This is a genomic window from Cognatundibacterium jejuense (assembly GCF_014284255.1).
Lineage (GTDB): Bacteria > Pseudomonadota > Gammaproteobacteria > Burkholderiales > Burkholderiaceae_D > Undibacterium > Undibacterium jejuense.
On record NZ_JACOFV010000009.1, the window covers coordinates 1 to 115,343 of the forward strand.

Sequence of the window (115,343 nt, forward strand, 5' to 3'; positions counted from 1 at the left end):
TGGACAATGCCTATTCAAAATTGGCGTATGGCGTTAAATCGTTTTATGATTGAGTTTGGTGACCGCATTCAAAAATACGATCACTAATTTGTTCCGTGGCATTTACACAGAATTTCTTACAGGCTCAACTCGACTCCTAAAAGAGAAGTCAAGTGCTTTCCAAAGATACCTGGTTTGTCTGCGACATTACCGTCAATTTAAATCATTGAATCAAATTGCATGGTTGTGAGCAATGCATTCTGAATTTCACTCACACGCTGATTCAATTTTTCAACACCGAAATCCATACCTTTGGGCATCACTACAGTACGCAATGGTCGTTTAGATGTTTGCTCTATGAGTTTCACAATGGCATCCGTTACATCTTCTACACGTGGAGGCTCTGGTGAGTCATACATACTTTGAAATCCTGCTTTCATCGCCTCAGGAATTTTTCCGATGTCACCATAAGCATCAACGATATTTTGATCGTGAGGCGCAGGACTTCTTGTTAGCAAACTCGTTCCGAACGGACCTGGTTCAACAATAACTGAATCGATACCAAGGCCAGACAACTCATAACGGTATGCTTCAGCCAACGCTTCTAAAGCAAACTTACTCGCGTTGTATGCACCAAAGAAAGGAAAAATTACACGCCCGGCAAGTGACGTAACACTCACAATCAAACCCGAACGTTGTGCTCGCATGGTCGGTAACACAGCGCGTATCATACGTGCCGGACCAAAGGTATTGACTTCGAACTGCGCTTGCAATTCAGCACTGGAATACGCTTCCGTCACGCCAATATTCATCACGCCAGCATTATTAAGCAGCACGTCTATGCGTCCATGTGACTTTGCAATGGCAGCGATTGCCGTTTCGACAGAATCATCACTAGTTACATCCAGCTCTACGACTTCGAGTTGATGACCACCTTGTTTTGCGAAGGCTTCCAGTTCAGCCTTGAAAGCGACATTGCGAGTATATGCATCTCTCATGGTCGCGATGACATTATGTCCTTTTGCGGCAAGCGCCTTTGCAGTCAATGCGCCAAAACCGCTGCTACTACCCGTAATGACGATAGTCTTAGCGTGGCTATTATTACCGTTGGTATTTTCTTTATTAAGAGTATTCATGAGTATCTTTCATTTATCAAACGTATTTAAACGCAAATCAGTTTTCAGTTGTGTTCTCTATGTCCAAACATTTTAAATCACGACCGTTATTTCAATATACATGACGATCGTTATGTGAACAAGTATAATTTGAGAATAATTAAAAGTTTAATGAGGGAAACATGTCTCGGAATGAACAAAAATTTCAAACACGTCAACGGATTTTAGAGGGTGCAGGACGTGGTTTTAGAAAAGGTGGCTTTGCTGGTGTGGGAGTAGATGGTCTGGCAAAAGAAGCCGGAGTCACTTCCGGTGCATTCTATGTACACTTCGATTCCAAAGCGCATGCGTTTCGTGAAGTTGTGGTTCACGGAATGACATATTTAAAAAATGGACTGCTCCAATTTCAGCAAGAACACGGAAAGCAGTGGTGGAATTTATTTGTCAATTTCTATCTCAATGAGAGACGCGTTTGCGACTTATCCGAAAGTTGTGTATTGCCATCGTTAACGTCTGAAGTAGTCCGCTCTGACGCATTATCACGCACAGCTTTTGAGATAGAACTCCGTGAGGTAGCGAAATTAATCGTGAATGGGCCAGCATCGCCTGATTTACCAAACGATGTAGAGGCTGCATTGGCTGCACTGGCATGCTTGATTGGTGGCGTTTCTTTGGCGCGCGCGGTGAGTGATCCAGATTTGGCTCAAACCATTGCCACATCAGTCGCACGGTCACTATTACCAAATCACTCTGCCTAATTTAATATCCACTAACAGGAAGACATTGATTTATTGAGATAAATTTTCGTCTTAATTTTTAAATTCTATTTCAAATAAATTTGACGAAAAAACGCATCGAGTAAAAAGCAGCGTACCATGTTTAAAATCCAAGATGTAGTCAACGGACATGCACGCTATACAAAATAGCTGAAAAATTATCTTACTCAAGCGCCAACATACAGGCTTTGCAATAAGTTAAATATCGAACTGCCTGTGTGACGTTTGGTCATTTTTGATGCTTACCACAGATTACAGCGTGATTTTGGTGGTGCACCAAGCAAGGTTCCGGGTTTACAATTGTATTTTGGTAAAACAATATCTATTATCCGGAGCCCTAATGACCTACTCACCTTACGCCTTTTTTGGCGCAGCACTACTGGGTTTATCGCAACTCGCCTACGCCGCCCAGCCAGCAACGATACGTGTTGACTACATGCATAGTGGCAATGCCGCCGCAGAGCAATATGCGCTGGAACGAGTCTTGGTAGAACCATTGCCGTGGCCGGGAAATATGAACCAAGCCATCGATAATTCCAACCTCGGCAACAATAAAGTCGAAGTTACCGATCTGACCACAGGGAAATTGCTATATTCACGTGGTTTTTCGACGGTATTTGGTGAATGGCGCAGCACTGATGAAGCCAGTAAAATCAGCCGCGGCTTTCAAGAGTCTGTGCGTTTTCCTAAGCCAGAACATCCGGTCAAAGTCAGTCTTTTTAAGCGCGACGCAAACAACGCCTTTGTACCTTCCTGGAGCGTTGACGTAGATACGGACGCGCAAGATGTGATTCGCAAACAAGGCCCTGCTCCAGCAAAACCTATTCCAATTCATGTTTCAGGTGCATCGGTAGATAAGGTCGATTTATTGATTTTGGGTGATGGTTATACCGCAGCACAAATGTCGAAATTCAAAGCCGACGCGACCAGATTGAGTAAGCATTTGTTTGAGGTGTCACCTTTCAAAGAGCATGCGAAAGATTTCAACGTCTGGGCCATGGCTGTTCCTACGCAAGAATCCGGAGTATCACGCCCATCAACCGGTATTCACCATGCATCAGCTTTGGGTACCCGCTATGACATTTTTGGCAGTGAACGCTACGTGCTTACCACTGATAATCGTGCCTTACGCGATATAGCTCAATATGCGCCCTACGAATTCATTGAAATTTTAGTCAATAACGAAACCTATGGCGGTGGCGGCATTTTTGGTCAATTCAGTACCGCAGCAGCCAAGAGTGATTGGTCTAATTATTTATTTGTGCATGAATTCGGACATCATTTTGCAGGCCTCGCCGACGAGTACTACACCTCGCCTGTTGCCTATCAACCGAGTGCCACCAAAATCGAACCTTGGGAACCAAATGCGACAGCATTGCTCGATCCAGCCAACCTAAAATGGAAAGATAAAGTCGCAACAGATACGCCAATACCTACAACATGGCCTAAGCAAGCTTACGATGAGCATGCCAAAACGTATCAAAAGATTCGTGCTGAACTGCGCGCGAAAAATCGCCCCGAATCAGAAATGAGTACCTTATTCAAAGAGGATCTCGCCTTTAGTAAAAAGTTGTTTTCAGAGGCTAAATTTGAACACGTCACTGGCGCGTTTGAAGGTGCGAATTACGAATCAAATGGCTACTTCCGTCCAGCAATGCAATGCATCATGTTTGATCGAAGCGATAAGTTTTGTGATGTCTGTAGCGCCGGAGTAGAGAAAGTTATTCAGATGTATTCGACACCGGGAAACAATAGTAAATAAAACCAAGGCTATCGCTCTGTCTGATATCAATCCAGACAGTGACGCCTCAATGAAAAGGGAGAGTTGACACGATTAACTCTCCCTTTTCGTTAAAAAACGCAATTATTGATTCGTTGGTCAAGGCAGAATCAACACCAAATCGTTTAAGTTAATTTCTAAATCCATATAAGAAGACATATCACGACCATAACGACGCCCCGGGATGAATCTTGTTGCATAAAATACTGCCTGCAATTGATCTAATGTTTCAGCGGTCGCTCCGCCATCGTCTAACAACCTGACATCTTTCACCAGGCCTTTAGCATCAACGTAAATACGTAATCGGACTGGCATCAATACATGATGCTGAAACTGTACTGTTTCAAAATTTGGCTCAGAGACAGGCACAGCAGGAATGTCCATTTCACTTGATGGCATATAAGTGGAAGGTCGCTGATCATTGAGTTCCGGATGTTTTTTGATGGGATCGGTAGATTGAACTTCTGCCTCGTTTCGCGCAGCTTTCAACCTGGACGCATCCGGCGGCAACACGATCTCAGACGTTGGCCTGAAAATGGATTGAGGATTTGTAACTGGAGCACGAAAAAAACTAACATACAAAATGTGCTGGCTGGCGTCGATGTTGGCGTGCTTTCGGCGCTCGCCCGTGACATTATCACTACTTAATTGAAACGCAACCAGATGGACGACCAAAGAAGCTGTTAAGCACAGAAATCGAAAAGTATTTGTACGCATGGGCAATGCCACTGATGTGACATTGCCCGTATTGATTTGAAAATATTTACCCTGCATCAACAAATGATTTAATCCGCTGTCGGTAATTCCCGCCAATTGATACGTTTAAAATTTACTGACGTTTCAAGAGGTGGAACGGGACTAGCCACCCCTTGTTGCCCGCCGGTGAGTAAGCGCACGTGTCCATTGATATTAAGAAATGCAACATCCGAGATTGTGCCGCTGGAAATATTAGATACCACGCCACCACTTGAGTTAGTTAACACAGATGTGCCGTTTCCTATATTTATCGCATAAACTAAACCGCTGGATGAAGGGTTGCACGGATCCCCATTCGGTGTGACCGTTGCAAATGCCACCATTCCATTGGTGCTGCTCGGTGTTACCACAACCCGTGCCGCAACTCCAACGCTATTCGTCGGTAAATCGATATACCATCCCATTGGACTACTTGGAGCAGAACCAATTCCCGATGTAAGGTTGGTATCTGCCACCATATTGCTGCGAGCAATTGGATAGCTTACGCCATTGGGTAAAGTCGTCGCAGTATAAAATGCTGTCGCCGTACCATCAACAATTGCATAAAAGGTCTGTATTTGTGTACTCGAAAGATCAGGTGTACTCAACAACTGGCCCGTGCCAAGCAAGACATAGCGTTTAAATGTTCCTGGCTGAACTTCAATCAGTGGGCGAGTCGTTACAGGCTGTGTTACGCCTGAAGAGTCTTTTAATACAGCAATTTTCGTTGGTGTCGCATAGTTACCAGTTGTCGTGGTCACATCAATGCGCCATACGTTCCCCAGCAAATCACCTGCGTAAATAGCGTCGGCCGTGCTATCGCTAAAGCTGGCAACATAAGCAGAGGCGTAGGCTAGTCCAGCCGGATTAGAAGTTGAGCCAACTCCGGTAGCGACAGTTTCCAGTAAGGCTCCAGTGGCAGGATTAACAAAGAAAAAATACCCCTTACCGTCTGAGTTGTTATAACCCGAAGTAAAGACCACAACCCAGCCATACTTGGCAGTTTTTACGACAACTGGCGGACCAAAAGAATATCCCATCTGGCTCACAGTTGTTGTATCTGTGGCTTTAGGAAACTCCCACAATACTTTACTAGCAACCGCAGTCTCGCTCGTCCAGGTGGAGGGGTCTGTAACATCTATCGCATAATAACTAATACCGCCTTTACCCAATCCACCGATTAATACTGACTTCCATGACGGAGTTGTACTGCTGCTGTTGGCGGTATGATTCATGTCGATGTCAAACACCTGCTGTTGGCCATCAACCAAATAATGATGCACAAACGTCGGATTACCCAAGGATGCCAAACCGCTTACTGGTCCAGTGCTACTATTTCCATAAACAGCACTTGGAATATAAGCAAATAATTCAGCGCCTCCCGTACTGGTATTTGAGCCGTCAAACGCATGAACCATGCCGTCATTAGCACCGACATAAACTACAGTTTTACGTGATGCATACGCTGTTTTGAACGCAGTGTATCCAGGATTAAAACTTTCAGAAAAAGCACTGTTTGGTGGGCCAGCTGCCGCCACCTTTGAATCGACAATATCACCCAGTACTGCTGCACGGGTTCGGTACACACCGTTAGTCTGGCCAATTTCCAAAGCCCGGATTCCCCTGAGGTAGGCGAGATAATTTGCTGACGATTGCGATCCGGCGGCAACACCCGGAACGTTAGCAAATGTTGCATAACCTGTAGGATTGTTTGAACTTACATTACTCGTCTGAAATGGAAAACCAGCCCCCGTGCCCGTGCAACAGGTCACAATTTGTCTTGTGGATTGTGTTGCCAGTAAAGATTGCGCGTCCCAGATGGAGGTGAAAGCTGGTGTGCCTGTCGCGTCATAGGTCACGGAGCTGCCAACGACATCCCCTGTCCAGTTACCTGAGTTGTATTGGCTCGCATAGCTAATATTGTTGGAACTTGTTATTTGCCCCGAGGTGAATGAGAAAGTCGTTGAGGAACCGCTGATATTACTAATAATGCTAGCGAAAGCACTATTCAAACCAGCAACCATGACATTCGCCTGCGCACCACTAAAATAATTATCCGGACGCAAATTAGATCCGAATGTATCGCTATTGGTATGCCACATCGCGTTCGTCATTGGTATTGTGGTGGCTGCTGCGGCACCATTTTTTACCGTAAGCGTATTTTTGGAATTAGTTGATGCATAAGGTTGAAAGCCACTTGGCACGGAAAAGCCACCATATTTCGTGGCGTAATAGAATTGATTGTTGTTGGCATAGGCTTGATTCTCTTGCACATCAACCCAGTATGTTGCGACTGTCTGCGTGTAGTATTTCGGCGTTGTACCGTCCGTATTGGCCCACTCGTTTGGTCGCATATCATTCGTATGGATATCGTAGGCGAGCCCGGCCATAAAATACGAAGAATAGTCACCAAATAAGGTTGTCCCAAGACTACTGACCCCTTCTAAAGTCCCGACCATATTGGTTGCAGTCTGAACATTCACAGTGGTATCCGTTGGCCTCAGCGCTGTTTCGAAACTTGCATTTCCTATGGTACTACCAGGCAAATTTGCATCAGCGTGCGTATTGCGATCGCCAATGCCCAAAATAAAATTCTTTTGACACGAGTACAGAATCGGATCATTCCAAGAGGTAATCACAGGAAAACCATCAATCATTGATGCAGTAGGATTGGACGTATAGGTGGGCCAATTACCTAAATTTTTATAGTAACGCACACCTGCATAATACAATTCACTGAGAGGATCGTAAGTTTTATAGGATTTCGCTGCTTCACCAAATTTATTCAAATAATTAATTACGCCGCTATTAGTCACACCAGAATTAGATGCATCGCTTGGATTTGGATTGGTGGCAAATATCCCTGTCGTTGCACTCCACTCAGCATATGGATTTGTCTGCGTATTCGTACCAGCAATAATTTGTCCAAGATTTCCCGTAGTCCCTGGCAAAGCAGGTTGTATTGGTCCGACAAATTTCATGTTCGCACGTAATACACCACCGTCGCGCTGTATTGAATTGTCATTTAAATAACCGAATACACCAAAGCGAATTTTTTGTGAATATTGTTGAATTAATCCTTCAGGTTTATAGCCAGAACCATATGCCGTGCAATTCGACTCAACGCCGATAGTTGTATCGCAAACTTTTACTCGTGCATTTAAAGCGTAAACTTTGCTTGAATTAGCTAAATTAGATGAGTTGTAGGAGTTTTGCCCAGAATAAGCCACTGTACCGGTGGCGGGAAATACGGTTGATGCAGAAACACCACTTGGAGAATCGAGACTAGAAGCACTCACGCCCGATACCCAAATTTGATTACCAGTCCCCCAAACACGGGACGTGACAGTCGACCAATTAAATGGCGTTGCGCCGGCAATATAAGAAGCATTGGTAATACTCTTGTTAACAGTTTCATCTTTACCGCCTTGTCCTGAAGCCCAGGTTCTTTCCAATACAGTGCTAGTCGTTGTATCGATGACCCGATATCCACCGGTTAAAGCCCAACGGAAAGTATCAATCGTCTGCATGGACGCCCAATTCAGCCAGTTACCACTCCACAATGACATAGCTGACGAACTGGTACATGCATGATTCGTCGCCAATCCAGCAGACTGAAAATAACCCTTCATATTCGTATTTACGGCAACATCATCGGCTGCAGAGCTGTTATATACATAGCACTTACCAGGATCAAAATAGCCAAGGTAATTGGTTGCAGGAGTATATGGATTGGTACTTGGCGGGTAAGCCCAACTCAAGGCGGTCGGATATTCAACCGACAAAGACAGTAATAAATTTCCTGGAACGGCGATAGATGTCAAAAGAGGCTGATCGGCGATGATAGTCTGTGCATGCGCAATGGTGGGAGAGCTCAACATACAAGCAGCCGTAATGCATGTAAAAAACCCAGGCAATAGATTAAACGAAGAGAGCTTGTTCATATTCATTTCCTTTAAATTACAGTCTGTCGTCAATAACATCATTACATCGACAACGTCGTCTGCATATAACTCTGCGTATTTCTTGGGCCGCTGACCCGCACACTGACCCGATAAACAATGGGACCGTTTGGTACACCTTTAGAAACATTGGCAGTTCCACCAGTGGAAAGCATCGTTGAGCCGACGATGCAACTGGCTGTGCTTGTCGGTCCCGGCAAATTGCACAAACGGTCAATCACAAATCGAATCGTGACGCCGGTCGTGGCGTCAGTGATGTCAGCACCCGTCATGGTCCACAACGCATCATTCGTTATCATTAATGGCAATCCGTGGGCGTCCGATGGTAGCAGCGTTGCTGAGTAATTAAATGCTGGGGCACTAGTTTGCAAAGCAATTGCGGTACCGAGTTGCGCAGGGTTCTGAATCTCCGCTTTGGCAGCTACAACACCGCGTTCCCCCTGATTAATCAGATCACGTTTAAATGCTAAATTACCTGCCAAAACTAACGAAGTATCAAAGGATCGCACCATCGCTATCGCTGATATCATCAAAATCAAAAGTGCAACCAAAGTCACAAACAAGATCACACCATGCTCGCGGACTGGTTTGAAACCCGTTCGTGACGAACCATACTTACACGAAGAAATGTTGGTGAATATCATGATCTAATTTAACAGCAATGAGTTACGTAATGGAATGGTTAGCTCAATCGTACGATAACGGAAATTCTTCTCAGCCGTGCTGAGTGTACGAGTATAGGTGAAAGGCGCGCCCAGATCAGAAAATAACGTTAGCGGACCTGTCGTAGCGGGCGGTACAGTTGGTTTTTCGCTTAAAGATGTCCGCGTGATCAGCCCCAGACGAATCGCTTTAATACTCTTCAAGGTCGCAACTGATGCAGCAGTACCACTTTCCAATGTTACAAAATCAAACCCGGCAGTTCCCGGATCGATAAAAGTATCAGGTATGCCATCGGCATTGGTATCGACAAAATATAATGCATGCATTTCAAAAACACCGTCAGCTATCGCGTTTGCCGTATTAAATGTCGCCCCTTGTAAAAGATCATATTGAAATAAGACATTGTTATTACCAACACCAATTAACTGAAAATTTGGCATGTTTGCAGTAGCATTACCCAAATTCATTGCGAACGCATTCCCTGAATAATTAGCTAAACTGGTCGTGCCGATAGGGCTGGAAGTATAGACACCGCTTAAAGGAACTGCGGTTACGTTAATTGCCCCCGCATAACCAGCAGTTACTTGCTGAATCATGCAGGGAGAACCATTGGTGACTGCCTGATCCAATATCAACACTAAATCATTGCCATTAAAGGCAATAGAATTAATCAGATTCAATTGACCTGGACCAGCGACAGTTGTAAATGGTGTTGGCACTTCTCCAAACCCAGCAGTTCCAGTCATAGTAATTAACACATCGGACTTTTTTCCGCTGACATTTGGTGTCGTTAGATCCTTGGCAATAATTAACGGTGCAACTCTATAAACACCTGCAAGCGCCGTATTCAATGCCGTAAATGGCGCGCCCATCGCTGGTGTGAACGGCAATATTTGCGTTCCATTTAAAGCCGAAAATATCTGACAACCGAAAACCTGCTGAAAGTTATCAGAAATGCCTGAGCCTGCTGCCCGCACCGTTTTTTCCAATTGGTACATTGCGTAGTTACCGGCCTGATCAATATCATTGACAGACGTCATCGTCCGTTTTTTGCCTTCGCTGGTTGACAATACACCAGAAATTGCAAGCGACATCAGCAACACGATCACAACCGTGACCAATAATTCGACCAGAGAAAGGCCTTGTTCACGCTTACGATAATGCAATTGAATTTTCATGGCATAGCAACTTGAGTAATGTACTGGCTAGTCGTGGGTAATGAAGGTTCTTGCCAGGTAATGGTGATCGTCACCACACCATTCGCATCAGGTACACTGATGACCGCCGTGGCAGCCGGAAGGCCGGAAACAGCTGTGTTAGTTAACCTTGCTGTCCATGCTGTGATAGTAGCAGCAGGCAGAGTCAGTGTTTGTTGATTCCACATCGTTGCGACAAGTTCGTTAGCCATAACCGATGCGCGCATCCGGTCTTCTGAGTTATATGATGACTTAGTCGCCGTTGCCTGCAGGCCAATCAGACCAAGCACAGCGAAAGAAAATATCAACAAAGAAACAAGCACCTCTACCAACAACAGACCAGATTGTTTTTTGGGAATTTGGAGTACGTTTTTCATTTTAACAACCATCTGGATTAGCAACAGATAAGACTCTGCTCGCATCACACAAGCGCACCTGCCCACCCATAGAAACTTGCACCCGATAAGTGCGATTTGCTGCAGGCATCGTTACAGTGTAGGTAGTAGCGGCTGCAGTTGCACAACCAACACCGAATGCCGCAGTCGTCGTTGTTGCAGTATTAACTACCATACGTGCCATCGAGTTAAAACAAATGGCCGCAGGACCAGTTACCACGGCGCCCGGACCTATGTTGCCGAATGAGCCACCTTGGACATACGGTGTATCAACAACCTCTGTCGCAAAGATAGGCAATACCTGGATATACCAATTCTTCCCGCCGGTGGTAGCCGCTACGTTTGCAGCTGGCGCAGCATTGGTCAGAACAAATGCTACTTGCCGATTTCGCTTTACCGCTTCGGCTTGCGCTGCGCGCAAGCCATTTTGTATTGCCTCAGCAACACTGCGCGCTTTACTATTGCTAATCCAACCAGAAAATCCAGCTTGCGCAAGATATAGCAAAATCGCAGATAACGAAATCACCACCAGCATTTCAATTAAGCTAAATCCCCGATTGGAACATACTTTTAGCATGTCGACCCTTTGCTCACTATCCAACACGCATTTGTAGCACCGCCCCAGCGAGATCCCATCGTCGAAGTCTGAAAATTGGCATTCGTAATACTGTAAGTAAAACCAGCAGTCGCTTTGCCGGCGATACCGGTAGCAGTAATAGTATAAGTTGTCGCCGTTTGTACCGGACAACTGAGTGTAAAGTACTTGGTTTGAATCGCGGCCAGATTAGTCGCATTGCAGGGTGCAAGGATCGCCCCACCCACATCAGCATAAGTTCTGTTGTCTTGAAAATATTGCTCCATACTGGCTCGAATCGACGATAAATTACTTGTGGCTTCTGTGATCTGACCACGCAAAACATAATCGGTATAAGCTGGTAAAGCGACCGCAGCTAAAATACCAATAATCGCCACGGTGACCATCACTTCAATCAAGGTAAATCCTCGCTGTAAAAATTGATTAGATTTCAAGCGCATAAACGAATCAACTCGCATTCAAATTCCCCACTCAAAAGTTAACAGTCAATATATCGAGAAAGACCTAGTGTATTTTACGTAACCAGTCCGATACGACGCATTCTGCACAGATTGCGGCAAGCTTTTCAAGCTTGTTTAAACTTCATTAACAAATTCACATAACCAAGATCGTTGGGATGATCCCGGATTTTAATTTTTTTATAATGAGAATTTCAATAAAGTCTCTCACTTCAACACCCTAACTCATCGAGTTTTAAAATACAAACAAACTCGCACTAAGCGTTATCATCAGTTACCCCGCTTATCTGGCAAGACTGTTGAAAGTTTGTGATAGAAACGCTATCTGGAACACACCTTAGTCGGGAAAGTGTCTCTATATACATTTCTCAGACAAGGAAATTAATATGTTTACCAATTGCAACGTTAGTTCATATTAGCAAGACGCGTAAACATGTCAACATCCGTAACAAAAAAAACATCGAGTTACATTGAGCTATCTGACTACTGTTTTATTAAAAGACTTTACGTAAAAAAAATAGATAGAAAAAATATCTAAAAAACCATCCCCATATTAATAGCTTCTCAATAAATTATTTTTTCTTTAATGAAAATTCCTCTCCACATGTCGCTTTCTTAAAACAACAAGGAATAAAAAACTGGCGACAATTTTGCCAAAAAAGCATCCCGGCAATTTTCTGTTTCAGTTAATTTTTAAGGACAAAATTCAATGCTTTCTTGGTATTTTCAAGTGAATTTAGAACCAAGTATTTAATTCAGTTTTCATAAATTTCATCATCAGTTTCTAACGAAAACTTATAACAATTTCTTCCGTTTTTTTTGGCTCTGTACATTGCCTTGTCTGCCAAGGTCATGAGAGTTTCTAATTCTTGAGAGTGGTCCGGAAACATGGCGATACCAATGCTCGCTCCGACAGTTAACACCAAATCACCGATATAAAATACTTCTGATAAATTAGCGACCAATTTGCTGGCGATTAATGCAGCAGTGGATCTATCATTGCACTCAGTTACGAGCACAACAAATTCATCTCCCCCTAGCCGACCAACCAGATCTGATTGCCGGACACCATCCCTGAGACGATCAGCGACCTCTTTGAGCAATTGATCACCGACTGCATGACCGTACCTGTCGTTCACTAGTTTAAAGCCATCCAAATCAACAAAAAACAAAGCTAATTTATTTGCCTGACGTCCTGCTAAAGCCATGCTTTGGCGCATGCTAATCATAAAGGAACGACGATTCGGCAGGCCTGTCAAAGCATCATGATGGGCAAGATAATTCATTTGCACTTCAGTTGCGATAAGCTTATCAACTAATAAGTTGAAACTCTCCAGCATCAAGCCCACTTCATCCTTTCTCTTTACGACGATTCGACTCAACGTTTTATCGCCTTGTGCCATCTCGCGCATAAGCTTAGCTGAGGATCGCAAAGGTCTGAATGCATACTCCAGAAACATGACCAAAATTAAAATCAGAATCGATGCCGAAACTACGCTATTTCGAACAAACGTACCCCAGATCAAACTAACCGGGCTCAGGGCTTCATCGGTTGGTATCTCTGCCAAGAGTATCCACTGCGCGGCTGGGATATCGGTTGCTACGACTAACATTTCTACGCCAGCAGAATCAGTATTAACACCAGACCCGCGCCAACCCAGCATGACCTTGTCATGAAAAGAATCACGGCCAATTTCCGGCGCACGCTGCAAACGTAACGCGGGTCTTGAAGCGGATATAAAGAGCTGATCTCGCGGAGAAAACAAAATAAAATCACCGGTTTTTCCGAGATGAATTTTTTCCAACAAGTCAAGAAAGCTCGGCATACTTAGCTCAGTACTCCCCATCAAAACAGCGACAATATGACCACCGTCGTCTTTGATCGGCACGCTCATATTAACCACTCCCTGATGCGTTGCTCGGCTGATTCCAGGTTTACCTATGTAAAAATCAGCACCATCGCGCGCCGCGATAAACCAGTCTCTTTCATTGAAGTCGAGTTGATGTCTGCCACTAATATGCGGATAATCAACGATAACGCCTTTCCCATCTTTAGGAACCACCACCATCCCTTGTGAAAACAGCGGAGAATATTCTTGTCGTTGTTGCAGCCATGCTTCCAATTTAGCCGGCTGAGTCAACAATGGCAAAGGAAACTCATTCGCTGTTTTTTCCAACAATTGCTGACGTTGAAGAACCTTCTCGTTGATATCCAACGCCACATAAGTTGCTAACGAACTTTGTTGAGCAGAAACCACTTCCAACATATTGTTACGAATCATATGCGCAGCGATGTTGTAGCGGATAACACTCCCAAAAAAAATGAATAGCAAGCCAACGGCGATGAGCCGAAATTTCAAGCCATGAGTAAAACTCAAAAAATGCATTATTTAATCCAACATTTCTGGTGAGCGAAATTTTCTTGCAATGGATGTTGATTAAAAACTGTGGCAAAACGTAATACTAAATTGCATAGCCAAAGCTATTATTTTCTCAAGCTATCTCATCTCGTTTTCTCAAATCGCTTAAAAATTTTGGCACTCAAAAATGTATCTGTCACCGTGACCTGAGAAGATTGCTATCCCCAATTCTCTTTATCACTTTCTTGAGCAATTTCGATAATTTCGATAATTTCGATAATTTCGATAATTTTATTTTAGGATAAAACCACTCACTCCATTATAGTGCCGTGAATAAATATGTATTGCCAAAACAAAAAATTATTGCCTCTGAATACCGTCCCCTGTTCCACTATAGATACAACAAAATTCCGTTTCAACAACACATTTCGAATTTACAAACCAGATCTGTTTATCTGCTGCTTTTTAAAAAACCTGCTAAACATGCGCAAACGCAATAAAACTTGCGCCTTTCATTCCCTTACATTTTTGCAAAATACGTTACTTTCTGACGGTCAACTGCTGGCACGTAACACACGTTCATGGCTCATGTTGATATATCGACGGCCAAGGTCTTATGATCCATGCCTCGATCTTCCTCGTATCTATACGTTTAATTGCATGTCACGATTGTCTAAATTATGAATCGAGAGCTTATCTATTGAATAAAAAATAGTGCGGGTCAGTTTTTGACAGAAGATCAATACCGCGCAACCAGGTTTAATTTAACAACGTTAATTGGTAGTTCTTATGACACCACAATTCGCCTCAAAAACTGATCTATTCTTTTGCCTGTCAACACTTGCTATTTTCATTTTATTTAGCATGCTCGCCTCGCAACATATCAAAATTAATACGCTGATCAAAAGGCTACAACAGTTACCAGACCAGAACGATATTGATGAATTAAAAATGTCAATTCTTGAACACAAATTTCAAACGATTGCTGATTTTGATGAGTTACACAGAACGATACGCAACGAAACAAATTTTAATCAAGAGATGTTACCAACTAACAACTAACGAAGGTAAGTTATTGTCGAAATCGGCTAAGGTAAAAAGCGATCTAAAACATCGATCATTCATAAAAATTTCATAGAGTTGTTTAACCACGTATAGGTAAATGGACGAGCCAAAATTTTGCTTGCGTCAGTCTTCTTCATTTCACTATCACTGGGCTGTTTTGTAAATTGGCATTTCTAAGTATGTAGCTTGTTGCGCAATCTCAATCGATAACAACCATTATTCTCACAAGGGATACTCACATCATGAAAAATCATCAATTCGCACTTAGTGCCATCATGCTTGCCTGCCTCGCTGCTTGCGGTGGTGGCGGCTCATCATCTCCAGCTAATTCAAGCACATCAAGCACATCAACACCACCGACGCCACCAATCGTTACTTCGCCACAGTCGGTCAATGTACCGGTAATGATCAGTGACGCATCTTCTGATGACTGGTCCGCGATTAATGTCATTATTAACGGTATCACTTTTACCGATTCCAATGGAAACGTGACGTCGAATTTATTGAGTGCTCCTTGGTCTGGCAATCTAGAACAATTGGACAATCTGGCTGAGCAATTGAGTTCCGCCAGCCTGACAGCAGGTACTACTTACGTTAGCGCGACGCTGACCATTAGTGCAAACCCTGGTGATGTGGGATTGACCGTTGCCAGTGATCCTGAATCTGGCTTTCCAGAAGCAGCCAGCACAGTCATTCCAAAGACGCGGATTAATATTCAAGGTGCGAGCGGCGCTACTGGTAGCCAGACAGTGACCGTTCCAATTAAGTTTGCAACGCCATTTATTGCACCGCAAGCGACTTCTGCGACCAATCCTACGCCCGTTACTGGTACCACTAGTAACGGGATTAATGTTGATTTTGATCTCAACCATCCCGCATTTATTGTCGGCCATATTCCAGCCAATGGCGGCAACATCATCTGGTCAGTGAATTTTAACGGCCCGGTCAAACACAAACCTGTCGATGATTTGACCCGTCTGGTTTTACGCCACATGTATGGCAGCGTTACATCGGTTTCGACCACCACCAATACAATGGTGATAGAACGAGATACAGGCACTTTATCTACGAGTGGTGGCGGGAATACTTTCAGCCCTGTCGATACGGGTAAGGCATTGACTATCAATGTAGACACGACCAACGGTACCTTGTTCTACGATCTGGACAACAAGACAAACAACGGCACGATCAAAGATTTCAGCAACGCAGCAGTGGTCGCTGCACTACAAAAAACTGGCGAATATGTTCGCGTTGCTGCGCGTTACCAACAAGATGGCACGTTGGTCGCGACACGTATTTTTGCTTCGACAAACTTCAATAAGATTTTTATCAGCCCAGAGGGTCACGTCATACATGCTGATCAGACCACTGGTGCAACGATGGTGTTAGATAACGCAGACGGGAAGCCGATTACTGTAGCAATTGACCCAACGACGCAATTCTTCTTCCGGACCCCGAATACCTCATCGGATGCGGCACCAATTGGTACCGGACCGAGCTTCCTGACCAGCGGTTCGTTGGTGCGAGGATTTAAAGTCAAAATCACGCCAGTAGATGTAACGGCGTCGACAATGCACGCTGCAACCGTTGATATTGAGACAGCACCATACCAAGGCAAAGTGACAAACGCGAACACCACCAACTTTAGCTTGACGTCGACATTCCCGACACCGACGGATAATTACAAAGGCGTGGCTTTGAGCTATATCAGTGCAACGACACCGAACGGCGTTGATCCATTGAACCCCAAAACAACAATTACTGGTTTCAAATACTGGAATTACGCTTATCCAACCATTGTTACCTATACATCCGGTTCGACGAATGCGATTACGAATTTTATCGGAACCACAGGTGCCATTAATTTTGGAAGCACAGGAACAAATCCCCCCATTACCTATAACCCAATAGTGCTGACATACGCTACGTGGGCTGCCAGCACCAGCAATCCTGGTACTGGTGGTTGGACTGTTCCATATGCGATATTCATGCCACAAACTATTCCAAATACGACTGTCGCAACGCCGCTAGTAGCTGCCTCAGGCACAAACAATAGCTATACTTTTGCGATTAATGCAAAAGGCGGATCTAATGCTGTCACGGTCAACGTAAATGCAACAGCCGGTTCCGCAGCCTTAGTGTACCAAGTTGATCGTACTGGAGATGTCGTCACAGTCAGCCCTATCGATATCACCACCACAGCCGGATTGACCGCATTGACGAATGGCGTATCCAAAGCAGGAACAGCAGTACAAGTCAGTGGAGTACCGAAATCGGATGGTACTTACAACGCTTACCTGATCAAGTACTACACCGCAGCAAAATAATTTCAATATCCGCTTTGAAAGCCGTTTAGCGTAAGTTAAACGGCTTTTTTCTTCATAGCCGCCTCCTGCAACACAGTGATGTTGCAATTTTGCATCTATGCCATCCTCTGATCCAGCGTTTCTTTCCACCCTGCCAAAGGCAAGATTGCTCATTCGTGACTTTGTACAATTCATTTACAAAAAAATATAACAAAATTTTATTATTTTGTTTTTTGTGCAATATACTTTCTGATCAGAATGAATCTGACCATGAAAGGATAAGCAATGCAAGCGTCTAAAAAGTGGCCGTTTCACATTTATCTTTCTTATAGCTTAACCGGTTTAATTTTTGCCTTTACGCTTGCAATCGGTGTCGTTCAATTTAATAAAATGGGCGAGATTATCCTGCATGAGGCTAATAGCAATTACGAACATACTGGCAAGCAAGTTGCCAACAGTATTCAAGCAATTTATACGCCCGCTAAAAATCAAACGGAAATTCTGGCGCAATCAATGCCGATACCCGGTGATCAACTTGATGACAGACTGGAGCACATTGCTTACCTGGCGAAAGCCGTTGCCAGTATTCCCTCTGCGACCTCAGCGTTTATTGGATACGTTGATGGCGAGTTTTTTCTTCTGAGAAAATACCAACAAAACTCAGTCTCTTCTTCACTTTTTCATGTACCAGCCGACACTGCCTGGGTGGTTCAAAGTACCAGTTTAAAGCACAAAAAATTGGTCGAACACGTCATTAGTTTTAACAAACTACTAGAAGAAACCAGTCGTAAAAAAATTACGCGCCGAAAGTTTGATCCGCGCGAGACGCTCTGGTACAAGTCCGCCATCAATGCTCCAGACCATGTGAATGTCACCAAGCCCTATTACTTCTTCACCAATCATCAAATCGGCGTTACCTATTCACAAAAAATTGCAGACGCAGACGCAGTAATAGGTATCGACATTGAATTGCCTACCATTTTACAGACGCTGGAAAACAATAAATTAACACCATCTAGCAAAATCGCTCTGATCGATGAAAATGCACAGATTCTGGCCCTGCAATATGGCGACAAAATGCCGTTTCGCCCCCAAATAATCACAGACAAAGATGGCACCCATCACATGTCAAGATTGATGGAACAAGATGTTCCTGTGTTAAATACTGTACTTAAACTGAAATCTGCCAAGGGTGCCCTAAGCGAATCTATCGATATCGACGGAGAAAACTGGGCTACCTACAAACAAAATATCGACATCCCTGGTGGCAGACCATTGACTTTACTAATTGCCAGCCCGCACCAGGAATTACTGGCGGATATTATTGCCATGAAAAAGCAAAGCATGCTTTTTTTTGGTGTGCTATTCCTAATTGCCATCCTGATCACCTTTTTGCTTTCTAAACGAATCTCCAGACCGATGGTGCAACTGGCTCAAGAAGCCCAAAAAATTGCCCATTTTGATTTCCAAAGCCCGATCAACATCAAATCGCACATCAAAGAGATTTCTGATCTGGCGACATCCATGTCGGGAATGAAGGCTACGATACAATCATTTTTAGACATTGCCAGCAATCTTACCGGTGAGACCAACTTCAATAACTTGCTTGCTACCGTCTTAAGGGAGTTATCCGAAATCACGATTGCAGATACGGCGATTTTGTATTTATATGATCCCCAAAAATCTTCACTTGAGTCGGTACAAGTTTATATGGATCATCATGTCGTCAACGTTGAACAACAAATCATCCCGACGACAGCTTCTCATCCCGTTGCTCTGGTGTGCCATCAGACGTCATCAGTGACACGCCTCGGGGTGGAAGCATTGCACGAGTACTTTGGTGGCATCGCCGAGTACCAACACGAATGCACTCTGATTGCCATTCCATTGCGCGACAGAAAAAATCAATTAGTCGGCGCTATTGCACTCTTAATCAATGCTAGCAGCATCGATGTTGGGCGTCAGGCGATGGCAGTCGCCGTTTCCGGCACCGCTGCTATCGCGATAGAAAATCAGCGCCTGATACAAGAACAAAAGGCATTACTTGAGGCCTTTATTCAATTGCTTGCGGGTGCCATTGACGCCAAGAGCCCTTACACAGGAGGCCATTGCCAGCGTGTTCCTATGCTCACCAAGAGCCTGGCGCAAGCTGCCTGCAATGAAAATACAGGTGCATTTGCCGATTTTCGTCTAAGCGACGCAGAATGGGAAGAATTGCACGTTGCCGCCTGGCTGCACGATTGCGGTAAAGTTACGACACCCGAGTACATCGTCGATAAGGCCACCAAACTGGAAACCTTATATGATCGTATTCACGAAGTTCGCATGCGTTTTGAAGTCATCAAGCGCGATGTGCACATCAATTTTTGGAAGGCTGTGGCAGAAGGTGGTAATCCAGACCAGCTGAAGAGACAGCGCGATCAGACGCTATCCGACATCGATGCCGAATTTGCCTTTATCGCAGAATGCAATGAAGGCGGCGAATTTATGAGCGAAGAAAAAATGGCACGCATCCATCAAATTGCAGAAAGACAATGGGAGCGTACTTTATCTGATCGTATCGGCATCTCTTACAACGAAAGAGAAAGAAAAAATCGTATTCCTGAAGCAGCACTACCGGTAATGGAAAAAGTGCTGGACGACAAAGCTGAACATATTTTCATTCGAGAAGAACATGACCAGATAGACGTCGATAATCCGTGGGGATTCAATATCAAGGTACCGGAACATTTGTACAACCGCGGTGAAATTTACAACCTAAAAGTGAAGCGTGGCACGCTGTCCGAAGAGGAGCGCTACAAAATTAACGAGCATATTGTGCAGACAATTATGATGTTAAAGCAGTTGCCGTTTCCACGTCATTTGAGCCGGGTGCCAGAAATTGCAGGTGGTCATCATGAAAAAATGGATGGTACGGGCTATCCTAAAGGCCTGCACGGTCACGAAATGGACGTCAAAGAAAAGATCATGGCGATTGCCGATATTTTTGAAGCCCTGACTGCATCAGATCGCCCCTATAAAAAAGGAAAAACCTTATCTGAAGCGCTGAATATCATGAGTTTCATGAAAAAAGATCAGCATATCGATAGCGATATATTTGCCTTGTTCTTGCGTTCCGGGGTATATCTCGAATATGCCTATATGTTTATGCAGCCGGAGCAAATTGATGAAGTTGATATTCATGCTTATATGTAGAGATATATGTGAAAATAAGCCTGACGACGGCAGACTTTACTCATTCTGAGCCAAGTCTGACAATCACGAGAAAAGAAGCCGTTCAAGATGAACGGCTTCTTTATCTATATGTTATTCCGCCTATCAAATTAACGTGACTTCTTTATGACCAAATACCACCTATCGATAAAATACATCACTTAGTAAAAATTATCTGTCAAAACGCGCTAAATGCTTTTCAAGCAATGCAATTCCACCTAGAGTCACGCATTGGTTTTTTTCTGCCCGCCGCCGAAATTTTTATAAGCACAAACAATAATGACTCCGTTCCTTAAACGCATTGTCGTGTCTCTCATTACCTTCGTGCTGTGCAATCAGACCTGCACAGTATTAGCACAAGAAAATCGCATTGACACCATACGTCCTGATGCGCCAGAACTCGCTCACTATGGTACCTATCAGACAGGTGTAAAGACGCTGCACTTTACCCATGAAAATCAATTGGATATTGTGAAAGCGAAAGCTGGTGAAAAGATTCCCGTCTACAACCGACCGCTGACTGTTGAAATATGGTATCCAGCCAGTTTAAATGCTGATCAAAAAGCAGGAAGTACACCATTACATGCGATGACACGCGATGGGATCACTGAAGCAACTCTTTGGGGACAAGCAGTACGCGATGCACGAGCAAACAGTGCGGACGGGCCATATCCTTTGCTGATCGTTTCACATGGCTATCCGGGCAACCGTTTTTTGTTGAGTCATTTGGTTGAAAATCTGGCGAGCAAAGGCTATGTCGTTGCATCGATTGATCATACGGACAGCACTTATCAGGACCAGTCTAGTTTTGGTAGTACCTTGATGAATCGCTCTTTAGATCAGTTATTCGTCTTAAACCAAATGGAGAAATTAAATAAGGAAACGACCCATGGTTTGAAAGGCATGATTAATGTCAATATCACTGGCGTAATCGGTTACTCGATGGGCGCCTATGGGGTCGTCAATACCGTCGGCGGTGGTGTTAGTGAAGCCGCAGTGAAGTCACCAATCGGTGTACCAGATAGTGCATTGGAGATACGCCAATCAGGAAATGCTAACTATCTCGCCAGCATAGATAAACGCATCAAAGCAGCAGTCGCTTTTGCCCCTTGGGGCTGGAATATGGGTATATGGGACAAACAAGGATTAGCTGGCATTCATACCCCGATATTTTATATTGCAGGTAGTGCGGACGATGTCTCTGGCTACCGGCCAGGTGTCAGAAATATTTACGAGAATACGATCAATGCACCACGCTACTTACTGACATTTGAGAACGCAAATCATAATGCAGGCGCACCGATTCCGGCGCCCAAAGAAACCTGGAAGTATTCAGAAAAATTACATTTTATTCCAGCAGAGCATTACCTCGATGCGGTCTGGGATAACGTACGGATGAATAATATTTCTCAGCACTTTGTGACTGCATTTTTGGATAAATATTTGAAAAATGATGTCCGCAAAGATGCTTATCTTAACGTCATAGAAAACGCTCAAGATGGCAAATGGTCGGTCGCAACAGATGGCAGCTACAATACAGACCACACTTATTGGAAGGGTTTCCCGGCCCGCACGGCAATCGGCCTTCGACTGGAACACCAACACCCCTGACATGTTGCACGTAACTAAGTAGCTGAATACACAAGGCTGCGGCGAGAAAACAGCAGCTGGTGACGTCTCACCTTACCAAATAAAGGTTTAGGCAGCCAGCAACACAAACAACAATCACTCAAGCACATCGATCAGGCCCACGCAACGCTTCCTCATTTCCGTTCTCAATATCTTGCCGCTCAGCAAAAACCACTTATGTGCTGGTATCGCCTGGAGAAAATATTCGCTTTTTTTTGCTGGTGCTTTTGCCCTTTTAATGAAATATACTTCCTGATCAGCCTGAACATGGCAAAAAAAAGGGCATCATAATGCACACTTCTAAGAAGCTACCATTTCAGATTTATTTTTCATTCTGCTTAATTGGCTTACTTGTTGCGTTGGTAATTGGTATCGCGCAATTCAATAAAATGGGTCAAATCATTTTGCAGGAAGCCAATCGCAATTATGAGCGCACCGGTAGACAAGTCGTCAAAAATATTCAGGCCATTTACACCCCAGCCAAAAATCAAATTGGGATTCTGGCAGAAACCATGCCTATCCCTGGCGACACCTTAAATGAACGCTTAGAACATATCGAGTATCTGGCGAAATCGATCGCCACCGTTTCTTCAGCAATTTCAATATTTATAGGTTACGCCGATGGTGAGTTTTTCTTGCTTAGAAAATACGATAAAAATTTAGCTAATGCTTCGTTGTTCAACGTTCCGGATGACACTGCATGGGTCGTTCAAAGTACAAGTCTGAAGCATAAAAAGCTGGTCGAGCATGTAATCAGCTTTAATAAACAGCTAGAAGAAACCAGCCGCAAAAAAATCCCGCGAAAAAATTTCGACCCACGTGAGACGATCTGGTACACAACGGCGATGGCCACACCTGACAAGGTCAACGTTACCAGGCCCTATTATTTTTACACGAATCATCAAATTGGCGTCACTTATTCCCAAAAAATTGATAGTGCAGATGCAGTCGTGGGCATTGATTTTGAATTATCCACGATATTACAAACGATAGAAAACAGCGGCCTCACTCCGTCCAGCAGAATTGCTCTACTTGGCGAAAGCGCCCAGATTCTGGCAATGGTACATGGTAACCAAGTCCCATTTCGGCCGGAAATCATTACCGAAAAAGATGGTACCCACCGCTTGCCAAATTTAATGGAACAGGAGGATGCACCTATTCTCAATAAAGTGTTCAAACTATATTTATCAAAAGTGATATCGAGTCAATCAATCGACATCGATGGAGAAACCTGGGCAACGTTTAAGCAACGCATTGAGACACCTGGTGGAAGACCATTGACACTGCTGATTGCCAGTCCGCATAGAGAGTTACTGGCTGAAATTATTGAGATGAAAAAACAAAGTATGCTGGTATTTGGCATTTTGTTTGCTCTTACATGCATAATTTTCGTGTCTTTTTCAAAACGGGTTACAGCACCGATCGTAAAACTCGCAGAAGAGGCTAACAAGATTGCACATTTTGACTTTAAGAGTACAGTCAAGGTTCGCTCCGGAGTAAAAGAAATTTCTGAGCTTGCCAGCTCGATGCAAGGCATGAAGGCAACCATACAATCATTTTTGGGTATTGCCCGCGACCTTGCTGGTGAAACTAATTTCAACAAATTATTGGCGTCGGTTTTGCGTGAGCTTTCGGAAATTTCTATCGCCGATACTGCAGTTTTATATTTATACGAACCTAAAAAGGCAACACTGGAATCGGTGCAGGTATATATGGATCATGAGGTTGCAAATACCGCGCAACAAGTCATTCCTATCATCCAGCAACATCCGGTAGCACAAGTTTGTCATGGTGAATCATCTGTGATGCGCCTCAGCGTTGATGAACTGAAAGAATACTTTGGCGTTATTGCAGAATACCAACACGATTGCACCTTAATCGCCATTCCTTTACGTGACAGAAACAATCAATTAGTTGGCGCCATTGCCTTGTTGATTAATGCAAGCAGTATCGATATTGGCAGACACTCTATGGCAGTTGCAGTATCAGGCACCGCGGCGATAGCGATCGAAAATCAACGTTTGATACAAGAACAGAAAGCTCTTTTAGAAGCGTTTATTCAATTGTTAGCCGGCGCAATTGACGCCAAGAGCCCCTATACAGGGGGCCACTGCCAACGTGTCCCCATATTAACCAAGAGCCTGGCACGTGCAGCTTGCAATGAAACCTCTGGCACCTTTGCTGATTTCCGTTTGAGCGACAACGAATGGGAAGAATTACATATCGCTGCCTGGCTGCATGATTGCGGCAAAGTGACCACCCCCGAATACATCGTCGATAAAGCCACCAAATTAGAGACGCTATATGACCGCATTCATGAAGTGCGCATGCGTTTTGAAGTAATTAAGCGAGATGTAGAAATTGATTACTGGAAGGCGATCGCGGCAGGTGGCGACCCGGAAAAACTCCGACAACAGCGCGATCAGGCAATCACTGCAATCGACGACGATTTTGCTTTCGTCGCTGAGTGCAACGTGGGCGGTGAGTTCATGAGTGAAGAGAAAATTCAACGTCTTGACCAGATTGCAGAAAGAAGCTGGCAACGTAGCTTATCTGACCGCATCGGCATTTCTTCTCTGGAGCAAGAAAGAAAAAATCGGGCACCAGAACCCCTGTTACCAATCACAGAAAAACTCTTAGAAGATAAACCAGAACATATTTTTATCCGCGAAGAACAGGACAAAATTGCCCCTGACAATCCATGGGGTTTTAATATCAATGTACCAGAACACCTATATAACCGCGGTGAACTTTATAACCTCAGAGTAAAGCGTGGCACTCTATCGGAAGAAGAACGCTACAAAATTAATGAGCACATGGTACAGACGATCAAGATGTTGACACAATTACCGTTTCCCCGCCATTTAAGTCGCGTGCCAGAAATCGCCGGAGGCCATCATGAAAAACTCGATGGCACGGGCTACCCCAAAGGTCTGCATGACAAAGATATGCAAGCACCGGAAAAAATGATGGCAATTGCCGACATTTTTGAAGCCTTGACGGCATCCGATCGTCCCTACAAAAAAGGAAAAACCTTATCTGAAACCCTTAAGATTATGAACTTCATGAAACAAGATCAGCATATTGATGCCGATCTGTTTGCGGTATTCTTGCGTTCTGGCGTTTATCTTGAATACGCACATCAGTATTTGTCTCCTGAGCAAATTGATGAGGTTAATATTCATGCATATCTATAAATTGTAGCGTTTGGAATAGTTCTCCACATGCGACAATAACGGTTTTCTATCCGCAAGATAAAAACACATGTCGAATACTTTGTCAGACAAGAGTCCTTTCGTATTTTTATGCTTTTTCGTGGGCGTAATATTGGTGGTTGACACCAGTATTTTGATGACACGACATAACTTTGGATTTGGTGTAACGTTTCCCTTTTGTGTCGGCATCGCTTTATTGGGCATGGCCTGGCAATGGCAGAAATTACATGATTGGTTAAATCAAAAGAAACGCAGACAGCTACTATGGAAGCTGCTTTGGACGGGAACAGCAATCTGGCTATCTACCGTGGCGGCTTTTTTTTATTTCATTCAGGCTGGGCACGATATCGACATTCAAACAATTCGTCAGCCCGTACGAACGATTTTAGTGTTGGGCGGAGGCACCAGAAACTGCCTTCCAAGACCCACTCTGGCTGAACGTTTGGATTTGGCTTTTGAATGGGCACAACGCTTGCCTGACACCAAACTCGTTGTCAGCGGCGGCCAGGATCCGGGTGAACAATGCACCGAAGCACAAGTCATGGCTAACTATCTGCATCAGCGCGGATTACCAGAGAATCGCCTGTTGCAAGAAGGCATGAGTACGAACACATTTGAAAACCTGACCTTCAGCAAAAAAATCATGTCTGAACACGGCATCAATACTACCGATGGATTACTCATCATCACCAGCGATTTTCATAGCGTACGGTCGCGTCAGATCGCACTCAAGGCAGGATTCAACAATCTTGCCAGTGCGGGTGCTGAGACACCACTCAGCGTGCGCTACAATAGCTGGCTTCGCGAATATTTTTCATTTGTTCGTGGCTGGATAGTCGGAGATTATTAACGGTGCGCTATGTCGCAGCAACCCGGTTTCTGCTTGATTTCTGCGCTGATACTGACGTTCCCGAAAACCTGGAATTTCACTGCGCCCTATTCCCAGATCTCTGAGTTCCAACTCACTCATCTCAGACAACTCAGACAACTCTCCTTGAGATGGCGAATACACTTTGTCCCATATCATTTGCCAGCGATAAGCAAAGCGATTTATAACAGCTTGTAAAAGGGAAGCTTGCATGATGAACTCCTTAAGCAGATAACAACGATTAATGTTGAAGAAGCCTCATCATGCGTCTTGCAGTACAATCAGTAAAATGACATTTTATGATCACATCAATCAGGAAAACTGATGAGAGAACTCAGCCTCGATCAACTCAAGACACTGATTTGCATCATTGATCTCGGGACATTTTCTGCGGCCGCGCAAGCTTTGCACTTGTCTCAACCAACAATTAGCCTGCACATCAATGAACTGGAAAGTCGTTTTCAGACACCGTTACTGGTACGCGGCGGCAAGCGAGTACTTGCAACACCTGCCGGGGCTTGTCTGGCCGACAGCGGCAGGCGTTTATTGCGTGATGCCGATGAGGCGGTGGCAGCAGTCGAGCGTCAGGTTGCGGGTATTACTGGCAGGGTCAGGCTCGGTGCATCAAGCGGCATCCTGGTTCATCAACTACCGCAAGTAATGGAAACGTTGGAAAAGACCTATCAAAAAATCGATATTGAGGTCAACATTTTGGGCTCTTCCGACACCATGAACGGCTTACAGCAAGGCAGCCTGGATATTGGTATCGTCGCCATGCCGCAAACACCAGCGAAAGACATCGTCATTACACACTGGCGTACCGATCCCATGATGGCGTATTTACCACTGCGTTGGAAAGCACCGAAAGTCGTGACGCCAGAATGGTTAGCTCAGCAGCCGCTGATATTTAATGAACCAAGCACCCATATGTATCAACTGACGATGGCCTGGTTTGCGCAAGCAGGATTTTCTCCGCGTGCAAAGATCGAACTCAACTATACCGAAGCGATGAAAAGTCTGGTGGCTGCTGCTTATGGCGCCGCAATACTACCGTTCGAACATCCTGAACTTTCTGAAGTCCGACCGCAAATCCAATTGCGCCCTTTACGTCCTGCTTTACCGCGCCACATTGGAATTGCTCATAGACCAATTGCTACGCTAGACGGCGCGAGTAAAAATTTCCTGAATATCTTAGAAATGTTTAAGCAAAAATAGGCATCCTTAAATATTGTCGATAGAAAGTGCCAGCATGAAACGCGATAAAGCCCATACCACCAGAATCATTGATCACATTAGTTACCGCCTTACCTGCGTCTTTATAATTCCGCTGATTAGCTTGCTTTTCATCGCCGGTAACGCCAGTGCACAAACAACATCAAATCAAACACAGCAGCCATGTTGTGGAGTGATTACTCCGGCGGGAAAACACATGTTGCAAACATTGGACAGCATGAATGTTGAACACTTATGGCTTGCACACGAACACGTGAATTGGGAAACCGGCGTTGCCGATCGTGACGCAGACTATGCGGGACCAGGCAAAGCCACGCATTGCAGTGCGTTTGCCGCCGCCGTAGGGCAGCGAGTCGGCGTCTATTTGCTCAGACCGCCTGAGCATAGTCAGATTTTATTGGCAAACGCACAAACCGCGTGGTTATCAAGCCAGGCGGCAACGAAGGACGGTTGGGTCAGATTAGACGATGCTAAAGCTGCGCAAAGTCGCGCTAACCTTGGTGAACTGGTGGTGATTGTTTATCAAAGTCCTAATCCCAAAAAACCGGGTCATATTGCGATTGTCCGTCCGTCTTTAAAGACACAATCGCAACTTGATAAGGACGGCCCACAAGTCACACAAGCCGGAACGCATAACCGCAACGATTGGGATGCACGCGATGCATTCCATGGGCATGCAGGTGCATGGCCTGACTTTGTGCAATACTTCAGTCACGGAATCCATCAGACCACGCCAACAAATTAGTGCTTGCAAACACTTTAAACTGCGTCATTCAAAACATGGCGCAGTTTTGCTGAATGCTGCGTTTTATTGACCAAAAAATTCGTCATGCACCAGTCTTAATGCAAGCTTGCGATCTTCTCGCTGAACCAGCATATACGCGGCGACTTCACTGGCACCTGCCGCTGCCAGCGTCACCCTCGCCCCACCCGCCAGCGCCGCGGACAAAGCCCGGCTTGCGATCGCACTCCCCACATCGGATGCGTCAAGTACGCCGTCACCTACTACGGCAACAATCGCCACTGCATCGTTCCGACTCACCTCAACCACGCCAGCCAAATGGTGTTCGCTCAAAGCTTCATACGCAGCATCCAAATGATCACGTGCCAGTAAAATATTGATCGCAGTTTGCGCCGTCAAGACGCTCTTAATATTGATGCCATGCTGATCAAGGGTATTCGTTACTTGCGCCAGAATACCTGATTTAAAACCGACACCCGGACCATGCAATTTCAGTATCGCTACATCCTCGGTAGAGCTCACGCTCTTTACCACATCACTGGTTACTTTGCGTTGTCCATCAATGATCGTATAAGGTTTCAAACCACGTTCCGGACGAGTGATATTTAAAATCCGGATAGGAATCTCGCGGTCAAATAGCGGCTCTACGGTGCGTGGATGTAAAATTTTTGCCCCGAAATACGACAATTCCGCCGCTTCCAGATAATTTAATTGAGAAATCGAACGTGGCGCGCTGACCGTACCTGGATCAGCGCTTAAGAAGCCATCCACGTCTTTCCAGACATCCAACGATTCGGCACCGATACAGGCAGCAATCGAGGCCGCTGAATAGTCCGAACCACCACGACCAAACAAAGTAGTTTTGCCATTTTTATCAACGCCGTAAAAACCCGGCACCACGTACACAACATCGTCGGCCAATGCTTGTGATACTGGCGTAGTGCTCGCTTCAAAATCACAAGCAGAATTACCAAAAACGCCATCAGTCACCAGACCGATATCTTCCGGTAAAGCTTCACGCGCAGCGATACCGCGGCTCAATAACACTTCGGTCAGCAACAAGCTCGATAAGCGTTCGCCATAACTCAGAATGGCATCGTTCACAAACGTCGGCACATCGCCAATACAATGAATGCCAGTCAGGTAACGATCTAATTGATCGAGTCTCTCACCTAATGCTTTTTCGGTTCTGTCGCGATGGGCAACATCGCTGATATTCGCTTCCAGAATCTCGCGTTTCAACGCGCGCAAAGTCTGGGTGTAATTTTGACTTTCAGCCAATGCAGCTTTCGTACCAGCACCCTCTTTTGCGGCTTGAACGCAGTCGATTAAGGCGTTAGTAATGCCAAAAAATGCCGACACCACCAATACCAGTGGCCGTTGATACGCTTGTACTACGTTGACGACTCGATCAATATCCTGTGGCTGACGTAAATTTGATCCGCCAAATTTTACAACGATTTTTTTCATGCCCGATTCCAAATAAGTGTTGCAGTGTTCGATTGCATTGCCAATAAGCAGGACGAGTGCAAGCCACGCCCCGCTGACATTTGATGGGTCTTGGTGAATTGTACCCGCCCTACCTGCCTATCCCAGCCACTAGGGTACTGCCACCTGAGGTATGGGTCAATCAAACTGGCGCAAACAAAGCCAAATCTTTCATCATTTTCGGCCTGCCTGGCAATTAGTTAAGCAAGAACAGACAAGACACAGATGTGCATTTATTTCCGATCGGAAATGGCATTTTGATCTATGTCATAGATGAGTCACATCGACTGCTTATAGTTGAAAGATTATTGTAATTTTATCTTTTAGGTGATTCTGTGATGCTTAACACCCAAATCAGCAACCAAGAACTGAGCGAACATATACGTCGTGATTTACTCGACGGCTACGATGAGGAATTTGAACTCGAAATTGAAGATCGTCACTATGAAAATGGCGCAGAGGCCATTGCATTAAGCGATTTTGAAAAAGAACAACGCCGCTTATACTTCCGTGAGTTATTCAGGTTGCAAGCAGAGCTGGTCAAATTGCAAGATTGGGTCGTCGCCACTAAACATAAGGTTGTGATCTTATTTGAAGGACGCGATGCCGCTGGCAAAGGGGGCGTGATAAAACGCATCACCCAACGTTTGAATCCACGCGTATGTCGGGTCGCGGCATTGCCAGCACCAAATGATCGTGAACGCACACAATGGTACTTTCAACGTTATGTATCGCATTTACCAGCTGGTGGTGAAATCGTTTTGTTTGATCGTAGCTGGTATAACCGCGCTGGCGTAGAGAAGGTCATGGGATTTTGTACTGACGATCAATATGAAGAATTTTTTCGGACCACGCCAGAATTTGAACGTATGTTGGTCAGCTCCGGCATCCAGCTGATCAAATATTGGTTCTCCATTTCTGACGAAGAGCAACGCGCCCGTTTCTTAGGACGTATTCACGATCCGCTGAAACAATGGAAATTAAGTCCTATGGATCTCGAGTCTCGTCGCCGCTGGGAAGATTACACCAAGGCGAAAGAGATCATGCTTGAGCGTACGCATATCCCTGAGGCACCATGGTGGGTTGTCGAAGCCGATGATAAAAAGAAAGCACGCCTTAATTGCATCCATCATCTGCTAAATCAGATGCCCTATCAGGAAGTACCCCATCCTACAATTGAATTGCCGCAGCGTGAAAGACATGAGGATTATCTGCGCAATCCAGTTCCGGCAGAAATTATCGTTCCCAAAGTGTATTGATCAATACTCTGCACAATCCCGAATTTATTTAGTTTGCTATACCAAATATCGCTTTAAATTAACTGGAGATTCATCGTATGACCATCACTAATATTGCCGCTACTGGAGTACCAGAACGGCCGGCAAAAAAAACCTTGAGGGATCACAAAACGAGTCCTGTCACGCTGATTATTTTTGCTACTTTATTGATCGCCGGTATTGTATTTACCTGCTACAGTCTGGTTTCCGATATGAGTGGCGTGAGCTTTGGCGATACCACGCTGGTACCTTACATTTTGCTGGGTGTTGCCTTGTTGATCGCTCTCGGCTTTGAATTTGTGAATGGTTTCCACGACACTGCCAATGCCGTGGCGACCGTCATTTATACCAATTCTTTACCACCTAACTTTGCCGTGATGTGGTCTGGATTCTTCAACTTCCTGGGGGTGTTGTTGTCTAGTGGTGCGGTGGCGTTCGGGATTATTTCATTGTTACCAGTCGAATTGATTTTGCAAGTAGGCTCTTCTGCTGGCTTTGCGATGGTCTTCGCTTTGTTGATCGCTGCGATATTGTGGAATCTTGGGACCTGGTGGTTAGGTTTGCCAGCATCTTCATCACATACGCTGATCGGTTCTATCATCGGTGTAGGTGTTGCAAATGCGATGATGCACGGTCGTGATGGGACGACCGGTGTTGATTGGGCGCAGGCGACCAAAGTGGGTTACTCCTTGTTGCTATCACCTTTAGTTGGCTTCTTCTTTGCTGCCATGTTGTTGCTGGTGTTGCGCAAACTGGTGAAAGCAAAAGAACTATATGAAGAACCGGACACCAACACGCCACCACCATGGTGGATCCGTGGTTTGTTAGTGTTGACTTGCACCGGCGTTTCTTTTGCACACGGCTCGAATGACGGTCAAAAAGGTATGGGTTTAATCATGCTCATTCTGGTTGGTACAGCACCGATGGCCTATGCACTGAACCGTGCCATGCCAGTCGATCATATGACGCAATTTATTGCAGTTGCTCAGGTGACTGAACAATCCCTGCACAAATACATTGTGCAAGACGCACCAGTGGAACCACGTAAAATCTTGGCGAACTATGTACGTACCAAAGAATTAACCACTGAAGTATTGCCAGCGCTTGCAAAAACAACGGGCAATATTGCGCAACAAATTAAAGAACACGGCACGCTGGCGAAAGTTCCAACGGCTCTCGTATCCAATGTGCGTAACGACATGTTCCTGGCTTCAGAAGCAATTCGTTTGCTGACCAAAGACACCAGCTTAAATTTTGATACTGATACCAAAGAGAATCTGAATGCGTTTAAACATCAGATTGATGATGCAACCAAGTTCATTCCTTTGTGGGTGAAAATTGCGGTAGCGATCGCACTTGGTCTCGGCACCATGGTTGGCTGGAAACGTATTGTTGTTACCGTCGGTGAAAAAATCGGCAAAACACATTTGTCTTATGCCCAGGGTGCTTCTGCTGAATTGGTCGCGATGTTGACGATTGGTGCTGCAGATATGTATGGTTTACCAGTGTCGACGACACATGTTCTGTCCTCTGGCGTGGCGGGTACGATGGCAGCAAATCGTTCTGGTTTGCAGATGTCCACCATCCGCAATCTGGCGATGGCATGGGTACTGACAATGCCAGCAGCGATGTTATTGTCGGGTTCTTTGTATTGGTTATTTACACATATTTTCTGATTAAATTTTTCGATAAAAAAACTCGCTTTAAAGCGAGTTTTTTTATTTTTAAGGACAGCATATCTACAGAATTATTGCGCCGGACGTGTCTTATGAAATACCAGCGGACTATATGGCACAGAGGATGGTGGCGGTGCTTGCAAGATGTGTTTCTTCATCGCACCCACAATATGCATCTCACATGGCTTGCAATCGAACCTCAAGGTATACTTTTCTTCTCCGGTGACCAAAGTCATTGGTTCCGCTTTCACCTGGCCTTGTACGCCCTTCACGCCTTTGGCTTGTTTAGGGCAAAGATTGAAAGAGAATCGCAGGCAATGCTTGGTGATCATTAAGGATACTTCGCCTGGCTCTTCATGCGCCTCGTAAGCAGCAGCAATCAATTGTACGCTGTGTTTTTTATAAAATTCACGAGCTTTGCTGTTGTAGACATTGGCCAGGTAACTGAGTGTCGCTTCTGGATAAGCGACCGGCGGCTCCACGGCTGGTGTGCGCTCCGGGCGCAACCACGCTTGCGAGCGCGCCAGTTCATGTGCGGCGACGGCATCGCGGCGCAAGGCATTGATGACCGAAGATGGCACAAACCAAGCTTGGCGCAAACGCAAATCAACATTCGCAGACTCAAACATGGTGTTACCCAATTTGGCCAGACTGTCGCGCAAACCTGTTTCTGCTTTATCGGCCTGTTGCGCTGCTTGCAAGGCTATCGCGACAGAAACTTCTGAATGCACACCGTCTTCATCGGTCACCGCCAAACGCAAACCTTGTTCATCATCAGATAAGGTCAGCCAGACTGGAATCCGGCGTTCTGCTGATTTTTTGGTTAATGCGTGTTCCCAGCGTTGATCACGGTTGCGATTGATCAGCATGCCGACTTTCAGACCTAATAGTTCGCTGACTTTCTCGTTAGGTGAAACACGCCACAAATCGCCATTTTCACTCTTGCCCATGTGTTCTACGGTATTGGCCTGAATACCCATGACTTCCCGTTTGAGCATGTAGTTCAAGCCATCGCCATTGGCCATCGGTTCGTTGGTTTCCATTTCAAACCAGGTGGTACCGATGCGTGTCACGTAACCAAGATGCAAACCAACGTATTTAGGCGAATCAAACGCGCCGATATTATCCAGACGCCCATTGGCAAAATAATCGGTATGACCACGATGGAAGTTTTTATCGACATTTGGCGTGAAGGCGATCTGGCTGCGACCGCTGGACGCACGTGTAAATTCTGGTCTGCGCTCTAAAATTTCGTCGAGCAGCATGCGGTAATGGGCCGTGATATTTTTAACGTAACCCATGTCTTTGTAGCGGCCTTCAATCTTCAAGGACTGCACTCCGGCATCAAGCAATGCTTCGAGGTTGCGACTCTGGTCATTGTCCTTCATCGACAATAAATGTTTTTCGTAAGCGACAACGCGCCCTTCACCATCGGTCAGGGTGTATGGCAAGCGACACGCTTGTGAACAATCGCCACGATTTGCACTGCGACCGTTGTCAGCATGCGAGATATAGCATTGACCAGAAAACGCCACGCACAGAGCGCCATGAACAAAATATTCTAAAGGCGTTTTCACTTCGGCTTTAATCGCCTTGATTTGTTCTATCGTCAGCTCGCGTGCCAACACCAATTGTGAAAAACCGACATCCCCTAAAAATTTGGCTTTCTCAACGCCACGAATATCGCACTGTGTGCTGGCGTGCAACTGAATCGGAGGAATATCCAATTCTAATATCCCCATGTCCTGCACAATCAACGCGTCAACACCTGCATCGTACAGCTGACGAATTTGTTTGCGTGCTGGTTCTAATTCAGACTCATGCAAAATCGTGTTCATGGTCACGAAGATACGCGCATGATAGCGATGGGCAAATTGCACGAGCTCTGAAATCTCGCTGATCTCATTGCTGGCATTGTGGCGAGCACCAAATGACGGGCCGCCGATGTACACCGCGTCAGCACCATGCAGGATCGCTTCTTTGCCTATCTCAATATTTTTAGCGGGAGACAGAAGTTCAGTTTGATTGACGAGCAAGCTCATGGCGATGACCAGTGTAACGAGGAAAGGGCGAAATTATAACGAAATCAAAGGCTTATGTCCTGAATGCGTCAACTTTCATTGTGCTTTTTAGTTCAAGACCAGCAAATACCAATGTCAATCTGCAAAGTCTTTGCGGTTAACTTGCGATTATCTGCCGCTGGAGCACGTATTTTTTGACGAATGCCAGATAAAAATGTAATTTCATCTACAATTCGACTTCATAGAACCTTATCCAGAACAAGCCTGATCACTGTTCATACCAATCACTTTTTACGCGCTCACTTATGCTTTCTTTACGCTTTCGCCAATTGATTCTGACCGTCTGCACAAGCAGTTTATGCAGCGCTCTCGTACCTTCTGACGCGATCGCGCAAACTGTTCTACCGGTTAAATTGGCGACCAGCTTACAAAAAGCGGGCGTGCCAGCGAGTGCCATCAGTGTGATGGTACTGCCCGTCAATGCAAGTAATGCCGACGCTGCGGTCCTGGCGCAAAATGCTGACCTGGCGATGCATCCAGCGTCCACCATGAAATTGCTGACGACATTGGTCGCTTTAGAAGAACTGGGACCCAATTTCCGTTGGAAAACGCAAATTCTGTCCGATGCACCTGCCGCAACTGAAGTATTGGTTGGCAATCTGTATTTACGTGGTGGTGGCGATCCCGATTTGACTATGCAAAAATTGCAGGAGATGCTGCGTGACCTGCGTAATCGAGGCATACGTTCTATCAACGGTAATATCGTGTTGGATCGCAGCTACTTTCAGCCAGAGCGCAGCGACATCAATATGGCGCCGTTTGACGAACATCCTGATGCGTATTACAACGTGGTTCCGGATGCGTTGCTCATTCACAGCAATATCAGTTCGATTACCGTCGAGTCCGGCAATGACAATGTTGAGACACGCTTACTAACACCTCTGGACAACACGCTCATCATTAATCAATTACGCTTAAACAAAAAGCCCTGTGCAACATGGGAACAAACCTGGCAAGCCCCCGATGTGTCGGTCTCTGATAACGCAGCGATCAACATCACCTTGAATAGCAGCTTTCCACGTAATTGCAAGATTACACAACACTTAAACATACTGGATCGCAATCAGTACATTACGCATTTAATTCGTGGTTTATGGCAAGAGCTAGGCGGGAGCTGGCAAGGAAAAATTGTTGATGGCAAAACACCTTCCAGCGCCAATCTGTTACTCGAACATCAATCAGAAACCCTGGCTGACACCATACGTATCGTCAACAAACATTCTGATAACGCGATGGCACGCAGCATTTATCTGAGTCTGGGAACAGAAAGCAATCCTCTGCTCAACACCAATAGCGCACAAGCCGCCGATGCCCGCATACGCGCGTGGTTGTTCAGACATGGGATCAATGACGCAGGCATTGTTCTGGAAAATGGATCTGGCCTCTCCCGTACAGAACAAATCAGCGCCAGGCAAATGGCTGCTTTATTGCTGGCTGGAGCACGTAGTAATTGGTACCCAGAATTTGCCAGCAGCCTGCCAGTCGCAGGCATGGATGGCACCATGCGCAAACGTCTGAAAGACAGCCCTGCCGCACAAAATGCGCGTATCAAAACCGGTACGCTCAAAGACAGCGTAGCGATCGCCGGTTACGTACGCGACGTCAATGGCCAAAACTGGGTCGTCGTTGCGATGGTCAATACTGATGCCGCAGGCAAAGCAAGAACAGCACTGGATACGCTAATCAATTGGGTCGCCAGTGGGCGGGATGATGCTGCAAACCTATTCGAGCCGTAACTGATCCAGTAATTTGGGCAATGAAGAAGCGTGCGCAGGTATTATATCCATAAGGTACCACCTAAAGCGTTGATTTCTAGAGTGTTGGCATTTAACATTCACCTTTTACAAACCGAGTAGACACCTGCACAGGTGTCTACTAAACGTTATGGCATATCGTATCGATTGAGTGAATTTTTGAGCCATCAGTCGAAACATTACCCAGAACTTTTCACACCAGGTTACCCTTAGTTTTTGACACAAGCAAACTACTAATTGCCTGCTTCTTTATTGCCAATTCCATCACCCGCGTTACAATCATTCATCATTTTTCATCCGGATTAGCGTGCATTATGTGTCACCACACCACACAACTACCAGCCTAATGAACCGTTGCAGCGGATCGCCTGCGGCGCCCGCTGAACTCACACGTTAGCCCCGTCAGCCCTATGATCGTATCAGAAGATTTACTTGTGAATGTCTTTGCCAAATTTCTTGCCGCTGATCTTTCTATTGATCGCGCAGGGTTCGGTCTGTTTGGAATCATTGATCAGTTGATGAATACGATTCTTCAGCATGCGAACTTTCAGATGATTCACTACCATACAATTGCGTGCTACCACGTCGCGAGTTGACCATTGCTGCAAAACTATGTGCGCGCATTAGCTGCTCATATTTTGCAATTGCCATTGTGATAGAACCGGATTGTCTGGAGTAATCACAGATGATATCGGCCAGGATTGTGGCATCATACAACGCTGAGTTTGCGCCGACGCCGCTCGCGGGGCTCATGGTGTGGATGGCATCACCTAAAAGCGTAACTTGAGTCGCTTCCCATTCTGTCTGAACCGCCGAGTAGCGGATCGGAACCATTTTCATTGAAGAACTGTTTGCGCATTTGAATAAGGCTTGCAGCGGTTTGTCCCAAGTTTGGCTGACATGCTTGATCATTGCAGATAACTCGGTCGACGAATTTACAATTACGCTATTTTTTTTCAATCCGAAGCCACCCGGTTTACCTATGATTGCCCAATACAAATAGTCCTGCCGTGGACTCATTTCAAACATTGAAGATGAGAATGCATTGTCTGAAAATAGGGGGTAACGCATTGCGTCTATGATGACGGCCAGTTCGCTTTCAAATAATACAGTCGTTGCAAATTGTAATTTCTGGGCGATTTGTTCTTTTGCATTTCCATCCAATACGGTCTTCCCATAAATGCAGATATCGCCGCTTTCTATTGGATCTGCATGAGGAAAGCGTATCTCACGCACGCGGGAATGCACGCCGTCTGCTCCTATAACGACATGTCCGCATTCGGAGCTGCCGTCATCAAAGTGACATGTAATCTGACCATTGATTTGTTGTTCGTAGTTCAGTAATCGTTTGCCAAAATGAACTTGTTCTTGAATTCCCTTCAGCAATATTTCGCGCAGATGCAGTCGATCAATCTTGAGGTCTGGTGTGTCCGCAGTTTCACTATCCTGCCATTCATCCACCCACTTTCCATTGATGGTTTCGAGATGGGAATTAATCGTTTGTACCGGCCCCGATTTAATCGCGAAGTGTTCAGTAAGAAGTTTGTAAAGATGATCGGGCATGCAGTTGGCTAACGCTTGTTGCCCTTCTTGATCAATGCGTAAGCGAAAACCTTGGCCGCGGGTGTCATGCGAAGGATCTTGTTCAAAGACCTCAAATAATATTCCATTCTTTTTTAATCCTTGCGCCAAACATAGCCCACCCAGACCAGCACCGATAATGATGATTTTTAATTCCTGGAATTTCATAATTTTTCTTTCGATTAAAAAGTTGTGTCATTCATTATGAGATGACTGGCACAATGTCAGATAAGGATGTTTTGACAAAAAATAGTGAATTTGAGCCATCATGCATAATCAAACAGATTTTAGTGAATTAGAAACTGGTCCGGCACTGATAGCAATTTGGAGTAATGCTCAGGCAGATTCTCAATTTCAGCTAGGAACACTTGAATATCAAAGCCATAGTCATTTACGAGGGCAGATATTTTGTATCGAAAGTGGTTTAGTACAGGTTCGTACGAAGCAGGGGTCGTGGCTAATGCCTCCGCACCGAGCCGGTTGGATCCCCCCGGGGCATGCACACAGCGTTAGTGTTACGGGGGTGATGAGCGGATGGACGGTTTTGGTGACGCCATTAGCTAGCGCAGGTTTTCCTGCCAATCCCTGCGTGATTGGTGTCAACGACTTGATGCTCGCACTCGTTCGACGGGCAGCTTCGTGGAACAATCAGATAATTCTAGATCCCGAACAAGACAGGTTAATTGGCGTTTTGATTGACGAAATTCAACGAGCTCCGCAACAGAATTTGCATTTACCCATGCCAATTGACCGACGGGTATTGCGCGTTGCGACAGAAATTCTTTCCAATCCCAGCGACCAGCGAAGTTTGGAACAATGGGCTGTCTGGGGTAACATGTCTGCGCGTACCTTGAGCCGATTAATGCGCGCAGAAACCTCTTTAAGTTTTTCACAATGGCGTCAACAAGCCCGTCTCTTCTCAGCACTGGAACTTCTTGCAAGTAGAGAGAAAATTGCAGATATTGCCGAGGCACTAGGCTATGCAACTCCTAGCAATTTTATTGCAATGTTCCGGAAAAATTTCGGTGTATCACCGGGGCATTATTTTAGTCAAATATCATAAAAGATAATTAACCTGTCTGTTTTTTTAACCACTCAACTTTACATATAAATGTTGTCAAAGGCTGAAAAAGAACAGCACTCGAATGATTCGTTCGCGTTAGACGACGTAAGTAAGGGCAGGATAAAGCAAACTTCATGGCTGCTCTTTGAATTTTGCAGATCGTAACTCACGAAGAAGTGGTAGTTGTTCCCGCATGCATTTAGCCAGAACTGACATCTTTTTTCATTCGAAGCCGAGTTCTGACAATGAGCTATATTTGGTTGTGGTTTTCTCGCTAGTGCACCACCCAACGATTCGATAACGATCACTAGCAAACACAGTACATGGGATAGCAGTAATTAGACAAAGCAGCCACGGAAAAGTAAAAATCTCTCATAAAAAAAGCTTAGGCAATGAGATATAAAGAAGAAGAAATGTTTCGCTGCCCTATGTGAACACAAGAGCAGCGCGGGTTACTTCGTTAATTTACTGCTTCAAAATAAACGCAGCCAAGGTATGAATTTCTTCATCCGACAAACCGGCATAACCTGGCATAGGCACCGCGCCCCAACGGCCTGATCCACCTTGACGAATATTGGCGCTCACTTTGCTTAATGCTTGCGCATCATCCTTGTAATGCTTAGCGACGTCTTGATAAGCAGGGCCAACAATTTTGTTTTGAATCGCATGGCAGCCCAGACAGGCATTTGCATTGAGTAGGCTCATTGCGTCGGTGGCTTTGGCACTGCCTGCCGGAGCGCTTGCTGCACTGGCAGTTGTAACAGTTCCCGCTGGTTCGGTACCGTAAGTCGTTGCCAGAAATGCGCTAATTTGAGCGATTTCGGCCTCATCAATTGGCGCACCATAGGCACGTTGCATCTTGGTGACTTCGGCGGTCCACTGCTTCAAGGACATGGTTCCTGGCTGTAAATTGATGTAATCGACGGAGTGGCAAATTGCGCATTTTTGACTGGCGATGACGCGTCCAGGATGGTTGGAAGGTTTGAGTTGTGCAGTTTCTGGCGGCAATTGAATTTCAAGTGGTGCTGACTGGGTCAAACCAGAGACCAACATAGTGCATGCAACCGGGATCAGATAGCGTAATTTCATGGCAGGCTCCTAAGCGACTATCACGGTTTTAGATTCAATCACATTGCGCATATAGCCACCCGGATTCCAGCTTTGTTCTGTCGGTTGCGTTTCTCCGGCATGGCTGGTGGCACGGACCAAAATTTGCAATTCGCCTTTCTGTTTTGGAACAAGCGTATGCGTCCATTGCCTGAAAGAATAGTTACCCAGATCTTTGGCCAATGTGGTGCTTTGCCATGTTTTGCCATGATCCAGAGAGAGTTCTACCGTTTTAATGCCCGCTCCGCCATCAAAGGCGATGCCTTGCAACTTGAGTGGTTTGCCGTGAGTTACCTGCACCTTATCAGCGAGGTTGGTAATGAAGGAGCGGATTTTTAATTTGCCGATGGGATGCGTTTTAGCCGGCGCGGTGCCCGGCGCTACGCATTCACAAGGATTGTCCGGCAATCGGTAAGCGGTGCTCATAAAGAAGCCGTCAAAGACGTGATCCAGCACGTCAATCTGGCTCAGATGTTTGACCCAGTAAGTACCAAAATAACCTGGCACGATCAGCTTTAAAGGATAGCCATTCAGAAATGGCAAATCTTCACCATTCATCGCCCAGGCAATGATGGGTTCGCCATTCATGGCGTGACTGATATCGAGTGCTTTGATGAACTGCGGCGTCGTTGGTAAGACTGGTTCATCCAATCCCTTGAAAGTCACTTGCTTAGCACCATCGAGAATACCCGCTTTTTCAAGCACAGCTTTGAGCGGGATGCCGGTCCATTTGGCATTCCCCATAGAACCATTTCCCAATTGCGCACCAAAAACGCGAGGCTCGGAATACCCCCTGCTATTACCAGAGCATTGATTGACAGCTACGACATCAACAGCCGGTGCTAAAGCTTTCAGCTCCGCCAACGACAAGGATAAAGGGGTCTTTACTTTACCAGCGATATTAAGACGATAACTGCCTGGCTCAATCGCCATCGGCATATTTGCCAGATGGTAACGCACAAAAAAGGCATCATTTGGTGTGAGGATGGATTCATCAAACACGCTGAACGGTGTTTCCAGATGCGGCGGTCTGGTGGTGATTAACATCAATGGACGCTTTTGCGGATAGCGAACCAGATCACGCGTACCGTTTTCAAACGCTTGTTGTTCGGTATCGGCGGCCAGAGAAGATATTGGCTGAGTAGCAAACCCAGCGGCAGCGGCACCAGCGGTTCTGAGAAAGTGACGCCGTGCGCCGTTTTTTTGTTGCGGCTTGCTCATATCCACTCCTGTTGGGCTTGTTATGTTATCAACCTCAAAGTTATTCAACGTCAAATGAATAACTTCTGCTAAGGATAATCATTAACCAGACAAATCCCAAGAGGAATTTGATGAGCAGGGTTATGCAGAATAACGCGCTCGCAATAACTGCATCATCGCCACATTCAATTCCCATGCATCGCTGACGACTTGATTGGTGTAGGGCAAGGTTTGCGTGTACGGACTTGGGCCAAATTCCGGTGTCATCGTGATTTGTTCAGCACCTTCAGCACGGCGCAAAGCCACAATCGCATCCCACCATGAAAGATGTTGTTGTAACGCGGCAGCATGTTCCGGCGCACGGAAATCATTGACTTGTGGCCCCTGACTATGGCCGACACGCGCATGAATGTGCCTTACGTGTGGGAATACTTTTTCCAGCGTTTCAGCCTGATCTTCCAATAAAGATTCACATGCACAACACCAATGCGATAAATCCGCGTTAAGGTGCAAAGCCTGGCGTTGCTGCAAATACGGCATCAGCAACATCGGATGCCCACTAAAGCGACTGCGATGGATTTCATGCACGATAGGGATGCCCGTTTCAATGCTGATACTATCGGCTAAATCGAGCAATTCATTGTTTTGTGCAAAGCTGTAAAAATCCTTACCTGTGTGTGTATTCACAAACAGTGGCTGCGCGGTACACGCGTTGAGCAGCAATTCTGCCAACGCTTGTTTATGCGCTTTAAAATTGCTGTGGAACACGGTCTCCCATTGCTGTGCAATCAATTGCAAACCTGCATCGGCAATCGCCTTTACCCACGCATCGCGCTCGGCGACATCCATGGGTAGCGACATTTCTATGCCATCAAATCCAGCGTCGCTGACTTTACGAATAAACGTGTCGCGGCTCAGATGGGCACTGCCCCAGTGCGGAGCAAATATTAAAATTTGTTGGGTCATCTTTACTTTCGTTCTAATGATCTGCTATTCAAAATCCACTGACCGGGAAGCTGGCATCGCGCTGTATCCAGTTCAACGGTGAATAACTGGTCGCACCGTCAGTCACGTGTAAAGTATAGGCGTGGCGTGAAATCGGCGAGCGATTTGGTGCGCTGTAGTGTGGCAACAAACCGTGAAAGCATACCAGCGTTCCGGCTTTGACTTCCAGCGGTACCGCTGTAGCGTCGCTCGGCCAAGGCATATCTGACAGTTTTTCCACCGTCACAATATCTCCATGACGTACAAAGCGTTCGCGCATTGGGGTTTTATGACCACCCGGCTCAGCCCATAAACAGCCGTTTTCTAAGGTCGCGTCTTCCAGTGCAAACCAGAACGTGGTGACACTGACAGGATCAGTTTCAAAATACGTCGCATCCTGATGCCAACGCACTTCGCCACCGATGCCCGGTTGCTTGAAGATATACATGGATTGCCAGATTTCTGGTTTTTGCAGACCTAATTGCTGCGCGACGTTTGCCAATGCCGGGCCGCGTGAAAATGCGCTGAATACCGGATCGAGGTCGTGCATGGCATGACCAATTTTATTGATCGACAACGATTTATCTTGTCCCAGATTGCCGTTGGCATCAAACGCTTCTTCTTCAAAAAAGCAGCTGATGTTATTGGCTGAATTCAAAAAATAATGGTCTATCTTCTTTTCTTGTTCTTTGGTTGTGAAGATTGATGCGGAGGATGCCGGATCAAAATCGTTGACAATCATCGCTGCGCGTTCGCGCAAAGCAGCGATCTCTTCTGTCGATTTAAAATCGGGAATGATCACATAACCATCTTGATGAAATTGTGTGATTTGTTCTTGACTTAACATAGGGCCCCCGTGATTTGGCATATAAATTTGGTGCAATTTTAAGTTAGCGCGTTAGCAGAATGTTTTATCTTGGCACTTTGATTCAGCGCAAGTTTAATGAAAGCCACTGCGACACCACAATATAAATAGTGGTTGACACATTGTCTTCAATTTATTGACAATAGAACGATGGATCAATTAAAAGCAATGGAAATTTTTGTCGAGGTCGCGCGTCAGCGCAGCTTTAGTGCTGCCGGCAAGCAATTGGGCATCAGTCGCGCCCTGGTCAGTAAGATGATTCTCCAGCTTGAAGCAGAACTTGGCACACGTCTGCTGCATCGCTCTACGCGCGAAGTCAGCCTGACGGAATCTGGCATCGCCTATCTGGAACCTTGCAGCGCCAGCGTTGAACAAGCAAAACTGGCACGACAAGCCATTACCCAATCTGGCAGCGAACTGGCGGGCGCATTGCGCATACAAGCACCAACCAGCTTTGGGAGTGAATGGCTCGCCGACGCGCTGGCACGCTTCACGTTACTGCATCCTAAGCTGCAAGCCAGTTTGCACGTCGACGATAACTTGCTCGATCCATTCAAGCACGGCTTTGACCTCAGCATACGAGTCGGTGGCATCCCTGATAGCCGTGGTTTGCAAATGCGACCCTTAGCACCATGTCGGGGTATTTTGTGTGCGAGTCCCGCTTATCTGGCGCAACATGGTACACCGCTCCATCCTTCCGATTTACGCCAACACCGTTGTCTGCACTTCAGCCATCTGACACAAGGTGCCAGTTGGCGTTTTAGCCGCTTGCATGAGAACCAAACTGAAGAATTGATAGTCGATATTGTGCCTAGCTTTAGTTCCAACAATGGCAAAGTCTTACACCAGGCGGCGTTGCGAGGAGCCGGGATCGTGTACGACACCACGTTTCTGGCGTGGCGTGATCTGCTCGATGGCAAGCTGGTTCCGGTTTTACACAACTGGGACTTGCCTTTAAACAATCTGACCGCACTCTATCCATCGACCCGCAAGGTAGCGCCAAAAATCCGCGCCTTGATTGATTTTCTGGTCGAAGAATACCAACCTGTTCCTGAATGGGATCGCGCTTTAGCGGCAGCCAACTTAGCTTAATCCAAACGAGGCTCAGAAGCGATTCATGATAAAAGCAAACGATACAAGCAGGCTTGTGTCGGGTTTCATCAACGCGCTGTAGAGACATGTTGCGTAACGGTAACGTAAACCCAAAAAGCGAGCTCAAATCATCAACTTGTAGTTGAAGGCAACTAACATATACTTCATGGTGCAGCTATATGCTAACGAATTTCATTCGTCAGATCGCTGCGGATGTCTTATAGAGAAGGTGGGTATGCTCGCGTTTCTGAAAAATTGGATCAAGATTATTGTTGTTGCGTTCACCGACAAATATTTCCTTACCTGGTTCATCCCCCTCATCACCATTGCGGTGATCATTGTCTCTGTCTTGTTTGAAATGCTGGGTTTTGATCATACGTTTCAAATTTCTCATCTGTATTCACAAAGTTGCAGAAATTTAAACGATAAGGAAGCACTGGCGATGCTGATCGTGATGTTTGTTGCCTTGCTCAGCGCGGTGCTGACAGTTGGAGAACTCATCATTTTTGCCGATAATCGTCGCCAAGGTTACCCAATCAACTATTTTAGTTTTATCGGTACTAGTTGTACGACGATACTCGCGCTGACCGCCACTTTCGTGATGACGGAAGAATGGTGTCATTAAACAAAATACTGCCTTTTTTACTTATTGCTTTACCAGACGAATCAGAAATAAAAAATATACTACCCGTAGTACCTAAAACAACCCTATATACATCAATGGCAATTGGCATGAAATTAAAAAAATAATGGGGAGTATATATAATCCATCAACTCAGGTACCCAAAATGCTCTTGCCGTCAAAAGAAAGACTGGTTTGCCAAAGTGTTATGCAGTAGCATCTCAGGTCTTTCCTTACTCCAGCGACCTTAGACGCATGTTTTCGCTTTCAGCTTTAGTGAAGCCCTTTACCACATTAACATCCCTGACGAGTTCATTCACTACGTCACCGACCAGTCAACAATGCGCTAGCAACACGCTACGCCATGCCTTACAACTCACCCTGGCAAGCGTTGTGATAACACTCGCTGCGTGTAGCTCAAACGGCGTTAAAAAACCGGATGCCAACACCTTAGCGCCAGTAATCACCACGCCGCCAGTATCGAATATCATTGCCAACGCGCCGCCACCGACTCAGCCACCCAGCAAAGAAACACCGCCGACGCCGCGTGAATTTCGAGCCGTCTGGGTTTCCACGGTGGCAAATATCGATTGGCCCAGCCGTCGCGATTTAAATAGCGACAAACAAAAGGCCGAAGTCATCGCGATTCTCGACCAAGCAGTGCAGATGAAATTAAATGCCATCGTCTTACAAGTACGCCCTGCTGCCGATGCAATTTACCCCTCTGCAATAGAACCGTGGTCTGAGTTTTTAACCGGAGAACAAGGACGCCCGCCGTCTCCGTACTATGATCCATTGCAATTCTGGATAGAACAAGCGCATGCCCGTGGCCTGGAACTGCATGCATGGTTCAATCCATTTCGCGCCAGAACCGCGGTGTCGAAAGGCAATGCTGCTAAAAATCACGTCAGCAAAACCATGCCTGAAGCGGTCAAGCAATACGGTGACTTATCCTGGATGGATCCGGGTGAGCCAGCCGCCATGCAACAAACGCTCGCAGTGATCACCGATGTCGTACATCGCTACGATGTTGATGGCATTCATATTGACGACTATTTTTATCCGTATCCAATCAAAGGCACGAATGGCACTGAATTGGATTTTCCGGATGAAAATTCCTGGCAAAAATATTTAAGTACCGGCGGCACCACGAACCGCGCCGACTGGCGACGATCAAACGTTAATCATTTGGTTTCTGCAATCAATCAGGTCGTGCATGAAGAGAAAAGCTGGGTCAAGTTTGGCATTAGCCCGTTCGGTATTGGTCGCCCAGATAAAATTCCGGCTGGCATCACAGGATTTAGTCAATACGACAAACTGTATGCAGACGTTGAATTCTGGCTGGCGAATGGCTGGCTCGATTATTTATCGCCACAACTATACTGGCCCATCAATCAGACCCCACAAGCGTTCAAAATCCTGCACGCATACTGGCAATCACAAAATGTTCAACAACGCCATATCTGGCCGGGTTTATACACCAGCCGCATCGATAACTCTGATCGTTCCTGGAGCGCAGATGAGATCTTGAATCAGGTTGATGCCTTACGCGAGCAAGGCGGTGATGGACACGTGCATTTCAGCCTGGTCAGCTTAAAACAAAATCGCAAAAATATCGCTCAACGACTTGGTACAGAAAAATATACGTCACAAGCCTTAGTACCGGCGACGCCGTGGCTGGAAAATACCAATATCGCGCCACCACAGCTGACCCTGTTGGATGATAAAAAAACCGTAGAGATTAAACTTGCCGATACTGTAAATACCCGTTGGCTGGCCATCTGGAAGCGCACTGATCAACAATGGCTGTTTTCTGTACAGCCAGCAAACAAGTTAAGCATCGATACCAATGCTGAAGCATCAAACTCACCAGTGCGACAGATCAGTGTGATGGCGATCAACCGCTCAGGTCAGGAAAGCATCAAAGGCAGCATCCAACTCCCTTAAAAGGCCATCACCGTTCGCACAACGTATTATTTATTCACTTAATAAGTTTTCAGGGTCATGGCATTGCATTCAACGCCATGACGCAGACCCTCCGTCAACCCAGGTTCCAAGTCTGCCGCCTAACGACACAGACTTGTTCAGCAAACCGGGCAAAACCTCGTTTGTAACGTGCACATTATCAGAGCAGGGTTTTATGTGCTGTAAATGTGACACAGATGTGGGACACTCGAAAATACCACTTTCATTTTAAGATGTTGTTTTTAACGACAAATTTGTTTCTAAAAAGAAAATAGAGTCGTTTATCTATTCTTCACTTTTCTCACAATTCCCAAACTTTTCAATGAGTTAAAGCCATCCTTACAAAATAGTACGAAGTTGATTTAAATCAATGATTTACACTATTTTTGTAAATTATTTTCCAATTTACAAGACCACTTTCAATTAACAATTAGCATTGAGTTTCCGCTAATGAATTGTTAAATTTAGTTACATCTACAAACATTTGTGCTTGGAAAGCAATTGATTTTTCGAAATTGACGTTCCTATAATCAATTTAAGTAACGCGAGATATCCGTAAGAAACTTCGCGAAACTAAGGGAAACAAAATATACAAACAATAGATTCAAACAATAGATTCAATAAAAAAACTGAAGCAAAATAATTTTCAAGCTCATCGCCCAAGCCCACCGCTGAAGCGACAAATAAAAAATCAGACTTCAGAAAAAATTCAGTACTCAAAGGGAGAATAAAGTGGCTGACCAAAACATCTGCAAGACCCGATGGCGGCTCGCCGTCGATCATCAAAGCGCAACCCGCTTAGAGCCATCCTGCTCGCTCACCTAGCGTACTTCAAACATTACCAACATCTCTTCAAGGTCATTCAAAGCCGACCTTGAAGTTGCTGTGGCACGCCTGTACTTCACTCGCTCTGAGTGCGGTGGGGTCGGGATTTGCCAAAATCCTTTGAAAGACATCCTCTTTCAGAGGGCTTGTTTCACCTGAGCCGGTTAGTGCCAAACCCAATGGCAACGACCACTTTTACTTTATTCATCTGGAGAGAAGTATGAAACACTGCCGTAAATTTACCCTGCTTCCGATTGCAGCAATGTTAATGGCTGCGACAAGCATTTCAGCACAAGCAGAAAACTGGACATCAACTGCTACTAAGGCAACCGTTGTTCCAGCGACCAAAGCAAGTCACATCGCTGTAATGCAAGCGGGTAGCCTGACACATGTCGTCGTGTCTTTGAAACTGCGTAACAAAGCTGAACTGGATACCCTGACCAACAACATCATGGCGGGAAGAAATACTCAAAAACTCAGCAGTAGCGAATTTATGTATCGCCATGCACCGACACAAGACCAAGTGCAAGCGGTCATCAATCACCTCAAGCAAAATGGCTTCACTAACATCAGCGTCTCAGCCAACAACATGCTGGTGAGTGCAGATGGTTCTTCCGCTTCCGTAAAGAATGCATTTAATACGGACTTGCATACCTACAATGTTGGCGGTCGCACGGCACACGCCAACGTCAATGACGTCATGGTGCCACAATCTCTGAGCAACATCGTTTTAGCAGTACATGGTTTGCAAACCGTGCACTTGCATCATACGACGATGGTCAAAGCGGATGCGAAGACCATGGCACATACGATGAGCACTGTCGGCCATAGCCCAACTGAGTTCGCTGGCATCTACAACGCAACCAGCCTGCCAAGCGCCACCAATGCAACTATCGGTATCATTACGCAGGGCGATATGACACAAACTATCGCCGACTTGAACACGTTCACGGCAAATGCTGGCTATCCACGTGTCAATGTCTCCACCGTCACAATCGGCTCTCCAAGCTCAGATACTGCTGGCGTCGGTGAATGGAACATGGATACCCAGGACGCCCTCGCCGCTGCTGGTGGTACGATCAAGCAAATGTTACTGTACACAGCAAACACATTGAGCGACGCTGATTTGACATCCGCCTACAACCGCGTCATCAGCGACAACAAAGCGCAAGCCATCAACGTGTCCTTGGGTGAATGCGAAACCGATGCGCAATCCTCAGGCATCATGGCAAGTAATGATCAGATTTTCCAATCTGCGGTAGCACAAGGACAAACCTTCTCAGTATCATCCGGTGACTCTGGCGCCTATGAATGTGGTGGCCCTGGTACTTCCCAAAGCTACCCATCCGTATCGCCATACGTGATCTCCGTTGGCGGCACACGGGTCAATACTACCAATGGCGCTTATTCTTCTGAATCTGTTTGGTCCTGCACTGACGCATCTAGCTGCCAACAAAGTGCAAGCGGTGGTGCGGGTGGTGGGCCAAGCCTGACAGAAAATGCTCCTAGCTGGCAAATCAACTCTGGCGTACTGCGCGGTTCGACAAAACGTGGCACACCTGACATTTCATTTGATGCTGATCCTAGCAGCGGCGCTTTGGTCTTGGTCAATGGTTCCAACCAACAAATTGGTGGCACCAGTTTGGCAGCACCTTTGTTCACAGGCTTCTGGGCGCGCGTTCAATCCGCTAACAACAATAGTCTGCCATTTCCGGCGAGCGCTATTTACCAAAACGCGGCAGCGAATCCATCTATGTTCCACGACGTAACAACCGGAAGCAATGGTGGTTATAGCGCGAGTTCAGGTTGGGATTATGCAAGTGGCTTTGGTAGTCTGAACGTGGCAAACTTTGCAGCAGTCATTGGTGGCGGAGTCACTCCTCCACCTCCACCACCACCAAACAATGTATTGACAAACGGTGTTCCTGTGACAGGCTTGGCACTGACTAGTGGTAACTCTAAAGTGTATACGTTTGTCGTACCTGCTGGTCGTTCCAGCTTAACGATTAAAACCAGCGGTGGCAAAGGTGATGCTGATATCTACGTTAAATTGGGATCAGCACCGACCACAACATCGTATTTGAAAAAATCCGATGGTCCAACAACCACTGAAACTATCACGATCAGTCGCCCAGCAGCAGGTACTTATTATGTATTGCTGAACGCCTATGCAACATTTAGTGGTGTCAGCCTGGTTGCTGCAGACTAATTTGGTCGTAGTAAAGTTTCAATCCTAAGTCAGTTGGTAATCCATCCTCAGATCACAAGTGCTGAGGATGGATTTTTTTAAAAGGATATGAAGCGAAAGAAGTGACTGGTCAAAGCATGGCAACTTAGCGACTTCCAGATTTAGCGAATGAGCACTATCTCTTACTGTTCTGTCTGGCATCAGGTGCTATATCCAGATAACGCCAATTCGTATAATTGACAGGATGACGCATATAATTTTGCAGCCATGGCTGTATTACGTCTGCCGACAAAGGATGTGTACGCAATACCCATGGATTGTAGGCATGTAAAAGCAAGGCCATTTGTTGGTAAATCTTTCGGCGCTCAGGCGAATCTGCCATAGTCTGCGATTGCTCGTAGAGTTGATTAAACGCTGGCAAATTAAAACGTGCATAGTTTGCCCGGCCAATATTACGACCGTATAAAAGCTGATAAAAATTCTCGCCATCGGGAAAATCAGCTATCCAATCCAGCTCATTCATTTGCACTTTACCTAATCGTGCAGCATGGATAATTTCAGAATGCTTATCGGTTTTGAACTGTATCCGTATCCCGAGGGCATCCATATTTTTACGCCATACTTCTTCGCGCAAACGCCCGGCAGCATTGGCTTCCGAATGCATCAGCAATTGCAAAGGCTTGCCATCGGGCAGCGTACGGTAACCATCTGCACCGCGTTGATAGCCGAATTTATCCAATAATGCATTCGCCAGTTGAATATCATATTGCACGGGGCTGACGAAATTCGCATCATAACCAAGTACACTCGGCGGCAACGGTGTTTGTGCCTGTATCGCAAGGCCTTTTTCAATCAGGCTGATGTCTTCTTTACTGTTGTACGACAGCGCAATGGCACGTCGTAAGGCAATCTTTTCTGGCGTGTAACCGCCTATCACAGGGTCGTCCATGTTCATCCACATGTAGTAGGTCTGCAATGTCGGAAACATGTTGAGTCGTATGCCTTGCTGCTGCAATTCTGGCTTGAGCTTACCATCTTTGAGTACCATTTCCGCCAGTGGTGCAGGTACTTGTTCTAAAACGTCAAACTGACGGTTCAGAAAACCTAAAATTCTTGCCTGATTTTCTTCAACAATAGTGATTTCTACCTTATCGACCAAAGGTTCACTTTTACCTTTTAAACTTGCCGCGACGCTTTGTGAGACGGGATCATTTCCCGCTGCTTCATCAAATACGGTTGTACGATATTGGGGATTTTTACTCAATACGATTTGAAAACTGCGCTGCCACTCACTGAGCATGAATGGCCCGGTTCCTACCGGATGATTGCCAGCTTGATTGCCGTAAGCTTCTATCACTTCTTTGGCGACAGCGCCACTTGCCGTGGTCGCTAAGATGAATAAAAAATTAGTATCCGGTGCATTCAAACGAATGCGTAAGGTGTATTTATCTACCGCCTGGATACCAGCAATTGGCGTACGAATATCAAATTTTTTCCCGGCAAGTAGCTTATCAGCGCGCAGTTTGTCATCACCCAGCAACTTACCTTCAAACATAAACAACCAAGGCGATTTCAGTCCTGGGTCATACAGGCGCTTGATTGAATACACATAATCTTCCGCAACCAATTCACGTGGTTGCCCATGAAATGCCGGATCTGGCGTGAATAGGATGCCATGTTGCAAATGCATGGTATAAGTTTTGCCGCCATCGCTGATGGTCGGGATTGCCGTCAAGGTATTGGCTTTTAATTTGACTGGGCGAGCCAGATACTCGTAAGTCAGCATCGGTTCAAAGATATTTTCATTGATACTGGCTGTCGCAATGTCAGAAGCCACAGCCGGATCCATTACACTCTCTTGCTTTGTCAGAAGTACATGCAAAGTTTTGAGCGGCGATGCCGTAGCGGCCAGCGCGGCACTGACTAAAGTTAGCGCAGCGAAACCCTGCATACATAAAACCCGAAATTTCATTCTATTGTCCCATCCAGACACGCTAAATAACGTGCCAATTTAAACTGTTCTGAAAGCGATAGCTTCCATCATCAAGCAAGTTTTTTATCAGGCTCACAGCAGGCTCACTACACTTTCCGACCAAACTTCGGATCAATTTTGATCAATGCTGTGACGATAAATGTTGGTATTGCTGATAAACAGATCCAGATAAAAAAGTGTGAGTAACCGAGCATATTCTGTAAGGCACCACTGTACATACCGGGCAGCATCATACTTAAAGCCATAAAGCCAGTGCAAATCGCATAATGCGCGGTCTTATGCTCACCATCGGCAAACATAATCATATACAAGATGTACGCCGCAAAACCAAAGCCGTAACCCATTTGCTCTACCGCCACAGCTGAGCCAACGAGCAGAAGATTTTGTGGCTGAACCAGCGCCAGATAGACATACACCAGATGTGGCACATTAATCGCCAGCGCCATCGGCCACAAACAGGATTTCAAACCAAAACGTGAAATAACTGCACCACCCAACAAGCCACCAGCAGTCAGCGCCAACATCCCCACAGTGCCATAAATAATACCTACCGCCTGGGTCGATAAGCCTAACCCACCTTTTACAATTTCATCTAATAAAAACGGCGGTGCCATTTTGATTAACTGCGCTTCGCCAAAGCGATAGAACAACAAAAAAGCGATGCTCAAAACGAGATTCTTCTTTTTAAAGAATTCACTAAAAATAGTCAGGAATTGTTTGAACGTGTGATTCGTAGAATCACGTCCCTGATCCAGAGACGGGTGAGGCAACACCACTTTGTGATAGCCCGCGAGACCGATGAACAAGACTGCTAATAATCCAAACACCACGCACCAGCCAAATTCTACCCGCCCCGTTATATCTTTCAGACTGCCGGCCAGAAACACCAAAGCACCTTGCCCGGTCAACATGGCAATCCTGTAGAACATACTGCGTACGCCCGCAAACGCTGCTTGCTGATGCTGCTCCAGCGCCAGCATATAAAAACCATCGACACTGATGTCATGGGTCGCCGCGCTGAATGCAATCAACCAGAAGATCAACAAGCTCGCCTGAAAAAAACTGCTCATGGGAATCGTCAGTACCACCAAGCCAAACAAACTACCTATCAGCAACTCCATGCCAACGATCCAGTAACGTTTTGTTTTATACAGCTCAACTAATGGTGACCACAGAGGTTTGATCACAAAGGGCAAATACAACCAACTGGTGTATAAAGCGATATCTGCGTTCGAGATTCCCATGTTTTTATACATAATGACCGACAAAGTCATCACGACGACATAAGGAATGCCCTGCCCGAAATACAAAGAGGGGATCCAGCGCCACGCTTTCACTGAGATTGGGAGTGACAATTTTTCGGGATTTGGTACGGCACTATTCATTAGCTATTTTTTCTATCTTTTAAGATTTTATTAATACTTTTTAATTTTGCCCCTTTAATTAACATCAAATTCCTAATGAGTGGAAGATAACAAAGGCCGCAGATTAAAAATTTTTCAGATTAACAATTTTATATCCTTATGATCCTTACAGCATTTCAGAATGCGCCCTATAATAAACGGAAATAAGCTGGAATCAACGTAAAGTTGGCTAGCGTCTACAATCTAGTAAATAATTGTGCTCGGTATTTGCTCAACTCTCGTTCAACACTAGTTCAACACTCTATTAACGGTCAATTTTCCGCATTTATCCTCCGGAATGAACTCTACTCACCATCCACCATCGCCCCCCGTCAGGGAAATAAGCACTCCTCCACATTTGGGTCTGGGCATTGATACTGGCGGAACGCAAACCCGTTGGGCGCTCGCCGGTGTGGATGAAGAAATCATCGCCAGCGGCACCGCTGAAGGCTTAAGCGCGTTGTACTTTAATAGTCTGGAAGGAAAAAACACGTTTCAGCAAGTTTTCTCCGGTCTGGCAGCAACAGCTGGAACCCATGGCATCTTACAAACCGTGCGGGCTGGGATCACGGGCTTTGGTGGTGAGGTCGGCAATTTGCAAAGTATGCTGGCAAAAATCTTTGACTTACCTGAACACCATATTCGTGTCGGCAACGATATAGAAATCGCTTACCTTGATATTTTCCGCCCTGGTACTGGTTACCTGATTTATGCCGGGACGGGTTCTATCGCTGCTTATATTGATGAGCATGCCAAATTCCATCGCGCAGGTGGCAGAGGCTATTTATTGGATGATGGTGGTGGAGGATTCTGGATCGCGCGCGAAGCCTTACGCCACATCTGGCGGTTGGAAGATGAGCAACCAGAACTATGGCGTGAATCAGCCTTAGGACGCAATATTTTTCAACTCATCGGTGGTAATGATTGGAGCCATTCCAGAGAATTTATCTACCAGCGCAGCCGTGGCGACATTGGCAAACTCGCTTTGGCGGTTGCCAGTGCAGCAGAAAGTGATGAAGTTGCCTTAGATATTCTCAGACGTGCGGGTGGAGAACTAGCGCGCCTTGGCATCGCCATGTGCAAACGCTTTGGTAATAAGCCCATAGCCTTGAGTGGCAGAGTACAAGAACTGCACCCTATTATTGCCGAATCACTCAAACAACATTTACCGCCAGAAATCAGTTTCAGACAAAGTACCTGTCACGCCCATTTTTCTGCGGCGCGATTGGCTGCAAGGCAGTTACAATCGCTGTCTTTATGATCCACCATATCGCAAATTAACCAACAACGCTTCCATGAAAAAACTTTTACTACTCGGATTCTTTGCCGCGTTGCTCAGTGGCTGCGCCACTACCGGCGAAAACAGAATAATAGACAAAAGCATTGCTGCTAAAGGACAGGAAGACCGGGTGCAGTTTATCATCCTGCATTACACAGCGATTGATCAGGCGACTTCACTGCGTGTACTAAGTACACAGGATGTCAGCGCCCACTATCTGGTTGGCAATGAGAGCCCGATCAAGGTCTGGCAATTGGTCGATGAAAGCCGCATGGCCTATCATGCAGGTTACAGTGACTGGCGTGATTTCAGTCGCTTAAACGCCAGTTCTATCGGTATTGAAATCGTCAATCTCGGTTACAAAGACACGCCCGAAGGACGAGCTTACTTTCCGTTTCCACAAGCACAAATTGATCGCGTAATTGCATTGGTCAAAGACATCTCTGCCCGTTATCACATCCGTCCACAATACATCCTCGCGCATTCGGATATCGCGCCGCAACGCAAACCTGATCCCGGGCCACTTTTCCCATGGAAGCAACTTGCCGATGCCGGTTTGATCCCGTGGCCTAACGCAGATGAAGTTTTAGCATTGCAACCACTGTATGAGCAGCAATTACCTGAAGTTAAATTGTTTCAACAAAAGCTAGCTAAAATTGGCTATAAAATCCCGCAAACCGGCATTTTGGACGACGCAACGAAGAACGTGATTATTGCTTTTCAAATGAAATATCGTCCGGAAAAATTTGACGGTACACCCGATGCACAAACCGCGGCGATGATCGACGTGCTATTGAATAAGATTAAACCGTAATTTTATGCTTCAAATGGCGGGTGCAAACCCGCCAATTTTGCTCAAACAGTAAGCTCAGCGCGGGTTAGTACTACGAAGTGCGATCAAATGAGGTCTCGAAGCATTCGATTGAAATATCTCGCATCGGACAACAACATCTACCAATTCAAATCTTTCGCCACATCTTTCCAGCACAAGGTTTTAGCCAAATTGACGATTTCAAAACCATCGGTCAGCGGATTCTGATGCTGAAACCAGACGAAAGTCGCGACTGACATCAGGTAATTTGGATTATTGGCTGGCTCATTACTACGCAAGCTCAGCGCACATGCATATGCTGGTAGCGCAGAACATTCATCACCGGATTTGTTTTTTTGTAAGAATAAATGGGGCTTTTGATTAACAGAGCTATCTTCGACATCTTTCAAAAATTGCTGAACCAGGTGTTGATTTATTTTTTGATCTGCAACACCTTCAAGAAAACCTGAGTAAATATTTTTTACTAAGATCCGCTCCACTTCCTTGAAGCTCTTTCCGCATTGAAAAACAATGTCGTTCATCTCTTAAGTCTCCATCTTTTTATTGTGGATTGAGAAAAGAATAGGCCTTTTTTATTCCTCAAATATATTTACTTACAACTTATTGAATATAAAGACTTTTATTTAAAAAAGAAGAACAAATTGTATTTAAAACCACACTTTACACAAATAAAGTTGGATAAATAAATTAAGAGGGCTGACGCACAATTGTTTCAAAAAAATAAGCCAGAGAAAACCTTCTAAATTGAGGGCAGGGTCACCAGGTTGCGGACTGTATTTTGTAAAAAATCTACAGGCGAATGAAGCTACAGCCCGACTTTACCTAGCATAAGCGTGTACAAACTAACCACTACTTCAATGGAAACTTATTACTCTTCAACTGTTTTTGAAACCAGTCTTCGATCATTTTGGTTTCGTATGGAAAATTGCCGGCGTTAATTGGTCTGAACGTCATAAACCCCATGTCAGAAATATTTTCCGTCGCTTGCGCGATAATTTGCCCTTTAGCATCCGTCATCGTGTAATTAAACGACATGCGTGGCCAATAAATATCCTTAATGACACGAATATCATTGCCACCAGGACGCATCATAGGGCGAACATCACCAGCGAGATCGAGATCGGTCACAGTAACATTCCACTGCACATCGTCCGGTAATTTTTTTCCAAGGTCAGCGAATACCTGACCCAACTCTTTAAACACTCCCGCACGAAAACTGTCACGATTTTCATTGCTTGGGCGTATATCAGAATATTTATCAGGATCTTGCCAAGTTACTTTGACTTCGCCAGCGCCAGCAAAACTGCTCAACAAGCTACCACTAGCGAATGCTAACGCAATTAAAATTTTTTTCATTTCAGTTCTCCTTATTTACTCGCTCCTGCAATAAATCGAACATTAAGCGATAACTCATAGACAGGAACTACAAACAAAAACAGCCAGACATGCTGGCTGAATCATCACTAACATTACCAGCTCGACCGATTAGTGAGTAACGCGTGTGGTTCTGCCATTCGACAATAAACGTACACGCTCACCAATGTTGAATGCTTCATCCGCATCCTGAGTGATTGCTTTCATTTCGCCATTGTCGAGGCGCACAGTAATTTCCAGGCCAGGTTTATGGCTCATGTTGTTTTCAACTTTTTGACCGATAATGCCACCAGCCAGGGCGCCGACGATTCCTGCGGCAATAGCACCGTTTCCACCACCAATATTCGAACCAGCGGCAATTCCGCCCAAAGCAGCACCTGCAACAGTACCAACACCCGTCTGGCCTTTATCGATCATTACGTTACGTATAGAGTCGACATACGCCATGCGTACCGTTTGTTCAGACTGCGCTTGGTTTGCGCGATAAACGCTCCCTGAATTCGAAGGTGTCGAACACGCACTCAACAAAGCAACGGCAACAATTGGCGCTACCATCAATAATTTTTGCATCGCTATCTCCTTGTTTCAAGCATTTAAAAATAATGCATCGGCATGTATTTAACACTAACTTATGATCTCATACTAAGCAAAAAGTTCCTCTGTTTTGTAGCGTTTCTTATCATACTGCGACAATGAACATCGGTTTGCCATCTTAAAAAAGGCAATTACAAGGCAATTTTGTATCAATTTATTATGCTCTTTTTGAATGCCAGATAAAATTTCATCAAAATTTCATCAAAATTTCATTGTTTCACGATTTGTTATGCCCAAAACCGACAAAAACGATCAAAAGTACACCGACTACGATGCCAGTTTATCGGGCTTCGCACCTGTCATTGATGAGCGCGCACATACACTCGTTTTAGGGAGCTTCCCTGGTGTCGCCTCACTCAAATCACAACAATATTATGGATTTCGTCACAATCAATTCTGGCGTCTGATGTCGGACGTGATAGAAGAAGATTTGATGGTACTTGAATATAGGCACAAATTAGATGCATTACTATCAGCAGGAATAGGTTTGTGGGACGTTTTTAAAAGCTGCCAACGCCAGGGCAGCCTTGACTCAGCGATAAGGGAAGGTCAATTCAATGATTTCGTTGCCCTAAGAAATCAATATCCGCGATTGCAACGCGTTTGCTTTAACGGAAAAACAGCAGCAAAAATACAAGCCTATTTTGATGATCATGGTTATAGCACACTGGTATTACCCTCTTCGTCACCCGCCAACGCAATGCAGACGTTTGAACAAAAATTACTTGTTTGGCGGAAGATCAGGCAAGAATCAGAGTAAGCTCTACCAAAAATGATGATCCCCCGCTGCTACATTTTGCTTTAAGGAAGGGCAAAAGGTAAAATAAGCACATGCTAATCAAACGTAAATCCATAGAAGCCGAAGCGAACCATCGCACCGGCCCGAAGGCAGCTTCTGCCAAAAAATCTCCGCGCAAACCCAAATTCGCTCCAGTCACTTTATCTGAACTCGACGGCGTGCGTTTTTTGCATTTCGGCACTGAATGGGTTCAAGGTGCAATGCGTCTGCGCAAACCAGATAGTATTGAACTCGAATACGCGCAACAGATGATGATGTGGATGCTGTTCAACACCACACCTGAGCATGTTGTACAACTTGGCTTGGGCACCGGTGCCCTGACCAAATTCTGTTACCGCCAGTTTGAGGAAGCACGCGTCACCACAATAGAGCTCAATCCCTCCGTCATCAGTATCTGTGAAAGCATGTTCAAATTACCGATGAACGACGAACGTCTGCAGGTGCGTGAAATGGATGCGATGGACTTTGTCATGGATGAAAGCAATCACGATACGATCGATGCATTGCAGGTTGACTTGTATGATGCAACTGCCAAGGGCCCGGTACTCGATACCCCGGAATTTTACCAGGCATGTGCCGCCTGCCTGAAAGAAGACGGCATGTTAACGGTCAATCTGTTTGGTGACCATCCTAGTTACGCCAAAAATTTGAAAGCTTTGCGCTTTGCCTTTGCCGAGGTATTGTGTTTGCCTGAAGTGCATGATGGCAATGTCGTCGCAATTGCGTTCAAACATAGACAGAAGCTTGATTTTCCGGCTCTGTATGAACGCGCTGACGAAATTAAAACGCAAACCAAGCTGCCGGCAAAATCATGGGTGAATGGTTTGAAAACAGCTTGTGATCCTGAGTAAATAAGTCGATTCTTTTGCCTGATCAAGTGCCGTTTATTATTTAAAAGTAGCTTACCTCACCACCCAACAACCAGAAGAAAATGAATACAACCTCAAAACGCAGTCTTAGCCTGCAGCAAATTTTTACCTGGTTGATGGAGGATGGCATTATCAAAAAAGAGGATGCCAAAGTTAAATACAATGAAGCGCAAGGCATTTTAAAAAACGGTCCTGCCAGTATGCATACACTGACTGCTGCGGCGCAATGCAAATTACAATCTGCAAAAGCACCGCATCATTTACTGACGCTAGACTGGCTAACAGAATGGGCCGCACGTAAAGTCAATCTGCCGTTTTATCGGATCGACCCTTTAAAAATCGACTTCACGTCCGTATCAGATGTGATGTCCGCAAAATATGCAACGCGCTTTAATATTTTGCCAGTCGAAACCAAAGGTAATACGGTGGTCGTTGCGACAACCGATCCTTTCAATCACGAGTGGCAAGAAGAGATCAGCCGTATTTCACGCAAAGAGATACGCCTGGTTCTCGCCAATCCTCTGGAAATTTCGCAATACATCGTCCAGTTCTTTTCCCTGGCAAAATCAATTAAAGATGCGCGCAAGATCAATACTAACGATCTTGGCCTGCGTCAAAATCTGGAACAATTGGTTGAACTTGGTAAGAGCAATAAGCATCTCGACGCCAATGACCAGCACATCGTCAATATCGTTGATTGGCTATGGCAATTTGCGTTTGATCAGCGCGCTTCTGATATTCATCTGGAGCCAAAACGCGATATGGCTGCAATCCGCTTCCGTATCGATGGTGTGTTACACCAGGTCTATCAGCTACCAGCCAGCATTATGATCGCCATGATTGCGCGTATCAAATTACTGGGACGGATTGACGTAATTGAGAAACGTCGTCCACAAGATGGCCGTATCAAAACCCGCACCGCCGATGGACAAGAGATAGAGTTACGTTTATCGACCTTACCGACCGTGTTTGGCGAAAAGATGGTGATGCGTATTTTTGATCCTGAAGTGGTGGTTAAAACCTTACCAGAACTGGGTTTCCCGCCAAAAGATGCAGAACGTTGGGACACACTGACCAAAAAACCGCACGGCATTATCCTGGTCACAGGGCCAACAGGCTCGGGCAAAACCACCACGCTCTACACCACTCTTAAATCGCTGGCAACCGCTGAAGTCAACGTGTGTACGGTGGAAGACCCGATTGAGATGGTCGAAGCATCATTCAATCAAATGCAAGTGCAGTCTTCGATAGACCTCGGCTTCGCTGATGGCATACGGGCATTGATGCGACAAGATCCTGACATCATTATGGTGGGTGAGATTCGTGATTTAGAAACTGCTGAAATGGCAGTGCAAGCTGCATTGACTGGTCATCTGGTGCTTTCAACATTGCATACCAATGATGCGCCATCGGCAATTATGCGCTTATTAGAACTAGGCGTTCCCTACTATCTTTTGGAAGCAACGATTATTGGAATTCTGGCGCAACGTTTGGTACGCACTTTGTGCAAATTTTGCAAAACACCCGATGGCGAGCTGCCTGATCCCGTCTGGCAAAGTTTGTCAGAGGAATTCGCGCTGCCAAAACCTGCATCCATCTATCGCCCGGTGGGTTGTCCCGAATGCAGACAAACCGGCTTCCTCGGACGTACCGGTTTGTATGAATTGCTAACGGTCACACAAGCATTTAGCAAACTGATCACCAAAGAATCCGACATCCACGCATTGCGCGTACAAAGTATCAAGGACGGCATGAAACCTTTACGCATTGCAGGTGCGGAAAAAATCATCGAAGGTTTAACGACCGCTGATGAAGTGTTAAAAGTCACATCATCACTCATCTAATTGTTATCTTTGAAACGATGATGTTGTAGCACTGAGTCTAGCGCTGCATCCACGCCCTGCGTTACTGTCGGATATTGAAACCGCATACCCAATTCCCGTTTGACGCGCTGGTTTTGCATGCGTCGCGATTCCGACATAAAAGACAGTAACATTGGCGATACTTGTTGTGCCAGTTCATATCTTGGCAAACGTGGAGGGCGCGGCAATTGAAAGGCATCAGCAACCAAGTCAAAGTACGCCGCCATTTTGAGATCACTGTCATCGACCGCGTGATATACCCTTTGCGGCTTAGCGCGAAACAGCGCCAGCATAATCAACTTTGCAAGGTCGTCGGCATGGATGTGATTAGTGTAGACATCATCTGCATCCGCTAACGCTGGTGTGCCTTTTTGCAAACGCTCAATGGGTAAGCGATCCGCAGCATAAATGCCTGGCACACGTAAAATCGACAGGTTGGAATAACTACGCTTTGCCCATGCACGCAATGCTTGTTCCGCAGCGACGCGACGCACTGCACGCGCATTTTGCGGGCGCACGGTTCTGGTTTCGTCAAATGAGGCGCCACCACAGTCGCCATACACACCAGTGGTGCTGATATAAACAAGGCGGCTCTTGTCAGGTAAAATGGCGGTCAGATTTTGCGTGCGGATATCTGACGCACCTTCGGAGCGCGGGGGCGCGAGATGTACACAGTATGGCGCCAATCCGGCTAATTTCGCCAGACTGGCAGCATTATCCAAATTGGCGACAATCGGTATTGCCCCAGCTTCACGCAGTTCAGCGCAACGCGCCGGTTGGCTGGTGAGAGCAAAAATCCGGAAACGTGCACGCAACAAAGGTAACAAGCGCATGCCAACATCGCCACAACCGATGATCAGCAAGCGCGGTTTGCCCATTTTTTTAAACTGTTTTTTCATGCTCAGGATTGTATGACTTTTCAAGTAACTGTGACCCCTAGTGGTCGTCAATTTAGCTGCGAAGCAGACGAAACCGTATTATCCGCTGCTTTGCGCGCGGGCGTTGGTTTGCCTTATGGTTGTAAGAACGGTGCCTGTGGTTCCTGCAAAGGTAAGATCACCAGCGGCAACGTCGTTCACGGCAACCATCAGCAACGCGCACTACCAGACAACGAAGAAGCGCAAGGCATGTCCTTGTTTTGCTGCGCTAAGCCGCAATCTGATCTGACCATAGAAGCACGCGAAATTGCCGCCAGTGGTGAGTTTCCGGTCAAAAAGATGCCAACCCGCGTCGCCAAACTGGAAAAACTGTCTGATGACGTCATGTTAATTGCTTTGCAATTACCAGCCAATGAGCGTCTCCAATATCGCGCCGGTCAGTACATCGAATTTATGTTGCGCGATGGCAAACGTCGCAGCTATAGCATGGCAAATGCCCCACATCTGGATGAACAGATCACTTTGCATGTACGCCATATGCCAGGTGGTTTATTCACCGACCAGGTTTTCTCGACAATGAAAGAACGTGACATTTTGCGCTTTGAAGGCCCACATGGCACTTTCTTCTTGCGGGAAGACAGCGACAAACCTATCGTTCTGCTCGCTTCAGGAACAGGTTTCGCGCCGATCAAAGCCTTGGTAGAACACCTGATTTACACAGAATCGACCCGCTCGGTCAGTTTGTATTGGGGTGGACGTCGTCCAGCTGATTTATACATGGGGGCATTATGTGAAGAATGGGCTGCCAAATTGCCAAACTTTAAATATGTTCCTGTGGTCTCTGCTGCCTTGCCTGAAGATAAATGGAATGGTCGTACCGGATTTGTGCATCAAGCAGTACTCGCTGATTTTGCTGATTTGTCTGCGCATCAAGTCTACGCTTGTGGCGCACCTATCGTGGTGGAATCTGCTCAGCGCGATTTCGTGGCACAACGTCAATTGCCAGCGGAAGAATTTTATGCAGACTCATTTACTTCAGAAGCTGATTTAGCAAATTAATACTTCTGCTTACGTTTGGTTTCACGAGGAAATTTTTTTATGTCCGGATTAAAATTTATTTTGACGCACTGCGCAAAAAGTCCTACTATCCGGTCTATGAAAAATTTTCCTGACATGTCTTCACCAAATATCGTGCGACGTCGCCGCTCGTTCAACGAGCCTGGGCGGATGTGTTAGTGTACCTGCGCGTCAGATGAGACCGCAGCACCAGACCTAAGCCACAGGCCAACTCCTGTGGCTTTTTGCTTTTTTACGTTTTAATTTTTATTTTTTCGTTTGTTTTTTATCCACCTCTGGAATGACCTTAGGAGTCTCGAAATGGAATTCAGTCAGTACAACGTTAATTCTCTGATGTACATCACACCACGCCCGGAAATCGTATTTACCGAAGGTAGCGGTATGTGGCTGACGGATAATAATGGCAAACGTTACCTCGATTATCTGCAAGGTTGGGCTGTTAATTGCCTGGGTCATAGCCCGGCGGTGATTTCCGATGCCTTGATTGCGCAGTCGAAAAAATTGCTCAATCCTTCTCCGGCTTTTTACAATGCACCGATGGTAGAACTGGCAACGTTGTTGACGCAAAACTCTTGTTTTGACCGCGTGTTCTTCACCAATAGCGGTGCTGAAGCCAATGAAGGCGCGATCAAACTCGCTCGTAAATGGGGACAACTGAATAAGAATGGCGCGTTTGAAATCATCACTTTTGATCATGGTTTCCACGGCCGTACTCTGGCAACCATGTCAGCCTCCGGTAAACCAGGCTGGGACAAACTCTTTGCACCACAAGTTTCTGGCTTCCCAAAAGCCGATCTGAACGATATCGCATCGGTCGAAAAATTAATCTCCGACAAAACCGTGGCAGTGATGCTGGAACCAATTCAGGGCGAAGGTGGCGTCATTCCAGCCAACCGTGAATTCATGCATGAGTTACGTGCATTAACCAAAAAACACGGCATCTTGTTGATCGTTGATGAAGTGCAGTCTGGCATGGGTCGCACTGGCGAATTATTTGCTTACCAGTTGTCTGGCATAACACCTGACATCATGACACTGGCCAAAGGCATAGGCGGTGGCGTTCCATTGGGTGCGCTGCTGTCCACGGAAGCAGTTGCTTGTTTTGTACCAGGTGATCAAGGCGGAACCTACAATGGCGCACCATTGATGACGGCAGTTGGCATCGCGGTATTGAAAGAATTGACCAAGCCGGGTTTCCTGAATTCAGTCAAAGAAAAAGCCCAATATCTGAGCGATGAATTGAATAAACTGTCCGAGGAATTTGGTCTGCAAGGTGAACGTGGCGAGGGCTTGTTGCGCGCCTTAAAACTCGGTAGCAATATCGGTGCAGAAATCGTTGAAGTAGCGCGCAATATGGAGCCAGTTGGCTTGCTGCTCAATTCTCCACGTCCAGACTTATTGCGTTTTATGCCAGCCTTGAATGTGACGAAAGAAGAGTTGGATCTGATGTTGAGTATGTTGCGTACCGTATTGAAGCAAGTAAAAAATAAGTAAAAAATAAGTAAAAAATAAGTAAAAAATAAGTAAAAAATAAGTAAAAAATAAGTTGAAATATACAAAGAAATAATCACATTTTCTTTCACTTTCTCGTCTTAAAATAAAACAGCCGCAGTAGTCACCTACTGCGGCTGTTTTATTTTTTATTTCATCAAGATTTCAACACAAAGTGCATCACTGATTGTGCAGGCAAGGTATAACTAAATGTGTTGTTGGTCACAGCCCCGACACCATTACGTGGCGTAACGTTCGGGCTACTTGCATCAACGCCCCAGGTTTGAACATTTTTAAACGCCACGGGGTTTTTAATTTGCACGCTGGCTGATAGTGGCGTATTCAAACGATTAATTGCAATCACGTGCAGTGTATTCGGATCTTTCTTACTCACAGCCGCATACACCGTTCCATTGCCGTTATTTGTCGACACGGCTTTGACGGACACTTCAGGGAAAACTGATTTTTTACCGTCATAGTTACGGTACAGTTTAAAACCGGCAGCGATATATCCTTCAACATCACCAAAATAACTTGCCATATACACGCCTTGCTGGCCAAAAGCACCCAAAGCATCGGCTTGTGCAATCGCTCCAGTGACATCGGTTTTTCCACCAAAATCATATTCTGTCACCGCTAGCTTTGTACCTGGATAAAAGTCAGCGACAGATTGCTTTAATTTTGGAATCAGTTGCAAACCACGACCATCGGTAAAACCATAGCCTGGTTGGGTTATCCAGGTCGGCTCAACGTAATTAGCATCCCATAAACTACGTGCAGCCTGGACTCTATCACTTGGGTTGCTGGAGGCCTGCGGGTAGTAATGGAATGACAGCGTGTCTAACAAACGGTGACCTGCGCTGGCAGACGCTTTACGCATTTTATCCAAATACACATTGGCAAACGTCATGCCGTTATAGCGATAACGATCACCCGTTTTATTGGTCAGATAAGGCTCAACGTTATAGGTATTCCAATCACTCGGTTGGCGTGATTGTGAACCATCCCATACCGCCCACAAACTAAACAATCCTAAATAACCGCTGACGGCTGGTCCGTACGTTTCTGCCGTACTATCCATCCGTTTTACCGTAGCAGCCAGGCTGACATTTTTTTGCATCACATCTGCGACTGTTGTCAGATTCGGATACAGCAAAGGATGGGTACCTTCGCCATATTGAGATGGCCACAAGTGCCACAAGTCTGGTTCATTATCCAGCTCGTATGCCTTGACGCCTTTGGCTGCTGAGGCTTTGCCAAAATTTTTCAATAAAAAATTGATCTCTTCATCAATATAGACCACACCATCACCGATCGCAGGCGTCAGACTCAGTGGACCCGCACTCGCTGGTTTATCGTTGACGATAGTGACCCAACGTGCCAGATCAACATTTGACGCACCGGGCGCACTTTGCCACAGCTGCGAGCCATTGCACATCCCTGGCGGATTCAGGTTCACGATGTCCTTAGGTAGCTTTCCCGCTGCTGGCAATTGCAATAATGAATACGTTCCCAAGGTCAAAGACTGGCTGTGAAACGTTTTGATCGCAGCACCTGGTGCGTAATAGGCCAGACCAGCATTATTGTTGGGTTCGCCCGCTCCAGTGGCGTATGTAACGCCTGCATTGGACGAATTACACCAGTCCATACCCGAATTGCTGACACCATTTTCCCAGTTATAACTGGTCATATTATTGCCACCCATACGGCGTGAAGTCAGATTCAGGGCTTGGAGATTAGCTTGCCCACCCTGATTGTCCCAGCCAGCGCGACCAGTACCATCGGCGTAAGCGTTATAGCCATAAATCAATGGGCTGATGTTGTTGCGCTGCGACTGCGTATCAATGCTAAAAGTCACACTCTGTGCTTGCGATAAAGAAAATTCTGCTGACATACTGCATATTGCAAGAACTTTGGCGATAGTAGAGGGTCTCATTGAATTCTCCCGAATACGATTAACTCGAATGACTGCATACAAAGATTTCCACATGGAAATATTTATTGACGAGTGTCGTTTTAGGCTAATACTTGCCCCATTTCAACAGATCTTACAATTCAGTAACATTTCTTGCTCTTTTATATTAAAAATGAATGCTTCTCCTTATTAAACAAATATCTTACGTATTTTTTTAATATCAAATCGAAGTCAACATACTTGCTATTAACCCTTCAACTCCAAGAACAAATTATTCTATTGAGACGCATTATGAAACTAACCAGACTTGCCCTTTTAATCAGTTTTAGTTTAGGACTTAATAATCTGCCATTTGCAGTCGCAGCAAATGGCCCCGCTTATTACCGATTCCCGAGTGTGAGAGCTGATACCGTGGTATTTACCGCAGAAGGGGATATCTGGAAAGTCGGCACAAATGGTGGTCAGGCGCAGCGGTTAACCTCACATCCGGGAACAGAGCTCTATCCGACGATCTCACAAGATGGCCAAATGCTGGCATTTTCTGCCGCTTATGACGGTGCTACCGAAGCGTATGTCATGCCGATCAACGGCGGCCTGCCAAAACGAATCAGCTTCGAAAACGATGTCGTGAGTGTCCTTGGCTGGACAGCACGAGGAGAAGTGCTGATCAGCACACAAAATAGTACAGGCCCCGGTGCACATAGAATTATCTCAGCCATTGATCCGAAAACCATGGCGCGCCGCGTGTTCCCGGTCGCAGATGCCAATGAGGCAACACTCGACGATAGTGGCAGATATTTGTATTTCACCCGCTTTGGCTTGCAGATGACGAATGACAATGCCAAGCATTATCGCGGTGGCGCTAACGCTCAACTATGGCGTTACGATTTGGAAGGAAAAGCCGAAGCAATCAATCTTTTCCCACAAGATAAGAGTAACAACAAACGTCCTATGTGGTGGCAAGGACGTTTGTATTTTATGAGTGACCGTGATGGTACGTTCAACATCTGGAGCGCCAATCCAGATGGCAGCGCAGCCCAGGCCCTGACTCATCAGCAAGAATGGGAAGTAAGAAATGCAGCACTCGGCGATGGCAAAATCACGTATCAACTCGGTGCCGACCTGCATCTGTTGGACCTGCGTGATCAGTCCGATAAGACGCTAAATATCAACCTCGTTTCTGACTTTGATCAGGAACGTCAACACCTTATTAAGAACCCACTCGAATATTTGACCTATAGTGATTTTTCCGGCAAAGGAGACCGCTTATTGTTGACGGCGCGTGGCCATGTGACGAATGTAGGGCTTGGCAAACAACGTCGCATCGATTTACCGATACCTGCTGATGCACGAGCCCGTTCGGCAGTATTTTCTGCTGATCAAAAATCGGCGTATGCGATTGTCGACACCACGGGTGAAAACGAGATCTGGAAGTTTCCCGCCAATGGCATAGGGAAACCTGAAGTGCTGACGACGGATGGCATTGTTCATCGCTTCAATCTTTTCCCATCGCCAGATGGTAAATGGCTCGCACATACCGATAAACGGGGACGTTTATGGCTACTGGATCTCGCCACAAAAGCAAATCGGCTGATTGATGATGCCGGGAAAATTGGTGTCCCGGAATTTGATAATATCGTCTGGTCTCCAGATAGCCAGACCATTGCAGTGACGCGACCAAACACTGACGTACAGCGCACTCAAATTGGCTTATATTCGCTTGCCGACAAGCAAATGCGTTTTGTGACCAGCGACCATTACGAATCACGTTCACCGGTATTTTCTGGCGATGGACATTGGCTCTATTTCTTATCTGATCGCAGCTTTAAAGTGGGTAACAACGCACCATGGGGTGACCGCAACCTAGGACCGAGTTTTGATAAGCGTACCGGCGTTTATGTCATTGCTTTACAAGCCAAGCTGCGCTTCCCCTACAAAGCAGTCGATGAATTACATGTACCACCTGTTCCAGAAAAAGTTGAAGCCAACAAAGCAGAAGCTACAAGCAAGGAAAAAGCAACGAAGCCTGGCTTGCCTACGATTGAATATCAAGGATTAGCGCAACGCTTGTATCAGGTACCAGTGGCAGCGGGAAACTATCGCAACCTTGCGATTGACGACAAGCGCCTGTATTTCATTGAGCAAGAAGCGAATGAAGAAAAAGGTGAACTTAAAACACTCGCAATCAGCAACACAAGTCCTAAACCTGAAGTATTTGCCAGTGGAGTTCGTGACTTTAATCTGTCCAACGATAAAAAACATGTGTTCTACCGGACAGCAACATCGGCCGGTGCCGGTAGTGGTGACTTTGTGATAGTCGATGCAGGTGCCAAAGCACCTACCGATCTCAGTCAGGCCAAAGTCAGTATCAACGACTGGAGTTTTATCGTTGATCCGCGTCAAGAATGGCGTGAAATATTTGGTGACGCATGGCGTATGCACAGAGATTATTTTTACGACAGCAATATGCGTGGTGTCGATTGGAATACGATACGCAGTAAATATATGCCATTAGTCGACCGTGTTACCGATCGCGGGGAACTCAATGACGTCCTGGCGCAGATGGCAAGTGAAGTCGGTGCACTGCATTCGCAATTCCGTCCCGGTGATATTCGTAAAGCTGCGCCTGAAGGAACTCCCGCCTCTTTGGGTGCGGTATTAACACGTAGCACGGAAGGCGTTATCATCGAGCATATTTATCGTACCGAAGCCGAACTGCCGGGTGAACAAGGGCCGCTGGCACAAGCGGATCTTGACGTGAAAGAAGGCGACCAGATTTTGAGTGTCAATGGTCAGTCAATTACTGCAGCGCGTGATATTTCCGACTTATTGATCAATCAGGTTGATAAACAAGTTTTATTACAAATCAAGCGTGACAAGCAAGCCCCTCATGAAGTGATCGTTACGCCGGTGAGTATGAAAAAACATGCCGACCTGCGTTATAGCGATTGGGAACAAAGCAGAAGTGAACGGGTTAGCCAGGCATCAAAAGGTAAAATCGGTTATCTGCATTTACGCGCTATGGGACCAGATGACATCAATTCATTTGCCCGCGATTTTTATAGCAATATCAATCGCGATGGTCTTATCATCGATGTCCGTCGTAATCGTGGTGGTAATATTGATAGCTGGATTATAGAAAAGCTGTTACGCAAAGCCTGGGCCTTCTGGTCTAATCCATCCTCAGCACCTAGCACCAATATGCAGCAAACCTTCCGTGGCCATCTGGTAGTGCTGGTCGATGAACTGACTTATTCCGATGGCGAAACTTTCGCCGCAGGCATTAAAGCGCTCAAGCTCGCACCTTTGGTTGGCAAACGTACCGCTGGTGCCGGCGTCTGGTTATCGGACAACAATTCATTGACAGATAACGGTATGATACGAGCAGCTGAAAATGCCCAGTTTAGTGTCGATGGCCATTGGTTAGTCGAAGGTGTAGGCGTAACACCAGATATAGAAGTGGACAACTTGCCGCACGCGACATTTAAGGGACAGGACCAACAATTGGAGACAGCAATCAAAATTTTGCAAGAGAAGCTGCAATCTGAACCGGTCAAACCCCTGACTCCACACGTCTTTCCGCCACTCAAATAAGCTTTTTCTATACGCCACTTCCACATCCCCTGGTGAAGTAAGACAGGGGATGTTTTTCTCGCAAGCAATTCCGTTGACCATCTGACGGTCACTCCATTAGAATCTGCGCTAGTATCAGCCCTTGCAGCAACGCTGGTGCTGTCTGCGCGATTTCCTTGGCTTACTCATTACAATCAAAGGCTGCTATGCCCTATTCCGATTCTCCTGAAAAAATGAAGAACGTGACTCCATCAACCTCCAATAGTCTTGCTGGGATTGTTGGTACTGCGGTGGTCCTCGCCTTATTGTATTTTGGACGTGATGTCCTGATTCCAATTACATTGGCGATTTTGCTGAGCTTTCTGGTCGCGCCGATGATACGTGCGATGCGAAAAATCGGTATTGGCCAAACTGCCTCCGTCTGGGTAGCGGTCATGTTACTGTCTCTTGGCATTGCTGCCGCCGGAACGGTGATAGGCTCACAATTGGTCAAACTTGCCAGCAGCATGCCAGAGTATGAAGAAACCATACGGGACAAGCTCGCGACCATGCGCGAACTGGGCAACACGCAGTTTGATAGCCTGACAAGTCACGCGGGTAAGGTGATGAATGAGCTCAACAAATCACCAACTGACAACCGGACACAGCAAGACAAAATGCAAAATGCTGTCAATAACAATCCCGAAGCACCGGTGTTAGTAGAGATACAGGAACCAGCATTACGCCCGTTGCAATTGCTGCAAAAAATTATGGCTTCTGTCTGGCCACCGATAGAAATGGCGGGCATCGTTTTGATGGTGCTGATTTTTGTGTTGATGGAACATGAGTCCTTGCGTGATCGTCTGATCAGACTAATCGGCAGCAATGATTTGCGTGCGACAACGATCGCCGTGAATGACGCCGGCGAGCGTTTATCACGATTCTTTATATCGCAATTTGCGGTTAATTTTGCAGTTGGCTTTCTGGTCTTTGCCGGCTTATGGGCGATCGGTTTACCACATGCGATTTTGTTTGGAACACTGGCTGGGATATTACGCTTTGTGCCTTATGTCGGCGTCTGGTTAGCAGCGTTGTTTGCCACAGTGCTTGCAGCAGCAATTGATCCGGGCTGGAGTCTAGCGATCATGGCGTTTGTGACTTTTTTTTCCATCGAAATGATCGTCGCGCAACTGGTTGAGCCGCAGTTATACGGTCACTCTACTGGTTTATCACCACTTTCAGTCGTAATTGCAGCGATCTTCTGGAGCTGGGTCTGGGGACCAGTAGGCCTCGTCGTATCGACGCCATTGACTTTGTGTCTGGTGGTGGCGGGACGCTATGTACCGGCACTACAAATTCTGGAAATATTATTTGGTGAAGTCAGAGCCCTCACCTTAGCGCAAAATTTTTATCAACGCGCTTTGTCTGGCGATGCGACTGAAATCATCGCTGCAGCAAGGGCATATATGAAACGAAAATCCTTTGCGAGTTATTGCGACACCGTATTGATGCCTGCCTTGCATCTCGCAGGACATGATCTGGAGGAAGGAAAAATTAATCCAGAAGAGAAGCTACGGCTGGGTATGGCAGTGGGCACCGTGATAGAGAGTCTCGATGGTAAAACACATACCTGGAAAAAAGCCGAACATGCGACGTTCTTACAAGACATGTCACTCGGCCGACACCTGCGCGCGCAACGTGAAAAGTTAACTGGTTCGCGGCAAGGTTCGTTTGATGTTCCACCGGGTAGCGTGGTGCTTTGCGTAGGACTGGGCGAAGCCGGAAATGAATTAGCGACCGAGATTTTGGTACGTGTTTTACGGCATCATAATATAGACGCACGTCATATTTCACTCGCAGACTGTGCATCACCACCACCAGGAGCCAAGGCAGAAAGTGTTTCTGTCGTCTGTGTCGTCAGTACTTCACCGGTCAAAGAAGAGAAACAAAGTGCACTATTATTGGCGGACGTAAAACTACGCTTGCAGAATGCCCACCGAGTTTTGGTGCAGTTGCCAAGCCCTTATGAACGCAGTCATTTGAGTCTGAGTCAGCTACAGTTCAATGAAGAAAATGTCGACACCGCCAATTCCTATGAATCAACACTAGCAATCTGTCTCGAACATTTACATCTTGAGACCCCGCTCCATTAAACGCATAATTGAAGGATTGATGGGACGGCAATCTGATTAATTGCTACTCCGGTCTTGCGCCGTCCCAACCACTTCTTTATAGGCATGCCAGGTCGCGTGCCCTATTACTGGCATCAGAATCAGAAAGCCGAGATTCCAGCTCATAAATCCCACCACCACGCTGGCAACGATCAGCAGCGCCCATACGATCGTCGCCGGCACGTTAATGAACAAAGAAACACAGCTAATAATCATGGCTGTAATGGCATCGGTATCGCGATCCAGCATTAAAGGTATAGAAACCCAACTGATGGCGAACACGATGCTCGCAAAAATAAAGCCAATGCAAGCATAAACCAACACGAATTCCAGATGTTCAAGAGAAAATAACTGCTGCAAAAACCCATGCATGGTCGGCATGCCTTTATTGTAGAACAAGGCAAAGATTACCAAAGAGGCGCGAGCCCAGACCATCAGTACGACGGCAAGTACCAGCGCCAGCACACCGATATTGCTCCAACGTCCACGCATAGAAAACACGCTGCCCAACATGCCAGAACGCACATTTTCTATGCGACGGCTGATATCGTATAAACCCAAGGCAAGTAAAGGTCCTACCAATAAAAACCCGCAACTCAAGGCTGACACATATTCCGGTGCATTGTGCAATACCAGATTCAACAGTAGTCCCATAGCAGCGAAGCAAGCACCATAAAAAAAACTAGTTCCACCTGATGCTCGAAAATCGTCCCACCCTAAGCGTAACCAGACAAACGGTCTCAACATCCCCACCCTGCGTATCGGCGGAAACACCGATTGCTCATCGATAATGGTTTTAATATCCGGTGGCGCACTGTCACCATCTCTGCCTTGCGCTGAATCTGCCATCTTGTCTCCATTCTTATTTTATTCATGGAACCTTCTTGACGAAACAAATACTTAAGCTGCAGCTTCATACTAAGACAGCAAAGACCAAAATGGCAATTGATTTGCATCAAAATACATCAGTGACTCAAGTTGCACTGCAAAATAAAAAACCTGGGTACGTGTTGTACGTCCCAGGTCTTCTCGTCATTTTTGCTCACTGCGCTTACGACTTAATCCCATTAGCAGCAAACGTCTGATTTTTTACTCATGTAAAACATGTTCAATACGACGATCTGGTACAAACCACATTAATGCAGCAATCACATACAAAGCCATCGACAGCCAAGGTTCGAGATAGGCGATGACCATGGCGCTAAAATAAATCACCGGAGAAATTTTTCCTTTCCAGTCATTACCTACTGCTTTTTTTAAAACAGAATCCGGTCCCTGACTGGCAATAATCGTTTGTTGCAAAATGAAATAAGCAATCGCGGACATCAACAACACAAATCCATACAAAGCTGTGGGGCTGGCAGTGAAGTGATTCTCTCCCACCCAACCGGTCGCAAACGGTATCAAGGACAACCAGAACAGTAAATGCAGGTTCGCCCACAAAATACCACCAGTCACCTTGCGGCAGGTATGCAGCATGTGATGGTGATTATTCCAATAGATGCCGACATAGATAAAGCTCAGTACATAGCTGAGAAAGACCGGGAATAAAGGCCATAAGACTGAAAGTTCGACGCCATGTGGCACTTTCATTTCCAGTACCATAATGGTGATCAAAATCGCGATCACACCATCGCTAAACGCTTCTAAACGGGTAGTACGCATCGTGCAAAACTTTCTTTCATAAAAATAAATGGATAAGGCGTGCATTTAAAGCTCTAATTTAAAGCTCTAATTTAAAACTCTATGCGCTCGTATCAGCCAAGGTCAATTTGGTCAATTTGCTCAATTGAGACTATGCCAGACTATCAGGATGACCGGCTCAAGCTTAGAATATGCCCTTCTTGTGCGGCGACCTTGCCAGATAGCATCTTCAACACCAATTGATTGCTAGCATCGGCACCATAACTATGGCTCACTTGCAACCACGGATGTTGGGCATCCGTTATTCGCAAAATCAATTTTTGCCAGGCGTCCGCCAACTTACTTTGCAAACCCGCAGATCCCCAATCGGCCAGGCGTTTTTTAATTTGCGCCGGGGCAAAAAACAAGCTGGGTCTGGCACCGGGTAGATGTTGTCCACTGCCCAAATCTTCCCAATGCGTGCCGCCTACCGCACAGCTGTAAACGACATTATCCGATAAATGATGATGAATCTCGCTACGCAATGACGCGCTACCAGCCATATCGACATAGACGCTGGCGACGCTGGCATCCAATTGCCCACATTGCTCATAGTTCAATACCTGATCGTAAATCCCAAGGTTAGTTACAAATTGGCGATTGGCTTCCGATGTTAAACCGATGATCTGATAATCTCTCGCTGCCCTTTGACTCAAGGCGAATGCAAGACCATACGCCGTTTTACTGGAAGCACTCGATATGATGACGTTCTTCGCACCAAAAAACTGATTGTCGTCCAAAAAATCATCGATCATTAATGAGGTAATGAATAAAGGCCGTAACAACATCTGCAACGCTTCTGTATCTTTTTGATACGCAGGATCAGTGGTGGTGCGCAAATATTGGTTGTACAAAGGATGCATTTCTTGTCGGTGCGCTGCACTGTCGCTAAATCCATTCACATTAATGCGACTTGGCGTAACCAATAAATGGCTCGCCATCGGGTAATAACCATAGAAGCGTTCACCTGGCTCTATGCCATCAACGTTAGACAACAATACATCAGCAAAACCCCAGACTGGAATATTGCCCCACCCGGTTTCTGTCGGAAAAAAATTCCAATACTTCATCGCCGTGCCAAACGCAGCATACGTGACGTTATTTGAGGTAAAGGCAAAATGATCAATTTTCAGCAGCACTTGTCCCGTCGCCAGTGTTTGTTGATCAGGAAAATCTAATTTTCTGCTTTTGCAATGCGTGAGTTGATCACGTTGAACGATGAATTCCAACCCTTGATTTGTCATCATAAAATCCTGTGTGAAAGTCGCTACGATTATTCAGGCGTGTCATTACTTCTAAGTCGAAAAATGAAATTTCCATTTTTATGAAACCGCGAGGCTGTCCGCCTTTCACCAGTATCACATAAAACAATTGATCAGCAAGCATCGTTGCGAAGCATTAAGGCTAGTCTCATCTTAGTTTTAAATTCTGAGGTTTTCGGACATCGTACCGTGATCGTAACAAGAGGCATAGTTTATTTCCCAGAAAAAATGAAGTAATAAAGAGACCGTGACCTGATCACGCCCCAAACGATGATTCAAGTTGGGAACGTCAAGCCGTGGGTTAATTATAATAAAAATTACAACTCTCACATTCGGTTAGTTGTACTGCTATTCACGCCAAATTTCAGGCATTTCACACCAGACTACGACCACCAGTCGCATTCCTGTCGCATCTTACAACGATCAAATTTATTCTGCAGATGTCGCCCCCTTAACGCACCCCGAAACGCCACCAACAACAGGAGATCAACATGAACGCAATAAATAAGCTATCCCTCGTCAGTGCAGTCATACTGAGCAGCACTTTGATTTGCGCGGTTAACTCTGCTAACGCTTTTTCCGAATCTGACTTCCAGATGAATTTTAAAAGCTTTACGCAAGCCAAAAGCGATGCTGATGCCGAAAAAGCTGCCACTGGATTTCAGGAAATGCTCAAAGCCGAGCCTGCTAACCCACTCTTAATGGCGTATGCCGGTGCAGCAACAACCAAACTTGCTACCACAACCATATTCCCATGGAAAAAAATGTCTTACTCCGAAGATGGCCTTGCGATGCTCGATAAAGCACTGCAATTATCATCAAATACCAACGCTGCGGCGGTTATGCACGGCACAGTGCCAGTGATATTGGAAGCCAAATTTGTCGCAGCCAACACGTTTCTTGCCGTTCCTGGCTTTATGAATCGTGGTAGCCAAGGACAAAAACTACTCAATGAGATTTTGCAGCATCCGTTATTTTCCAGCACTGCTGTTGATTTCCGTGGTGCAGTGTGGATGCGTGCAGCCAATCTGGCGATCGATCAAAAACATCCTGAATTGGCTAAGACCTATCTGAACGCGATAATTCAAGCCAATGCGCCGCAAGCAGCTAACGCCAACAGCTTATTGAAAGGTATTCCATCATGAGCCAGGCTGCGATCATGGAATTACGTGACGTCCATAAGTCTTACCGCCTTGGCGAACATCTGGTGCAGGCACTTCGTGGTGTTGACCTCAAGGTGCAGCGCGGTGAATTGCTGGCATTAACCGGCCCTTCAGGCAGTGGTAAAAGCACGATCTTAAATTTGTGCGGTTTGATTGATCGTGCAGATGCCGGCGATGTACTCATCAATGGCATCGATACCCACACGCTCAGCGAAAAACAACTGACAATCCAAAGACGCGACACCATAGGTTTTATCTTTCAGAGCTTCAATCTGGTTCCGGTAATGACGGTCGCTGAAAACGTTGACTATCCCTTGTTTTTAAACGGTGTTTCAGCAGCAGAACGCAAACAACGTGTGGCAGCACAGCTCAAAGCCGTAGGTCTGGACGAACACGCGCAGCACTTGCCAGATGCACTATCAGGCGGTCAGCGTCAACGGGTCGCTATTGCCCGTGCGCTGATTAAGCGCCCTACCATCGTGATTGCCGATGAACCCACGGCAAGCCTGGATTCGCACACCGCAGATCAGGTGCTGGATCTGATGCGTGAACGCGGTCATGCCGAAGGAGCTGCATTCATTATTGCCAGCCATGATGAGCGCCTGACCCGCCGTGCCGATCGCATCGTTTCTTTACTGGATGGGAGATTGCAATGAAACTCATCACCGACAATATCACCTGGATGAAATTTGCGTTTCATAACAGCTTACGCAACCGCCGCCGTTCACTTGTTACCGTGACCATTGCAGCTTTGGGTACTGCGGCGATTTTGCTTGCAGGTGGTTTTGCTTACTCTACGTATCAAGGCTTATCACAAGCCGCAGCGCGCACGACTGGTCATTTGATTGTCGGCACACCAGCACATTTCGGTACCGAAGAAGATGTACCACTGCAATTTGGTATTGATAATTCTGCTGTATTACAACAGCAATTACTCAGTGATCCGGCCGTACGCTATGTGCTTCCTCGCGTCGATTTTAGCGGACTCATTAGTAACGGTGACAAATCCACAATCATGCTGGCAATCGGGATAGATCCAGAAGCAGAATTTGCCGTCAAAGGACCTTTTCTGACAGTCAAAGAAGGAGAGATTTTGCAAGCCAATGCCAAAGATACTGAAATCATGTTGGGTGAAGCTTTAGCCAAAAGCTTAAAAGCTAAAACCGGCAGTGACTTGACACTCATGGTCAGTACCGTCGATGGTGCGTTGAATGCGATGGACGTTAAAGTCAAAGGGGTCGTTTCGACTGGAATTCCAGACATCGATAAGCGTCTGGTGTACACCGATATCAAGACCGCACAAAAAATTCTCAATACACAACGAGTCTCCAGCCTCGGCGTATTCTTAAACAGCATGGATGCGACAGATTCAGCACAACAACGGATTGCCCATGCTTTGCCAGCGATGAAAGTAGAAACCTGGTTAGACGAAGCTTTCTTTTATAAATCGGTGCGTGAATTATATAACCGCATTTTCGGTGCACTTGGTTTGATTATCAGTGTCATCGTCGTGTTTGTGGTTGCCAACGCTATGGCGATGGCAATTATCGAACGCACCCGTGAAATCGGCAGCCTGCGTGCCATGGGAACGATGCCAGCAGAGCTGATACGCAGCTTCACGTTTGAAGGCATGTTTCTTGGTGCGACCGGTGCCGTTACTGGCGCGGTGATGGCCATGGTGATTGCTCTATTGCTGCTGATATTTCCAGTTGAAATGCCGCCACCGCCAGGACGCTCTACCGGCTACCCACTGCTGATCACTATCGATGCTGCGATGTATGCCGTGACCTTATTGGCGATGATCGTCTTATCAATGTTGTCGTCAGGAGTGATTGCCCGTAAAACTCTGCAGCAGCCTATCGTTGATGCCTTGGCACACAATTAAAACAAGAGAAAGAAATAGTATGTCTATCAAAAACAAACACCTTATTTCCAGCCTGATTTTAAGCCTCGCTACGATCGGTGGAGTAGCCCACGCTGATGAACTCAAAAATTTATTGAAAACCGCAGATCATTTCCGGTTAGGTGACGAAAGCATGCAAGTCGAAACACTCATCACCACCTTCAGCCACGATGGTGTAAAAGAGAAAGAGCGTGCCTATCTGGTCTATAGCCGTCCCAATCGTCAGTCCTTAGTATTGATGCAAAGTCCGTCTGAAAAAGGTCAGAAGGTACTGATGTCCGGCGATGATTTTTGGATGTTATTGCCCGGCAGCCAGCGCCCTTTGCGGATTACGCCGATGCAGAAATTGCTCGGTGATGCTTCCATCGGTGATATCGCAACCACTGCCTGGGAGCAAGACTATGAAGGAAAAATCGTCGGTGAAGAACAATGCGACAAGCGAGCTTGTCTGCACCTGAGTTTAAATGCCACTCGCAAATCAGTCGCTTACCAACACATAGAATTATGGTTGGGTAAAACCTTGCACGAGCCATTGAAAGCAGATTTGTATGTGCAATCTGAAAAGCTCGCCAAACAAGCAAGTTTTGTGATGGACAAAGCACAAGCACCAACTGCCGTTGATCAGATGATCTTACTTGATCAATTAAGCAGTCATAAAGAAACGCGCGTGCAATATGTCAGCAGAAAGCCAAAAGCAATTCCAGACCAATGGTTAAATCCGATGTTTCTGGCAAAAAATCCTAATCTGGAGTAAGCCATGCATAGTGCCGCAACAGCTAAGTTTTTAAAACGTCCCGGCTTGCGGGGGTTGGCATTCATACTGTCTTTGCTCGCCAATATGGCGCTGAGCAACAGCGCCCTTGCAGACGATTTTCAGTTCAGCGGACAAATACGCAATCTTTGGACGTCCACAGAAAATAATATCCACGACCCAGTATCCAAAGCAAATCAATTTGTGCCAGGTCTGATACCTGAATATAACAACGATGCCAGTGTTGAGGCAGAATTACATGCCAGCACGCGCGGCGTCACTGCAATTGCCACATTGCAAGGACAAGCTGTTGATCAGGGTCGTACCAACGCTACCGGATGGCTTAATGAGCTCTATACCGGCTGGGGTAAAAATGAATGGCAATTTAGTATCGGTAAAAAAATTATCAGTTGGGATGTCGCCTATGGATTTCGTCCCAACGACATGATCCAGCAAGAGAAACGTCAGACATTTATCACCAGTACCCTGATCGGCAGACCCGTCGCCATGGCAGAATATTTTAATGCCGATAGCTCTCTGGCTTTGGTATGGGTCAATCCGGACCACTCTTCAAGTGTTGATGCATCGGTTGAACAAGCCTTTGTAGCAAGGGCTTACCATCATGCCGGAAGTCTGGATATGTACGGTTTTGCCCGATATGGTCAGGAAACTGGTACCAGCCTGGGTAGTGCTGCCGCCTGGGTCGCTACTGAATCGCTGGAATTGCATGCGTCTTACCGTTATAGCCAAAAAATGGCGATGTTGACCTTGGTACCTCCTCCGGCATTGCTCGCCAGAACATCGCCGTGGCAAGCGCCGCTCACCAACAACATACAACAAGCGGCAATAGGAATGACATATACAACGGAGGATCAGCACAGCTTTATCGTCGAAGCCTGGTGGGATGGTGCGGCTCCGTCAAGTGCTCAATGGGTGCAATGGAATCAACGTAATCTGGCTTTAGGACAATTAGCCAGCGCAATGCCATCGCTGCAAACACCCGTCGCCTATAACCTCGCGTGGCAAAGCAACTTGCTCGCTGCCGCCAATAATCTACGAAGAAAAAATTTGTTTGCGCGCTGGAGCAAAAAAAACGGTGCATGGGAAACGGCCATCGATACCCTCTACACACCAGAGGACAAAGGTCATGCGACCAGTGCCAGCATAGACTGGCAGGGTGATCGTTGGCACATTGATGCAGGGATTCGTATCTATGGCGGACCCGCGACTGCTGTGTTTGCACAGATTCCACAAAATAAGATTTTTTATACATCTGCGACATGGGCTTTTTGAGAAGTTGATCAATCAAGTGTCTTTGAAGCGTCCTGGAAGATATTTTGTTTTATTGCAAACTCTGCGATACTGGCAAAGCTACCGCGCTCCAATCTTACGACCTCATACGATCTGTTTTTAGGAAAAACCATGCGAAAGTCTTTGCTTACCCTCAGTGCAGTGCTGCCACAGTTGTGTCTGGGGCAATCGGCTACGCCGTCTAACATCAGTAATGTTTTAGTGTACCCAGGTGGTGCAACCGTCGAGCGTGTCGCCAAAGTAAATGCAGGAATGAAAGAGCTGGTACTGAATTGCTTGTCCGCCCGCTTTGACACCGATTCATTATCCGTTCACGCAGACAATGGTATCCAGGTTGGCGACATCAGTGTCGAGACCCTTGATCGTGGACGGGCACCAGAATGTGCCAATACCGCCTTGGACAAACGGATTCATGATCTGGAAGAACAACGTGCGGCGATTGCTAGCGAAGCGGGTGCACAAGATTTTGTCTTAGGCTATTTGAAAAATGTTGGCACAGAGCGACAAGCCAGTACCAGCCCGATGAATACGACCATAGAACTGTTACGAAAAAATGGTCAGGATACGTTGCAGCGCCAGCATCAGGCGCAACGTCGCATTGAAGAAATTGACAAATTACTGACCCCGTTACGCGCAGAATTAAACACCCAGGTTCAAGCCAATCCACAAATCAGAAAAGTCACCATCCGCGTGGCGGCGCAACAAGAAGCTGAGCTACATGTGTCATATCGGATGACGCAAGCTGGTTGGACCCCCGTTTATCGTGCTTACCTGAACAGCAGCAAGGGGCAAGTCAAACTTGAGCGGCATGCGCAAGTCGCACAGAGCAGCGGTGAAGACTGGAATGATGTGAATTTGAAGCTATCCACAGTGCAACCGAATCAAGCAAACAAAATCTACCCGCCATCACCATGGGTGCTTGATATTGCAGCGCCACCACCAGCTTTTATCCCACCACCTGAAGTTGCCTATAGAAGTCAGCCACAAGCTAAATTTACCACCGCAATTTCTAACGTTCGCCCGGAAGCTTCAAGCCCTGCAGTTAGTTTTGATGTCAGCGTTTTCCAAGGTGAATACGCTGCTGAATTTGGAGTGCCAGGAAAAGTCAGCCTGACAGGAAATGGCAAAAAAATAGGCTATGCCTTAGGTTCCCAATTGATTGATGCGGACCTGCGCGTACGTATCCAGCCGCAACAAGAAGCGCAAGCCTATTTGTTAGCTGAGGCCACGCGACCCGCAGGTTCATGGCCTGCTGGCAATCTGCAATTGTTCAGAGACGGTGATTTCATCGGCCAAAATCAATTACGTTTCGGCAGCGAAGAAAAAGTTGAACTATTCTTTGGTCGAGACAATATGGTGCAGGTCGAAGTTGAACCTGAGCAAAAAGAAGCAAGTACAAAAGGCTTTATCGGCAGCCGCATTGAGAAAAAAATCGCTCACAATTACCACATAACGAACCAACATAAAACTGCAGTAAAACTGGAGGTAGTCGAACCAACACCGAAGCCAGAAAATGAAGATATCAAGGTCAGCAGCCAGTTTAGCCCCGCTCCGATACAACAAAGCTGGCACAAACAACCGGGAATTATTTCCTGGGAAATGAAACTCAACCCTGGTCAGCAAATCAAGCTTGGCGCAGACTACACCATCAGTTACCCTAAAGATGCGAATGTGACTGGTTTGCGTTAATCACCTTAAGCTTTCCCCCGCTTTCCCCCAAAAAAATGGAACATGTTTGAGGCATGTTCCATTTTTTGCTTAACAAGTGCTAGAAAAATTATCCAACTACCGAATGACGATGAAGGTACCTCACGCTAAGTAAAAAAGCACTAGCGATGCCAAAGCGATTTTGACTAGTCCTACTGTTTCATCATTAAATTTCGTACTACATCATTAAAAGTCGTTACCATCTGGGGATCAAATTGCACGTGGATATTGGCGTTAATTTCTGAAATCGCCTGCATCAAGCTTTTTTTATAGCCACGATCTGAGCGTTCAGTAGTAATGGAACAAAACGTGTCAACGATCGCCAACATACGTGCTCCGGGATGAATATCATTTCCTACAGTGCCATTGGGATAACCGGAACCATCAAAAAACTCATGATGATCAAGTACCATCCGTGCAGCATCGTCCCAACCGCCAAAGCGCAGCAAAAGCTGACTGCCTAATTGCACATGCTCTTGTAAAATCTTTTGTTCTTCCTTAGATAAATTTCCTTCTTTGTTGAAAATAACCTGCGGTATCAGACTCATGCCTACATCATGCATCCATGCAGCGGCTTCTAATTGTTTTTTATCCGCCGGGAAGCCCATTGCTTCATTCAAAGAATTCACCAATTCCAACGTTTGTTCACTGCGATTTTTTCTAAAAATACTGAGTTTATCGAGATGAGCCGCCAAAGAGCGCATTAAGGTCAGATCCTCTGGGAGCGTCAATTCAATTTTCAAATTTTTTAGTGTGGCACTCTTATCAAAAACACGGCCGCCAAGACTAGCTATTGCATCTTTAAATACGCCGGCACTCAGTCCATTGGCTGTATTTTTTTGTAGCGTCTCGCAAACATCATAAAGTCTTTTTCGCTTGACTTCATCTGCTTCGCCGTTGGCGATTAATTCAGATAACAACTCTTCGATTTCATCGGTTGCCAGCAGTAAAAACTCACCAAGTTCCGGAATATATTGCTCAGGGTGCGCACGCGCACGAGAGAAAACTTCTTCTATCCGGTGCAATAAAGCATTCAACGGCCCCAAACCGACCATCTGGCAATTCCCCTTCAAGGAATGCATAGAGCGAAACATGCGATGAATATACTCTGGCCCGCCTTGCTTATTGAGTGCTTTGACACAAATTTCGACCTCGGCACAGCATTCACGTGTGCAATCGACGAAGTCATCGATAATGGTGCGTTCCATCGCCAAAAATTCTGGGCAACTAAATTTTTCTGAGAAATTGGGTGTATTCATTCTGACGCTCCCGTTAAATTGCACAGCAGAGTTGCAAAAATCAAGACGGTGAAACTGACAGCAATGGCAAACTATGAACGACGACCACTGGAGGCTGCTAACCTATTATGCAGGGCTCCGTGATTTAAAACCTGAGCTCAACTTTTTTACGATAAGATTTACATCAAATTGCCCTTGCGGCTATACCACTCGTCGCCTGACTGTGATATTTCCTTACTGGACAAATATCCTGCAACAAAATGTTAATAGCCGATTTTTATTAAAAGATTGACTCCAATTTAGCATCACTTAAGGCTCACTGGTAGAAAACAGTCTCATTCTTACCAATTTTTGATGTTACACCAAAGAAACTAACATAATTTAATACCATTTCAATCGGTTTTGACTCAATTTCATTTTCTTGGAAAATATTCAAAAAATGAACAATAATGGTCTTGACTTAGAGTGCACTCCAACTTCTAGACTGCGAACCATGACCACATCAATGACGATACAACAAGCATCCGCCGCTACTGGTTTAAGTGTCCATACGCTTCGCTATTACGAGCGTGTAGGCTTACTTGATCCGGTGACACGGCGCGACAATACGCATCGACTGTTTCGTGAAGACGATATCCGCTGGATAGAGTTTTTGCTCAAGCTTCGGCGTACCGGCTTACCGGTACGCGATATGTTGCGTTACGCAGAACTGCGTCGTCAGGGCAATACGCCCGCTAGTGTGGCTGCACGCAAAGCCTTGCTGGAACAGCATACGCGCAGCGTGGAAGAAACCATCGCGGAATTGCAAGGCAATCTCGACGTACTGCACAAAAAAATCGTGATGTACGAAGAATTGCAAGCTTCCACCGGTACTCATCTGACTTCATCGAAAGAGGAAATTCAACATGCAAGCAGTCAACAACACGCAAACGCACACACCTGAAACAGGAAGCACTCGACGCCTGGGCGCTAACGGCCCAGTCGTTTCTACACTGGGTCTTGGCTGTATGGGAATGAGTGATTTCTACGCCAACCGCGATGATGCTGAATCCATCGCCACCATCCATCGCGCCATCGAATTGGGAATCACCCTATTCGATACAGCGGATATGTATGGCCCATACACCAACGAAGAATTATTGGGCAAAGCCATCAAAGGCAAACGCGATCAGGTCTTTATCGCGACCAAATTTGGCATCGTTCGCGATCTGAGCAATCCTTCTGCACGCGGCATCAATGGCAGCCCGGATTACATCAAGCAATCCGTCGAAGGTAGCCTCAAGCGTCTTGGCGTTGATCATATCGATTTGTACTATCAACACCGTATCGATCCGAATACTCCGATTGAAGAAAGCGTTGGAGCAATGGCAGATTTGGTCAAGGCAGGTAAAATTCGCTATATCGGCTTGTCTGAACCTGCGGCTGCCACTATAGAACGCGCCCATCAAGTCCACCCTATCACGGCCATTCAAAGCGAATACTCGCTATGGACCCGCGATCCGGAACAAGATGTGCTGGCAACCTGCCGCCGTCTGGGTATCGGTTTTGTACCTTATAGTCCACTGGGTCGTGGTTTCTTAACTGGTGCTTTGACCAGCCCTGAGCAATTTGCCGAAGACGACTATCGCCGCTTCAGCCCACGTTTTCAGGGAGAGAATTTCAATAAGAACTTACAACTGGTGTACAAAGTAGAACAACTTGCGAAAGACTACGGTTGCAGTGCATCACAACTGGCTTTGGCATGGGTACTGGCACAGGACCCGCATATCGTCCCTATCCCGGGCACCAAACGCCGTCGCTACCTCGAAGAAAACTGGGGCGCACTCAATCTGAAATTATCCGCCAAAGATTTACAAGCGCTGAACGACATCTTCCCGCCTGACGCTGTGGCAGGTGCACGTTATCCGGAAGCGAGTATGAAAGTGTTGAACGGTTAAGTATCACGGCATTGAAACAAGCAAGCAAAAAAAGGCGGCGTTGTTCGCCTTTTTTTACGCCAGCTCAGACTTCAATCAAGAACGATTTTCAATCCCTGCAGGGAGGGTGTAAGCCGCGTAGTCATTACATCCGGGTGGATTTGGCGGATTGCACTTACCCTAAAAATTTATCCATGAAAGTGCTCAATGTCGTGACAATCATTTCCGCCAAAACGAAACAAGGCGAAAAAAAATCAAAAGCTTTTTGCGTCTTTTATGATTTTGCTCAATTTCCTGACGGCCTCGTCTATTTGCTGAATGGGTACTTGTGCATAGCCTAACACCAGGCCGTTCCTGATCGCTTTGACTTCCCCAATAACATGGGCGCTCAGAGCATGCGCCACAATACCTTGCTCCAGTGCGTTTGCGCTGACTTTCATGTCCGATATCGATTCGTCCAAAGCCAAAACAAGATGCATGCCAGAAGATGTGCCATATACCTTGCCGAAAGCGCGAGTATGACGCTCCAGCGCCGCATTCATGCCATCGCGTCTTTGCCGGTAAAGGCGTCGCATGCGGCGTAAGTGCCTAGCAAACTGCCCGCTGCTTAAAAAATCTGCCAACGCCAATTGATCGGCAGTTCGACCACGTGACACTGATTGAGACACTAAATCATTGATCGCGGCTACAAATCCTTGAGGAACAATCATGAACCCGATCCGCAACGCCGGGAACATTGTTTTACTAAACGTGCCAAGGTAAATCACCGGCGCATTCGGCATGAGCCCCTGCATCGCCGGCAGTGGAGGACCGTCGTGCCGGAACTCACTGTCGTAATCATCCTCAATGAGCAATGCACCCGCTGTTCTCGCTTGTTCTATGAGTGCGATACGACGTTCAAGTGTTAATACGCCACCCAACGGAAATTGATGCGATGGTGTAACGTAAATGAGCTTGGGCGACGATTTATGCCAATCGTCTTCTGATGGTGCGATACCATCCAAATCAACTGCAATCGGGTGTATCCGTAATTCGGCTGCATGAAATGCATTTAAAGCCCCCCGGTAACCCGGACTTTCCATCCAGACTACATCACCCTTGTCAGCAAACGCATGCGCACATAAGTCGAGGCTGCTTTGAGTGCCGTCGGTAATAAATACCTGCGATGGCTCGCAAATAACACCACGCGAAGCGCGCAAATGATCTGCAATTGCTGCCCGCAAAAGTGGCTCTCCAGCGGCATCGCCGTAATTTAATTGTGTTGCTGTTGTTGAACTCCAGGCTCGTTCAAGGAGTCGCCGCCACAGATGGATTGGAAAATCAACTAGCGACGGTATTCCGGGAGTAAATGCTGCAGTCAGTGAAGTTTCAGGCTGTCTTGATGGCAGAACCTGCGCTCGTTGCGATAAACCCGGATGCAAAAGCTGCGACACATGTTCATCTCGTACTTTAGCAAGCTTGATGTCAGCAACGAAAGTGCCACGGCGGTCGGAACGTACATACCCCTCGGTCGCTAACTGCTCATATGCATACAACACTGTATTACGTGCGATTCCCAGGTCTGATGCCAGTTGTCTGGTCGCGAGCATGCGAGTGCCGCTGTTGAGTTTGCCAGTCTTTATCGCTGACCTCAGGCACTCATGCAATAAACGTTGTTGCGACCAACCGCAGTGATTTTTTGAGAAATCCGTAAAAAGTAATGCGTAGTCCATTTGATGACAACCCTATTGTGGCTCTAAAAATTTCAATATATATGGGTCTATTTATGGAGCCATATATGCATTATATTCCGCATCTTTATCTCCCCCACAAAAATTAATAATGACTACTCAAGCTCAAATGCCCTCCACTGATCGCACCAGAGTCCGTCGCGTTGCGGAACTGGCCAATTATGAACGTGACACGGCATACGCCATCATTGACTCGGCCTACCTGTGTCATATTGCATTCGTCGACGAAAAAGGAACGCACTGCATTCCCATGGCCTGCTGGCGCGAAGATAACCATCTTTATATACATGGTTCTAACGGTGGACGATTAGTGAAGTTACTCTCCGGTGGCACGCAGGTCTGTGTCACTATTACCCACCTTGACGGACTGGTTCTCGCGCGCTCCGCATTCAATCATTCCATGAATTACCGGTCTGTCGCGATTTACGGCAGCTTCGAAAGAGTGTCGAATGAAGCAGACAAACGTACAGCCTTAGATGTTTTTATGAACAAATTGGCTTCGGGACGGGGTAACGAGGTTCGCCCGGGGAATGACAAAGAATTTGCGGCCACCAGCGTGTTGCGCATTGCGCTTGATGAAGTGGCTGCAAAAGTTCGCACCGGCGGCCCTGTAGACGATGCGGAAGATGTCAGTATTCCGGTATGGGCGGGAGTTTTACCGCTGACGCAGTTGCAAACAACACCAGTGGCCGACGATGGAATCACTGTTGAAACACCAACCTATGTGCGCAATTGGGATTGTTCAAAATAATCGCTATGTTAACTTTTTCTCTTCTTTTTTAGCACAAGAATGAAACGAATGAAGGCGGCATTGTCCGTCTTTGTTTTGCCACTTGTATCTGAAAATTTCAAACAAAAGAAAACACGCTTGAAAGTAATTTGATCGCAGTTGTTGAAGCTTCTATGCGTATCATGGTTAAATCAATTCTTTTTTTCAATAACCACCCCCGGCTCGTTGCCGATGTTTCGCGGAAATTTTTATTTAGAAATTATTCAGCCTAAACCTATCAAAGCCACTTCAAAATCATATGAATCAACTTCGCATAGCTTTACCACTACTTTCCTGCATCACGTGCATCATCATGAGTACGGCCTCGCTCGCAGCAGAACCACAAGGTGTAAGTTTTTCACATAACGATTGGGAACTTGCCTGTGACAACACGCGTACCTGCAGAGCTGCTGGATATAATGCAGATGGCGACGACATGGCGGTTTCCGTGCTACTCACGCGTCAGGCTGGTCCGAGTCAAGCAGTCATCGCCACGCTAAAAATAGGCGAATACGGCGACAACGAAGCACTACAAAAACTTCCGTCCAAATTCAAAGTATCGATGCGCGTCAACCAGCAAGTGCTGGGAACCCTGAACATTGATAAAAGTAATCTGGAAACCAGATTAAATCAGCAACAGACAGACGCGCTGATCACTGCTTTGCATCAAGATAGTGAGATTGTCTGGAGCACCGGCAAGACAAGCTGGAAATTGTCAGACAAAGGTGCGGCGGCAGTGCTGCTGAAAATGGACGAATTTCAAAAACGAATAGGCACCACTGGCGCGCTCTACAAAAAAGGCACATTAACCGAGGATAAAGTCGCACCAGCAATTGCTACGCCAATTGTACTTGCCGCCCCCGTACTTGCAAATAAGCCTGATGATACGAAACTATTAAAAATCAAAGCCCTGCAGGCAGCGCTTCTGGCAAGCATCAAAGAAGATGACTGTAGTGATATCACTGAAAAACGCTTCAAAGAAGATAGTTTATCGATAAACAGACTAAGTTCACATAGCGTGCTCATTTCTACCACCTGCTGGATGGCAGCATATAACCAAGGTGTTGCCTATTGGGTAGTGGACGATAAAGCGCCCTACTCTGCTGAATTGCTTACAACCGACGCCAGCGATTATGCGGACGGCAAAATCAGCTTCGCGCAAAAAGGACGCGGCCTCGGAGATTGCTGGAGCTCCGGCACCTGGACCTGGGATGGCAAAAAATTTGTGCCAACATCCGCATCTACCTCTGGCATGTGCAAATTGGTCGCTCCTGGCGGTGCCTGGGATTTACCGACCTTGGTTACGGAGGTGCGCAAAGCAGGACATTGATACGCTGATTTAGTGAGTTACACCCGCACTACTATAATTATTGACTCTAAGCATTTTTATTATCATAATCAAAAGATAATGTGATCGTAATGAATGACTTCATTAATTGGGAACATTGGATAAATAAATCTGCCCGGCGCTAACTAACTTAATTTGGAAAACTTATCATGAATTCATTGTCAGATCTATCGCCTGTCCTGATTCCTATTATTGCTTTGATGATCCCTATCGTTTCGGTGATTGCGATCGTTGTCTTAAAAATTGTGCGAATGCAACTGCTGCATGAAACAATACGTCAAATCAGTGCGTCTGGTCAGACTGTGCCATCTGAATTATTGAATGAGATTGTTAATACAAAAGCGTCTTTAAACAATCGTTGAGTTTTTTAAAAACACCTCGGATTAACAGTGTTCAAATAAAAAAACCGCGACCTTTATCGCGGTTTTTTGTTGCTGAACGCTTAGCTTAGCTTAGCTTAGCTTACTTCTTACGCTGCGGCGGCAAATCCGTGCAGACGCCTTTGTAGACTTCCGCTGCCATACCGATGGATTCACCCAAGGTTGGATGCGGGTGGATCGTTTTACCGATGTCCACGGCATCAGCGCCCATCTCGATTGCCAGAGCAATTTCACCGATCATGTCACCGGCGTGGGTACCGACGATACCGCCACCGACGATGCGTTTGGTTTCCGCATCAAAAATCAACTTCGTGAAACCTTCATCACGGCCGTTCGCCACCGCACGTCCGGACGCCATCCATGGGAACAAGCCTTTTTCGACTTTTAAGCCCTTGGCTTTGGCTTCATCTTCGGTCACGCCTACCCATGCCACTTCTGGGTCAGTGTAAGCAACGGATGGGATGACAGATGCATCGAAGTAGGCTTTTTCGCCCGCTGCTGCTTCGGCCGCCACGTGCGCCTCATGCACGGCTTTGTGCGCCAGCATGGGTTGTCCGACCAAATCGCCGATCGCAAAAATATGCGGCACATTCGTACGCATTTGTTTGTCGACATTGATGAATCCACGGTCAGTCACGGCCACACCTGCTTTGTCAGCGGCGATTTTTTTACCGTTCGGGCTGCGGCCGACTGCCACCAACACCAGATCATACAATTGTGGTGCAGGTGCTGTTTCGCCTTCGACAGCAGCTGCAAAAGTGACTTTGATGCCTTCTGGGAGTGCTTCAACGCCAACCGTTTTAGTTTTCAACATGATGTTGTCAAAACGTTTTTCGTTGAACTTCTGCCAGACCTTGACCATATCACGGTCAGCGCCTTGCATCAGGCCATCCATCATTTCGACGACATCAATACGCGCACCGAGTGTGGAATAGACCGTCGCCATTTCCAGACCAATAATGCCGCCACCGATGACCAGCATGCGTTTTGGTACCTGACGTAATTCCAATGCGCCTGTACTGTCAACAATACGTGGATCAGCTGGAACAAACGGCAAGTTCACGACAGAAGAACCCGCTGCGATGATCGCCTGTTTGAATTGCACAACCTTCTTGGTGCCGTCGGCGGCGGTCACTTCGATATGATAAGGGCTGAGGAACTGACCAACACCTTGAACGATATTGACTTTACGTGCTTTTGCCATACCAGCTAAGCCCGTTGTCATTTTTTTGATGACGCTTTCTTTGTAACCGCGCAATTTGTCGATATCAATCGTTGGCTTCGCAAAGCTCACGCCCAGCGCTTCCATGTGCGATGTCTCATCAATGACCGCAGCAACGTGCAACAGTGCTTTCGATGGAATGCAACCAACGTTCAGGCAAACGCCACCGAGTGTCGAATATTTTTCTACCAGTACGGTATTCAATCCCAGATCAGCAGAGCGGAACGCGGCTGAATAGCCGCCAGGACCCGCACCCAAGACCATCATGTCGCATTCCATATCCACCTGACCAGTGTAGCCAGACGCCACTGGGGCTGGCACAACTGGCACAACTGGCGCGCTTGCCGCAGAAGCGGGAGCAGCGGTTGCAGGAGCGGTTGTGGCCGCAGGAGCAGACGATGCTACAACACCCGCTGCTTCTACCAACAACAGCAAAGAACCTTCAGCCACTTTATCACCGACTTTGACTTTCACTTCTTTGACCATACCTGCATGGCTGGATGGAATTTCCATACTAGCTTTGTCAGATTCAACGGTGATCAGTGATTGATCTACTTTGATGGTATCGCCAACTTTGACCATCAATTCAATGACTTCCACTTCTTTGAAATCGCCGATATCTGGTACTTTGACTTCTACGATGCCCACCACTACCGGAGTGGCAACTACCACAGCCGCAGGTGCTACCGCAGCGACTGCCGCTGGAGCTACCGCCGCTACTGGAGCAGGTGCAGGTGCAGCAGCGCCGCCCTCTGCTTCCACGATCAACAACAAGCTGCCTTCAGCGATTTTGTCACCAAGTTTGACACGCAGTTCTTTGATCACGCCGGCGTGGCTGGACGGGATTTCCATACTTGCTTTGTCGGATTCGACGGTCACCAAAGACTGATCAACTTTGATCGTATCGCCGACTTTGACCAACAATTCAATGACTTCAACTTCTTTAAAATCACCGATATCCGGGACTTTGACTTCAACTGTACTCATCGCATGCTCTCCAATCACAGCAGGGTTTTACGCAGATCAGCCAGAACATCAGCCAGATACGCAGTAAATTTCGCAGCCATCGCGCCATCGATCACGCGGTGATCGTAGGACAAGGACAGTGGCAACATCAGACGTGGTACGAATTGTTTGCCGTCCCAGACTGGTTTCATGCTGGATTTGGACAAGCCCAAAATCGCCACTTCAGGTGCATTAATAATTGGTGTAAATGCGGTACCACCAATGCCACCCAAAGAAGAAATTGTAAACGTCGCGCCTTGCATATCGGCTGGCTTGAGCTTGCCGTCACGCGCTTGCGCGGACAATTCCCCCATTTCAACAGCGATTTGCGACAAGGTTTTTTGATCAGCATTTTTGATGACAGGAACCACCAGACCATTTGGTGTATCTGCTGCAAAACCGATGTTGTAATACTGCTTCAAGATCAAGTTTTCACCAGTCGCGTCAAGTGAAGCATTGAAGGCTTTGAATTTCTTCAGAGCAGCAACGCTGGCTTTGATCACAAATGCCAACATGGTTAATTTAACGCCAGATTTGACCAGGGCTTCGTTAGACGATTTACGGAACTCTTCGAGGTCAGTAATATCGGCTTCATCGAATTGCGTCACATGCGGAATCATGACCCAATTGCGATGCAAATTCGGGCCGCTGAGTTTTTTGATGCGTGACAAAGGTAACAATTCGGTCGTACCGAATTTGCTGAAATCCAGCGATGGCCATGGCAACAGATCAAGACCAACACCGCTACCATTTTTAGCCACTGGCGCAGCCACAGCAGCAACTGCTGTGCTACCTGCCATGATGCCTTTGACAAAGCTTTGTACGTCTTCTTGGGTAATACGACCTTTTTGACCGGAACCTGCTACGCGAGTCAGATCGACACCTAATTCACGCGCAAATTTACGGATAGAAGGTGATGCATGTGCTTTACCTGCGCTGGCCGTTGCTACTGGTGCAGAAACGACTGCTGCTGGCGCCGCAACAGCGACTGGCGCTGCCGGTGCTGGTGCGGTTGGTGTAGGCGCTGCGGCAACTGGTGCCGCTGGCGCTGGTGCTGGTGCTGGTGCTGGTGCTGCAGCGCCGCTAGCTTCAACGATGACCAGCAAAGAACCTTCGGCAACTTTATCGCCAATTTTTACTTTAATCTCAGTCACCACACCTGCGTGACTGGACGGAATTTCCATACTGGCTTTGTCAGATTCGACGGTGATCAGTGATTGATCTACTTTGATGGTATCGCCGACTTTGACCATCAGCTCAATGACTTCCACTTCTTTGAAATCACCGATATCCGGTACTTTGACTTCAATTGCGCTCATAAATTAGCTCCGTTTACGTTTCTTTCGTAGGGCGCGCGTGGCGCACCGTTCAAGTATGCAATGATGTCTGGCTGTGCGTCACACAACCAGACATGTGCGTTACACAGTTACTGGATTTGGCTTATCAGCATTGATGCCGTATTTGCTGATCGCCTGTGCCACAACGGAAGCAGATAAAGCACCTTCATCAGCTAGAGTTTTCAATGCTGCAATGACCACGAAGTAACGATTCACTTCAAAGAATTCACGCAATTTTTCGCGGGAATCAGAACGACCAAAGCCATCTGTACCCAACACTTTGTAGCTACGATCTTTAGGAATGAACGCACGTACTTGTTCAGCAAAGGTACGCATGTAATCGGTCGATACCACGATAGGACCTTGGGTATCTTTCAGACATTCTGTGATGTATGGCAAACGTGCTGGCTCAGTTGGGTGCAACATGTTCCAACGTTCAGCATCCTGGCCATCACGTGCCAGCAAAGTGAAGGATGGTGCAGACCAGATGTCAGCCGCAATACCCCAATCGTTTTGCAGCAATTCAGCTGCGGCAATCACTTCACGCAGAATCGTGCCAGAGCCCATCAGTTGTACACGGTGCTTGGTCGTGTGTTCAGACTTCTGCAACAAGTACAGACCTTTGATGATGCCCTCTTCCTGACCTGCTTTGATACCTGGATGGCTGTAGTTCTCGTTCATCAAGGTGATGTAGTAGAACACGTCTTCCTGATCCGTCACCATGCGACGCAAACCATCATGAATGATGACCGCTACTTCATGTGCAAACGTTGGATCGTAAGGTACGCAGTTAGGGATAGTCGACGCCAAAACATGGCTGTGACCATCTTCATGCTGCAAGCCTTCGCCGTTCAATGTTGTACGACCAGCTGTGCCACCGAGCAAGAAACCACGTGCACGCATATCGCCCGCTGCCCACGCCAGATCGCCAATACGTTGCAGACCGAACATGGAGTAGTAAGTGTAGAACGGGATCATGACGCGGTTATTGGTTGAGTACGAAGTCGCCGCAGCGATCCAGGAACTCATACCACCAGCTTCGTTGATACCTTCTTGCAAAATCTGACCAGCTTTATCTTCGCGGTAGTACATCACCTGGTCTTTATCGACCGGCTCATACAACTGACCAACCTGGCTGAAAATACCGATCTGACGGAACAGACCTTCCATACCAAAGGTACGGGATTCATCAACCATGATAGGTACCACGCGTGGGCCAACGCTGCTATCACGCAACAAGGCTGTCAGGATACGTACATACGCTGCCGTGGTAGAGATTTCACGCCCCTCAGCAGTTGGTTCCAACATTGCCTGGAATGCAGACAACGCTGGCACCACCAAAGCTTCATCGGCTTTTTGACGACGTTGCGGCAAGTAACCACCCAATGCTTTACGACGTGCATGCAGGTATTGCATTTCTGGCGTATCGTCGGCTGGTTTGTAGAATGGAATGGATGGCAAATCAGCGTCAGCGATAGGCAACTGGAAGCGGTCGCGCATGGCTTTGATCGCTTCATCATCCAATTTCTTGGTGTTGTGGGCAGTGTTACGTGCTTCACCCGACTTACCGAAGCCAAAGCCTTTGATACTTTTCGCCAGAATGACAGTTGGCTGACCTTTGTTTTCTTGTGCGACTTTAAACGCAGCATAAATCTTGTGTGGGTCATGACCACCACGAGTCAGACGCCAGATGTCGTCATCCGACATTTTGGAAACCATTTCCAGCAATTTTGGATGCTTGCCAAAGAAGTGTGCACGAACATACGCACCATCTTTGGCTTTGTAGTTCTGATATTCACCGTCCACGGTTTCCATCATCACTTTTTGCAAAATACCGTCTTTGTCTTTTGCCAGCAATTCATCCCAGCCTGCGCCCCAGATGACTTTAACGACGTTCCAACCTGCGCCACGGAAATCAGATTCCAATTCCTGAATAATCTTACCGTTGCCGCGTACCGGGCCATCCAGACGTTGCAAGTTACAGTTAACCACAATCACCAGATTATCGAGCTGTTCGCGACCTGCCATTCCAATTGCGCCCATGGATTCTGGTTCGTCCATCTCACCATCACCGCAGAATGCCCAGACTTTACGCTTCTCAGTATCCGCAATGCCACGAGCATGCAAATACTTCAGGAAACGTGCCTGATAAATTGCCATCAATGGGCCCAAGCCCATAGACACCGTTGGGAATTGCCAGAAATCTGGCATTAATTTTGGATGCGGGTAAGAAGACAAACCTTTGCCATCGACTTCACGACGGAAATGCAGCAGTTGCTCTTCGGTCAGACGACCTTCGAGGAACGCACGTGCGTAGATACCTGGAGACGAGTGACCCTGGATGTACAGCAAATCGCCGCCATGCTCTTCTGTCGGCGCGTGCCAGAAATGGTTAAAACCAATGCCCAGCATATTTGCCAGTGACGCAAAGCTGGATAAGTGACCACCCAGATCGCCATCTAAACGATTGGCTTTAACCACCATCGCCATCGCATTCCAACGCATCATGGAACGTAATTTTTCTTCGATTTCCAGATTACCCGGGCAATGCTCGCCCTGGTCAGCAGGAATCGTGTTCACATAAGCGGTATTACTGGAAAACGGGATGTGCGCACCGCGACGACGCGCCAGATCCACCATGCGTTCCATCAGGTAATGAGCACGTTCTGGCCCTTCGTTTTCGATCACTGATTCGAGGGCGTCGAGCCACTCATTGGTTTCCATAACATCAGGATCATTGACGGCTTGCGCCAAAACTTGGTCTATCTGGGGTGACATAAAGAGGTCTCCTGTTGGTGCGCTGTTGAGGTAATTGCGCGTGGCACATCGACAAATATAGGCGTTACTTTTCTTAGTGTAAGCATTCTAACAGGGCTTTTTTAATTTTCCAAATAGCGATATGCAATTTCATAATGTGATATTTTGCTGCTTCGCAATATAAATGAAGTTATAAAATCACAAGCCTTATTAGTACGTGGTATTTGTCACTATTGCAATGCAACATTAGGCATTAAAATGCCATCATTTATTGAATAAATATTCAGGCTTTGATGCAACAAACAATTAAAAAAGGTCGCTCCCAAAAAGCAAATTTCAGATGGCAATAAACTGGAGATGACAAGTTTGCTATTTTTTATGGCTTAAATTACTGCTCTCGAACACGACTGACGGCAATGCAAGCGTAGGAGCCGTTTTGATTTCATGGTGATTGACACTTCGCAGCACATTGCCGCCTTTCGGCGTAACCAGTAATTGAGAAAATAAACGAATCACCTAACGCGCCCAGTAGACATAGGTCTCTTCGTTGCGTAAGCTATAATATTTATCTCGAATGCAACGTTTGAGTTGATCGAGCAATTTTGGTTTTAAAACCGCGTCTGAAGCCTGTACATTGGGAGTGACGTTTTTCATGGTTATTTAGTTCTGTTTTTTATACAGTACATTGTTCAAATAACCGTGTGACAAGCCTTTCCATGGATTTGATTGGTTGAATTAGGTGGCAACCATTTGAATTAGGTGGACGGCATCTGTCCGCCTAATTAAAGTTAGTCTTTTCTCAAACACGCACCTTGTGGCTATCCGTTAGGCACCAAAAAATGATCCAACAGGCGTCATCCCATCTCGCAAAAAAACTGGAAGTGGAGTTTCACAAGAAACTGCTCGCTGCGGCAATTGCGCAGCTGGACAACGCAGGTGACCCCCTTGCCGTCAACAGCTTTTGCTCGACCGTTCGAGAGCTGATTCGTCACGTGCTTTCTTTTCTGGCTAGCGATGAAGAAATCAAGAAGTGCCCATGGTTCCAACCCGACAGCACGTCGAGAACCGGCATAACTCGAAGTCACGCAGTACATTTCATTGTATGTGGTGGCCTAACGGAAGATTACGTAACAACGCAACTTGAAATCGAGTTGCCGGAAATCAAAAAAGAGCTTTCCAGCGCAATCAAAGTATTGAACAAATTCACGCACCTTAATGAGGCCACCTTCAACATACCAATAGCTGAATTTGAACCTCAAGCGATATCCGTTATAAATGCACTGACAGAAGTGCTGGATTTGGGCCAAGATTGCCGTGCTCAACTCACTCAGTCGCTGGCTCACCGTATTGAGAAAGGCGTTGTCTCTGCCGCTATTTCTGAGACGCTGCTTGCGATTAATGAAATTGCAACTCACCACTCGGTTGAATTTATCGACATTGAAGAGATAGAGGTTGTTTCAATTGGCAGCACTGAAATTGAGATCTCCGTGCATGGAAACATTGAAGTGGAGTTGCAGTGGGGCTCAAACAGTGACGTCAAGAATGACACGGGCGCGGTAGCGAATGACTCTTTCCCCTTTCGATGCATGATCACTTCGCACACTACCGAGCCAGAGGAAACCCATATCGAAACCGATCACCTGCAAATTGACACCAGTGATTGGTTTGGCGACCAAGATGATGAGTATTGATCGCATTGCACACGTGACGCTGGCCCAAACCGTAATCCGCCCACCAGAATACAAAGTCTATTGCGTTTGCATTTTCACATCACCGTAAAACAATAGTTTCAATATTCTCGAAATATAGTATAGTAAACCCATGAACGAAAATGACATCATCAAAGCACTGAGTGCATTAGCCCATCCGGTTCGCTTAAAAGTATTTCGCGCCTTAGTGGTTGCTGGAGAACCTGGTATGACGCCGGGCGTCTTGCAAGAAGGTTTAGAAATTCCAGCGACTACCCTCTCGTTTCATCTAAAAGAGCTCGCCAATGCAGGTTTGGTCAATATCGAGCGGTCAAGCCGCAATTTGGTGTATCGGGCAGCCTACGAGCAAATGAATGGCTTACTTGATTACCTGACAGAAAACTGTTGCAGCGGTAATGAATGCGAGATAACTCAAAAAGTTGAATCTTGTGGTTGTTAATTACGTAGTTGTTCATTGATCCTTGAAGGAGTCGTAATGAAACGTTTTCATATCCATACCCATGTTGAAGACTTGCAGAAAAATATCGTCTTCTATTCGGCCATGTTCGGTGCCGAGCCAACTCGTGTCGAAAGTGATTATGCTAAATGGATGCTAGATGATCCGCGCATCAATTTTGCAATATCCACCCGTGGTAGCAAACATGGAATTGATCACCTCGGCATTCAAACCGATACGGAAGAAGAATTGGCTGAACTGAAATCACAAGCGGAATCTGCCGACCTCAGCTTACATGATTCAGGAGAAACGACCTGCTGTTATGCGCGAAGTGACAAACACTGGCTCACAGATCCACAAGGTATTGCATGGGAACACTTTCATACTCTCGACAGCATTCCAGTTTTTAGTGAGCAGGAAAATGCCGCTGCAGTAACATCTGCGTGCTGCCCCGCGCCAAAACCACAAGGCAAGCCTCTCGCCATTCCAGTCAAATCTTCGTGCTGCTGAGGAATATTCTATGACCATCAATGTACTCATTTTATGCACCCACAATTCTGCTCGCAGCGTACTTGCTGAGGGGATGCTCAATCATCTTGCAAAACAATCAGGTAAAGATATCAAGGCTTATAGCGCAGGAAGTACGCCAAGTGGGCGCGTCAATCCGTACGCTCTTGACGCACTGGTACAAGCTGGGGTTGATACCAGCGCGATGTACAGTAAAAGTTGGGATGAATTCACTTTACCAGATGCACCGGTCATGGATATTGTCATTACCGTCTGTGACAGCGCCGCGTCGGAACAATGCCCTTACTGGCCGGGCAGCCCGGTCAAAGTTCATTGGGGCTATCCAGATCCATCCAACGCACCAGAAGCAGAAAAAAAGAAAGCTTTTGATTTGACCCGTCAGGCAATCGGATACCGTATGTTGCAACTGCTTGCACTACCTCTTGAAACCATGTCGCATGCAGAGCGCCAGAGCGCTTTATTACGTCTGCAAAAGAGTTGACTATGCCTCGCTCAATGCCTTACTCATTCATTCAAAAACTTACCGGAGAACTGTTAGGAACAGCATTGCTCCTTGCTGTCGTCATTGGTTCCGGTATGATGGGACAGCGCTTAGCGTCTGGTAACGATGCCATTGCATTGCTGGCAAACACAGCAGCGACCGTGGCGGGGCTCTATGTGTTGATTGAAGTGTTTGGTCCCATTAGTGGCGCACACTTTAATCCCGCGGTATCAACCATCATGACAATAAGAGGAACGCTGGCAAAGAAGCACTTGCTTCCCTATATCGTCGCGCAACTCACAGGTGCTCTGTTTGGTGCCTGGCTCGCGCATGTGATGTTTGATATCAGCGTTCTGCAAGTTTCAAGCAAAATTCGTACAGGTACAGGGCAATGGATTGCAGAGATCGTTGCTACTGCGGGATTGTTACTCGTGATCCTGCGGGCACCGTCTGAAAAAGTCGCCGCCATGGTCGCCGCCTATATTGGTTGTGCTTACTGGTTCACCGCTTCAACGTCATTTGCCAATCCTGCAGCGGCATTTGGGCGTATGTTTAGCGACACCTTTGCTGGTATTTCGCCTGCGAGCGTTCCAGCATTTGTCGCAGCACAATTCGCGGGTGCTGGTCTTGGATTGATTGTTAGCCGATACCTGGACGATTGAACCATATCGCAAACAACAATTCCTGCAATGCAAGCGTGATTTTTCATTTCCTGAGAATGAAGTCTGCAACCGTTGTTTTCATAAATATAGTAATTAATTAACATCTAAACGCTTGTTGACAGTCGCAATAGCATTTCTGGCGGCGACGTCGAACGTGGTCTACATAGGCTATGTTGGTAAAAACTTAGGCGCGATTGTCAACTTGCTTTCATTCGCAAGGGGCGCATCCTTTATAATCGCGGTTCCTTCTGTTTTTTACCCATCGCTATCATGACCGCTCAAATCATCAACGGAACCGAACTCTCCCAACAACTGCGCGCCGACGTGAGTCAACGTGCTGCAGCTTTAACCGCGCAAGGCAAACAACCTGGTTTGGCAGTGATACTGGTTGGCGAAAATCCTGCATCACAGGTGTATGTACGCAACAAAGTAAAAGCTTGCCAGGATTGCGGGTTTTACTCGGTTTTAGAGAAATATGAAGCAGAATTAAGCGAAGAAGCCTTGCTTGCACATATTGACCGCCTGAACAACGACCCTAAAATCAATGGTATTTTGGTACAACTGCCGCTGCCAGCGCATATCAACGCCAACAAAGTCATTGAAGCGATTGCCGCGGAGAAAGATGTTGATGGCTTCCATATCAGCAATGCTGGTTTGCTGATGACCGGTCAACCTTTGTTCCGTCCATGCACCCCATATGGCGTCATGAAAATGTTGGAATCCATTAATTATCCGGTTCGCGGGGCAAATGCGGTGGTCGTTGGTGCGTCAAATATTGTCGGCAAACCACAAGCGATGTTGCTCTTGCAAGCTGGTGCTACCGTCACCATCTGTAATTCCAAGACCCGCGATCTGGGTGCGCACACCCGCAATGCAGACATCCTGGTCGTTGCAACCGGCAAGCGTAATATTGTGACGGCCGACATGATCAAACCTGGCGCGGTTGTCATCGACGTCGGCATGAATCGTGACGATGAAGGCAAACTGTGTGGTGACGTTGACTTTGCGCCAAGCAAGGAAGTCGCGGGATATATTACGCCAGTTCCTGGTGGCGTTGGTCCTATGACCATCACCATGTTACTGGTCAACACGATTGAAGCTGCTGAAAGAATTTAATATGACTATCGCCTCTCCATTGCTCGACTTTAGCGACCTGCCGCGTTTTTCTGAGATTCGCGCAGAGCAAGTGACACCTGCCATTACCAGCCTGTTGGAAGAAAACCGCGCTGTTGTTCAACAACTGTGCGAAGACCAATCTGCTGTCACTTGGGAAAACTTTGTCGAGCCTTTGGAGAATGCGACAGAAAAACTCGGCCGCGCATGGAGTATCATCGGTCATCTCAATGGTGTTGCTGATACACCTGAAATGCGCGCTGCATATAACGAAAATCAACCTGCCATCACCGAATTCTGGACTGAATTGGGGCAAAATCTGGTGCTATTCGAGAAGTACAAAGCCTTGCGTGCACAAGCTGGTTTCGACCATCTTCCGGTAGCCCGTAAGACGATTATTGAACATGCGATCCGTGATTTCCGTTTAGGTGGCGCTGAACTGCCAGCAGACCAGCAACGTCGCTACGCAGAGATTCAGGAAAAACACGCGATGTTGACCACGCGTTTTTCTGAAAATGTACTCGACGCGACAAATGATTACGGTTTGTTCATCGATGATATTGAAAAACTGAAAGGCCTGCCAGAAGATGTGATTCAGGCAGCCAAAGCAGCGGCTGAAAAAGACGATAAAAGTGGATATAAATTTACGCTGCACTTCCCTTCGTATTTCCCGCTGTTGCAGTACGCAGATAACCGCGAAATTCGTGCAACCATTTACCGAGCCAATGCGACCAAGGCGTCTGAGCTTGGTGCAAAGTCAGAGTGGGACAACACCGCAATCATGAAAGAGATTTTGCAATTGCGTCTGGAAGAATCGCAATTGTTGGGTTACCAAAATTTTGCCGAGGTGTCACTCGTCAGCAAAATGGCCGAGTCACCTTCACAAGTTGCCGGTTTTCTGGAAGATCTGTCCAACAAAGCGCGACCGTTTGCAGAAAAAGACTTGCAGGAATTGCGCGACTTCGCCGCCACTGAATTAGGCATAGAAAAACTGGAGGCGTGGGATGTTGCTTATGCATCTGAAAAACTGCGCGAACAACGCTACGCATTTTCTGAACAAGAAGTGAAGCAATACTTTCCTGAGCATCAGGTCGTCAATGGCTTATTCCGCGTTATCCAAACCTTGTTTGCAGTGGAAATCAAATCCGATCAGGCGGGCACCTGGCATCCCGATGTGAAATTCTATCGGATCGAAAAAGACGGTCAGTTAGTTGGCCAATTCTACCTCGATTTGTATGCACGTAACGGCAAGCGAGGTGGTGCGTGGATGGATGATGCACGTGGTCGCCGTCTGACAAAAAATGGCGTTCAAACGCCAGTCGCCTATCTGGTGTGCAACTTCACCGAACCAGCTATCGTAAATGGCGTTGCTAAACCAGCTTACTTCACACACGATGAAGTGATTACGTTGTTCCATGAATTTGGTCATGGCTTACATCACTTACTGACGAAAGTAGATGATTTATCGGTATCCGGCATCTCTGGAGTTGAATGGGATGCGGTGGAATTGCCATCACAATTTATGGAAAATTTCTGCTGGGAATGGGATGTCTTACAGCAAATGACGGCACATGCAGAAACCAGCGCAACATTGCCGCGTTCATTGTTCGATAAGATGATCGCAGCCAAGAATTTTCAGTCAGGTTTACAAACCTTACGTCAGGTTGAATTTGCCCTGTTTGACATGCGCCTGCATGGCGAATTCAACCCACAGGGTGAGCAAACCGTGCAACAAGTACTTGATCACGTAAGATCACAAGTGGCTGTATTTACCGCGCCAGAGTTCAATCGTATGCAGCATTCATTCAGCCATATTTTTGCTGGTGGCTATGCGGCAGGCTATTACAGCTACAAATGGGCAGAAGTATTGTCCGCTGATGCCTATGCAGCTTTTGAGGAACTAGGCAAGAATGAGGGTAGCAATTTATCGCGTACAGCTGGCGCACAATTCCAACGTGAAGTCCTGGAAGTCGGCGGCTCGCGCCCTGCCCTGGAATCGTTCAAAGCATTCCGTGGCAGAGAACCATCAATTGACGCATTGTTAAGACATAACGGTATGACGGTATGAAGGAGAAGAGACTTATGCAAGCCCCATTTAAACTCGCTACGCTGATAGTACCTCTGTGCTTACTAGCAGCTACTGCTCAGGCACAATTATACAAATCAGTTGGACCAGACGGCAAAGTAACTTATTCAGATACGCCGCCACCAGCCAATCAGAAATTAGTTGAAACCAAGACGATCGCAACCTCTCAAGATGTGACTAATTTCCCTTATGAATTGAAATTGGCAGCGTCCAAAAATCCGGTTACGATCTACACGGCGGCCAATTGCTCGCCCTGCAACGATGGCAAAAATTTACTCAAAAGTGCTGGTGTTCCATTCGCCGAAAAGACGGTGAAAACAAGTGCCGATGCTGATAAATTGAAACAAGTCAGTGGCGATGATCAATTACCGTTCTTAACCGTCGGCAGTAAAAAACTTCATGGCTACGATCAAGCGGAATGGAAATCTTCGATCACCGCTGCTGGTTATCCCGACAGCAATCGATTACCGGCTAATTACGTCTACCCGGCGCCAGAAAGTGCCGCGCCTAAGAATAAGCCAGACCCATCCGCAACAGCCCCGAAAAATCTGCCACCACCAGCGCCAGCCCCAATTAAGAGCCCCGAAAATGACAATGGCTTCCGCTTCTGAAAAAACGCGCATCGATTTTCATAGCAATGTCGCCGATAAGCTCAATTACACGTGCCGCCTGATACGCAAGGCACGTGCGGCTAACTGCAAGATAGTTGTATTTCATCCTGACAGGCAAGTATTGCAAAGCATTGATACGGCGTTATGGACATTAGAAGACACAGCATTTCTGCCGCATGTGATGGCAGATGACGTCTTAGCAAGTGTTACGCCTGTTATTCTGAGCAATGGAGAGCTTGAGCAAAGTCCGCACTTTGAATTATTGGTTAATTTAAGCACGTATTCCCCAGAGAATTTTGAGCTGTTTGCACGTATGATAGAAATCATTTCAAGCGACCACGAAGAGACTAAACTAGGGCGAGAACGCTATCGTCAATACCATCAACAAGCTTTTCCTCTGAGCCATAACGTGGCGAAATAAAATGAATACACAACTTGACGCCAGCATCCCGGTTTTGACCGAAGTCATTCCTCTGGAAGAAATTTCATCTGAAGACACCGGAGGATTCTCGGCACCGGCAGCCAGTGGCGCAACTGAAGTATCAGACAGTCTCGACGACCAAGTACGTGAACACGGTGCCATCAGCGAAGAGCAATGGCAATTACTGGAACAAACCTTGAGAGAAAATGTCCTTAAACAAGTATTAGCCAGAGTCGACTTCGTATTGGAACACCGCGTCAGAGATAGTCTCGCGGACGTGTTGCAAACCGCGGTATCCGGACTAGCGGAAGAAATCCGGACAGGTTTAAAAAATTCTCTCGAAGATGTCGTCACCCGCGCAGTGAATCAAGAAATTACCAAGGCAAAAATATTAAAATAAGCAAAAAAATCATATTTATTTTCATTTTTAAACATACCAAGCAGTTTTGTTTTTAAAAATAAAAATAAATTGCCGCGTTATGATTACCTGAATAACCATAAGCTTTCTACAATCTCATCTGAAAAATAAAGGACCGCACTACTTTTGCGGCATTCCTCACAAACAGGAGATTGGTCTATGAAAGTCATCGTTCTCGGCGCTGGCATTATTGGTACTTCCACAGCATGGTTTTTGAATCAACAAGGGCATGAGGTTACCGTGATCGAACGCCAGCCCGGTGCCGCGCAAGAAACCAGTTTCGCTAATGGTGGCCAGATTTCAGTCTCTCACGCCGAACCTTGGGCTAATCCATCTGCGCCTCTGAAAGTTCTAAAATGGCTTGGCAAAGAAGATGCGCCATTATTATTTCGTCCCCGCGCTGATTGGCTGCAATGGCGTTGGGGTTTGCAATTTTTGCGTGAATGTACACAACAGCGAACTAATCATAATATTCGTCAAATTGTCGCCATCGCTGAATACAGCCGCCAAACCTTGCTTGAAGTAAGAGCATCGACCGGAATCGAGTACGATAGCCTGAGTAAAGGCATACTTCATTTTTATACAGATCAGAAGGAATTTGACAGTTCCCTACCCGCTGCCCGCCTGATGCGGGAATTGGGTTGCCCACGGGTATCAATTAGTGCCGACGAAGTCATAAAAAAAGAACCGGCGTTAGCTGGTATGCGGCAACAGATTGTTGGAGGTGACTTTACAGGCACCGATGAATCAGGCGACGTCTATAAATTCACCACCGGCCTCGCTAGAAAAGCTGCAGAATGCGGTGTAATTTTCCAATACAACACCAATGTGACCAGGCTATTGTCAGCGGGTTGTGACTCGGACGCAACGGTGACGGGCGTAGAGATCATTGATGCACAAGGTCGCCATCAGGTCTTGCACGCAGACGCATTTGTTGTTGCCATGGGCAGTTTCTCACAGGCGCTTCTAAAGCCATTGGGCATTCCTCTGATGATTTATCCCGGCAAAGGTTATTCCGCCACCTATCCTGTTACCAATCAAGCTGGCGCACCGACAATTTCACTCACCGATGACGGTTATAAACTCGTCGTTTCTCGTCTCGGAGACCGACTGCGCGTGGCCGGAACCTGCGAAATCAATGGCTACTCACGCGAACTCAATAACGCTCGTTGTGAAGCAATTACCCGTCGCACCAAAGAATTATTTCCGGACGCTTGTGACTATACTGCTCCGGTCTATTGGACCGGTTTGCGCCCACTCACCCCATCCAACGTGCCGTATATAGGAAAAACCAAATACAGCAACCTGTTCTTAAATACCGGTCACGGCACCCTTGGTTGGACAATGGGGGTCGGCTCAGGCAGAGCCATTGCCGACATTATTTCTGGCGTTATGCCCGAAGTCGATTTTGCATTTACTGGCATCGAGCGCCCGACTCGCATTGCACTCTAAGTATCGCCAGCTAAAATCCTTGAGCACCGCAGTTCTGTCGCAGCAGAGATTGAATGAAATTAATCCCTCACCGGAATGGCGCAACCTTCAGGTCACGCCATTTTCACCGTTGACACGATAGTTTAAGGTAATCAGATAGCGCAAAAATGTCGGTGCAAGCTTAAATCGGCGCAAGTAAATACGAAAAAATATGTTTCATTTTTGAGAAAAAATTGTCAAATTCATCGATTTTGACGCGTTATTTCTTCACTTTTACCTGCAATTCCTCGGCTTTTTCATCAAATGAAATACGTGTCGTAAACTTGGTCTTCTTCATCGGAAAACGTGAATGAAAATGCCGGACATTGCCTGATCCAGAAATGACGCGCCGCACAAATTGGTAGTAAGCATCCATGTCTATGACGTGTACAACCAGAAAATAATCATACTCGCCAGAAACAAAATAACACTGCATCACCTCCGCTTCCTTATTCATGCGTGCCTCAAAATCGTGCATAAATTCGTCACTTTGATTGACCAGTGAGACTTCCAGGAAAGCCAGCATGCCAAACGCCAACGCTGACGGGTCAACCACGCTCACATCAGCACTGATCACGCCTACGTCACGTAGGTCTCTGATGCGGCGCAAACAAGTGGGCTGGGAAATGTGCAATTTTTCAGCTAAAGTACGAGTCGGAATTTGATTATCTTTTTGAAGTTGATTCAAAAGCTTGCGGTCAAGCTTGTCTAACGCACGGAATTGAGGCATATAAAAATCGTCTGTTTTGAAAAAAAACCGCACAAAATAGCTTTGCGAAATATTTTTTATGTTGTACCTTTTGTTTATTCAGTAATCTGAATAAGTTGGTAATGCAATAGTGTTGTCCTACTTTATTAAACCTTAGGAGTAATGTTCATGTCGTTCAAAACAAAAATGATTCCACTGGCAGGCGCAATTGCTTTCGCTTTCGCTTTCGCTGGTGCAGCGGCAGCTGACGATGTAGTAATTAAAATTGGTCACGTTGGTCCTATCTCTGGCGCTATCGCGCATTTGGGTAAAGACAATGAAAACGGCGCCAAAATGGCGATCGAAGAGCTGAACGCAAAAGGCCTGATGATTGGCGGTAAAAAAGCTAAATTTGAACTGCTGGCAGAAGATGATGCTGCAGATCCAAAACAAGCGACTACCGTAGCACAAAAACTGGTTGACGCGAAAGTCAACGGCGTTATCGGTCACTTGAACTCTGGTACAACAATTCCAGCGTCTAAAATTTACAACGATGCTGGCCTGGTACAAATTTCCCCATCTGCAACGAACCCAAAATACACACAACAAGGCTTTAAAGGTGCATTCCGCGTAGTGGCGAATGACGGCCAATTGGGTGGCACATTGGGTCGCTATGCGGTGCAGATCAACAAAGCGAAGAAAATCGCTGTGATCGATGATAAAACAGCGTACGGCGAAGGTGTTGCTGCTGAATTTATCAAAGGCGCAAAAGGTAAAGGCGCAGAAGTTGTTGTGCAAGAGCATACAACGGACAAATCCACTGATTTCAGCGCGATCTTAACCACAATCAAAGCTAAAAACCCAGACGTGATTTTCTTCGGCGGTATGGACGCAGTTGCTGGTCCTATGCTGCGTCAAATGAAAGCACTGGGCATTACTGCTAAGTTCATGGGCGGCGACGGTATCTGTACAGCGGATCTGGTTAAGCTGGCTGGCGACGCAATCGGCGAAGGTCAGGTAGTTTGCGCTGAAGCAGGCGGTGTTCTGGATGCACAAAAAGCAGCGAATGAAAAATGGAAAGAAGACTACAAGAAGAAATTCGGTGTTGGTGTTGAAATCTATGCGCCGTATGTCTACGATGCTGTTATGACTATGGCTCAGGCAATGAAAGAAGCTAATTCTGCTGAACCAGCGAAATACTTGCCATTCCTGAAGAAAATCAAATACCACGGTGTGACTGGCGACATCTCTTTTGATGACAAAGGCGATATCAAAGACGGTACGCTGACGTTGTACACATACAAAGCAGGCAAACGTGATCTGTTAGCAGTCACTAAGTAATTCAGTCTCAAAATTTAAAAGCCCGTTGGATATTCCAGCGGGCTTTTTTATTTTCTTGCGATTTTTTGTAATAGACCAGCGATTCAATTCAAATCTGACTGGCAAATACAAAGAAAATTATTTCAAGGAGAGTATCCACTTTACCAAGGTATGCGCTTCTGCTTCAGAAACTTGTGTGTTCGCTGGCATTGCCATCGCACCCCATGTACCGCTACCACCCTTCAATACTTTTTGAACTAATTTTGCTTCAGCAGTTTTGTCGCCAGCATATTTTTTTGCTACGTCCTTGTATGCAGGACCAACAATTTTTGTATCTACAGAATGGCATGCCATGCAATTTTTAGCTTTTGCCAAATCCATATTTGCCATCGCAGAGCCAGATGCCAAAAGGGCGAGTGTTGCACCTACCAATAATGAGTATTTCATTGCTTTCTCCAGGTTAAAAAATGCGAGTTCATTTTAACGCTTTTTCTGTCATTTAAGCACGCTCGTAAGCACATGGGTTGACCCGCTGCAAAATACGCTTTAATCTCCCGACAACAGGAGACAACTATGCTATTAATTATTCCGCTCGTCATATTACTGGTTTTAAAGCTCGCCGATGTCTGGATTTTTGCCGCCATGTCATGGTGGTGGATTATAGGATTAGCCGTATTTGCATTCCTGTGGTTTGAATTTTTTGAACGTATGCTTGGACTCGATAAGCGCAAGGATCACGCACATTTTGAAAAAATGAAGCAAGAACGTCAAAAACGTTCCTTTGATAAAAATACCGGACGTAAGTAGTTCAAATTACTACTTATCCAAAGCGAGTATCATCGTTGAACCGATATAGGGGAGATCCGATATCGGTTTATTTTTTTATCCAGAGTGGATGTCAACTTCTATCACCGATCCCATGAGCAATAGTCTGGAATTAAGGCAGTTGAGGTATTTCATCGCTGTCGCCGAAGAATTGCATTTCGGAAAAGCAGCGACACGCCTGAATATGACCCAACCACCGCTTTCTCAGGCAATTCAGGCGTTTGAAGCGGAACTAGGCGTCGCGTTATTCATACGTACTACGCGTCAAATCAGCTTGACACCCGCAGGAATTGCTCTGTTACCAGAAGCAAAGAAACTACTTTTACAAGTACAAAACCTACGCCAACTCGCGCAACGCGCCGCCGCTGGCACGCAAGGACATCTGAGTCTGGCTTTTGTGTCAATTGCCGATTACAGTATTTTGCCGCCGACGCTCAGAACATTCCGCCACAGCCATGCTGATGTCAGCATAGAATTGCGGGAAGCGACCAGTGACGTCCAGCTCGAAGCCTTAGAAAAAGCTGAAATCGATGCTGGCTTCCTTATCCCTCCCATTCCTGAAAAGTTTCATGCCCTGCTCCATTACCAGAAAATTCTGACTGAACCACTGATACTCGCGGCACCAGAACATCTATTTCCTGCTGGGGCCGTGGTCAAACTCGAACAATGCGTCAATCAGAGTTTGATTCTTTTTCCGCGTAAAATCGCGCCTGCCTTGCATGATGCAATTCTGGGTTTCTTTCATGAATATGGCCTGACACCTGACATCGGTCAGGAAGCCATTCAAATGCAAACCATCGTCGGACTGGTTTCAGCTGGCATGGGCATCGCACTTGTGCCACAATCCGTGTCGAACTTACAGCGCCCGGGCGTGTCTTATCATGCGCTGGCCAATAGCGCGCCTGCCGTAGAGATAGGATTTGCCTGGCGCAAAGATAATCCGTCGGCAGTCTTACATTCTTTTTTACAGCTTTTAAACAAAAAATATGCTGATTCATCCCAATCCTGATCCTGTTGCTTTTTCCCTTGGCCCTTTGAAAGTGCATTGGTATGGCTTGATGTACATGGTCGCTTTTGCTCAATTTGTCGCCCTTGGAAGATTACGCCTGAAATTGCCACACATTGCCGCTCAAGGCTGGACCAAAGAACACATTGATGACATGTTGTTTTACGGGGTGCTGGGGGTGGTACTCGGTGGTCGTCTGGGCGAGGTATTCTTTTTTCGTCCGCAGTTTTTCTTTGAAAATCCATTGGAAATTGTTCAGGTTTGGCATGGCGGCATGTCCTTCCATGGCGGTTTCATCGGGGTATTGATTGCGATGTTTTTGTGGGCACGTAAAGTAAAAATGCCTTTGGTGAACGTCTATGACTTCATTGCTCCCCTGGTGCCGCTAGGTTACGCTGCTGGTCGCATCGGTAATTTTATTAATCACGAATTACCAGGACGCATCGCCTCTGCGGATTTACCATGGGCGATGATCTGGCCGGGCGTCGATTATCCTGTACATCCTTCTCCTATCTACCAAGCATTAGTTGACGGGGTTTTACTGTTTATTATTTTGTGGATTTTTGCACGTAAGCCTCGCCCACCGCTGGCTGTGGGTTCGCTGTTTGTCACTTTGTACGGCTGCGCGCGATTCTTTACAGAATATTTCCGGACTCCCGATTATGAAGTCAGCTTTGCAGGAATGACGATTTCGGCAGGACAAATGTTGTCTCTGCCTATGATTGCGGTGGGCTTATGTCTGTTGGCTTATTCTTACCGGAATCAAAAGAAGTCAACGCCGCAAAAATAAGGGTCGCAGATTCCTTGTCAACAGAGTAATTCATCAGGCTGGTAATTATTTCGTTTCAAGACGAACTATTTATCGGCCTTTTTGTCAAAGAAGGCTTGAGCTTATTGAGATTTTCTTAAGCCAATTACCTGTCGCTATTCCAGCGATTTTATTTCATATAATTACAAACAATTTCTTGGGGATTATTTCATGCAACGTACACTGCTATCTTTGGCTGTTCTTGCTACATTTTCTTTTGGTGGAACACAACTCGCATTGGCCGATACATCAGCGCCAGCTAGCGCAATGACCACCACTAATGCCTCGGCGCTGAATTCAGGCATCGACCTGCAATGGCAAGACACGGGCGTGCGTCCGCAAGATGATTTTTTTAAATTTATGTCCGGTAAATGGCTGGCTACCGCTGAAATTCCTGCCGATCGTGCACGCTTTGGTTCGTTCGACCAATTACGTGATTTATCTGAACAAAGTTCACGCGACATCATCACCGGATTAGCCAAAAATAAGTCACTCAAAGCCGGCAGCAATCAACAAAAAATAGCCGATCTATACAATAGTTTCATGGACGAGAAGCAAGCAAATGCGCTTGATATCAAACCTTTGACGGCTACCTTCAAACAAATAAATGCACTGGCAAAAAAAGAAGATTTTCCGGCACTGATCGCACAATTGTCGCAACTTGGTGTATCACTGCCAGTCAACTCTGGTGTAGGACAGGATGCACGTGACTCCAGTACTTATGCAGTCTACGTCAGCCAGGGTGGTCTGAGCTTACCTGATCGCGACTACTATTTGAAAGACGACCCAAAATTCAAAGCTTTCCGGGATGCCTACGTCAAACACGTAGAAAAAATGTTGTCGATGAGTGGTGAAAAGAATGCGGATAAAGCGGCTGCTGATATTCTCGCACTCGAAACACAAATCGCCACGATCCAATGGACAAAGGTCGAGAACCGTAATCCTATCAATACCTACAACAAAATCGAGCTCGCGAAATTAACAGAACTGATGCCAGGATTTAACTGGACCAGCTACTTTACGGGCACTGGCGTTGGCAGCAAAGTAAATTACGTCATTGTACGTCAACCAAGCTTTTTGACCGCTTTAGCAAAGATCGTTAATGACACGCCCGTAGCGGTCTGGAAATCCTATTACAAATGGAAAGTACTGGATGCTTACGCACCTTTCTTGTCCCAACGTTTTGTCGATGAAGATTTTGGATTTTCCAGCGTAACTTTGCGTGGTATTCCAGAAAACCAACCACGCTGGAAACGCGGTGTAGCACGTGTTGAAGAAAGCCTGTCTGAAGCCTTAGGTGAACTCTACGTCGCCAAGTACTTCCCGCCGGAAAATAAAGCACGTATGCAAAAATTGGTGAATAACCTGATCGAAGCCTACAAGCAAAGCATAGAAACTCTGACCTGGATGAGCCCAGAGACTAAAAAAGAAGCCTTGGTCAAACTTTCCAAATTCACGCCAAAAATCGCTTATCCTGACCAATGGCGCGACTATAGTGCTTTGCAAATCAAAGCCAATGATCTGGTTGGCAATATCATGCGCAGCCGTAGCTTTGAACATCAACGTGAGATCGCCAAACTCGGCAAACCAGTTGATCGCAAAGAATGGGGTATGAGTCCGCAAACGGTGAATGCGTATTACAATTCACGTCAAAATGAGATCGTCTTCCCCGCGGCAATTTTACAACCGCCATTCTTCAATCCAGCGGCAGACGACGCTGTCAATTACGGCGGTATCGGTGCAGTGATCGGTCACGAAATCAGTCATGGTTTTGATGATTCCGGTAGCCAATCGGATGGTGACGGTAATTTGCGTAACTGGTGGACCAAAGAGGACAAGGAAAACTTCAGTAAACTCACCAGCGCATTGGTCGCACAATACGATGCCTATAGCCCACTGCCAGGTTACAACGTTAATGGCAAGCTGACACTTGGTGAAAACATTGCAGATAACTCAGGTTTAGCGATCGCCTACAAAGCGTATCAGATCTCGTTAGGCGGTAAACCCGCACCAGTCATTGATGGCTACACTGGCGATCAGCGTCTGTTCATGGGTTGGGCACAAGTCTGGCGTGGTAAAGCACGTGATGCAGAAGCGATTCGTTTAATCAGCATTGATCCGCATTCTCCGGCAGAAGTACGTGGCAATGCCCCTTTGACTAACGTACCAGGCTTCTACTCCGCTTTTGGTGTCAAAGAAGGCGATAAGATGTATGTAGCACCAGAGAAAAGAACAACCATCTGGTAAAAGTTAAACGAAGCAATTGAAAAACTCAGGATATTGTTGCAGTCCTGAGTTTTTTTCTTTTAGGTGAAAAAGTGTCTCTTTCCTTGCTGCTAATCCTGGTGTGTATCATAGACTTCGCATAACAAAAAAACCAACACCTCTGAGCTTCAGCATGCGCAGCAACGACGCAAGTAGAACTTACATTGTTTTGCAAAAGTTCAAAAATAGGTCTTGACGAACGATAAGGTCTCGATTTACATTAGATTCCATGACATCCCAAAAACACATCACTGCTGCGAAACAAACTGCTGTGCACAGACCTGCTCTGGTGCTCACTGTTTCCGCGTTGATGCTGCTATCCGTACTAGCACTACTATCTCTACAACTAGCTAAATAATTAGCCCTAGTTTTCAGCGTTACCTCATCATAGTTCGACGTAATCGCGATCAGTTTCAATACCCAGTTTGTTTTACCCGGCTCGAGATAAGCCATACAGGATGATCAGCATGTTCATATTCAAGACAACCAGCACCGAATTTACGACAGTGACATCGAAGGTGCCCGCTTATGTCTTGAACAGTCACACCTCGGATAACACAATTAGTTTGTCCGCATCCATTCTGCAACATCAAGTACGTCGACTACCGATCGGTTAACTGGCCGCGCGTAAGCCGGTGGACGCCAGTTAGCCTCTGACCACCTTCCTCTCGTATTTATTTTCAACATCGCCTCCTGCGAGGCGAAGGACTCACTATTTTTTAAAGGTTTATCATGCTTGCTCAACCATCGTCGAAATACCGTGCATTTAATCCATTTGCCACTATTCAATTAAGTGATCGCCAATGGCCATCACGTCAGATTGAGAAAGCGCCGATCTGGATGAGCACAGATTTACGCGATGGGAACCAGGCGTTGATCGAACCCATGAACGCAGAAAAAAAGATGCGCTTTTTTAAGATGTTGGTCAATATCGGCATCAAAGAAATTGAAGTCGCCTTTCCATCTGCATCTGACACCGACTTTGAGTTTGTCCGCCAATTAATTACCGGCAACCACATCCCTGATGATGTCACGATTGAAGTCTTAACACCGGCCCGTGAAGACCTTATCCGCCGCACCATCGATGCGGTACAGGGTGCAAAACGTGCCATCATCCATTTGTATAATCCTGTCTCCCCCGCGTTCCGACGTATCGTCTTTGCTAAATCCTGCGAAGAAGTCAAACAGATTGCCATCGATGGAACACAACTGATTAAAACGCTGACCGATGCGCGACCGGAGACCGAGTGGATTTTCCAATACTCACCAGAGACATTCAGCATGACCGAGCTTGATGTTGCGAAAGACATCTGTGATACCGTCACTGAGATCTGGCAAGCAACACCTGCGCGCAAAATCATCATTAATCTGCCATCCACGGTGGAATGTACAACTCCGAATATCTATGCAGACCAGATCGAGTGGATGCATCGTCATCTTGCACACCGCGACGCCACGATTCTTAGTGTGCATCCTCACAACGACCGCGGGACAGCAGTCGCCGCTGCAGAACTCGCAGTCATGGCGGGCGCTGATCGCATCGAAGGTTGCTTATTCGGGAACGGAGAGCGCACCGGCAATGTTGATCTGGTCACCTTGGCATTAAATCTTTATACCCAAGGCATTTCACCGGGCTTAGATTTCGCTGATATCGACGCAGTGCGTCAATGCGTTGAAGAATGTAATCAGATCCCAGTTCATCCACGCCATCCTTACGTTGGTGATTTAGTACATACCGCATTCTCTGGCTCGCATCAGGATGCGATCAAAAAAGGCTTTGCCCAACAAGCGCCGGATGGTATGTGGGAAGTGCCTTATCTGCCAATTGACCCGCGCGATATCGGTCGCAATTACGATGCGGTCATCCGCGTCAATAGCCAATCCGGCAAAGGTGGTATGACGTATTTACTGGAACAAGAATACGGCATCAGCATGCCGCGCCGTATGCAAATTGAATTCAGTCATGCAGTCCAACAATTCGCGGATCGCAGTGGACTGGAAGTTCAGGCCAGCGATTTGTTTCAGATTTTCAGGCAGGTATTTTTAACTACAGACACAGGTTTCGCTTATCACGCACATCAAGTTCTCGAACAGAGAACATCGCCATCTGTTCCTGCGCATTTATCAATGCGTTTGGAATTGCTGTTCAACGGACAATCACGAGTCGTCCAGGCAACAGGTCATGGTATTCATGCGGCAAGCATTACAGCATTTGTACAACAAGGAATACACATTGATCCCGTTGAAGTAACAGAACACACCTTCATCGATCACCAGCAGCAAAAACAATGCCAGTGCGTCATAGAGGCGCGCATCAATGGTGACAGACAATTCGGTGCAGGCATTGCGGCGGATGCAGAGTCAGCGTACATCCAAGCATTATGTAGCGTAGTCAACAGGCACTTAACAAACAATGAAGAAGCCTTAGTCGCCTAAGACATTTTTCATTAACTGAAAGGAGAAAAAGGAATGATATTTATTGTCAGACACCTTTTTCTCTTTCTTTATTTTCGACCATCAAATCCACATTGATTCTCTATCAATTTATCGTACACTAAGCCCTGAAGTTTTAGATCAAAAAGGACATTCAATGAGCGAATACAAGGCAGAGGTAGTATGGCAACGTGGGAATCAGCTATTCACTGATAATCGATATAGTCGCGGTCACGAATGGAAATTTGATGGGGGATTTAGCGTTCCCGCTTCCTCGGCTCCCAGCTCAGTTCCACTACCGATGTCGGTTGCAGAAAATGTCGATCCAGAAGAGGCGTTAGTCGCTGCTCTGGCAAGTTGTCATATGTTATTTTTTCTGAGCTTTGCCCAAAAACAGGGGTTTATCGTTGATCACTATCAGGACTATGCCACCGGTTTT

General features: G+C 46.3%; 90 protein-coding genes (1 of these 90 running past the window's edge). 56 read left to right on the plus strand and 34 right to left on the minus strand.

The features are described from left to right. Positions 1 to 197: 197 nt before the first annotated feature. Positions 198 to 1,115 (minus strand): SDR family oxidoreductase, encoded by a 918-nt coding sequence (locus H8K32_RS10555; protein WP_186912469.1) that lies wholly within the window; start codon positions 1,113 to 1,115, stop codon positions 198 to 200. A 161-nt stretch (positions 1,116 to 1,276) separates the two neighbouring features. On the opposite strand from H8K32_RS10555, the gene H8K32_RS10560 reads away from it, so the two are divergent. Next, positions 1,277 to 1,852, plus strand: a complete 576-nt coding sequence (locus H8K32_RS10560) for a TetR/AcrR family transcriptional regulator (RefSeq protein ID WP_186912470.1) — start codon at positions 1,277 to 1,279, stop codon at positions 1,850 to 1,852. A gap of 358 nt (positions 1,853 to 2,210) precedes the next feature. Next, on the plus strand, positions 2,211 to 3,632 hold the full coding sequence (locus tag H8K32_RS10565; RefSeq protein WP_186912471.1) for an IgA Peptidase M64: 1,422 nt from the start codon (positions 2,211 to 2,213) through the stop codon (positions 3,630 to 3,632). A gap of 117 nt (positions 3,633 to 3,749) precedes the next feature. Here H8K32_RS10565 and H8K32_RS10570 read toward each other — a convergent pair whose 3' ends face one another. The 8 genes from H8K32_RS10570 to H8K32_RS10605 all read right to left on the minus strand — a co-directional run bounded on the left by H8K32_RS10570 (position 3,750) and on the right by H8K32_RS10605 (position 14,041). After that, a complete protein-coding gene (locus tag H8K32_RS10570) occupies positions 3,750 to 4,367 on the minus strand; it encodes a hypothetical protein (RefSeq protein WP_186912472.1) in 618 nt (205 codons plus the stop codon). Positions 4,368 to 4,435: 68 nt separating this feature from the next. Further along, the gene (locus H8K32_RS10575; protein ID WP_186912473.1) at positions 4,436 to 8,329 is read right to left on the minus strand and encodes a pilus assembly protein; all 3,894 of its coding nucleotides are present in this window, start codon (positions 8,327 to 8,329) and stop codon (positions 4,436 to 4,438) included. Between the two features lie 41 nt (positions 8,330 to 8,370). Next, complete coding sequence (locus H8K32_RS10580) at positions 8,371 to 8,991, minus strand: pilus assembly PilX family protein (RefSeq protein WP_186912474.1); 621 nt, start codon at positions 8,989 to 8,991, stop codon at positions 8,371 to 8,373. A gap of 3 nt (positions 8,992 to 8,994) precedes the next feature. Continuing rightward, the gene (locus H8K32_RS10585; protein WP_186912611.1) at positions 8,995 to 10,188 is read right to left on the minus strand and encodes a PilW family protein; all 1,194 of its coding nucleotides are present in this window, start codon (positions 10,186 to 10,188) and stop codon (positions 8,995 to 8,997) included. After that, positions 10,185 to 10,583 carry a type IV pilus modification PilV family protein gene (locus H8K32_RS10590; RefSeq protein ID WP_186912475.1) on the minus strand — a complete coding sequence of 133 codons (399 nt, stop codon included), beginning with the start codon at positions 10,581 to 10,583 and terminating at the stop codon, positions 10,185 to 10,187. Before H8K32_RS10590 ends, H8K32_RS10585 begins: the two co-directional genes overlap by 4 nt. 1 nt (position 10,584) lies before the next feature. Beyond that, positions 10,585 to 11,178, minus strand: a complete 594-nt coding sequence (locus H8K32_RS10595) for a pilus assembly FimT family protein (RefSeq protein WP_186912612.1) — start codon at positions 11,176 to 11,178, stop codon at positions 10,585 to 10,587. Further along, positions 11,172 to 11,636 (minus strand): type IV pilin protein, encoded by a 465-nt coding sequence (locus tag H8K32_RS10600; protein WP_186912476.1) that lies wholly within the window; start codon positions 11,634 to 11,636, stop codon positions 11,172 to 11,174. Before H8K32_RS10600 ends, H8K32_RS10595 begins: the two co-directional genes overlap by 7 nt. A gap of 773 nt (positions 11,637 to 12,409) precedes the next feature. Further along, positions 12,410 to 14,041, minus strand: a complete 1,632-nt coding sequence (locus H8K32_RS10605) for a sensor domain-containing diguanylate cyclase (protein ID WP_186912477.1) — start codon at positions 14,039 to 14,041, stop codon at positions 12,410 to 12,412. A 762-nt stretch (positions 14,042 to 14,803) separates the two neighbouring features. Here H8K32_RS10605 and H8K32_RS10610 point away from each other — a divergent pair. The 6 genes from H8K32_RS10610 to H8K32_RS10635 all read left to right on the plus strand — a co-directional run bounded on the left by H8K32_RS10610 (position 14,804) and on the right by H8K32_RS10635 (position 26,292). After that, complete coding sequence (locus H8K32_RS10610) at positions 14,804 to 15,076, plus strand: hypothetical protein (RefSeq protein ID WP_186912478.1); 273 nt, start codon at positions 14,804 to 14,806, stop codon at positions 15,074 to 15,076. Positions 15,077 to 15,321: 245 nt separating this feature from the next. Then, entirely contained in the window at positions 15,322 to 17,406 is a 2,085-nt protein-coding gene (locus H8K32_RS10615) for a DUF4382 domain-containing protein (protein WP_186912479.1), read from the plus strand. A 264-nt stretch (positions 17,407 to 17,670) separates the two neighbouring features. Continuing rightward, a complete protein-coding gene (locus H8K32_RS10620; protein WP_186912480.1) occupies positions 17,671 to 20,580 on the plus strand; it encodes an HD domain-containing phosphohydrolase in 2,910 nt (969 codons plus the stop codon). A 297-nt stretch (positions 20,581 to 20,877) separates the two neighbouring features. Further along, positions 20,878 to 22,209 (plus strand): alpha/beta hydrolase family protein, encoded by a 1,332-nt coding sequence (locus tag H8K32_RS10625; protein WP_186912481.1) that lies wholly within the window; start codon positions 20,878 to 20,880, stop codon positions 22,207 to 22,209. 308 nt (positions 22,210 to 22,517) lie between these two features. Next, entirely contained in the window at positions 22,518 to 25,424 is a 2,907-nt protein-coding gene (locus tag H8K32_RS10630; RefSeq protein WP_186912482.1) for an HD domain-containing phosphohydrolase, read from the plus strand. Between the two features lie 67 nt (positions 25,425 to 25,491). Continuing rightward, positions 25,492 to 26,292 carry a YdcF family protein gene (locus H8K32_RS10635; protein WP_186912483.1) on the plus strand — a complete coding sequence of 267 codons (801 nt, stop codon included), beginning with the start codon at positions 25,492 to 25,494 and terminating at the stop codon, positions 26,290 to 26,292. On the opposite strand, the gene H8K32_RS10640 is transcribed toward H8K32_RS10635, so the two are convergent. Then, positions 26,257 to 26,523, minus strand: a complete 267-nt coding sequence (locus H8K32_RS10640; RefSeq protein WP_186912484.1) for a YjiS-like domain-containing protein — start codon at positions 26,521 to 26,523, stop codon at positions 26,257 to 26,259. The two genes, H8K32_RS10635 and H8K32_RS10640, sit on opposite strands and share 36 nt — an antisense overlap. A gap of 111 nt (positions 26,524 to 26,634) precedes the next feature. On the opposite strand from H8K32_RS10640, the gene H8K32_RS10645 reads away from it, so the two are divergent. After that, positions 26,635 to 27,525, plus strand: a complete 891-nt coding sequence (locus tag H8K32_RS10645) for a LysR family transcriptional regulator (protein WP_186912485.1) — start codon at positions 26,635 to 26,637, stop codon at positions 27,523 to 27,525. Positions 27,526 to 27,559: 34 nt separating this feature from the next. Beyond that, positions 27,560 to 28,288, plus strand: coding sequence for a hypothetical protein (locus H8K32_RS10650; RefSeq protein ID WP_186912486.1), 729 nt, complete (start codon positions 27,560 to 27,562; stop codon positions 28,286 to 28,288). Positions 28,289 to 28,351: 63 nt separating this feature from the next. On the opposite strand, the gene H8K32_RS10655 is transcribed toward H8K32_RS10650, so the two are convergent. Next, entirely contained in the window at positions 28,352 to 29,755 is a 1,404-nt protein-coding gene (locus H8K32_RS10655; RefSeq protein WP_186912487.1) for an aspartate kinase, read from the minus strand. Between the two features lie 356 nt (positions 29,756 to 30,111). On the opposite strand from H8K32_RS10655, the gene ppk2 reads away from it, so the two are divergent. Beyond that, positions 30,112 to 31,032, plus strand: coding sequence for a polyphosphate kinase 2 (ppk2, locus tag H8K32_RS10660; RefSeq protein WP_186912488.1), 921 nt, complete (start codon positions 30,112 to 30,114; stop codon positions 31,030 to 31,032). Positions 31,033 to 31,109: 77 nt separating this feature from the next. Then, positions 31,110 to 32,726: an inorganic phosphate transporter gene (locus tag H8K32_RS10665; protein ID WP_186912489.1), complete on the plus strand. Its 1,617-nt coding sequence runs from the start codon at positions 31,110 to 31,112 to the stop codon at positions 32,724 to 32,726. A 71-nt stretch (positions 32,727 to 32,797) separates the two neighbouring features. On the opposite strand, the gene H8K32_RS10670 is transcribed toward H8K32_RS10665, so the two are convergent. Next, positions 32,798 to 34,768 carry a peptidase U32 family protein gene (locus H8K32_RS10670; protein ID WP_186912490.1) on the minus strand — a complete coding sequence of 657 codons (1,971 nt, stop codon included), beginning with the start codon at positions 34,766 to 34,768 and terminating at the stop codon, positions 32,798 to 32,800. 284 nt (positions 34,769 to 35,052) lie between these two features. Between H8K32_RS10670 and dacB the strand changes: the two genes are divergently transcribed. Further along, positions 35,053 to 36,543: a D-alanyl-D-alanine carboxypeptidase/D-alanyl-D-alanine endopeptidase gene (gene dacB, locus H8K32_RS10675; protein WP_186912491.1), complete on the plus strand. Its 1,491-nt coding sequence runs from the start codon at positions 35,053 to 35,055 to the stop codon at positions 36,541 to 36,543. 522 nt (positions 36,544 to 37,065) lie between these two features. On the opposite strand, the gene H8K32_RS10680 is transcribed toward dacB, so the two are convergent. Next, positions 37,066 to 38,310 carry an FAD-dependent oxidoreductase gene (locus tag H8K32_RS10680; RefSeq protein WP_186912492.1) on the minus strand — a complete coding sequence of 415 codons (1,245 nt, stop codon included), beginning with the start codon at positions 38,308 to 38,310 and terminating at the stop codon, positions 37,066 to 37,068. Between the two features lie 100 nt (positions 38,311 to 38,410). Here H8K32_RS10680 and H8K32_RS10685 point away from each other — a divergent pair, with 100 nt between their 5' ends. Beyond that, positions 38,411 to 39,205: an AraC family transcriptional regulator gene (locus H8K32_RS10685; RefSeq protein ID WP_186912493.1), complete on the plus strand. Its 795-nt coding sequence runs from the start codon at positions 38,411 to 38,413 to the stop codon at positions 39,203 to 39,205. A gap of 465 nt (positions 39,206 to 39,670) precedes the next feature. On the opposite strand, the gene sorB is transcribed toward H8K32_RS10685, so the two are convergent. The 4 genes from sorB to H8K32_RS10705 form a co-directional block, all read right to left on the minus strand. Next, positions 39,671 to 40,294, minus strand: a complete 624-nt coding sequence (gene sorB, locus H8K32_RS10690; RefSeq protein ID WP_186912494.1) for a SorB family sulfite dehydrogenase c-type cytochrome subunit — start codon at positions 40,292 to 40,294, stop codon at positions 39,671 to 39,673. Positions 40,295 to 40,303: 9 nt separating this feature from the next. Beyond that, positions 40,304 to 41,533 (minus strand): SorA family sulfite dehydrogenase catalytic subunit, encoded by a 1,230-nt coding sequence (gene sorA / locus H8K32_RS10695; protein WP_186912495.1) that lies wholly within the window; start codon positions 41,531 to 41,533, stop codon positions 40,304 to 40,306. 120 nt (positions 41,534 to 41,653) lie between these two features. Then, positions 41,654 to 42,478 (minus strand): sugar phosphate isomerase/epimerase family protein, encoded by an 825-nt coding sequence (locus H8K32_RS10700; protein WP_186912496.1) that lies wholly within the window; start codon positions 42,476 to 42,478, stop codon positions 41,654 to 41,656. 28 nt (positions 42,479 to 42,506) lie between these two features. Next, a complete protein-coding gene (locus H8K32_RS10705) occupies positions 42,507 to 43,343 on the minus strand; it encodes a phytanoyl-CoA dioxygenase family protein (protein WP_186912497.1) in 837 nt (278 codons plus the stop codon). 168 nt (positions 43,344 to 43,511) lie between these two features. On the opposite strand from H8K32_RS10705, the gene H8K32_RS10710 reads away from it, so the two are divergent. The 4 genes from H8K32_RS10710 to H8K32_RS10725 all read left to right on the plus strand — a co-directional run bounded on the left by H8K32_RS10710 (position 43,512) and on the right by H8K32_RS10725 (position 50,074). After that, positions 43,512 to 44,453, plus strand: a complete 942-nt coding sequence (locus tag H8K32_RS10710; protein WP_246447273.1) for a LysR family transcriptional regulator — start codon at positions 43,512 to 43,514, stop codon at positions 44,451 to 44,453. Positions 44,454 to 44,688: 235 nt separating this feature from the next. Next, a complete protein-coding gene (locus H8K32_RS10715) occupies positions 44,689 to 45,078 on the plus strand; it encodes a hypothetical protein (RefSeq protein WP_186912498.1) in 390 nt (129 codons plus the stop codon). Positions 45,079 to 45,330: 252 nt separating this feature from the next. Continuing rightward, positions 45,331 to 47,022 (plus strand): glycoside hydrolase family 10-like protein, encoded by a 1,692-nt coding sequence (locus tag H8K32_RS10720; protein WP_186912499.1) that lies wholly within the window; start codon positions 45,331 to 45,333, stop codon positions 47,020 to 47,022. A gap of 1,063 nt (positions 47,023 to 48,085) precedes the next feature. Continuing rightward, positions 48,086 to 50,074: a protease pro-enzyme activation domain-containing protein gene (locus H8K32_RS10725; protein ID WP_186912500.1), complete on the plus strand. Its 1,989-nt coding sequence runs from the start codon at positions 48,086 to 48,088 to the stop codon at positions 50,072 to 50,074. A 154-nt stretch (positions 50,075 to 50,228) separates the two neighbouring features. Here H8K32_RS10725 and H8K32_RS10730 read toward each other — a convergent pair whose 3' ends face one another. Beyond that, positions 50,229 to 52,025, minus strand: a complete 1,797-nt coding sequence (locus tag H8K32_RS10730) for an ABC transporter substrate-binding protein (protein ID WP_246447274.1) — start codon at positions 52,023 to 52,025, stop codon at positions 50,229 to 50,231. A gap of 107 nt (positions 52,026 to 52,132) precedes the next feature. After that, a complete protein-coding gene (locus H8K32_RS10735; protein ID WP_186912501.1) occupies positions 52,133 to 53,431 on the minus strand; it encodes an MFS transporter in 1,299 nt (432 codons plus the stop codon). 316 nt (positions 53,432 to 53,747) lie between these two features. On the opposite strand from H8K32_RS10735, the gene H8K32_RS10740 reads away from it, so the two are divergent. Then, positions 53,748 to 54,710 (plus strand): N-acetylglucosamine kinase, encoded by a 963-nt coding sequence (locus H8K32_RS10740; RefSeq protein ID WP_186912502.1) that lies wholly within the window; start codon positions 53,748 to 53,750, stop codon positions 54,708 to 54,710. 34 nt (positions 54,711 to 54,744) lie between these two features. Continuing rightward, positions 54,745 to 55,542, plus strand: a complete 798-nt coding sequence (locus H8K32_RS10745) for an N-acetylmuramoyl-L-alanine amidase (protein WP_186912503.1) — start codon at positions 54,745 to 54,747, stop codon at positions 55,540 to 55,542. 137 nt (positions 55,543 to 55,679) lie between these two features. On the opposite strand, the gene H8K32_RS10750 is transcribed toward H8K32_RS10745, so the two are convergent. The 3 genes from H8K32_RS10750 to H8K32_RS10760 form a co-directional block, all read right to left on the minus strand. Next, positions 55,680 to 56,081 carry a hypothetical protein gene (locus H8K32_RS10750; RefSeq protein WP_186912504.1) on the minus strand — a complete coding sequence of 134 codons (402 nt, stop codon included), beginning with the start codon at positions 56,079 to 56,081 and terminating at the stop codon, positions 55,680 to 55,682. Between the two features lie 328 nt (positions 56,082 to 56,409). Continuing rightward, positions 56,410 to 56,916: a DUF3016 domain-containing protein gene (locus tag H8K32_RS10755; protein WP_186912505.1), complete on the minus strand. Its 507-nt coding sequence runs from the start codon at positions 56,914 to 56,916 to the stop codon at positions 56,410 to 56,412. A 129-nt stretch (positions 56,917 to 57,045) separates the two neighbouring features. Next, positions 57,046 to 57,504 (minus strand): outer membrane lipoprotein, encoded by a 459-nt coding sequence (locus H8K32_RS10760; protein ID WP_186912506.1) that lies wholly within the window; start codon positions 57,502 to 57,504, stop codon positions 57,046 to 57,048. Between the two features lie 253 nt (positions 57,505 to 57,757). Here H8K32_RS10760 and H8K32_RS10765 point away from each other — a divergent pair, with 253 nt between their 5' ends. The 3 genes from H8K32_RS10765 (at position 57,758) to tfpB (ending at position 61,040) form a co-directional block, all read left to right on the plus strand. Beyond that, positions 57,758 to 58,288 carry a DNA-deoxyinosine glycosylase gene (locus H8K32_RS10765; protein WP_186912507.1) on the plus strand — a complete coding sequence of 177 codons (531 nt, stop codon included), beginning with the start codon at positions 57,758 to 57,760 and terminating at the stop codon, positions 58,286 to 58,288. A gap of 71 nt (positions 58,289 to 58,359) precedes the next feature. Continuing rightward, a complete protein-coding gene (locus H8K32_RS10770; RefSeq protein WP_186912508.1) occupies positions 58,360 to 59,178 on the plus strand; it encodes a spermine/spermidine synthase domain-containing protein in 819 nt (272 codons plus the stop codon). Positions 59,179 to 59,258: 80 nt separating this feature from the next. Further along, positions 59,259 to 61,040 (plus strand): type IV pilus assembly ATPase TfpB, encoded by a 1,782-nt coding sequence (tfpB, locus tag H8K32_RS10775; RefSeq protein WP_186912509.1) that lies wholly within the window; start codon positions 59,259 to 59,261, stop codon positions 61,038 to 61,040. Here the strand turns inward: tfpB and H8K32_RS10780 are convergent. Further along, positions 61,037 to 61,957, minus strand: coding sequence for an SDR family oxidoreductase (locus tag H8K32_RS10780; RefSeq protein WP_246447275.1), 921 nt, complete (start codon positions 61,955 to 61,957; stop codon positions 61,037 to 61,039). The two genes, tfpB and H8K32_RS10780, sit on opposite strands and share 4 nt — an antisense overlap. Before the next feature lie 12 nt (positions 61,958 to 61,969). On the opposite strand from H8K32_RS10780, the gene H8K32_RS10785 reads away from it, so the two are divergent. Then, positions 61,970 to 62,995: a CDP-6-deoxy-delta-3,4-glucoseen reductase gene (locus tag H8K32_RS10785; RefSeq protein WP_186912510.1), complete on the plus strand. Its 1,026-nt coding sequence runs from the start codon at positions 61,970 to 61,972 to the stop codon at positions 62,993 to 62,995. A gap of 318 nt (positions 62,996 to 63,313) precedes the next feature. Further along, a complete protein-coding gene (locus tag H8K32_RS10790; protein ID WP_186912511.1) occupies positions 63,314 to 64,507 on the plus strand; it encodes an acetylornithine transaminase in 1,194 nt (397 codons plus the stop codon). Between the two features lie 154 nt (positions 64,508 to 64,661). On the opposite strand, the gene H8K32_RS10795 is transcribed toward H8K32_RS10790, so the two are convergent. Then, positions 64,662 to 66,440, minus strand: a complete 1,779-nt coding sequence (locus H8K32_RS10795) for a glycoside hydrolase family 44 protein (RefSeq protein ID WP_186912512.1) — start codon at positions 66,438 to 66,440, stop codon at positions 64,662 to 64,664. Between the two features lie 270 nt (positions 66,441 to 66,710). Between H8K32_RS10795 and H8K32_RS10800 the strand changes: the two genes are divergently transcribed. Next, a complete protein-coding gene (locus H8K32_RS10800; protein ID WP_186912513.1) occupies positions 66,711 to 70,013 on the plus strand; it encodes a S41 family peptidase in 3,303 nt (1,100 codons plus the stop codon). Positions 70,014 to 70,198: 185 nt separating this feature from the next. Then, positions 70,199 to 72,124, plus strand: a complete 1,926-nt coding sequence (locus tag H8K32_RS10805; protein WP_246447278.1) for an AI-2E family transporter — start codon at positions 70,199 to 70,201, stop codon at positions 72,122 to 72,124. A gap of 36 nt (positions 72,125 to 72,160) precedes the next feature. On the opposite strand, the gene H8K32_RS10810 is transcribed toward H8K32_RS10805, so the two are convergent. The 3 genes from H8K32_RS10810 to H8K32_RS10820 all read right to left on the minus strand — a co-directional run bounded on the left by H8K32_RS10810 (position 72,161) and on the right by H8K32_RS10820 (position 75,072). Continuing rightward, positions 72,161 to 72,991: a DUF2189 domain-containing protein gene (locus H8K32_RS10810; RefSeq protein WP_186912514.1), complete on the minus strand. Its 831-nt coding sequence runs from the start codon at positions 72,989 to 72,991 to the stop codon at positions 72,161 to 72,163. 240 nt (positions 72,992 to 73,231) lie between these two features. Next, a complete protein-coding gene (locus tag H8K32_RS10815) occupies positions 73,232 to 73,807 on the minus strand; it encodes a TMEM175 family protein (protein WP_186912515.1) in 576 nt (191 codons plus the stop codon). 143 nt (positions 73,808 to 73,950) lie between these two features. Further along, a complete protein-coding gene (locus tag H8K32_RS10820; RefSeq protein ID WP_246447280.1) occupies positions 73,951 to 75,072 on the minus strand; it encodes a DUF2855 family protein in 1,122 nt (373 codons plus the stop codon). A gap of 506 nt (positions 75,073 to 75,578) precedes the next feature. Here H8K32_RS10820 and H8K32_RS10825 point away from each other — a divergent pair. The 6 genes from H8K32_RS10825 (at position 75,579) to H8K32_RS10850 (ending at position 81,904) form a co-directional block, all read left to right on the plus strand. After that, positions 75,579 to 76,232, plus strand: a complete 654-nt coding sequence (locus H8K32_RS10825; protein WP_186912517.1) for a hypothetical protein — start codon at positions 75,579 to 75,581, stop codon at positions 76,230 to 76,232. Then, positions 76,229 to 76,906 carry an ABC transporter ATP-binding protein gene (locus H8K32_RS10830; RefSeq protein WP_222613084.1) on the plus strand — a complete coding sequence of 226 codons (678 nt, stop codon included), beginning with the start codon at positions 76,229 to 76,231 and terminating at the stop codon, positions 76,904 to 76,906. The genes H8K32_RS10825 and H8K32_RS10830 overlap by 4 nt, the downstream gene beginning before the upstream one ends. Next, positions 76,903 to 78,135, plus strand: coding sequence for an ABC transporter permease (locus tag H8K32_RS10835; protein WP_222613085.1), 1,233 nt, complete (start codon positions 76,903 to 76,905; stop codon positions 78,133 to 78,135). The genes H8K32_RS10830 and H8K32_RS10835 overlap by 4 nt, the downstream gene beginning before the upstream one ends. A gap of 19 nt (positions 78,136 to 78,154) precedes the next feature. After that, entirely contained in the window at positions 78,155 to 78,907 is a 753-nt protein-coding gene (locus H8K32_RS10840) for an outer membrane lipoprotein-sorting protein (protein WP_186912518.1), read from the plus strand. 3 nt (positions 78,908 to 78,910) lie between these two features. Then, a complete protein-coding gene (locus tag H8K32_RS10845) occupies positions 78,911 to 80,197 on the plus strand; it encodes a hypothetical protein (protein WP_186912519.1) in 1,287 nt (428 codons plus the stop codon). 129 nt (positions 80,198 to 80,326) lie between these two features. Further along, the gene (locus H8K32_RS10850; protein WP_186912520.1) at positions 80,327 to 81,904 is read left to right on the plus strand and encodes a DUF4139 domain-containing protein; all 1,578 of its coding nucleotides are present in this window, start codon (positions 80,327 to 80,329) and stop codon (positions 81,902 to 81,904) included. A gap of 170 nt (positions 81,905 to 82,074) precedes the next feature. Here the strand turns inward: H8K32_RS10850 and H8K32_RS10855 are convergent, their stop codons facing one another. Next, a complete protein-coding gene (locus tag H8K32_RS10855; protein ID WP_186912521.1) occupies positions 82,075 to 83,181 on the minus strand; it encodes an HD domain-containing phosphohydrolase in 1,107 nt (368 codons plus the stop codon). 472 nt (positions 83,182 to 83,653) lie between these two features. Between H8K32_RS10855 and H8K32_RS10860 the strand changes: the two genes are divergently transcribed. Next, positions 83,654 to 84,103: a MerR family transcriptional regulator gene (locus H8K32_RS10860; protein ID WP_186912522.1), complete on the plus strand. Its 450-nt coding sequence runs from the start codon at positions 83,654 to 83,656 to the stop codon at positions 84,101 to 84,103. Then, positions 84,066 to 85,097, plus strand: coding sequence for an aldo/keto reductase (locus tag H8K32_RS10865; protein ID WP_186912523.1), 1,032 nt, complete (start codon positions 84,066 to 84,068; stop codon positions 85,095 to 85,097). The genes H8K32_RS10860 and H8K32_RS10865 overlap by 38 nt, the downstream gene beginning before the upstream one ends. 233 nt (positions 85,098 to 85,330) lie before the next feature. Here H8K32_RS10865 and pdxR read toward each other — a convergent pair whose 3' ends face one another. Next, the gene (pdxR, locus tag H8K32_RS10870; RefSeq protein ID WP_186912524.1) at positions 85,331 to 86,788 is read right to left on the minus strand and encodes a MocR-like pyridoxine biosynthesis transcription factor PdxR; all 1,458 of its coding nucleotides are present in this window, start codon (positions 86,786 to 86,788) and stop codon (positions 85,331 to 85,333) included. A gap of 109 nt (positions 86,789 to 86,897) precedes the next feature. Between pdxR and H8K32_RS10875 the strand changes: the two genes are divergently transcribed. From H8K32_RS10875 to H8K32_RS10885, 3 genes are all read left to right on the plus strand, one after another. Continuing rightward, a complete protein-coding gene (locus H8K32_RS10875) occupies positions 86,898 to 87,557 on the plus strand; it encodes a pyridoxamine 5'-phosphate oxidase family protein (protein WP_186912525.1) in 660 nt (219 codons plus the stop codon). Between the two features lie 331 nt (positions 87,558 to 87,888). After that, positions 87,889 to 88,905 (plus strand): DUF1176 domain-containing protein, encoded by a 1,017-nt coding sequence (locus H8K32_RS10880; protein ID WP_186912526.1) that lies wholly within the window; start codon positions 87,889 to 87,891, stop codon positions 88,903 to 88,905. 167 nt (positions 88,906 to 89,072) lie between these two features. Further along, positions 89,073 to 89,285: a hypothetical protein gene (locus H8K32_RS10885; protein WP_186912527.1), complete on the plus strand. Its 213-nt coding sequence runs from the start codon at positions 89,073 to 89,075 to the stop codon at positions 89,283 to 89,285. A 100-nt stretch (positions 89,286 to 89,385) separates the two neighbouring features. Here H8K32_RS10885 and lpdA read toward each other — a convergent pair whose 3' ends face one another. The 3 genes from lpdA to aceE form a co-directional block, all read right to left on the minus strand. Continuing rightward, positions 89,386 to 91,512: a dihydrolipoyl dehydrogenase gene (lpdA, locus tag H8K32_RS10890; RefSeq protein WP_186912528.1), complete on the minus strand. Its 2,127-nt coding sequence runs from the start codon at positions 91,510 to 91,512 to the stop codon at positions 89,386 to 89,388. 14 nt (positions 91,513 to 91,526) lie between these two features. Continuing rightward, positions 91,527 to 92,849, minus strand: coding sequence for a dihydrolipoyllysine-residue acetyltransferase (aceF, locus tag H8K32_RS10895; RefSeq protein WP_186912529.1), 1,323 nt, complete (start codon positions 92,847 to 92,849; stop codon positions 91,527 to 91,529). A 99-nt stretch (positions 92,850 to 92,948) separates the two neighbouring features. Continuing rightward, positions 92,949 to 95,645, minus strand: a complete 2,697-nt coding sequence (gene aceE / locus H8K32_RS10900; protein WP_186912530.1) for a pyruvate dehydrogenase (acetyl-transferring), homodimeric type — start codon at positions 95,643 to 95,645, stop codon at positions 92,949 to 92,951. An 818-nt stretch (positions 95,646 to 96,463) separates the two neighbouring features. Between aceE and H8K32_RS10910 the strand changes: the two genes are divergently transcribed. The 11 genes from H8K32_RS10910 to H8K32_RS10960 all read left to right on the plus strand — a co-directional run bounded on the left by H8K32_RS10910 (position 96,464) and on the right by H8K32_RS10960 (position 105,541). Then, positions 96,464 to 97,315 (plus strand): pPIWI-associating nuclease domain-containing protein, encoded by an 852-nt coding sequence (locus H8K32_RS10910; RefSeq protein WP_186912532.1) that lies wholly within the window; start codon positions 96,464 to 96,466, stop codon positions 97,313 to 97,315. A 130-nt stretch (positions 97,316 to 97,445) separates the two neighbouring features. After that, positions 97,446 to 97,772 carry an ArsR/SmtB family transcription factor gene (locus H8K32_RS10915; protein WP_186912533.1) on the plus strand — a complete coding sequence of 109 codons (327 nt, stop codon included), beginning with the start codon at positions 97,446 to 97,448 and terminating at the stop codon, positions 97,770 to 97,772. A 36-nt stretch (positions 97,773 to 97,808) separates the two neighbouring features. Next, positions 97,809 to 98,279 carry an ArsI/CadI family heavy metal resistance metalloenzyme gene (locus tag H8K32_RS10920; RefSeq protein WP_186912534.1) on the plus strand — a complete coding sequence of 157 codons (471 nt, stop codon included), beginning with the start codon at positions 97,809 to 97,811 and terminating at the stop codon, positions 98,277 to 98,279. 10 nt (positions 98,280 to 98,289) lie between these two features. Next, complete coding sequence (locus H8K32_RS10925; protein WP_186912535.1) at positions 98,290 to 98,778, plus strand: arsenate reductase ArsC; 489 nt, start codon at positions 98,290 to 98,292, stop codon at positions 98,776 to 98,778. Positions 98,779 to 98,780: 2 nt separating this feature from the next. After that, on the plus strand, positions 98,781 to 99,440 hold the full coding sequence (locus H8K32_RS10930; protein WP_246447282.1) for an aquaporin: 660 nt from the start codon (positions 98,781 to 98,783) through the stop codon (positions 99,438 to 99,440). Positions 99,441 to 99,710: 270 nt separating this feature from the next. Next, entirely contained in the window at positions 99,711 to 100,556 is an 846-nt protein-coding gene (gene folD / locus H8K32_RS10935) for a bifunctional methylenetetrahydrofolate dehydrogenase/methenyltetrahydrofolate cyclohydrolase FolD (RefSeq protein WP_186912536.1), read from the plus strand. A 1-nt stretch (position 100,557) separates the two neighbouring features. Continuing rightward, positions 100,558 to 102,621, plus strand: a complete 2,064-nt coding sequence (locus H8K32_RS10940) for a M3 family metallopeptidase (protein ID WP_186912537.1) — start codon at positions 100,558 to 100,560, stop codon at positions 102,619 to 102,621. 14 nt (positions 102,622 to 102,635) lie between these two features. Next, positions 102,636 to 103,250 (plus strand): glutaredoxin family protein, encoded by a 615-nt coding sequence (locus H8K32_RS10945; protein WP_186912538.1) that lies wholly within the window; start codon positions 102,636 to 102,638, stop codon positions 103,248 to 103,250. Next, positions 103,228 to 103,671, plus strand: coding sequence for a DNA polymerase III subunit chi (locus H8K32_RS10950; RefSeq protein WP_246447284.1), 444 nt, complete (start codon positions 103,228 to 103,230; stop codon positions 103,669 to 103,671). The genes H8K32_RS10945 and H8K32_RS10950 overlap by 23 nt, the downstream gene beginning before the upstream one ends. Before the next feature lies 1 nt (position 103,672). Next, positions 103,673 to 104,071, plus strand: a complete 399-nt coding sequence (locus H8K32_RS10955) for a hypothetical protein (RefSeq protein WP_186912539.1) — start codon at positions 103,673 to 103,675, stop codon at positions 104,069 to 104,071. Positions 104,072 to 104,248: 177 nt separating this feature from the next. Then, positions 104,249 to 105,541, plus strand: coding sequence for a D-amino acid dehydrogenase (locus H8K32_RS10960; RefSeq protein ID WP_186912540.1), 1,293 nt, complete (start codon positions 104,249 to 104,251; stop codon positions 105,539 to 105,541). A 238-nt stretch (positions 105,542 to 105,779) separates the two neighbouring features. On the opposite strand, the gene H8K32_RS10965 is transcribed toward H8K32_RS10960, so the two are convergent. Then, positions 105,780 to 106,289, minus strand: coding sequence for an Lrp/AsnC family transcriptional regulator (locus tag H8K32_RS10965; RefSeq protein ID WP_186912541.1), 510 nt, complete (start codon positions 106,287 to 106,289; stop codon positions 105,780 to 105,782). Positions 106,290 to 106,436: 147 nt separating this feature from the next. Here H8K32_RS10965 and H8K32_RS10970 point away from each other — a divergent pair, with 147 nt between their 5' ends. Beyond that, a complete protein-coding gene (locus H8K32_RS10970; RefSeq protein ID WP_186912542.1) occupies positions 106,437 to 107,588 on the plus strand; it encodes a branched-chain amino acid ABC transporter substrate-binding protein in 1,152 nt (383 codons plus the stop codon). 117 nt (positions 107,589 to 107,705) lie between these two features. Here the strand turns inward: H8K32_RS10970 and H8K32_RS10975 are convergent, their stop codons facing one another. Beyond that, a complete protein-coding gene (locus tag H8K32_RS10975) occupies positions 107,706 to 108,014 on the minus strand; it encodes a c-type cytochrome (protein ID WP_186912543.1) in 309 nt (102 codons plus the stop codon). Between the two features lie 126 nt (positions 108,015 to 108,140). On the opposite strand from H8K32_RS10975, the gene H8K32_RS10980 reads away from it, so the two are divergent. From H8K32_RS10980 to H8K32_RS11010, 6 genes are all read left to right on the plus strand, one after another. Beyond that, positions 108,141 to 108,374: a TIGR04438 family Trp-rich protein gene (locus tag H8K32_RS10980; RefSeq protein WP_186912544.1), complete on the plus strand. Its 234-nt coding sequence runs from the start codon at positions 108,141 to 108,143 to the stop codon at positions 108,372 to 108,374. Positions 108,375 to 108,462: 88 nt separating this feature from the next. Further along, positions 108,463 to 109,401, plus strand: a complete 939-nt coding sequence (locus H8K32_RS10985) for a LysR family transcriptional regulator (protein ID WP_246447286.1) — start codon at positions 108,463 to 108,465, stop codon at positions 109,399 to 109,401. After that, positions 109,379 to 110,188, plus strand: a complete 810-nt coding sequence (gene lgt, locus H8K32_RS10990) for a prolipoprotein diacylglyceryl transferase (RefSeq protein WP_186912545.1) — start codon at positions 109,379 to 109,381, stop codon at positions 110,186 to 110,188. Before H8K32_RS10985 ends, lgt begins: the two co-directional genes overlap by 23 nt. A 189-nt stretch (positions 110,189 to 110,377) precedes the next feature. Continuing rightward, positions 110,378 to 112,453 (plus strand): M13 family metallopeptidase, encoded by a 2,076-nt coding sequence (locus tag H8K32_RS10995; RefSeq protein ID WP_186912546.1) that lies wholly within the window; start codon positions 110,378 to 110,380, stop codon positions 112,451 to 112,453. A 747-nt stretch (positions 112,454 to 113,200) separates the two neighbouring features. Then, positions 113,201 to 114,907 carry a 2-isopropylmalate synthase gene (leuA, locus tag H8K32_RS11005; protein ID WP_186912626.1) on the plus strand — a complete coding sequence of 569 codons (1,707 nt, stop codon included), beginning with the start codon at positions 113,201 to 113,203 and terminating at the stop codon, positions 114,905 to 114,907. A 154-nt stretch (positions 114,908 to 115,061) separates the two neighbouring features. After that, positions 115,062 to 115,343, plus strand: the 5' portion of a protein-coding gene (locus H8K32_RS11010) for an OsmC family protein (protein ID WP_186912548.1). 180 nt of this gene lie beyond the right edge of the window; only the first 282 of its 462 coding nucleotides appear in the window; the start codon lies at positions 115,062 to 115,064; its stop codon lies off the right edge, out of view.

Bases quoted from the DNA above. Each gene is read 5' to 3' on its own strand.
- H8K32_RS10620 (WP_186912480.1), top strand. From the start codon at position 17,671: ATGCAAGCGTCTAAAAAGTGGCCGTTTCACATTTATCTTTCTTATAGC.
- sorA (WP_186912495.1), bottom strand. From the start codon at position 41,533: ATGAGCAAGCCGCAACAAAAAAACGGCGCACGGCGTCACTTTCTCAGA.
- H8K32_RS10985 (WP_246447286.1), top strand. From the start codon at position 108,463: ATGTCAACTTCTATCACCGATCCCATGAGCAATAGTCTGGAATTAAGG.
- H8K32_RS10630 (WP_186912482.1), top strand. From the start codon at position 22,518: ATGCACACTTCTAAGAAGCTACCATTTCAGATTTATTTTTCATTCTGC.
- H8K32_RS10880 (WP_186912526.1), top strand. From the start codon at position 87,889: ATGAGTACGGCCTCGCTCGCAGCAGAACCACAAGGTGTAAGTTTTTCA.
- H8K32_RS10625 (WP_186912481.1), top strand. From the start codon at position 20,878: ATGACTCCGTTCCTTAAACGCATTGTCGTGTCTCTCATTACCTTCGTG.
- H8K32_RS10725 (WP_186912500.1), top strand. From the start codon at position 48,086: ATGAAACACTGCCGTAAATTTACCCTGCTTCCGATTGCAGCAATGTTA.
- H8K32_RS10950 (WP_246447284.1), top strand. From the start codon at position 103,228: ATGACAATGGCTTCCGCTTCTGAAAAAACGCGCATCGATTTTCATAGC.
- H8K32_RS10910 (WP_186912532.1), top strand. From the start codon at position 96,464: ATGATCCAACAGGCGTCATCCCATCTCGCAAAAAAACTGGAAGTGGAG.
- ppk2 (WP_186912488.1), top strand. From the start codon at position 30,112: ATGCTTAACACCCAAATCAGCAACCAAGAACTGAGCGAACATATACGT.
- H8K32_RS10930 (WP_246447282.1), top strand. From the start codon at position 98,781: ATGCCTCGCTCAATGCCTTACTCATTCATTCAAAAACTTACCGGAGAA.
- H8K32_RS10640 (WP_186912484.1), bottom strand. From the start codon at position 26,523: ATGCAAGCTTCCCTTTTACAAGCTGTTATAAATCGCTTTGCTTATCGC.
- H8K32_RS10680 (WP_186912492.1), bottom strand. From the start codon at position 38,310: ATGAAATTCCAGGAATTAAAAATCATCATTATCGGTGCTGGTCTGGGT.
- H8K32_RS10730 (WP_246447274.1), bottom strand. From the start codon at position 52,025: ATGAAATTTCGGGTTTTATGTATGCAGGGTTTCGCTGCGCTAACTTTA.
- H8K32_RS10830 (WP_222613084.1), top strand. From the start codon at position 76,229: ATGAGCCAGGCTGCGATCATGGAATTACGTGACGTCCATAAGTCTTAC.
- H8K32_RS10635 (WP_186912483.1), top strand. From the start codon at position 25,492: ATGTCGAATACTTTGTCAGACAAGAGTCCTTTCGTATTTTTATGCTTT.
- lpdA (WP_186912528.1), bottom strand. From the start codon at position 91,512: ATGAGTACAGTTGAAGTCAAAGTCCCGGATATCGGTGATTTTAAAGAA.
- H8K32_RS10840 (WP_186912518.1), top strand. From the start codon at position 78,155: ATGTCTATCAAAAACAAACACCTTATTTCCAGCCTGATTTTAAGCCTC.
- H8K32_RS10670 (WP_186912490.1), bottom strand. From the start codon at position 34,768: ATGAGCTTGCTCGTCAATCAAACTGAACTTCTGTCTCCCGCTAAAAAT.
- H8K32_RS10975 (WP_186912543.1), bottom strand. From the start codon at position 108,014: ATGAAATACTCATTATTGGTAGGTGCAACACTCGCCCTTTTGGCATCT.
- H8K32_RS10970 (WP_186912542.1), top strand. From the start codon at position 106,437: ATGTCGTTCAAAACAAAAATGATTCCACTGGCAGGCGCAATTGCTTTC.
- H8K32_RS10800 (WP_186912513.1), top strand. From the start codon at position 66,711: ATGAAACTAACCAGACTTGCCCTTTTAATCAGTTTTAGTTTAGGACTT.
- pdxR (WP_186912524.1), bottom strand. From the start codon at position 86,788: ATGGACTACGCATTACTTTTTACGGATTTCTCAAAAAATCACTGCGGT.
- H8K32_RS10605 (WP_186912477.1), bottom strand. From the start codon at position 14,041: ATGCATTTTTTGAGTTTTACTCATGGCTTGAAATTTCGGCTCATCGCC.
- H8K32_RS10940 (WP_186912537.1), top strand. From the start codon at position 100,558: ATGACTATCGCCTCTCCATTGCTCGACTTTAGCGACCTGCCGCGTTTT.
- H8K32_RS10615 (WP_186912479.1), top strand. From the start codon at position 15,322: ATGAAAAATCATCAATTCGCACTTAGTGCCATCATGCTTGCCTGCCTC.
- H8K32_RS10705 (WP_186912497.1), bottom strand. From the start codon at position 43,343: ATGTTAAGTCAAGAACAAATCACACAATTTCATCAAGATGGTTATGTG.
- H8K32_RS10855 (WP_186912521.1), bottom strand. From the start codon at position 83,181: ATGAATACACCCAATTTCTCAGAAAAATTTAGTTGCCCAGAATTTTTG.
- H8K32_RS10780 (WP_246447275.1), bottom strand. From the start codon at position 61,957: ATGAAAAAACAGTTTAAAAAAATGGGCAAACCGCGCTTGCTGATCATC.
- H8K32_RS10570 (WP_186912472.1), bottom strand. From the start codon at position 4,367: ATGCGTACAAATACTTTTCGATTTCTGTGCTTAACAGCTTCTTTGGTC.
- H8K32_RS10585 (WP_186912611.1), bottom strand. From the start codon at position 10,188: ATGAAAATTCAATTGCATTATCGTAAGCGTGAACAAGGCCTTTCTCTG.
- H8K32_RS10595 (WP_186912612.1), bottom strand. From the start codon at position 11,178: ATGCTAAAAGTATGTTCCAATCGGGGATTTAGCTTAATTGAAATGCTG.
- folD (WP_186912536.1), top strand. From the start codon at position 99,711: ATGACCGCTCAAATCATCAACGGAACCGAACTCTCCCAACAACTGCGC.
- H8K32_RS10885 (WP_186912527.1), top strand. From the start codon at position 89,073: ATGAATTCATTGTCAGATCTATCGCCTGTCCTGATTCCTATTATTGCT.
- tfpB (WP_186912509.1), top strand. From the start codon at position 59,259: ATGAATACAACCTCAAAACGCAGTCTTAGCCTGCAGCAAATTTTTACC.
- H8K32_RS10700 (WP_186912496.1), bottom strand. From the start codon at position 42,478: ATGACCCAACAAATTTTAATATTTGCTCCGCACTGGGGCAGTGCCCAT.
- H8K32_RS10965 (WP_186912541.1), bottom strand. From the start codon at position 106,289: ATGCCTCAATTCCGTGCGTTAGACAAGCTTGACCGCAAGCTTTTGAAT.
- H8K32_RS10785 (WP_186912510.1), top strand. From the start codon at position 61,970: ATGACTTTTCAAGTAACTGTGACCCCTAGTGGTCGTCAATTTAGCTGC.
- H8K32_RS10760 (WP_186912506.1), bottom strand. From the start codon at position 57,504: ATGCAAAAATTATTGATGGTAGCGCCAATTGTTGCCGTTGCTTTGTTG.
- H8K32_RS10925 (WP_186912535.1), top strand. From the start codon at position 98,290: ATGACCATCAATGTACTCATTTTATGCACCCACAATTCTGCTCGCAGC.
- H8K32_RS10750 (WP_186912504.1), bottom strand. From the start codon at position 56,081: ATGAACGACATTGTTTTTCAATGCGGAAAGAGCTTCAAGGAAGTGGAG.
- H8K32_RS10665 (WP_186912489.1), top strand. From the start codon at position 31,110: ATGACCATCACTAATATTGCCGCTACTGGAGTACCAGAACGGCCGGCA.
- H8K32_RS10860 (WP_186912522.1), top strand. From the start codon at position 83,654: ATGACCACATCAATGACGATACAACAAGCATCCGCCGCTACTGGTTTA.
- H8K32_RS10715 (WP_186912498.1), top strand. From the start codon at position 44,689: ATGCTCGCGTTTCTGAAAAATTGGATCAAGATTATTGTTGTTGCGTTC.
- H8K32_RS10980 (WP_186912544.1), top strand. From the start codon at position 108,141: ATGCTATTAATTATTCCGCTCGTCATATTACTGGTTTTAAAGCTCGCC.
- H8K32_RS10825 (WP_186912517.1), top strand. From the start codon at position 75,579: ATGAACGCAATAAATAAGCTATCCCTCGTCAGTGCAGTCATACTGAGC.
- H8K32_RS10590 (WP_186912475.1), bottom strand. From the start codon at position 10,583: ATGAAAAACGTACTCCAAATTCCCAAAAAACAATCTGGTCTGTTGTTG.
- H8K32_RS10995 (WP_186912546.1), top strand. From the start codon at position 110,378: ATGCAACGTACACTGCTATCTTTGGCTGTTCTTGCTACATTTTCTTTT.
- H8K32_RS10600 (WP_186912476.1), bottom strand. From the start codon at position 11,636: ATGCGCTTGAAATCTAATCAATTTTTACAGCGAGGATTTACCTTGATT.
- H8K32_RS10560 (WP_186912470.1), top strand. From the start codon at position 1,277: ATGTCTCGGAATGAACAAAAATTTCAAACACGTCAACGGATTTTAGAG.
- H8K32_RS10955 (WP_186912539.1), top strand. From the start codon at position 103,673: ATGAATACACAACTTGACGCCAGCATCCCGGTTTTGACCGAAGTCATT.
- sorB (WP_186912494.1), bottom strand. From the start codon at position 40,294: ATGAAATTACGCTATCTGATCCCGGTTGCATGCACTATGTTGGTCTCT.
- H8K32_RS10875 (WP_186912525.1), top strand. From the start codon at position 86,898: ATGACTACTCAAGCTCAAATGCCCTCCACTGATCGCACCAGAGTCCGT.
- H8K32_RS10795 (WP_186912512.1), bottom strand. From the start codon at position 66,440: ATGAGACCCTCTACTATCGCCAAAGTTCTTGCAATATGCAGTATGTCA.
- H8K32_RS10850 (WP_186912520.1), top strand. From the start codon at position 80,327: ATGCGAAAGTCTTTGCTTACCCTCAGTGCAGTGCTGCCACAGTTGTGT.
- H8K32_RS10820 (WP_246447280.1), bottom strand. From the start codon at position 75,072: ATGATGACAAATCAAGGGTTGGAATTCATCGTTCAACGTGATCAACTC.
- H8K32_RS10865 (WP_186912523.1), top strand. From the start codon at position 84,066: ATGCAAGCAGTCAACAACACGCAAACGCACACACCTGAAACAGGAAGC.
- H8K32_RS10805 (WP_246447278.1), top strand. From the start codon at position 70,199: ATGCCCTATTCCGATTCTCCTGAAAAAATGAAGAACGTGACTCCATCA.
- H8K32_RS10650 (WP_186912486.1), top strand. From the start codon at position 27,560: ATGAAACGCGATAAAGCCCATACCACCAGAATCATTGATCACATTAGT.
- H8K32_RS10915 (WP_186912533.1), top strand. From the start codon at position 97,446: ATGAACGAAAATGACATCATCAAAGCACTGAGTGCATTAGCCCATCCG.
- H8K32_RS10745 (WP_186912503.1), top strand. From the start codon at position 54,745: ATGAAAAAACTTTTACTACTCGGATTCTTTGCCGCGTTGCTCAGTGGC.
- H8K32_RS10610 (WP_186912478.1), top strand. From the start codon at position 14,804: ATGACACCACAATTCGCCTCAAAAACTGATCTATTCTTTTGCCTGTCA.
- H8K32_RS10735 (WP_186912501.1), bottom strand. From the start codon at position 53,431: ATGAATAGTGCCGTACCAAATCCCGAAAAATTGTCACTCCCAATCTCA.
- H8K32_RS10945 (WP_186912538.1), top strand. From the start codon at position 102,636: ATGCAAGCCCCATTTAAACTCGCTACGCTGATAGTACCTCTGTGCTTA.
- H8K32_RS10555 (WP_186912469.1), bottom strand. From the start codon at position 1,115: ATGAATACTCTTAATAAAGAAAATACCAACGGTAATAATAGCCACGCT.
- H8K32_RS10685 (WP_186912493.1), top strand. From the start codon at position 38,411: ATGCATAATCAAACAGATTTTAGTGAATTAGAAACTGGTCCGGCACTG.
- H8K32_RS10845 (WP_186912519.1), top strand. From the start codon at position 78,911: ATGCATAGTGCCGCAACAGCTAAGTTTTTAAAACGTCCCGGCTTGCGG.
- H8K32_RS10810 (WP_186912514.1), bottom strand. From the start codon at position 72,991: ATGGCAGATTCAGCGCAAGGCAGAGATGGTGACAGTGCGCCACCGGAT.
- H8K32_RS10755 (WP_186912505.1), bottom strand. From the start codon at position 56,916: ATGAAAAAAATTTTAATTGCGTTAGCATTCGCTAGTGGTAGCTTGTTG.
- H8K32_RS10770 (WP_186912508.1), top strand. From the start codon at position 58,360: ATGCTAATCAAACGTAAATCCATAGAAGCCGAAGCGAACCATCGCACC.
- H8K32_RS10960 (WP_186912540.1), top strand. From the start codon at position 104,249: ATGAAAGTCATCGTTCTCGGCGCTGGCATTATTGGTACTTCCACAGCA.
- dacB (WP_186912491.1), top strand. From the start codon at position 35,053: ATGCTTTCTTTACGCTTTCGCCAATTGATTCTGACCGTCTGCACAAGC.
- H8K32_RS10645 (WP_186912485.1), top strand. From the start codon at position 26,635: ATGAGAGAACTCAGCCTCGATCAACTCAAGACACTGATTTGCATCATT.
- H8K32_RS10575 (WP_186912473.1), bottom strand. From the start codon at position 8,329: ATGAACAAGCTCTCTTCGTTTAATCTATTGCCTGGGTTTTTTACATGC.
- H8K32_RS10740 (WP_186912502.1), top strand. From the start codon at position 53,748: ATGAACTCTACTCACCATCCACCATCGCCCCCCGTCAGGGAAATAAGC.
- H8K32_RS10765 (WP_186912507.1), top strand. From the start codon at position 57,758: ATGCCCAAAACCGACAAAAACGATCAAAAGTACACCGACTACGATGCC.
- H8K32_RS10790 (WP_186912511.1), top strand. From the start codon at position 63,314: ATGGAATTCAGTCAGTACAACGTTAATTCTCTGATGTACATCACACCA.
- lgt (WP_186912545.1), top strand. From the start codon at position 109,379: ATGCTGATTCATCCCAATCCTGATCCTGTTGCTTTTTCCCTTGGCCCT.
- H8K32_RS10720 (WP_186912499.1), top strand. From the start codon at position 45,331: ATGTTTTCGCTTTCAGCTTTAGTGAAGCCCTTTACCACATTAACATCC.
- aceE (WP_186912530.1), bottom strand. From the start codon at position 95,645: ATGTCACCCCAGATAGACCAAGTTTTGGCGCAAGCCGTCAATGATCCT.
- H8K32_RS10815 (WP_186912515.1), bottom strand. From the start codon at position 73,807: ATGCGTACTACCCGTTTAGAAGCGTTTAGCGATGGTGTGATCGCGATT.
- H8K32_RS10710 (WP_246447273.1), top strand. From the start codon at position 43,512: ATGGATCAATTAAAAGCAATGGAAATTTTTGTCGAGGTCGCGCGTCAG.
- aceF (WP_186912529.1), bottom strand. From the start codon at position 92,849: ATGAGCGCAATTGAAGTCAAAGTACCGGATATCGGTGATTTCAAAGAA.
- H8K32_RS10920 (WP_186912534.1), top strand. From the start codon at position 97,809: ATGAAACGTTTTCATATCCATACCCATGTTGAAGACTTGCAGAAAAAT.
- H8K32_RS10655 (WP_186912487.1), bottom strand. From the start codon at position 29,755: ATGAAAAAAATCGTTGTAAAATTTGGCGGATCAAATTTACGTCAGCCA.
- H8K32_RS10580 (WP_186912474.1), bottom strand. From the start codon at position 8,991: ATGATATTCACCAACATTTCTTCGTGTAAGTATGGTTCGTCACGAACG.
- H8K32_RS10565 (WP_186912471.1), top strand. From the start codon at position 2,211: ATGACCTACTCACCTTACGCCTTTTTTGGCGCAGCACTACTGGGTTTA.
- H8K32_RS10835 (WP_222613085.1), top strand. From the start codon at position 76,903: ATGAAACTCATCACCGACAATATCACCTGGATGAAATTTGCGTTTCAT.